This is a genomic window from Thermodesulfobacteriota bacterium (assembly GCA_034189135.1).
Lineage (GTDB): Bacteria > Desulfobacterota > Desulfobacteria > Desulfobacterales > JAUWMJ01 > JAUWMJ01.
Genome location: JAXHVO010000065.1, coordinates 18,164 through 109,193 on the forward strand (window position 1 = coordinate 18,164; position 91,030 = coordinate 109,193).

Annotated in this window: 79 protein-coding genes; 48 read left to right on the top strand and 31 right to left on the bottom strand. The window is 43.3% G+C overall.

Annotated features, from left to right (window positions below; genetic code table 11):
• Positions 1-350 precede the first annotated feature (350 nt).
• From argS to SWH54_09400, 12 genes are all read left to right on the top strand, one after another.
• Positions 351-2,039 carry an arginine--tRNA ligase gene (gene argS, locus SWH54_09345; protein ID MDY6791459.1) on the top strand — a complete coding sequence of 563 codons (1,689 nt, stop codon included), beginning with the start codon at positions 351-353 and terminating at the stop codon, positions 2,037-2,039.
• 44 nt (positions 2,040-2,083) lie between these two features.
• Complete coding sequence (locus SWH54_09350; GenBank protein ID MDY6791460.1) at positions 2,084-2,458, top strand: GxxExxY protein; 375 nt, start codon at positions 2,084-2,086, stop codon at positions 2,456-2,458.
• A gap of 44 nt (positions 2,459-2,502) precedes the next feature.
• On the top strand, positions 2,503-3,198 hold the full coding sequence (locus SWH54_09355; protein ID MDY6791461.1) for an SPOR domain-containing protein: 696 nt from the start codon (positions 2,503-2,505) through the stop codon (positions 3,196-3,198).
• Positions 3,199-3,311: 113 nt separating this feature from the next.
• A complete protein-coding gene (gatC, locus tag SWH54_09360; protein ID MDY6791462.1) occupies positions 3,312-3,599 on the top strand; it encodes an Asp-tRNA(Asn)/Glu-tRNA(Gln) amidotransferase subunit GatC in 288 nt (95 codons plus the stop codon).
• 80 nt (positions 3,600-3,679) lie between these two features.
• On the top strand, positions 3,680-5,140 hold the full coding sequence (gene gatA, locus SWH54_09365) for an Asp-tRNA(Asn)/Glu-tRNA(Gln) amidotransferase subunit GatA (protein MDY6791463.1): 1,461 nt from the start codon (positions 3,680-3,682) through the stop codon (positions 5,138-5,140).
• A gap of 114 nt (positions 5,141-5,254) precedes the next feature.
• Positions 5,255-5,494, top strand: coding sequence for a hypothetical protein (locus SWH54_09370; GenBank protein ID MDY6791464.1), 240 nt, complete (start codon positions 5,255-5,257; stop codon positions 5,492-5,494).
• Positions 5,484-5,900 carry a putative toxin-antitoxin system toxin component, PIN family gene (locus SWH54_09375; protein MDY6791465.1) on the top strand — a complete coding sequence of 139 codons (417 nt, stop codon included), beginning with the start codon at positions 5,484-5,486 and terminating at the stop codon, positions 5,898-5,900. Before SWH54_09370 ends, SWH54_09375 begins: the two co-directional genes overlap by 11 nt.
• A 100-nt stretch (positions 5,901-6,000) precedes the next feature.
• The gene (locus SWH54_09380) at positions 6,001-6,177 is read left to right on the top strand and encodes a hypothetical protein (protein ID MDY6791466.1); all 177 of its coding nucleotides are present in this window, start codon (positions 6,001-6,003) and stop codon (positions 6,175-6,177) included.
• Between the two features lie 85 nt (positions 6,178-6,262).
• Positions 6,263-6,628: a four helix bundle protein gene (locus tag SWH54_09385; GenBank protein ID MDY6791467.1), complete on the top strand. Its 366-nt coding sequence runs from the start codon at positions 6,263-6,265 to the stop codon at positions 6,626-6,628.
• 108 nt (positions 6,629-6,736) lie between these two features.
• Positions 6,737-8,551 (top strand): DNA mismatch repair endonuclease MutL, encoded by a 1,815-nt coding sequence (mutL, locus tag SWH54_09390; protein MDY6791468.1) that lies wholly within the window; start codon positions 6,737-6,739, stop codon positions 8,549-8,551.
• A 153-nt stretch (positions 8,552-8,704) separates the two neighbouring features.
• Entirely contained in the window at positions 8,705-9,055 is a 351-nt protein-coding gene (locus tag SWH54_09395; protein ID MDY6791469.1) for a hypothetical protein, read from the top strand.
• Entirely contained in the window at positions 9,021-9,665 is a 645-nt protein-coding gene (locus SWH54_09400; GenBank protein ID MDY6791470.1) for a nucleotidyl transferase AbiEii/AbiGii toxin family protein, read from the top strand. Before SWH54_09395 ends, SWH54_09400 begins: the two co-directional genes overlap by 35 nt.
• Before the next feature lie 121 nt (positions 9,666-9,786).
• Here SWH54_09400 and SWH54_09405 read toward each other — a convergent pair whose 3' ends face one another.
• Both SWH54_09405 and SWH54_09410 read right to left on the bottom strand, forming a co-directional pair.
• Positions 9,787-11,280, bottom strand: a complete 1,494-nt coding sequence (locus SWH54_09405; protein ID MDY6791471.1) for a hypothetical protein — start codon at positions 11,278-11,280, stop codon at positions 9,787-9,789.
• Between the two features lie 316 nt (positions 11,281-11,596).
• Complete coding sequence (locus SWH54_09410) at positions 11,597-13,240, bottom strand: VCBS repeat-containing protein (GenBank protein ID MDY6791472.1); 1,644 nt, start codon at positions 13,238-13,240, stop codon at positions 11,597-11,599.
• A 440-nt stretch (positions 13,241-13,680) separates the two neighbouring features.
• On the opposite strand from SWH54_09410, the gene SWH54_09415 reads away from it, so the two are divergent.
• Positions 13,681-14,751 (top strand): porin, encoded by a 1,071-nt coding sequence (locus SWH54_09415; protein ID MDY6791473.1) that lies wholly within the window; start codon positions 13,681-13,683, stop codon positions 14,749-14,751.
• 396 nt (positions 14,752-15,147) lie between these two features.
• Here SWH54_09415 and SWH54_09420 read toward each other — a convergent pair whose 3' ends face one another.
• Positions 15,148-16,479 (bottom strand): AAA family ATPase, encoded by a 1,332-nt coding sequence (locus SWH54_09420; protein MDY6791474.1) that lies wholly within the window; start codon positions 16,477-16,479, stop codon positions 15,148-15,150.
• A 195-nt stretch (positions 16,480-16,674) separates the two neighbouring features.
• Positions 16,675-18,351 (bottom strand): VCBS repeat-containing protein, encoded by a 1,677-nt coding sequence (locus tag SWH54_09425; GenBank protein ID MDY6791475.1) that lies wholly within the window; start codon positions 18,349-18,351, stop codon positions 16,675-16,677.
• Positions 18,352-18,918: 567 nt separating this feature from the next.
• On the opposite strand from SWH54_09425, the gene SWH54_09430 reads away from it, so the two are divergent.
• The 5 genes from SWH54_09430 to SWH54_09450 all read left to right on the top strand — a co-directional run bounded on the left by SWH54_09430 (position 18,919) and on the right by SWH54_09450 (position 24,941).
• Positions 18,919-20,628, top strand: a complete 1,710-nt coding sequence (locus SWH54_09430; protein MDY6791476.1) for a glutamine--tRNA ligase/YqeY domain fusion protein — start codon at positions 18,919-18,921, stop codon at positions 20,626-20,628.
• A gap of 334 nt (positions 20,629-20,962) precedes the next feature.
• A complete protein-coding gene (locus SWH54_09435; protein ID MDY6791477.1) occupies positions 20,963-21,886 on the top strand; it encodes a TraB/GumN family protein in 924 nt (307 codons plus the stop codon).
• A gap of 167 nt (positions 21,887-22,053) precedes the next feature.
• Complete coding sequence (locus tag SWH54_09440) at positions 22,054-22,776, top strand: FKBP-type peptidyl-prolyl cis-trans isomerase (GenBank protein ID MDY6791478.1); 723 nt, start codon at positions 22,054-22,056, stop codon at positions 22,774-22,776.
• Between the two features lie 33 nt (positions 22,777-22,809).
• Positions 22,810-23,907 (top strand): SPFH domain-containing protein, encoded by a 1,098-nt coding sequence (locus tag SWH54_09445; GenBank protein ID MDY6791479.1) that lies wholly within the window; start codon positions 22,810-22,812, stop codon positions 23,905-23,907.
• Complete coding sequence (locus SWH54_09450; protein MDY6791480.1) at positions 23,904-24,941, top strand: prohibitin family protein; 1,038 nt, start codon at positions 23,904-23,906, stop codon at positions 24,939-24,941. The genes SWH54_09445 and SWH54_09450 overlap by 4 nt, the downstream gene beginning before the upstream one ends.
• A gap of 297 nt (positions 24,942-25,238) precedes the next feature.
• Here the strand turns inward: SWH54_09450 and SWH54_09455 are convergent, their stop codons facing one another.
• On the bottom strand, positions 25,239-25,625 hold the full coding sequence (locus SWH54_09455) for a polymer-forming cytoskeletal protein (protein ID MDY6791481.1): 387 nt from the start codon (positions 25,623-25,625) through the stop codon (positions 25,239-25,241).
• A gap of 281 nt (positions 25,626-25,906) precedes the next feature.
• Between SWH54_09455 and SWH54_09460 the strand changes: the two genes are divergently transcribed.
• The 6 genes from SWH54_09460 (at position 25,907) to SWH54_09485 (ending at position 30,942) form a co-directional block, all read left to right on the top strand.
• Positions 25,907-26,200, top strand: coding sequence for an HU family DNA-binding protein (locus SWH54_09460; GenBank protein MDY6791482.1), 294 nt, complete (start codon positions 25,907-25,909; stop codon positions 26,198-26,200).
• Positions 26,187-27,170: an HU family DNA-binding protein gene (locus SWH54_09465; protein ID MDY6791483.1), complete on the top strand. Its 984-nt coding sequence runs from the start codon at positions 26,187-26,189 to the stop codon at positions 27,168-27,170. The genes SWH54_09460 and SWH54_09465 overlap by 14 nt, the downstream gene beginning before the upstream one ends.
• A 224-nt stretch (positions 27,171-27,394) precedes the next feature.
• Positions 27,395-28,426, top strand: a complete 1,032-nt coding sequence (locus SWH54_09470) for a hypothetical protein (protein MDY6791484.1) — start codon at positions 27,395-27,397, stop codon at positions 28,424-28,426.
• Positions 28,423-29,265 (top strand): substrate-binding domain-containing protein, encoded by an 843-nt coding sequence (locus SWH54_09475; protein ID MDY6791485.1) that lies wholly within the window; start codon positions 28,423-28,425, stop codon positions 29,263-29,265. Before SWH54_09470 ends, SWH54_09475 begins: the two co-directional genes overlap by 4 nt.
• Positions 29,243-29,965, top strand: a complete 723-nt coding sequence (gene mtgA, locus SWH54_09480) for a monofunctional biosynthetic peptidoglycan transglycosylase (GenBank protein ID MDY6791486.1) — start codon at positions 29,243-29,245, stop codon at positions 29,963-29,965. The genes SWH54_09475 and mtgA overlap by 23 nt, the downstream gene beginning before the upstream one ends.
• A 269-nt stretch (positions 29,966-30,234) precedes the next feature.
• Positions 30,235-30,942, top strand: coding sequence for a hypothetical protein (locus SWH54_09485; GenBank protein MDY6791487.1), 708 nt, complete (start codon positions 30,235-30,237; stop codon positions 30,940-30,942).
• 9 nt (positions 30,943-30,951) lie between these two features.
• Here SWH54_09485 and SWH54_09490 read toward each other — a convergent pair whose 3' ends face one another.
• The gene (locus tag SWH54_09490; GenBank protein ID MDY6791488.1) at positions 30,952-31,755 is read right to left on the bottom strand and encodes a DUF3786 domain-containing protein; all 804 of its coding nucleotides are present in this window, start codon (positions 31,753-31,755) and stop codon (positions 30,952-30,954) included.
• A 305-nt stretch (positions 31,756-32,060) separates the two neighbouring features.
• Here SWH54_09490 and SWH54_09495 point away from each other — a divergent pair, with 305 nt between their 5' ends.
• From SWH54_09495 to purN, 6 genes are all read left to right on the top strand, one after another.
• On the top strand, positions 32,061-32,849 hold the full coding sequence (locus SWH54_09495; GenBank protein ID MDY6791489.1) for a helix-turn-helix domain-containing protein: 789 nt from the start codon (positions 32,061-32,063) through the stop codon (positions 32,847-32,849).
• 36 nt (positions 32,850-32,885) lie between these two features.
• A complete protein-coding gene (locus SWH54_09500; protein ID MDY6791490.1) occupies positions 32,886-34,211 on the top strand; it encodes an acetyl ornithine aminotransferase family protein in 1,326 nt (441 codons plus the stop codon).
• Positions 34,212-34,508: 297 nt separating this feature from the next.
• On the top strand, positions 34,509-34,652 hold the full coding sequence (locus tag SWH54_09505) for a hypothetical protein (GenBank protein MDY6791491.1): 144 nt from the start codon (positions 34,509-34,511) through the stop codon (positions 34,650-34,652).
• Between the two features lie 29 nt (positions 34,653-34,681).
• Positions 34,682-35,221, top strand: coding sequence for a type I restriction enzyme HsdR N-terminal domain-containing protein (locus SWH54_09510; GenBank protein MDY6791492.1), 540 nt, complete (start codon positions 34,682-34,684; stop codon positions 35,219-35,221).
• 51 nt (positions 35,222-35,272) lie between these two features.
• Entirely contained in the window at positions 35,273-35,956 is a 684-nt protein-coding gene (locus SWH54_09515; protein ID MDY6791493.1) for a Crp/Fnr family transcriptional regulator, read from the top strand.
• A 1-nt stretch (position 35,957) separates the two neighbouring features.
• Positions 35,958-36,764: a phosphoribosylglycinamide formyltransferase gene (gene purN / locus SWH54_09520; GenBank protein MDY6791494.1), complete on the top strand. Its 807-nt coding sequence runs from the start codon at positions 35,958-35,960 to the stop codon at positions 36,762-36,764.
• Between the two features lie 40 nt (positions 36,765-36,804).
• Here purN and SWH54_09525 read toward each other — a convergent pair whose 3' ends face one another.
• Both SWH54_09525 and SWH54_09530 read right to left on the bottom strand, forming a co-directional pair.
• Entirely contained in the window at positions 36,805-37,470 is a 666-nt protein-coding gene (locus tag SWH54_09525) for an NlpC/P60 family protein (protein ID MDY6791495.1), read from the bottom strand.
• Between the two features lie 139 nt (positions 37,471-37,609).
• Positions 37,610-38,773, bottom strand: a complete 1,164-nt coding sequence (locus SWH54_09530; protein MDY6791496.1) for a TraB/GumN family protein — start codon at positions 38,771-38,773, stop codon at positions 37,610-37,612.
• A gap of 259 nt (positions 38,774-39,032) precedes the next feature.
• Between SWH54_09530 and SWH54_09535 the strand changes: the two genes are divergently transcribed.
• The 4 genes from SWH54_09535 (at position 39,033) to SWH54_09550 (ending at position 44,332) form a co-directional block, all read left to right on the top strand.
• Positions 39,033-39,848 carry a CbbQ/NirQ/NorQ/GpvN family protein gene (locus SWH54_09535; protein MDY6791497.1) on the top strand — a complete coding sequence of 272 codons (816 nt, stop codon included), beginning with the start codon at positions 39,033-39,035 and terminating at the stop codon, positions 39,846-39,848.
• A gap of 137 nt (positions 39,849-39,985) precedes the next feature.
• Complete coding sequence (locus tag SWH54_09540; GenBank protein ID MDY6791498.1) at positions 39,986-42,706, top strand: VWA domain-containing protein; 2,721 nt, start codon at positions 39,986-39,988, stop codon at positions 42,704-42,706.
• A gap of 14 nt (positions 42,707-42,720) precedes the next feature.
• The gene (locus SWH54_09545) at positions 42,721-43,149 is read left to right on the top strand and encodes a hypothetical protein (protein ID MDY6791499.1); all 429 of its coding nucleotides are present in this window, start codon (positions 42,721-42,723) and stop codon (positions 43,147-43,149) included.
• A 208-nt stretch (positions 43,150-43,357) separates the two neighbouring features.
• A complete protein-coding gene (locus SWH54_09550; protein MDY6791500.1) occupies positions 43,358-44,332 on the top strand; it encodes an NAD(P)H-dependent oxidoreductase in 975 nt (324 codons plus the stop codon).
• Positions 44,333-44,506: 174 nt separating this feature from the next.
• On the opposite strand, the gene amrB is transcribed toward SWH54_09550, so the two are convergent.
• The 7 genes from amrB to SWH54_09585 form a co-directional block, all read right to left on the bottom strand.
• Positions 44,507-45,355 carry an AmmeMemoRadiSam system protein B gene (gene amrB / locus SWH54_09555; protein MDY6791501.1) on the bottom strand — a complete coding sequence of 283 codons (849 nt, stop codon included), beginning with the start codon at positions 45,353-45,355 and terminating at the stop codon, positions 44,507-44,509.
• Positions 45,356-45,711: 356 nt separating this feature from the next.
• On the bottom strand, positions 45,712-46,062 hold the full coding sequence (locus tag SWH54_09560) for a cupin domain-containing protein (protein ID MDY6791502.1): 351 nt from the start codon (positions 46,060-46,062) through the stop codon (positions 45,712-45,714).
• 177 nt (positions 46,063-46,239) lie between these two features.
• The gene (locus tag SWH54_09565; GenBank protein ID MDY6791503.1) at positions 46,240-47,406 is read right to left on the bottom strand and encodes a sigma-54 dependent transcriptional regulator; all 1,167 of its coding nucleotides are present in this window, start codon (positions 47,404-47,406) and stop codon (positions 46,240-46,242) included.
• A 134-nt stretch (positions 47,407-47,540) separates the two neighbouring features.
• The gene (locus SWH54_09570; protein MDY6791504.1) at positions 47,541-48,527 is read right to left on the bottom strand and encodes a sigma-54 dependent transcriptional regulator; all 987 of its coding nucleotides are present in this window, start codon (positions 48,525-48,527) and stop codon (positions 47,541-47,543) included.
• A 184-nt stretch (positions 48,528-48,711) separates the two neighbouring features.
• Positions 48,712-49,932, bottom strand: a complete 1,221-nt coding sequence (locus tag SWH54_09575) for an aminotransferase class I/II-fold pyridoxal phosphate-dependent enzyme (GenBank protein ID MDY6791505.1) — start codon at positions 49,930-49,932, stop codon at positions 48,712-48,714.
• A gap of 126 nt (positions 49,933-50,058) precedes the next feature.
• Positions 50,059-51,591: a hypothetical protein gene (locus SWH54_09580; GenBank protein ID MDY6791506.1), complete on the bottom strand. Its 1,533-nt coding sequence runs from the start codon at positions 51,589-51,591 to the stop codon at positions 50,059-50,061.
• Positions 51,592-51,830: 239 nt separating this feature from the next.
• Entirely contained in the window at positions 51,831-52,334 is a 504-nt protein-coding gene (locus tag SWH54_09585; GenBank protein MDY6791507.1) for a lytic transglycosylase domain-containing protein, read from the bottom strand.
• Between the two features lie 479 nt (positions 52,335-52,813).
• Here SWH54_09585 and SWH54_09590 point away from each other — a divergent pair, with 479 nt between their 5' ends.
• The 3 genes from SWH54_09590 to SWH54_09600 all read left to right on the top strand — a co-directional run bounded on the left by SWH54_09590 (position 52,814) and on the right by SWH54_09600 (position 54,821).
• On the top strand, positions 52,814-53,416 hold the full coding sequence (locus SWH54_09590; protein ID MDY6791508.1) for a DUF2062 domain-containing protein: 603 nt from the start codon (positions 52,814-52,816) through the stop codon (positions 53,414-53,416).
• 227 nt (positions 53,417-53,643) lie between these two features.
• Positions 53,644-54,279: an MBL fold metallo-hydrolase gene (locus tag SWH54_09595; protein MDY6791509.1), complete on the top strand. Its 636-nt coding sequence runs from the start codon at positions 53,644-53,646 to the stop codon at positions 54,277-54,279.
• A gap of 146 nt (positions 54,280-54,425) precedes the next feature.
• On the top strand, positions 54,426-54,821 hold the full coding sequence (locus SWH54_09600) for a roadblock/LC7 domain-containing protein (GenBank protein ID MDY6791510.1): 396 nt from the start codon (positions 54,426-54,428) through the stop codon (positions 54,819-54,821).
• Between the two features lie 47 nt (positions 54,822-54,868).
• Here the strand turns inward: SWH54_09600 and SWH54_09605 are convergent, their stop codons facing one another.
• From SWH54_09605 to SWH54_09640, 8 genes are all read right to left on the bottom strand, one after another.
• Positions 54,869-56,074 carry an MltA domain-containing protein gene (locus tag SWH54_09605; protein MDY6791511.1) on the bottom strand — a complete coding sequence of 402 codons (1,206 nt, stop codon included), beginning with the start codon at positions 56,072-56,074 and terminating at the stop codon, positions 54,869-54,871.
• 69 nt (positions 56,075-56,143) lie between these two features.
• Complete coding sequence (gene moaC / locus SWH54_09610) at positions 56,144-56,626, bottom strand: cyclic pyranopterin monophosphate synthase MoaC (protein ID MDY6791512.1); 483 nt, start codon at positions 56,624-56,626, stop codon at positions 56,144-56,146.
• A gap of 106 nt (positions 56,627-56,732) precedes the next feature.
• Positions 56,733-57,878, bottom strand: coding sequence for a beta-ketoacyl-ACP synthase III (locus SWH54_09615; GenBank protein ID MDY6791513.1), 1,146 nt, complete (start codon positions 57,876-57,878; stop codon positions 56,733-56,735).
• Positions 57,879-57,973: 95 nt separating this feature from the next.
• Positions 57,974-58,897 carry a dialkylresorcinol condensing enzyme DarA gene (locus tag SWH54_09620; GenBank protein MDY6791514.1) on the bottom strand — a complete coding sequence of 308 codons (924 nt, stop codon included), beginning with the start codon at positions 58,895-58,897 and terminating at the stop codon, positions 57,974-57,976.
• Between the two features lie 257 nt (positions 58,898-59,154).
• Positions 59,155-61,881, bottom strand: a complete 2,727-nt coding sequence (locus SWH54_09625; protein ID MDY6791515.1) for a PAS domain S-box protein — start codon at positions 61,879-61,881, stop codon at positions 59,155-59,157.
• A 62-nt stretch (positions 61,882-61,943) separates the two neighbouring features.
• A complete protein-coding gene (locus tag SWH54_09630) occupies positions 61,944-63,269 on the bottom strand; it encodes an HDOD domain-containing protein (GenBank protein ID MDY6791516.1) in 1,326 nt (441 codons plus the stop codon).
• 72 nt (positions 63,270-63,341) lie between these two features.
• Positions 63,342-65,252: a response regulator gene (locus tag SWH54_09635; GenBank protein ID MDY6791517.1), complete on the bottom strand. Its 1,911-nt coding sequence runs from the start codon at positions 65,250-65,252 to the stop codon at positions 63,342-63,344.
• 17 nt (positions 65,253-65,269) lie between these two features.
• Complete coding sequence (locus SWH54_09640; protein MDY6791518.1) at positions 65,270-67,000, bottom strand: histidine kinase dimerization/phosphoacceptor domain -containing protein; 1,731 nt, start codon at positions 66,998-67,000, stop codon at positions 65,270-65,272.
• 700 nt (positions 67,001-67,700) lie between these two features.
• Between SWH54_09640 and SWH54_09645 the strand changes: the two genes are divergently transcribed.
• The 4 genes from SWH54_09645 (at position 67,701) to SWH54_09660 (ending at position 70,541) form a co-directional block, all read left to right on the top strand.
• Positions 67,701-67,862, top strand: a complete 162-nt coding sequence (locus SWH54_09645; protein ID MDY6791519.1) for a hypothetical protein — start codon at positions 67,701-67,703, stop codon at positions 67,860-67,862.
• A gap of 16 nt (positions 67,863-67,878) precedes the next feature.
• Complete coding sequence (locus SWH54_09650) at positions 67,879-68,070, top strand: hypothetical protein (GenBank protein MDY6791520.1); 192 nt, start codon at positions 67,879-67,881, stop codon at positions 68,068-68,070.
• A 371-nt stretch (positions 68,071-68,441) separates the two neighbouring features.
• Positions 68,442-68,801: an FHA domain-containing protein gene (locus SWH54_09655; GenBank protein ID MDY6791521.1), complete on the top strand. Its 360-nt coding sequence runs from the start codon at positions 68,442-68,444 to the stop codon at positions 68,799-68,801.
• Complete coding sequence (locus SWH54_09660; protein ID MDY6791522.1) at positions 68,802-70,541, top strand: chloride channel protein; 1,740 nt, start codon at positions 68,802-68,804, stop codon at positions 70,539-70,541. It abuts the gene before it with no gap.
• Positions 70,542-70,643: 102 nt separating this feature from the next.
• On the opposite strand, the gene rmuC is transcribed toward SWH54_09660, so the two are convergent.
• Positions 70,644-71,990, bottom strand: a complete 1,347-nt coding sequence (rmuC, locus tag SWH54_09665) for a DNA recombination protein RmuC (GenBank protein ID MDY6791523.1) — start codon at positions 71,988-71,990, stop codon at positions 70,644-70,646.
• A gap of 289 nt (positions 71,991-72,279) precedes the next feature.
• Here rmuC and SWH54_09670 point away from each other — a divergent pair, with 289 nt between their 5' ends.
• From SWH54_09670 to SWH54_09700, 7 genes are all read left to right on the top strand, one after another.
• On the top strand, positions 72,280-74,157 hold the full coding sequence (locus tag SWH54_09670; GenBank protein MDY6791524.1) for a GNAT family N-acetyltransferase: 1,878 nt from the start codon (positions 72,280-72,282) through the stop codon (positions 74,155-74,157).
• Positions 74,158-74,676: 519 nt separating this feature from the next.
• Positions 74,677-76,218 (top strand): acetyl-CoA decarbonylase/synthase complex subunit delta, encoded by a 1,542-nt coding sequence (locus tag SWH54_09675; protein ID MDY6791525.1) that lies wholly within the window; start codon positions 74,677-74,679, stop codon positions 76,216-76,218.
• Positions 76,219-76,331: 113 nt separating this feature from the next.
• Positions 76,332-78,362, top strand: a complete 2,031-nt coding sequence (cooS, locus tag SWH54_09680; protein ID MDY6791526.1) for an anaerobic carbon-monoxide dehydrogenase catalytic subunit — start codon at positions 76,332-76,334, stop codon at positions 78,360-78,362.
• A 66-nt stretch (positions 78,363-78,428) separates the two neighbouring features.
• Positions 78,429-80,642 (top strand): acetyl-CoA decarbonylase/synthase complex subunit alpha/beta, encoded by a 2,214-nt coding sequence (acsB, locus tag SWH54_09685; protein MDY6791527.1) that lies wholly within the window; start codon positions 78,429-78,431, stop codon positions 80,640-80,642.
• 92 nt (positions 80,643-80,734) lie between these two features.
• Complete coding sequence (acsC, locus tag SWH54_09690; protein MDY6791528.1) at positions 80,735-82,075, top strand: acetyl-CoA decarbonylase/synthase complex subunit gamma; 1,341 nt, start codon at positions 80,735-80,737, stop codon at positions 82,073-82,075.
• Positions 82,076-82,105: 30 nt separating this feature from the next.
• A complete protein-coding gene (locus tag SWH54_09695) occupies positions 82,106-82,999 on the top strand; it encodes a dihydropteroate synthase (protein MDY6791529.1) in 894 nt (297 codons plus the stop codon).
• A 370-nt stretch (positions 83,000-83,369) separates the two neighbouring features.
• Positions 83,370-84,563 carry an MFS transporter gene (locus SWH54_09700; GenBank protein MDY6791530.1) on the top strand — a complete coding sequence of 398 codons (1,194 nt, stop codon included), beginning with the start codon at positions 83,370-83,372 and terminating at the stop codon, positions 84,561-84,563.
• Between the two features lie 21 nt (positions 84,564-84,584).
• Here SWH54_09700 and SWH54_09705 read toward each other — a convergent pair whose 3' ends face one another.
• From SWH54_09705 to SWH54_09735, 7 genes are all read right to left on the bottom strand, one after another.
• Positions 84,585-85,922 carry an ABC transporter permease gene (locus tag SWH54_09705; protein MDY6791531.1) on the bottom strand — a complete coding sequence of 446 codons (1,338 nt, stop codon included), beginning with the start codon at positions 85,920-85,922 and terminating at the stop codon, positions 84,585-84,587.
• 5 nt (positions 85,923-85,927) lie between these two features.
• Positions 85,928-86,716 carry an ATP-binding cassette domain-containing protein gene (locus SWH54_09710; protein ID MDY6791532.1) on the bottom strand — a complete coding sequence of 263 codons (789 nt, stop codon included), beginning with the start codon at positions 86,714-86,716 and terminating at the stop codon, positions 85,928-85,930.
• Between the two features lie 3 nt (positions 86,717-86,719).
• Positions 86,720-87,814 (bottom strand): beta-ketoacyl synthase N-terminal-like domain-containing protein, encoded by a 1,095-nt coding sequence (locus tag SWH54_09715; GenBank protein ID MDY6791533.1) that lies wholly within the window; start codon positions 87,812-87,814, stop codon positions 86,720-86,722.
• Complete coding sequence (locus tag SWH54_09720; protein ID MDY6791534.1) at positions 87,811-89,016, bottom strand: beta-ketoacyl-[acyl-carrier-protein] synthase family protein; 1,206 nt, start codon at positions 89,014-89,016, stop codon at positions 87,811-87,813. Before SWH54_09720 ends, SWH54_09715 begins: the two co-directional genes overlap by 4 nt.
• Positions 89,017-89,018: 2 nt before the next feature.
• A complete protein-coding gene (locus SWH54_09725) occupies positions 89,019-89,267 on the bottom strand; it encodes a phosphopantetheine-binding protein (protein ID MDY6791535.1) in 249 nt (82 codons plus the stop codon).
• A gap of 123 nt (positions 89,268-89,390) precedes the next feature.
• Positions 89,391-90,392 carry a BtrH N-terminal domain-containing protein gene (locus SWH54_09730; GenBank protein MDY6791536.1) on the bottom strand — a complete coding sequence of 334 codons (1,002 nt, stop codon included), beginning with the start codon at positions 90,390-90,392 and terminating at the stop codon, positions 89,391-89,393.
• Positions 90,393-90,399: 7 nt separating this feature from the next.
• Entirely contained in the window at positions 90,400-90,819 is a 420-nt protein-coding gene (locus tag SWH54_09735) for a helix-turn-helix transcriptional regulator (GenBank protein ID MDY6791537.1), read from the bottom strand.
• Positions 90,820-91,030 lie beyond the last annotated feature (211 nt).

A 91,030-nucleotide genomic window follows, 5' to 3' on the forward strand; every position in this document is an offset into this window, starting at 1 on the left:
CTTTTTAAAATATTTTTGTTAATTTAAACTAAAAGTTATGGGTTGCTTTCAAGCAACAATCATTTATTATATATACAAAGAAGATCAGGGTTGTCAATAAAAAATAGTAAAGCCAATGCTTCTTGACTTGAAAATGAAAAGACTCTATTTACGATTGATTATTAAAAACCCTTCAATTGACAATAAACAATTGATGAAGTCGTAAAAAGCAACTTTTCACCACTGAGCTCACAGAGAACACAGAAAATATCTTGTTTAATTAATTAGTTATATCTGTGAGCTCTGTGTCCTCTGTGGTAAATTCGATTTTTTTACGAAACCATCAAAAATAAATATGGTGTAAAAATACTATGAAGCAAAGAATTAAAGAATTGATTAATAGAGCTTTGAAGAAAGCTTATAAAAAAGGTGATTTACATTTTTCTGAATTTCCTAAAGTAGAGGTGGAAGAACCAAAGGCACGGATGCATGGCGATTTTTCGACCAATATAGCCATGATTATGGCCTCTTCCCAGAAGATGGCACCTAAAAAAATTGCTGAAACAATGATAAACCATATGAACGATTCCACTGATATCATTTTAAAGATTGAGGTTGCCGGACCGGGGTTTATTAATTTTTATTTAAAGGAATCGGCATGGTATCCTGTGTTGCGAAGGGTTTATGAAGAAGGAGAACGCTATGGGTCATCAAATATGGGAAAAGGCGAGAAAGTCCAGGTGGAATTTGTAAGTTCCAATCCCACGGGGCCACTTCATGTCGGTCACGGCCGTGGGGCTGCCGTTGGTGACAGTGTGGGCAATATCCTTTCTTTTTGCGGATACGATGTTCAAAAGGAATACTACATCAATGATTCAGGGAGGCAGATTCACACCCTGGGGCGTTCCGTTTTTTACCGTTATAAGGAGCTTTTTGGAGAAAAAATAGAGTTTCCTTCTACCTGCTACCAGGGAGGTTATATACGAGATATTGCAGAAAAGATAAAAGATACGGATGGAAAAAAAAATATTGGCCCCAATGAAGAGCCGGATGAAATGAAAGCTGAAGAGAGGGCTGTTTCATATTGTGCCAGACTGGCGGCGGAAAAAATCCTTCAAGGAATCCGCCAGGATCTCGATTCTTTTGGCGTCCGGTTTAACAAATGGTTCAGCGAACAAAGCCTGTACGATTCAGGCATGGTCGATTCGGTCATCCATGATTTTAAGCAAAAGAAAATGATTTATGAAAAGGACGGGGCCCTGTGGTTTAAAACAAGTGATTTCGGTGATGAAAAGGATCGTGTGGTGGTAAAGAAAAATGGCGAGAAGACCTATTTTGCTTCGGACATCGCCTATCACCAGGAAAAGTATGAAAGGGGTTTTGGCCGGGTCATAGATGTGTGGGGAGCGGATCATCACGGATATATACCGCGCATGAGCGCTTCTATCCAGGCATCAGGTAGGGACAAGGATCAGTTTCATGTTATTTTGGTTCAACTGGTTAACCTTCTTCGGGGCGGAGAACCGGTGGCGATGTCTACCCGTGCGGGAGAGTTTGTTACCTTAAATGATGTAATAAACGAAGTGGGACGTGACGCGGCCAGGTTTATTTTTTTGACACGCCATTACGACAGCCCCCTTGATTTTGATCTGGAGCTTGCAAAGAAAAAGACCAGTGACAATCCTGTTTATTATGTCCAGTATGTCCATGCGCGCATATCGAGTATTATCAGAAAAGCCGCAGAAAGAAAAATAAACGATGGCACAACCGATGACGAAGCCGTCGCCAGGTTAATACAGCCTGAGGAAGTAGATTTGATGAAAGCACTGGCCCGTTACCCGGAGACCTTAGAAAACAGCGCAAAACTAATGGAGCCCCACAGAATCACGTTTTTCCTTATGAACCTTGCTTCTTTGTTTCATGCCTATTATAACAAACACCGGGTGTTAACGGATGACCCGGTATTAAGCCGTGGCAGGCTGTATCTGATTACAGCGGTTCAGCAGGTGATCCGGAACGGTCTAACCCTGCTGGGTGTATCGGCTCCAAAGAGGATGTAAAAAAATTACCACGGAAGGCCACGGAATATCACTGGAAAAATAACATGGGCAAATTGCTTTATGAAGAAATAACTTATAAAATTATCGGGTCAGCTCGGGAAGTACATAAACAACTGGGACCAGGTTATCTGGAATCAGTTTACGAAGACGCTCTATGTTACGAACTTGATTTGTTAAAAATAGACTATGAACGACAAATAGAGTTAGATGTACAATATAAAGAAGTTATATTTTCAAAAAAGTTTCGAGCTGATCTTTTAATAGAAAACAAAATTCTTGTTGAGAACAAGGCGATAAAAAAAATAACAAATCAGGACGAAGCCCAATTAATCAATTATCTTAAAACAACCCGTTTGAGGGTGGGATTGTTATTTAATTTTGGAGCAGATAAGTTTGAAATGCTAAGAAGAGTATTTTAATTATCCGGTGTAACTCCGTGCTGTTCCGTGGTAAAAAAAATAAAATGACAAAAAACGAACCGGCAGATAAGGAAAAACCTTCCCCCTGGAAAAATCGCAAACACTTGACCATGTGGGCTTTAATCGTTTTATTTGTTGCGGCTTGGATGTTTGCCCTGGGAATCTTTGTGGGCAGAAAAACCACGCCCGTCGCCTTTAATTTAGATAAGCTTGAGGGAGAACTGGCAGCTTTAAAGCAGGCGGACATTGAGAAACAGCGAAAAAAGGCGAAAATTGACTCAGATACGGCCAATGGAAAAATTGACTTCGATTATTATGACAAATTAAAGGAGAGTAAAAATATCAATAAGAGAAAGCCTGCGACAAAAAAGCCCAAAATAAAGCCTTTATCCGAAAAAAAAATAAAAAAAAGAACAAAAAAGAAAGATATAAAAACTCAGATCGCAAAACCTTCAAAACCACCTCAAAAAGAAAAGAGTATAAAGCCTGAAAGAAAGAATAAAGGTGAAAAAAAACTGACCATACAGGTTGCCTCACTAAAAGATTCGAAAGATGCAGACCGGATGGTGGAAAGACTGAAAAAGAAGGGATATGCTGCATACAAGGTCATGGGCGTTATTCCAGACAAGGGAATATGGTTCAGGGTCAGGGTGGGGCATTATAAAAGCAGTGCCGGAGCTTCCGACACAATAAGGCGTCTGGAAAAAGACGGCTTGGATGTGTTTCTGGTGAACAGGTAATTGAAAAAGGTTACCACGGATTTACACGGAGAGCCACTGAATTTTAATTTTTTAATATCTGTAAAATTTCCGTGAAAATCCGTGGTAAAACTATTGAAAGCGAGGAATAGATTTTGAAAATTTCAAAAGAAGAAGTACTGCACGTGGCTGAACTTGCCCGTCTTGAGCTGGATGAGGAGTCTATTGACCGGTTTGCCGGTCAGATTGGAGAAATATTGGAGTATGTGGATACGTTAAACCAACTTGACACCAAAGATATCTCACCGACTTCCCATGCAATATTTTTAAACAATGCGTTTCGTCAGGACGAGGAGAGAAAGCATCTGGATAATGATGAAGCCCTTGCCAATGCACCTGAAAAAGAGGATGGTGGTTTTATTGTGCCTAAAGTGGTGGGATAAAAGAGACACGAGTTTCGGGTTTCGCGTTACGGGTTTCTGCCGAGATAAAGTTACAGGAAATCGACAATAAGGAATACTTAATGAAGCTTCATGAACTTACCATACACCAAGCCCACGAGCTGTTAAAACAAAGAGAGATATCCTCTACAGAGCTTACCCGGGCTGTTTTAGACCGCATTGAGACGGTGGATAACAAGGTTGGCGCTTATATTTCCGTGGCCGGGGATATGGCGATGAAACAGGCTCAGGTTGCCGACCGGGCCATTTCAAATGGAAAATGCCGGCCGCTGACCGGGATTCCTCTGGCGATCAAGGATCTTATTTGCACCAAGGGGCTTCAGACCACCTGTGCCTCAAAAATTCTTGAAAATTTTATTCCGCCTTATAATGCCACAGTTATTAAAAAGTTGAACAACCAGGGAGCCGTAATAATCGGGAAAACCAACATGGATGAATTCGCCATGGGTTCATCCACGGAAAATTCGGGCTTGAAACTCACCTGTAATCCCTGGAATATGGAGCACATTCCGGGTGGATCCAGCGGGGGATCAGCAGCAGCAGTTGCGGCGGATATGTGCCTGGGAGCACTTGGTTCGGATACGGGCGGGTCCATCCGGCAGCCTGCATCGCATTGCTCGGTTGCCGGATTGAAACCGACATACGGCAGGGTTTCACGTTTCGGGCTGGTGGCCTTTGCCTCTTCTCTGGATCAGATCGGACCCCTGGCAAAAGATGTGACTGATTGCGCGATACTGTTAAACACGGTTTCCGGTTATGACCCTAACGATTCTACCTCAGTGCCTGAGGGCGTGCCTGATTATACATCATCCCTGAAAAAAGGTCTTAAAGGGATGACCGTGGGAATTATTACAGAGTATGGTGCAACAGAAGGTCTGGACCCCGATGTTTTCCATGCGGTGAATCATGCGGTCAGTACCATGGAAAATTTGGGCGCAACATGCATTGAAGTGGCTTTGCCCCACACTGAATATGCCGTTGCGGCATATTATGTGATCGCACCGGCCGAGGCAAGCTCAAACCTTGCCCGATATGACGGGGTGAAATACGGTTTTAGGGATAAACACAAGACCGAGCTGACAGGCATGTATAAAAGCACACGGTCACAGGGATTCGGCTCAGAGGTTCAGCGTCGTATCATTATAGGCACATACTGTCTTTCTGCCGGTTATTACGATGCATATTACGGCAAGGCATCGCAGGCCAGGACACTGATTATGGAGGATTTTAAAAAAGCGTTTCATTCCTGTGACGTAATATTATCGCCAGTGGCCCCCACACCGGCATTTAAAATAGGGGAAAATTCGGATGATCCGCTTACCATGTATCTTTCTGATATATTTACCCTTTCGGCAAATTTGGCAGGAATACCCGGCATGTCTGTTCCCTGTGGATTTTCTAAAAAAGGCCTTCCCATCGGCCTTCAGATAATGGGAAGCCATTTCGGCGAGGAAAAAATTCTAAAAACAGCATATAATTTCGAACAGGCAACGAATTTTCATAAGAAAAAGCCGATATTATAAACTTTGATTCTTGATTTGAACTAACCTTATGATATACTACATATTCAAATTTAAAATCGTACAATAATCTGATAAATTTAGTTTTTGTGAATGAGTTAAAAAGGAGTTAAGAAAATGTCATTGGTTGAAACGAATGAAAAAAATAATGCAGAAATAAATTCTTATCCTTTAAGTAATGTTCAAATGGAACTTTTAAAATTATACTCTACGAATTTGAAAGAAACTGATTTGGAGGAATTAAAAAAAGTACTAGCCAATCACTTTGCCGGCAAAGCAACGAAGGAAGCTGATCAAATATGGAAGCAAAAAAAAATGTCGACAGATACAATGGAAAAATGGTTGAATGAAGAATAAAAGATTTGTGTTTGATACAAATGTCCTGCTTGTTTCCATATCCAGCAAGTCTCCATACCATTGGATATTTCAAAAATTGATTCAACAGTATTTTGAACTGGCTGTTACGAATGATATCCTTTCAGAATATGAAGAAATTATATCAAATAAGTATTCTAAAAGTGTCGCAGAAAATATTATTCGAACCCTCCTCTTCCTTCCCAATGTTATTTTAACCAACATTTATTTCAACTGGAACCTGATAAAACATGACAGAGATGATGATAAATTCGTAGATTGCGCGATAGCATCAAATTCAGATGCAATAATCACACATGATAAGCATTTCAACGTTTTAAAAAATGTTCCCTTTCCCAGGGTAACTGTCATGAATATTTTTGAGTTTGAAAAATATTATAAAGGGTAACCGTTTAGCCATCCAAACATACAGTTGAGATATGAATGATATATAATCTTAATATCTCCATGGCCTAGGGTATAACCTATTGCTATAAAAGGAAAATGTTATGAGCATTCAACCGGAAGGCGAAGATTTAAGAAAAGCGGTCAAGTGGGTTTCCCAACAGCGAAAGGCAACCCCAGAAGCAAATCTGCAGAAACTGGTTCAAGAAGCAAGCTTAAGATTCAACCTGTCGCCGGCGGACGGAGAGTTTCTGGCCAGGTTTGTCAAAGAGGAAGAGTAGGTCGGGTTGCGGGTTGCGCGTTACGGGTTGCGAGTTGCGGGTTACGAGTTGCGCGGAGCGGGTTTTTAATGATTAGAGTGGTATTATGAAGAGCTACAAAGATTTAGAAATATACAAATTATCATATGAACTGGCGGTTAAAATTCATAAAATATCTCTGAAGCTTCCTAAATACGAATTATACGAAGAAGGAAGCCAGATAAGAAGATCATCAAAGGGAATAACGGCTTGTATCGTTGAAGGGTATGGGAGAAGAAAATATAAAGCAGATTTTGTAAAATATTTGGTATATGCGCATGCTTCATGTGATGAAACGATCCTTCACTTAAATTTTATAAAAGATACTGATGAATTTGATAAAAACGAATTAAATGATTTATTAAAGAGTTACGATGAACTGGGCCGAAAAATCAATCAGTTTATTAAGTATGTAAAATCAAAATGGGAATAAACACGCAACTCGTAACGCGTAACCCGCAACCCGTAACATTCTTCATTACCTGCAAAATAACAGATGAAAATGATCAAAGTTGTTTTCTCATAACACGGAATTTATAGAATGCCACACATAAAAATCCTTCCTGAAATTCTTTCCAACAAAATCGCCGCCGGTGAGGTGGTGGAGCGCCCTGCTTCGGTTGTCAAAGAGCTGATCGAAAACTCACTGGATGCAGAAAGCAAAAAGATTATCATCGAGGTGGAAAATGGCGGACGATTCATGATACGGGTTTCCGACAACGGTGTCGGAATGAACCACGACGATGCCCTTTTATCCGTTGAACGTTATGCCACCAGCAAAATATTCACCGATCGAGACCTGTTTTCCATCAACACCCTGGGTTTCAGGGGGGAAGCACTTCCCAGTATTGCTTCTGTTGCTAAATTTTCCCTGGTGGCCAGGGACAAATTTTCTGAAGTGGGTACTCAAATTCATGTAGACGGGGGCAGGGTTAAAAAAGTCGAACAGATCGGCGCTCCGGTGGGAAGCCTGATTACGGTAAAACAGCTTTTTTATAACACCCCTGCCAGACGCAAGTTTTTAAAAACAGTGAACACGGAGATGGGCCATATAGCGGATACGGTTGCGGCCGCAGCACTTTACCGGTCTGATGTGCATTTTACCCTTTATCACAATGCAAAAATGGTAAAAAACTGGCTGCCGACTTCCGATCCTGTTGACCGGGCGGCGGATGTTCTGGGGAAAGATATCAGAGCCCATCTTTATCCTTTGAATTATAAAGGCGGCAACCTGGGCATTGATGGCTGGATTGTCTCTCCTACGGTCACCCGTCGCACCTTTAAAGGGGTCTATATCTATGTGAACGGCAGGGTGGTTCGTGACAGGGTTGTCCGGCATGCCCTGCTGGAAGGGTATGCCCAAAGATTGATGAAGAGTACATTTCCGGTGGCGGTTCTTTTTATAAACGTTCCTTTTGATCAGGTGGATGTCAATGTGCACCCCACCAAAAACGAAGTACGGTTTGTCCGGCAAAAAGAGGTGCACGATCTGGTTAAAAGGGCTGTTGGGGAAACTTTACAACAGGCCGATCGGCCCACATGGGGCCCACGCAAATCGATAGAAGACAGGCGGACTATTGAACAGTCGCAGGTAGCAGAGGAATCTATCGGATACAGAAGCATTGGGAGGAGCGCTTCGCTTGACGAAGAAGGAGCGATACGCTTCAACCAACAACCCGTACCCCGCAACTCGCAACACGAAACCCGCACCCCGTACCCCGAAACTCGCATCCCGCAACCTGCAACTCAAACTCCCCTCTGGGGAGAAAAACGATTCTCAGATTTAAGAGTGATCGGTCAACTGCACCACACTTACATCCTTTGCGAGTCAAAAGATACGCTTTTTTTGATTGACCAGCATGCCGCCCATGAAAGGATTGTTTTTGAGCAGCTTAAAAAAAGATCAAAGGGTTTGAAAACAGCCTCACAGAGACTTCTGATTCCTGAAACCATTGACATGGGATACCTGGAGGCGGAAATGCTTACCGGCCTGATACCCGAGTTTGAAAAATTCGGGCTTGAAATGGAGCACTTTGGCGGAAACACCTTTGTGGTAAAATCTGTTCCCGGCATCCTTTCAGGCAAACCGGTGAAGCCCCTTATCATGGAAATGGTGGAAAAGATGATTCAAACCGGTTTTTCCCCGGGCCTGGAAAAGGCCATGGACGAGCTGATGATATCGATGGCCTGCCACAGTGCCATCAGGGCAAATCAGCCTTTGACCGATGCGCAGATCAAAGGCTTGCTCGACCAGCTCGATCATTGCGAAAATCCCTCCCACTGTCCCCACGGTCGTCCCACCTGGATTCAATGGACCCTAAAAGACCTCGAAAAATCCTTTGGTAGAATCGTGTGACGGGGGGTGCGGGTTTCGGGTTGCGAGTTGCGGGTTTCGGGTTGCGAGTTTCGGGTTACGGGTTTTTGCTTTTTATGGCAGAATATGATAACAAAATAAGTGATTAAGAAATTCCTCTGTGATCTCCGCGGTAAATGATTAAAATCAGGAAAAATGGATAAAAGTTCGAGAAAAGAAAAACTTTTAAAAAAGCTCATCAAGGAAAATATTTTGTGGAGCTATGATGCGTCTGTGGCTTCAGATATTTCCGATTCGATCCTTATAGAGCATACGTTGATTTACGCCGATGTGGATCAAATCAAGGAACTGTTTTTAATTTTCAGTAAAGAAAAAATAAAAAGGGTATGGGATAATAAAATTATCCCTGATAACAGGTATATAAGGCTTAACTATTACCTGGGAAAGTTCTTTTTTAACATTAAAGATGTGCAAACTTATATCGACGAAAAATCGATCATAAACAGCCGTTATGAAAAAATTAGACGCATTAGCACAGAAAACTAAAAAGGTGCTTATCGCATTGTCCAAGCTGGAGGAATTAAGGCAGTTTACTTTTGTTGGCGGGTCGGCTTTATCTGTGTATCTTAAGCATAGAATGAGTGAGGATCTCGACTTTTTTTCATGGGGAAATGAACTTAGAAACGAGGCTTTACTGCGAGAAATTAAAAATACATTTCCCAAAGGTTTTAAAATCGAAACCCTTAATAAAAAGCAGCTTAATCTTAAAATTGAAGGTGTAAAAATAACCTTTTTTGCCAATAACTGGGAAGAGCTGAAAAATAATGAAAAACTTGCAGGCAATATCAATATTGCACCCATTCAGTTGCTGACCGGAATGAAAATAAATTCGCTTTTTTTAAGGGCGAAATTCAGGGATTATTATGACCTGTATGTCATCAACAAAGAAAAGTATACCATCGAACGGATGTATGAAATTATCAAAGCATACATGCCTGAAATAAATAAAAAGCTGTTTCAAACCGCGCTGATCTTTACCGATGACATAGAAGATGATAACATAGATCATCTAAAACCAAAATATGATGTAAACCCGGATCAAATAAGAAACAGTTTTGCAGCACAGATCGATAACTGGATTAAGCAGCAGCGATAGTCGTAAACATTTGGATAACGCAACGTTTTTGACAATCTCTGTAACAGACTTTGTTTGCAAAAGAAAACCCCGCATCGGAAAAAGACGCGGGGTTTTTTTGGTCGAATCACTTTAACTGCAGCTAGAATAAAAGCTCAAGTTTATGATACAGTACGAAAGTGTCTTCAACGTCTGTTGCCGGGTTGCCCATCTCCCAATAATCACCGGCATCAAGGGCGGCGTAAGTGGCCGTATAGGTCAGGTTATCAAAAATCTTCCAGTTAAGTGTTAAATCGTACTCCAGACCGTGATCATCATCCCAGCCGGCTGTCACATCGTCCGCCTTTGATTTGGCAACGATGGCGCCCAGGCTGAGGTTGTCCAGCACATTGTAGTCCACGCCGAAATAATAGACCTGGTAACCGTCCCAGGATGCCTTGCCGCCGCCCACAGGATTTCCCAGTCCGCCGAGGGTTTCTTCAAGACCGGCTATATCGCTGTATAGGATTAAAGTTTTTGCCCAGTCATAGCCGGGCTCAATATAACCGAAGGATTCCACATCATCATCGGTGTAATCCGCATCCCCGCTTGAAAGGGCATATCCCGCCTGGAACGTCAGCGGGCCGACATCATAAGTTCCTTCAAGGTTGTAGGCCATCAGTGTGGCATCTTTTGAATCCGTACCGGCGCTGTTGATGATATCGTAGTCGGCATCCGCCGTTGCGTAAGCCAGTTCGCCCTGAATACCGACAGGACCGAATTTTCCCTCAAAATAGGGAATAAGAATGTGAGCCGTTGCTTCACAGGTGGAAAGGTTATTGGTATCGATTCCTGCTCCCAGAATCTGGCCGTAAAGGGCGCCGCCGTCAGGAGGAGAACCTGCCTGGAGAGCTGCCATATAACTGCCGAGGTCATATCCTGCGTTATTAGCCAATTGTGTTGCGGCTGCCGTATCTGAAGCCTGGGCCATATCCTGAAAGGTTCTGTATTTGTAATAGCCGTACAGCAGACCTGCTTTGAATCCTTCGCCCTTGTACGTGGCTGTAAGATAGTACTTGTCATTGTCGGAGCTGCCTTCATTCACGTCATCAGAGTCATACTCCGCGTTTTTTTCGTAAACACCGGCCAGGTATAGATTGTTAATTGGAACGATCCAGGTTACCCTGTCACGGGGACCCGCGCTGTCAATAAAGTCAGTTCCCCAGACATTACCATTCTGGCGTCCCACAAGAAACATGCCTATACCTGTTTTGAACTGCAAATAGGCCCAGTCCCAGTCGATGTTGTCATCATACTCTTCACTGTCAACAACGCTAGTTCCGGCGGGGCCTCCCGCAGAATTAAAAAGCTGTACGCCCGTGACTGTGGCGTTGTCGGCATCAGCATTGCCCCAATTAGTTGCCAGCGCATCAAACCTGGTGATAAGACTGAGGTTGTCGGAAAATTTAAATACCGGTTTCAGCCGCAGCTCCATTGTCAGGTAGTCATTCTGATGGTTGTCCCTCAAATCCGGGTGTTCGTGGTACAGGCCTTCGGTGTAATAGTGCCCGTCAACCTCGAATTCAAGAGCCATGGCCGGCATAGCCACAATAAACACAAAAGAAACCGCAAGGGCAGTCATTATCATCTTTTTCATACGTTTTCTCCTTTTTTAATTGATAAATTCGCGAAATGTCGAATTTACCGGGCTTTGAGCTGCCCGGTGGTTGAATCCTTTTTAAATCACCTCCTTTTCTTATTGCAGCCTTATTTTTATTATAGATTGATCACAAAAACACGTATTTGTAATCATTGATGGCGTCATAAAAAGTCAAATTTACCACAGAGGCCACGGAGATCACTGAGATAAATAATTAATAAAATATTCTCTGTGTTCTTTGTGAGCTCAGTGGTTAAAAATTGGCCTTTCACCAACCCATCATCATTGATTTTTTAACAAAAAAAACAAAAAATCACTCCGGATTTTCCCAGGCGATAATATGGCTTCTTTTCTTTTTTATAATCGAACCGGATTGGGTGATAACCGGAAATACAATCTCGCTTATGCCGTCATTGTCCATATCTCCCACGGCAAGATCGCTGATGTATCCGGAAATTTCGTCCGTTTTCCATTTTTGCTTGAGTGTAACGTTATTCCAGGTCAGGCATTCAATCCACCCGCTGTCAAAGTTTCTATAGCGCTTAAAAATACTGCTGGTTGTTGCCTGGGTTCTGACGGTAACAATCTCGTTTTTCCCATCCTGATCAAAATCGGTAATAAAGATGCGCTGGGGCAGGTAGAACCTGTCCATCTGCTTATTTTCACCCTTTACGGGAAACTCTAGATAAGCGGCACTGCCGCCGTAGCGTTCCCTGCTTTTGAATTCTTCATTTCCGGTTTTGTCCAAAATCACCAGTCGGTTGTCTTTGGTAAAAACGACTGTCATTTCCCGACCGTCATTTAACACATTGCCGTAGGCAAAGCTGTAAATGTTCACTCTATCGGGAAGTTCCAGCCGGTCTGCCGGCTCATATCCCTTATTCTTCCATTTAAGTTCGACGACGCCGGACAGAAACAGGCTGCCTGACGGGTCTATCTCATAATCACCGCCTGTTCCCAGCATCCCGCGCTTTTGCCCCAGAAGAATATTTCCCCTTCCCGGAATACTTAACACCCGGTAGTAAAAATTTGCGCCCGGTACTATTTTTTTGAATTTCAAGCCGTCGTATTCCAAAATAAAAGAGTTCAGCTGTCCTTTTCCGGAAAGGCTGGTTACAAATATTTCCGCCTTTTGGTTATTGTTTATGTCCGCCACATCCACATATAAAAAGGTGTGATAGCCCTTACCCTTTAGCTCTGCTTTTTTCACCAGGCTTCCGTTTTCAACGCGATAGATAAAAAGCTCATTTTTGCTGATAAAAACCGTTTCATTGTTGCCGTCGCCGTCCACGTCTCCGATCGCCATGCTGTTAATTTTTTTGTCAAACTTTCTGCTTTTCCAGATGCCGGGGGATGTTTTAGCTTTTGCCGGTGAAACTTGTTTTTCAGCCGGTTTTTCTACAGGCTTTACCATCGGCGGCGGGCTTTGGGGAGGGGTTGGTTTTTCTTCTTTTTGAACCGGTGGCGGCAACACGACTTCTTTTCCACCGGACAGATGCCTATGGATCCCCTCGGCAAAAAGATTGACATGGGAAAGGGCATCTCCGCGGTGTTCTCCGTATTGGTTGGATGTCACCAGCGCCTCGTTTTTCTTAACCTCTATGAACTTGGCATGGGTGCTGATGCTGTTGCCAAAAACAGTCAGGCTTCCGATGATAACGTAATCCGCTTTGAGGTCCGTGGCCAGTTTTACGGCGGTCTCTTCGGCAAGATCTCCCTCTGAAGGCCAGGTGTCCGGAGGTTTTATGATCACCACCCGGTCCTTTTTCGCCAGCCGGGCTGACAGCATGTCGATAATGCCCGTATTAAGAAAAGACAGGTCGTCTTTGGAATGAATATTAAACGGGGAAATAAGAATTTTTACCGGTTCGGCGGCCGGAACGGGGTTTATAAATAGTATGAAGCATAGAACAAGGAAAAATAGGGTAACAAGGACTCGGCGCTTTTTAATTTCCAACGGGTGTTAGCTCCTCAATGAGATGAATGCATGATTTGTATGTTTAATTTTATTTTCAATAGCATGAATTATATTAAAATAAAAGAATAATTTTGCTGATTTTACAAAAGTCTGATATTTATCATTCAGTGATAATTTTACATCTGCGCCGGTGACAACAGCCATGAACCGACTGTATTTATAATAAATTATATTTTATATAAATATTAAAAAAAACTTGACATTGCAACTACCGGTTGTTAGAAAATATCTGCATTATATTATCTTATAATGAAATGCACCATTTATTTTTTCTTTTAAGTGTTTAGCTTTGCTGTTTATATGGCATTGGCTAAGTTTCTAAATAAAATCCCAAAAAGGAGGTGATGATAAAAGGTAAGAAATTGTTTATTAAGGAAATTAACACAGGTTAATTGTAATAATTTAGGAGGAAATATCAGATGAAAAAACTTTTTATATTGATTGTAGCTGTTGCAATGGTCGCTGCATTTACCGTTCCGGCCATGGCAGAGGCTGAGTGGAATTTTTACGGAAGTGCCCGTTTTACCACCTTTTCTGTTGATGATGATCCGGATACACCCGGTGTAGACTCCGACAGAGATACCACGTGGGATCAACAGGGGAACAGCCGTATCGGCGCAACCGTTAAATTCAACGACGAGATCGGCGGCGGGTTTGAAATGAGTGATAGTTTCGGGAAAAGAAAACTTTACGGCACCTACAATTTTGGTGCAGGCCAGCTTCTCATTGGCCAGACTTATACCCCGGCCGATTACTTCTACTCAAATTCCGTGTATGACGGTGACGGGGACCTGCTCGGCGTGGGTCAGTTCTATTCAGGCCGCCTGCCCATGATCCAGTTGAAAGTGGCCGGTTTTAAAGTCGCTCTGGTTAAACCGAACGTAGAGGATTATACTCAGGTACCAGCTGTCAATTATGACGCCGATACCGTATTTCCCAAAATTGAGCTTTCTTACGGTTTCAAAACCGATATGTTCTTTTTCGACGTTTTCGGCGGTTACCAGGTGGTCGAATATGAATCGACAACTGCGGCACTACCGGACGCTGATGACGTTGAGTCTTATATACTCGGCGGCGGCGGCGGTGTGAACTTCGGCCCTGTGTTTATCAAGGCGATGGCGCATATTTCCCAGAATGCCGGCGATTATGGCTCCTATAACCCGCATGATGTTGTAGATAGCGCATCGATTTCACCCGCAACCGGCAATGTGGAAGACAACGATGGTATGGGTTACCTCGGAGTGGTCGGATTTAAACTCGGCGATGCCGCAACCATTGAAGGAGGTTACGGTTACCAGGAGAATGATACAGGTATAGCCGGAGATAAAGAAGACGAAACTTCACAGTACTACGTGAACTGCACCATCAATATCGCACCGGGTTTCTTTATTGTTCCTGAAGTTGGCAAGATTGACCGCGATAAAGATGAGAATAATGCCGACGAAGGCGATATTACTTACTTCGGTGCAAAATGGCAGATTAACTTCTAAGACCTTAAAAAACATAAGGCTTGAAGTATTGAAAAACAAAAACCCGGGGCAATATGCCCCGGGTTTTTTATTGCGGGTTTCAAATTTGATGGGTTCGTAAAAAACAGAATTTACCACGGAGAACAATAAGCTCCCAGAGGTAACAAATTAATAAAATAAGCTATTCTCTGTGGTCTCTGTGAACTCTGTGGTAAAAAATTCGAAAACCCCCTTTCCCTTAATCCTTTTTTCGTGTTTTCGCCTGGCGCAAACGGATGCAAGCCTTTCTTTTGTAGCTGCACACAGGGTTAGCTCCATAAGCGCTAAGTTGTTTTCGGAGTCTACTCTTACCTGCGCTATCCCTTATTGAGAAGTTACCATTTAATGAGATCTGAATAAAGATATATCTGTCCGTTATTAAGCTGATAAAGCGCCGATTCTTCCCGCCAGATAGATGGGAATATTTTGTATTACTTGTCCGTTTTTGATTTTCAAGGGTCTAATTGATATTTTGACAGCCCTTTCAGGCTTGTATTTAATGAGGAATTGTTGTAAACTTTTGGCTCGTGTTCTTGATCCTGCCTTGACCTCTATGGGAACAATATTTTCTTTTACTACACTTAAATATTCAATTTCCGAATTCCGCTCAGTCCAGGAGTAAAGCTGCTTATTTCCTGCGGCAACTAACTCCTGTGCAACAAAGTTCTCAGCAAAATATCCCTTGGTTATTCCGTAATCCTGATGAAAGACTGATTCGGGAGAAAGTGCGAGCATACTGCTGAGTAGCCCTATGTCAAACAGGAATAATTTGAATTGATTTTTCTTACAGAACGTTTCAAGGGGTAATTCAGCTCTGTTGCATACCTTCACCTTGATCAAAAGGCCTGCTTTCTCAAGCCATGCGATAGGTCCTTGAAGTTCGGCAAAGCTCCTTTTCCCATGGATAGCTTCTTTAAACTTATATCGCTTGACTGAGCCCTCAATATTCCTCGAAAGCTGCATGGGAACGTTTTCAAAAACCGATACGATATGGATCGAATTGGTTTTTCCCGAATGCTTTGCAAAATCTTTGTAGTAGCTTTCTACGAGTCCAGACTGTATAGTTCTTGCCTCGCGCATGGCTTCTGCACGGAATTTGCGCTGTAGTATATAGGTCGATATAACCTCAGGCATTCCACCGACTACGAAGTACTCTTTTAACCTTTCCCAGAGCTTTACATGGGCCATTTCGGGAAGCGTGCCTTTGTCAAGGGCACAATGAAGTTGTTCCAGCAGCATCTGTTGATCCAGCGCTAAAAGGAATTCTTCGAAACTCAAAGGATACAAATTAAGGAACTCAACTTTTCCAACCGGGAACGGTTCCGGAGAAAGGTTAACACCAAGAAGAGAACCAGCGCAGCACAACGCCAGTGTCGGCATTTTTTCGCAGAAATATTTCAAACTGGTGATAGCTCTGGGGCATTCCTGTATTTCATCGAAAATTATTAGGTCGGATTTCGGATCAATTTTCCCACCCAGATGTAGTGAAAGTTCTGTCAAGATCCTTTTAGGAGCAAGATCCTGTGAAAAAATTCCCGTCAGCCTGCGGTCCAATTCAAAATTGAAAACATGATAATTTTTAAATTCCCTTTGACCGAAGTTCTCCAGGAGATAGCTTTTTCCTACCTGCCTTGCTCCTTGTAGAAGCAAGGGTTTTCGCCGACCGGACGTTTTCCAGGATAATAGCTGCTGATATACCAAACGCTCCATAAATACCCTCAATAATACTTTAAGGGAGAATAAAATCGTATTTTTTGTACTTTTTGCAACCAATTTATATGATCTGGATGCTTTTGTCAACAGATATTCGAATGTTCCTGAATTGCCCGAATGCATGGCAGACGGCAAAACGTACCAGGAAGCTATTTCATGTGATCTCAGTGCTCTCCGTGGTGAATCTTTCTTTTACTTCCCTATCTCATAGGCAATAATGGCACTTTTCGGTGTGGTTGCTATGATCGTTCCCTCTTTGGATATCACAGCGGCTACCAGCTCTTTTTTTCCGTCATTGTCAAAATCGGCGATGGCAAAATCCCGAATGTGGCCTGAAATGCTGCGTGTTTTCCAAAAGGGCCTTAGTCCCAGACCGTCCCAGTCAAGAGATTCGATGTGGGATTTTGAGAATTTTCTAAACTGTGTGGTTATTCGGGATATTTGTCCTTCGTTTTTCACTGTGATGACCTCGGGTGTCCCATCCGCATTGGAGTCCCATACCAGGATGCGCATCGGCAGATACTTCCGGTTTTCGATATCCCCCGGGTTGGCTATCGGTACGGAAAAATAGAGCGTACTCCCGCCAAAAGGGTCGCTCCCTTTCCAGATTTCCTTGCCTGACCGGTCTATAATCTGTATTTTATCACTATCGCTGTAGGATACAACGGCATCTTCACCGCTTTTTAAAATATTTCCAAGCGTCAGTCCCATGAGATTACTGCGAGGTGATGTTTTGACCCGATTCCCCGGAACGTATTCGTCGTTATCCCAATGCATGTGATAGGTTTTCCCTGAAAAAGGATCGACCGTGTTGTTTTTCTGTCCCAACAGGAGGCTTTTCGCCCCGGAAACCTCAACCACCCGGTAATACCAGTAGCTCCGATTAACAATCCTCGTATAGGCTTGTCCGTTATATTCCACTACAAAGGAGCGGACGCTGTTTTTCTGGGGGTTCAGGCCGGTTACGAAGATTTCCGCATATCCGTTGCCGTTAATATCAGCCGCATCCACTCCGATAAAATAGTTAGTCTCGTTTTCAACTATTTTTTCGGCAGGGCCAAGACGATTATTTTTATGTCGGTAAAGAAGGACATCGTGGGGGGTTATGACGACCGTTTCCATTTTGCCGTCCCCGTTCACATCGCCTATGGCAATGCCGTTGATCAGATGCCTGTAGTTGGTACTCTTCCAGAATACCGGTGATCTTTCCTTGCGTTCTGGAGACATAATAAAGGGTGAACTTTCTCCGGTGCTTCTATCATCACCAACCATCCCGTCTTTTTCCAGAAGTTTTTCCGGATGGATACGGGTGTTCGGCTGGTCCTGTTGGGCTTGGGGCTGTTTCGTCTGAGAAGGGACAGGACGTTTACTGAGAGGAATGAAACGGCCGAAAACTTTTTCATTGATATCCCGGGCAAAAAGGTTGATTTTCGGGATGACCTCGTCCATCCCCTGGCTCTGGTCGAAAAAGGGAAAGACAGGCTTGCTTCCCGAGACATCTATCATTTTGGCATCAATACTTACACTGCTGCCGAAAATCGTGAGGCTGCCGAAAAGGACAAAATCTGCATTCAGTTTTTCTCCGATCCGCTGGGCCGTTATTTCGTTGACAGGGCCGGTAACCGTTTCAAAGGCCTTTTCAGTTTCCTCCCTCTCGATCACCTGTACTCTATCTGGAATGGAAAGGCGGGATGAAAGCATGTCATAGATGCCATCTCTTAAAAATGTTAGGTCTTTCTCAGCATTCATCTTAAAGGGAATGAGAGCGACTCTTTTCGGCTCTTCCGCCAATAAATGAATATTTGACAATAGGATAAAAATAAAACTTAAAAAAAGGATTTTGATTGTTGAATGGATTATATCTTTCAAAAAATGGTCCTCCAGCTACGGGTTACGGGTTACGGGTTACGGGTTACGGGTTACGCGTTACGAGTTGCGGGTTACGAGTCACGGGTTGGGGTTTTATTTTCATTCTGATTCCACGCACTTCAAATACTTATTAATTTTTTTTCCCAATATATCTAAAACCCTCAACCTGCTAGCTTTTACAAGTGCAATTAAGATCGAGTCCATTAAAACCGGATATTTGCTAAATATTTATCTCTGTGATCTCCGTGTGCTCCGTGGTAAATCGAATTTCTACGAAACCATCATTATTATACCGGTTGCAGGGTTGTCAATCCTTATAAAAGATGGAAAAATTAATTTTGTGTAATACTTGACAAATATGTAAAAAATCAAAAAGATTTTTTTGTCATTTGTGTAAAAACTGCTTTATTTTTAAAGAAATATTGTAAAATATCTAACTTGCTAAACAAAAGCTTTTCATATATAAAAAAAAGTAATGGTTCAATGGTTCACCTGCAACTCTGAACTCTGAACTCTGAACTCTGAACCTTTGAACCCTGAACATCTGAACCATGAACGAGGAAAAATATGAAAACAGAAGATGCGAGACAGCCGGTACCTGTTCCCAACTTTATTAGAACGATTGTTGCCCAGGACCTGGAGACCAATAAATACGGCGGCAGGGTCGTCACCCGGTTTCCACCGGAGCCCAACGGTTACCTGCACATCGGCCACGCCAAATCCATCTGCCTGAACTTCGGTATTGCTGCGGAAAACAAAGGAGGGGTTTGCAACTTGAGATTCGATGACACAGATCCCAGCAAGGAAGAAATGGAGTATGTGGAATCGATCCAGTCAGATGTCCGATGGCTGGGATTTGACTGGGAAGAGCGGATGTTTTTTTCATCGGACTATTTCGAAAAGCTTTACCAATATGCGATGCAGCTAATCAAATCAGACAAAGCCTATGTGGACAGCCTGAGCGCACAGGAAATTAAAGAGTACCGGGGAACGCTGACTGAACCTGGTCGTGAAAGCCCGTATCGCAATCGCAGCATTGAAGAAAATGTGAATTTATTTACCCGTATGCGGGCGGGTGAATATGATGACGGCGCCCATGTGCTTCGGGCCAAAATTGATATGGTATCTCCCAATATGCTGATGCGCGACCCGACCTTGTATCGCATTAAGCATGTGTCTCATTACAGGACCGGTGACCGGTGGTGCATTTATCCCATGTACGATTTCACCCATTGCCTGTCCGATTCCATTGAAGGCATCACCCATTCCATCTGCACACTGGAATTTGAAATAAATCGCCGGCTTTACGACTGGGTTTTGGATGAGTTGAACGTTTATCATCCCCAGCAGATTGAGTTTGCCCGCCTGAATTTGACTTTCACGGTATTGAGCAAGCGCAAGCTAATAGAACTGGTGGAAGGCGGGCATGTCACCGGATGGGACGATCCGAGAATGCCGACTATTTCCGGTTTGAGAAGACGCGGATACACTCCGGCTTCCATCCGAAACTTTTGCGAACGGATTGGGGTGGCCAAAAGAGACAGCATGGTAGATATGGCCCTTCTTGAGTACAGCGCAAGGGAGGACCTGAATAAGCATGCTCCCCGCGTAATGGGGGTGCTGCGGCCGCTTAAGGTGGTCATAGATAACTATCCCGAAGGTCAGGTGGAACAGCTGGAGGCGGAGAACAATCCGGAGGATTCAGCGGCGGGGAAAAGAAAAATACCTTTTTCACGAGTGTTGTACATCGAAAAGGAGGATTTCATGGAGGATCCTCCCAGAAAGTTTTTTCGTCTGGCACCGGGGCGTGAAGTCAGGTTAAAGCACGCGTATTATGTTAAATGTTCAGGTATGGTCAAAGATGAAAAAACAGGCGAGGTGATCGAAGTCCATTGCACCTATGATCCCAAGACGCGGGGCGGATGGTCTGAAGACGGGCGAAAGGTAAAAGGAACATTGCACTGGGTCTCGGCAGACCATGCGCTTAAGGCGGAGGTGCGGTTATATGACCATCTGTTTGTCAAAGAAAATCCTTCCGAGACAAAAGACGGCGTCGACTTTAAAAGCTATTTGAATCCAAACTCGCTGGAAAGATTGACCTCGTGCCTGGTTGAACCGAGCCTGGCCGGTGCAGTGCCGGGGAGTCGCTACCAGTTTTTAAGACAGGGCTATTTTTGTGTGGATTCCAAAGATTCTTCAGACGACGCACTGGTATTTAACCGAACGGTCACTCTGCGGGATACATGGGCGAAGATCCAAAGGTCCCGGAAAAAGTAGGCGATGAAAAAAGTTTTTGACTTTTTACCATTTAAAGTGGAACCTGAGTTCTTAAAGGGTTGATTCATGTCTAAGGTATGAATCGAAACGGTTATATTATTTTCTTCCAGGGGATATGAATCTAATCAGTTGCAGCGTGTCCGGATATTTGGGATAAAGTGGTTCAGTTGCCAAACGATATAAATGGGGCCATCTATCCCAAGTATCCGGACACTGCGGAAAAATGGAATAGATGGCCCACATATCCCCTTACAGAAAAAAATATAACCGTTTCGATTCAGATCTGATTTTGAGTCTGTGTAGCTTGAGTTATAAATGATAGTGGGGAGTTGAGGTGAAGCTGAATATACATAAGTACAGGGGATTGTTTTTTAAAACAATCCTTTTTCTTGCTGTTTTTTCAACCCTGTTGGTGTTTACCGGTACTGTCTTTTCCGGCCGGCAGGGAGACACGGCCAAACATTGTCTATGGTCAATTGAAACAGAAAATAACACCATATTTATGCTGGGATCCCTTCATATATCACCGGCGGAGATATACCCGCTGCCTGAAATCATCGAACGCGCATATGATCAATGCGCCAAGGTCATATTTGAAGCAGATATGGAAGCGGTGAATGACCCTTCCTTTCAGACCAGGATCATGACTCTGGGTGTTTATCCCCAGGGAGATAAGCTTGAAAACAACGTTTCAGCGCAGACGTTTAACGCATTAAAAAAAAGAGCCGATGCCACCGGCATACCGATACAGCAGCTAAACCGTTTGAAACCCTGGTTATGTGCACTTTCCATCACCAGTATTGAACTTTTAAAGCTTGGATTTAATCCGGCTTACGGCATAGATATGTATTTTTTTAACCGGGCAAAAAAAGATGGAAAAGAGATACTGGGTTTTGAAACCGCCGAATTTCAGCTGAAGCTCATGACCCAAATGACCGGCAGACAGGAAGAGATGATGCTCAGACAAACTTTAAAAGATCTTGAAGTCATTGAAAAAGATGCCGCAAGTCTGGTTACATACTGGAAAAACGGGGACGCAAACAAGCTGGATTCCTTTATTACCAGGAACCTCAAAGAGTTTCCCCAACTGTATGATCGCTGGTTTACCAGTAGAAACCATCGGTGGCTGTCGGAAATTAAAAAGCTGACCGGGGAAAAGGAAAATATCTTTATCATCGTTGGTGCAGGTCATCTGGTGGGAAGAGATGGCCTGGTCGAGCTTTTAAGAAAGCAAAACTATAAAATCCGTCAAAGATGATGTCGTCGTAGAAAGTCCCATCTACTGCGTTGCAGCAGTTTTTCAGAAACTCGGCATACTACATGTATTGCCTCGTTTCTGAAAAACCACTGCGCCTTGTATATGAAACTTTCTACTTAGCCATCGGTAATATTTTTTCGAGTTTATTAAAGATAAAAGGGGGAATAATGGTGAAACCTGTTGGGGTGATGATTGCCATACTGGTACTGTCCATGTTGTTTCCGGCGTGCTCGCCTGTAGAAAAACAAATTACCAAGAAAGATATAAAAACCGATGCGGATAAAATAAGTTACACCCTGGGCATGGAATTCGGGCCGTCTTTGAAGCCGTTTGAAAACGAGATCGATATGGCTTTATTCGCCAAAGGCCTTGAAGACAGCCATAAAAATAATGAGGCACTTCTTTCCCCTGAAGAGATTGAGGAAACCAGGAAAAGGATTTCTAAAAAAGTCCAGGCATATCGACAAAGAGAGAAGAACAGGTTGGCCGAAAAAAATCTGAAAGAAGGTCAGGCGTTTCTGGCGGAAAACAAGAAAAAGCAAGGGGTGGTGACCACTGAAAGCGGCCTGCAGTATATTGTTGTGAACGAGGGCAGCGGCCCCAAGCCGAAAAAAACAGATCGGGTTAAGGTCCATTATCGTGGAATGCTGATTGACGGTACGGAGTTCGACAGTTCCTACAAAAGGGGCAAAAGCGTCGTGTTTTCACTGCAAGGCATCATCCCCGGGTGGATCGAAGCACTCCAATTGATGACTGCCGGAAGTAAATACACGCTCTTCATTCCTCCGGATCTCGGATATGGCAATATTGGCGCAGGTCGCCTAATAGGGCCTAACGCTGTTCTTATTTTCGAGGTAGAACTGCTTGGCATTGAAAAACCCAAAAAATAACTGTAATACAATTAATTGCAGGAGGTCATGGCTATGTCAGATATGAAACCAGAAGACAATGCTTTGTCAGAAACATCGGAGAAAGATTCCAAAGTTTCCAAACCAAAATCGAGATTTAAAACAATATTCAAAATTCTCGTCGGCCTGGCAGTGATTTTGTTGATTTCATCCGTTTTTTTTCTGGAATATATCAGGCCGAACGAATTCGGTATAAAAATTGTGAGAGTGGGGATACATCGCGGCGTTCAGAAAAAAATTTATCAGGCAGGTCTGCACCTGGTGCTTCCTTTTGGACTCCAGGAGATAAACCGTCTTCCAAAGGATATTCAGGTCCTGGAATTAACCAACTTTCCTGAAATGGCGACTCAGTCTTCCAGGCATGAAAAAGCCGCTCATATTCAGACATCGGACGGTTTTTTTGTGGATGTGGACGTATCCATTCTTTACCGAATTGAAGACCCCTATATGGTTTTTACCACCATAGGACCTGGAAATCTTTATGAAAACAACGGTATCATACCCAAAGCAGAACCGGTGCTGAAAGCAACTCTTGGGGAGCTGACCACAGAAGAATTTTACAACAGCCCTTTAAGGGTCGAAAAGGCAAAAGCTGCCAAAGAGATGCTTAACAAAGAATTGAAATCAAAGGGACTACGAGTGGAAAATGTTCTGGTGCGTTATTTTACTTATAGTGCTGAAATACAGAAAAATATAGAGGAGAAAAAGCTCAAAGACCAGCTGGTGTTTAAGAATCAGTCTGAAGCAAAAGCGGCGATTGAGGAGGCGACTTTAAAAAAGATCGAACAGGAAGGAAAGGCCACCGTGCTGGTAGAACTTGAAAAGGGGAAAGCCTATGTGACCAGAAAACTGGCGGAAAAGGACCTCTATGTCAGAAAAAAGAAGGCGGAGGCAAACCTTCTGGTTAAGCTTGCCGAAGCGGAAAAAATTCGCCTTAAAAATGATGCCCTGACCGGAATAGGCGCACAGCGAATGGTGGGGCTGAAAATGGCCGAAGCATACAAGAGCCTGGACAAAATTATTTTACCGAGTGACGGTCCTGCCGGAGTAAATCCGCTGGATCTAGACAATACATTGAAGTTGTTCGATGTGCGTAAAGGAGGTGCAAAATGAGGCATCTTTTTATATTGATTATAATGGCCGGTATGCTGTTTCTTTTTGGTGGTTGTGTGTTTAATACTACCGGTGATACTGAAGTGGGCGTGAGAACAATCAAATTTGGTATTATTGCAAAAAAGGGAGTAGAAGATAAGGTATATGCTCCGGGAGCCACTTATTTTTTTCTTCCCTACATCAATGACTGGCACACCTTTGATACAAAACTCCAGAACCTGGAGATGACCTTTGATCCGGACAGGGGGGACAGAAAATCAAGAGATGACCTGCTGTTTAAAACCATTGACGGTAATGATATCAGTCTGGATGTGATCATCGTTTATAGAATTGACCCGGCAAAGGCGCCTTATATTCTCCAATATGTGGCGCAGAATGACAAAGCGTTGCGAGAAAAGATTGTGCGCACGGTTGCCAGAAGCAAACCCAGAGACATCTTCGGAGAACTGACGACGGAAGAGTTCTATGTGGCTGAAAAACGTGAACTTCAGGCACACAGATCAAAGGAAGTCCTGCAGGAAATTCTGGGTCCAATGGGAATCATCATTGAAAAAGTGTTAACCAAAAACTATAGATTTAACGTCGAATATCAAAAGGCCATCGAAGACAAAAAGGTGGCAGACCAGATGGTTGAAAAAAACAAGTCCGGCCAGCGCGCAACCGAAGAAGAATATAAACGAAAGCTCGAAGAAGTCAGGGGTGAAGTCAACAAGATGGTAGCGGATGTGGATGGAGAATACCTGAAAGCGAAAATAGAAGCCGACGTTTATTATGAGAAACAAAAACTTCTCGCAGAGGCCATAAAAACCGAAGCCGTTGCCGAAGCAAAAGGGATACAAGAGATGAATGACGCCATGGCCAGGCAGGGAGGGGAAGCACTGGTTAAACTCAAAATCGCAGAAGCGCTTCAAGGGAAAAAGATGATGCTGCTTCCGGTTTCAGAGGGCGGCATGAACCTTAAAACAACCGATATCAACCAGCTGATCAATACAATGGGGGTGAAAGCGCTTTCAACCAAGAAGGGTGAAAAGTAGAGTCTTTATTCTATCAAATAAAGCTTGGTTCTGTAGGCCAGGTCAGAGATAACTGGCAATGCCGAATTGATTAACACATGTTACGGGTTGCGAGTTGCGAGTGATGAAATGAATTTTATCTCAATTTTTTGTTTAAAAATGGTCGTTCAAAATAGGGTAGAAAATAATCAACGAAATTTAGTGTAAGAAATAGCAAAACGCTGTTTGCAACCCGAAACCCGCAATTCGCAACGCGTGGTGTTTAAGATGAAACCTCTACAGGGAGTAATCAAGGCCGAGCCTTTTTAACTCGGATATTTATTTTTTCAGAATTCGGGCCTGTCCGTCAAAAAAGCAGCCTTGGGCCACAGTGATTTTCCCTGCATTGATATCGCCGATCATGCGGCCGTTGGATCTTAGTTCTACATGGTCTGCCGATTTAATACATCCATTGATCTCTCCTTCAATGATCACCCTTCGGGCACGGACTGTTCCTTCAATTCTTCCTGTTTTTTCAATCCATACCATCCGTTTGCAGTCAATGTCGCCTTTGAAATCACCCGAAATCCTAAGGGTATCTTCTCCTTTTATATTCCCGGTGAAACGGGTATCGGAAGCAATAACGGTTACTGCCGATCCCACCTCGTCTTCAAGGGATTTCTGATCTATTTTGATAAATTTACCCTTATTTTTGTTAAAAATCATCCTGTATTCTCCGGCTACCGGTTTAGCCCTTTATCATTGGTAAGTTTATACTCAAATACTGTAAGCGTCAAGTTTGCCGTATATTTCGTTGACGAAAACATAACGGTACGCTATTAAATAAAGGAGCATCTACCGATATGACTATCCCGGAACCCAGCTGATATGGAAGATGTTAATATATGACACTACAATTGGGATAGACAAACCGGAAAAAGGATGATCAAACATTTGCTTCTTGAATTCAGGACTCCTCGAACCCTATCCATATTACGGAGCTGCCTGTGAATAATAGTGAATTTATCAAACGCTTGTCTGAGAGGACAGGACGGTCGCAGCGTGAAATCAGACGGTTATTGGGCCATATTACTGCGATCATCCGAAAAACGCTGGATGAAGATTTAAGATTCACTATACCCAGGCTCGGTACCTTTGGAACCCGTATCCGACAAAAACGAAAAGCCTATCATCCACTTGTTAAAAAGTATATGATGCTGCCGCCCAAGCGAATCGTATCTTTCAATGCCAGTTCCATCCTTAGAAAAAACGTAAAAGGCGAAAGCCATGAAAAGAAATGATAAGATAACCTTTTCGGATCTGGTGGGGCGTATTGCAGATGAGGCAAAAGTTTCCCAGAATGCGACACGCCACTTACTCAAAGAAATGTCATCCATTATCGATGACCGGCTTGTCCAAGAGGGTAAGGTCAGTATCAGCGGCCTGGGGATTTTTAAGCTTAAATGGCAAGCCGCCAAAACGGGTATGAATCCACAGACCGGTGAACCGATTGAAATTTCATCACAAAACCGGGTTGTTTTCAAACCGGCAGCGGATTTGCGCAGGTATATAAACCGGAGCTATGAAAATGAACAACCTGAATACATTGATGATGTCAAAGATACCCCAGCGGTTTATTCCGAAAAACCGAATTTTCGCACAAGATGGCCCACCACCAAGCGGGTGGGTTTACTTATTGTGCTTATATTGCTTATTTTGTCAGCTATTTTTTATGTATTCAAGCCCTCTGTTAAATCGCCGGTCACGGTTAAGAGAAATCTGCAACAGGGGACGGAAAAAGTTCCAGGTCAGCCTGCTGAAAAATTGCTTACAGGTAAAAAATCGGTCGATTCTCCTTTCAAATCAGTTGTTTCATCCGGGGGTGCAGCTCACCCGGTGGACAAATCCGGATATACCCAACATATTACAACAGGAGACACCCTTTGGATGATTTCGAAAGCGTTTTATGCGGATCCATTCCTGTGGCCCAACATATTCCGGGTCAATCTCAGCGTGATCAAAGATCCGGATGTGCTTGAAGTCGGTGAAACAATCCGTACCCCACCCCTTGAGGGGACGGCTGAGCATTTGACTCCAAGGGATAGGATGAACATTGCCGATGGCTATTTCCAGGTATATTTGGCCTATCGTCGGCTGGGGAAAAAAAAGGCGCCACTTTTCCTGCGGGTGGCCAGACAATATAATGTGCCGGAAATATCCGCCCGATACAAAGATAAATTAGAGAAAAGTAAACCTGCTTCGAATAAATAGTTTTTTCCATTCAGGGCTTGAGACCTGAAATTAAAAAGATTTACCACGGAGTTTCACTGAGAGACACTGAACTTTAATGGTTAATATCGGTGAAATTTTCGAGCACATCCGTGGTAAAAATATGAAGGACAAATTTCCAATTTCCACGTTCAGCGAACACTCACCTCATTGAATGATATTTCGCATTCACTGATAATTGAAGGCGTGATGGCAAAGGAGGATTTATGAAATTCGAGGCCCAAGAAAAAGAAACCGTCATTTTAAACCCTGTCAAGAACATGGAACGCAGATCGATCTCCAGTGAAATACGCCTGGATCCCCTGACAGGCAGAAGTGCGCGAATCTGCCATTTTATGGAACTAAAATGGGAAAAGCCGGATTTTGAAAAAATAATTGCCGGAACCGAAGAATATTGTCCCTTTTGCCCGGACAAGGTCATGAAAGTCACCCCTTTATTTCCTAAAGAGATCGTGCCGGAAGGTCGAATGGTTTCAGATGATATGGTTCTTTTTCCCAACATCGCTCCTTACGACAGCCTGGGTGCGGTGGCAACCCTTGGCAGCCGTCATTATATTCCCATGACAGAAATTAAGCCTGAGCGTATTGCCAAGGCATTTCGTCTTGCCATGGATTTTTTTAGTCGAATCCACCAAATCGGACATGCGGAATCGGTGTATCACATTATTAACTGGAATTACATGCCGGCTTCAGGAAGTTCCTTGATTCATGGCCATCTTCAGGTGTTTTCCACCTCTTTTGCGCCAAACCTGATGCGGGAGGAACTGGAAGCGGCAAAGACATATTTGGAGGTGAACCAAACGAATTATTGGGATGATCTTGTGAAAAGGGAAAAAGCAAGCGGAAAACGGTTTTTAGGAACCATCGGCCGCAGCAACTGGTTCAGCGCATATGCTCCCATGGGAGTTGCCGGCGATGTGCTGGCAGTGGTGGATGATGTTCGATCCACCCTTGAACTGACGGATGATGATCTCTTAGACCTGGCAAGAGGTCTCACCCGGGCCATGGCTGCCTATGATAAAATGGGTATTTACAATTTTAACATGAATTTTTTCACCGGCAAAGAAACCGATGATTTTGCGCGATTTCACCTGCTGTTTTCACCCCGGACTTTTTTCAACCAGGCATTGGGCACTCCCGACATAGGTGCTCTGAGAAACCTTTTTAACGAAACCCTTTGCATGGCTTTTCCCGAGGATATAAACAAAATGCTTAAACCGGAGTTTTTATCAATATGAAGCAAAAAAGTTTAGCGGTTATTCCAGCCGGCAGATCGGACGATCTGCATCACCTTGAAATTGCTGATTCAGCAGACCTTGTACTTTTTATGGCAGGAAATCAGTTTATGGTTATGGATGAAATCATTGGGAAGTTTCAACATAAGTACCCGGATATCAAAAAGATTTTTTATGAAACGCTTCCTCCCGGATTGGAGTTGAAACAGATTTTATCCGGAGGCGCTGTTTATAAAGATCAAATAATTGATGTCACGCCCGACATTTACACCTCGGTCAATAAAAAAGGAATGAATATTCTTGAAGAATCGGGTTTTATAACGAAGAATGACTATCGACTTTACCTGCATAACCGGCTAACCCTGATGGTGCCTGAAGGAAATCCGGCTAAAATAAAATCTGTATTGGACCTGGGTCGTGATGACGTTCGTATCTCCCAGCCGGACCCTGAGAATGAAGACATTGCCTTTCATATCATGGATATGTACCGGCAGACCGGTGGAGAAGATCTTGTCCACCGGATCATGGAAGAAAAAAGAGCCGAAGGGACAACCATATTTACCATTGTTCATCACCGGGAAACCCCGTTGCGCATTTTAAAACAGACGGTGGATGTGGGACCGGTATGGACCACGGAAATAATCCATGCCGGGTCGTCCGGCCTTAAATTTGATGTGGTTGAACCGGGCAAGGACCTTGATCAAAGAGACCAGATCAACTATTATATATGCAAATTAGCGAACTCCCCCAATCCTGAAAATGCCCGGAAGTTTCTGGATTTTATTACCTCTCCCACGGCTCAAAATATATATAAAAAATATGGTTTCTTACCGGAATTATAATAATTACTTTAGATCTACGCTGAGAGTACTTAAGAAGGTGGTTCTTCTGTTTTTGCTAATCACCATCCTGCCGGTTTTGTCTTTGCGGTGGATTTCACCGCCAACCACTTCCTTTATACTGCAGCATAAATTTAATGGGTGGTGGAATGATAAAAAGAATGTCAACATTCGTTACCGGTGGGTTGATTTGAGTAAAATATCGCTTCATGCACCGCTTGCCGTTGTTGCAGCAGAAGACCAAAAATTTCCCGTGCACTGGGGATTTGACAGTGAGTCGATTGAAGAAGCCTGGCGGGAGCGGGCCAACGGCACACGTGTTCGCGGGGCAAGCACGATTTCCCAGCAGGTGGCTAAAAACCTGTTTTTATGGCCGGGGCGCAGTTTCTTAAGAAAAGGAGTGGAGGCCTATTTTACCACGCTCATAGAGCTGTTATGGCCAAAGCGTCGAATTATTGAAGTCTATCTCAATATTGCCGAGTTTGGCAATGGTATTTTCGGAATAGCGGCAGCGGGAAAAACATTTTTCAAAAAACCACCCATACGACTCTCGCGGTGGGAATGTGCGCTTCTGGCGGCAGTGCTTCCCAACCCCAAGCGATTTCGGGCAGATAGGCCCTCAACCTATGTTTTACACCGCACCGAATGGATCCATAGTGAGATGGATCGTCTGGATAGGGCCAGGTACCTGAATAGCCTATAATCTCAAAAAGCTCTTGAAGAGGGAAGTCTTTTTTGAACGTCGAACATCGAACGTTGAACAGTGAACATCGAATGACGCAATCGATGGATTTATGCAGAGAGACCGATATTCTCTGCTGGTTTATTAATGGGTATAAAATACCTTATTCAACGTTCGATGCTCAACGTTCATAGAGTTTAATTTTGAATGCCACGGACTTCGGACATGGATTCTTTACTCACCACAGAGCAGCAGAATAGACAAAACAACTCATTTTAGGAATAAAACATATGGCAGATCGATTCCCGCAGGTGTTATTGTGCCAAAGGATGTTCCTTTTCCTGCTTCTGTCATTAGTATTGGTAGTCATATGTGGTGGATGCACGTTCATAATCAAACAAAAGCGCCCTGAAGAGACGGTTTCAACCACCCTGCCTTGGGATGTGAAAAATTATGCTGATTTTTTAAAACAGAATATAAAAAATATGAATGAAAGATACTCCACCGAATATGCATCTTACAATTTTGTGGTGGATACAGACAGGGGAAGTACGCGCATACAGAACCTGATTGAACCCGAAATAGCACTAGAAATTAAAGACCGGCCGTGGTCTGAACACATGCAAGATGACTATAAGTTATATAAAATTTTTAAGTATGTACAAAATAATTATGTTTTTTTTGCTGAGCCGGCTAAATGGCCGACAGTTAAAGAGACAGTGAAAAGAAAAAAAGGGGATTGCAAGAGTTTGTCCCTGCTGCTGATGTCTTTATTGATATCCGCAGACATTGAAACCCATGCCGCAATTTCAAACGGACACATGTGGGTCAATGTTTTTTATGATAACAGATGGCATGTTCTGGAAATTGATAATGATGCGGAAAGACAAAAAATTTATACAATCCCCGGATTTTACGACTATCCGCTTTATAAGATATATGCCGACCATACTGAAAAAAGGGTATTAAAGAAATCTTTCCCAAAACATGGTCCGTAATTTCAGTAGTCAGACATTCCCGTGTCTCAGAGCGATCTTTTCAAACATGATGACAAGCCCGGTAGCAAGGGTATACAGGGATTCAATGTTGAGATTTTTCTGGGCGGTTGAATCGAAAAAGATATTCAGACTCGATTCAAGACCATCTTCGGGCTTCCAGTAACAAATCAGGATGGGTACTTTTGGTAGTGGGTGTAAAACAAGGGAAATATCAGAGGAGTAATGATTTTCCACCCGCCTTCCGTTGAACAGGCGAATCAGGTCCTCAAAAAGATTGGTATGAGTATCGGCCACTTTTTTTAGGGGTTTTTCACATCGCTGCTGGAAAAGTCGATACCGCGCCTTACCGCCTTTCAGTTCCCTGAAGGGGACCCATTTCCCTGAAACAGGCACTCCCGCACCCTCTGTTATGTAGGTAATTACCGGAAGGGCGATCCAGGTATGGACATGTATGTCGGTGGTAATGTTTCCTTCGGTGTCAATACTAAAGTTTTTACCGAGAATATTGATCGTCAATTTATTATGCGAAAATCCAGCTCCCAATCTCTGTGCAGCCAAAGAAAGGTCTATGGTAGTAATTTTTCTTTTCAACTGCTCAATTTTTTTGTACTGCTCCTGTTCCAAGGTCATCCGGGTGTCAGCCACGCCATACTTGTTGAGTGTCTTACTATCAACATAAGGGCATTCATCAAGTTTTTTTTGACCTTGGAACACTGCGGCCGCAAAGGCCAGGCATGTCGGTTTGTTACATTTCCTACAATTGGATTTATTAAGTAACTTGAAGACCTCCATCGTATTACTAAATTGGGCCATGTGGTCATTCTCCTTTTTTCGTTTTAAAAAAGTGAATTTAATAATTATACCCATGAGGCGATAAAAGCAAAATAATTATCAATGGTAATTCCCCGGTCAAACCTTAGGTTTCATGCTTCGTTGTGCCCGGTCTGGCATGAAAATTTATGAGAAACACTATAAGATTAAGAAGCAGAATAAAAACATAGCCTAATTGGGCTATTTCTCAGATTTTATTTTTTGTCGGTTCAATAAAATAAAAAATCTTGACACGGCTTTTCCGGCCGGTTATATATGTTGCTAACAAAGTAGCAACATATATAGCTATGGAAAATATCAATAAATTACGTGAGCTTGGCTTTTCCAAATACGAAATATCATGTTACCTGTCACTGGTGTCCAACCACCCGATCAACGGATCACAGTTGAGTCGGCTTTCAGGGATTTCCAGATCACGGATTTACGACGTTTTGCGCAACATGACCAGAAAAGGGATTGTCCTGGAAGTCGAAAACGGTCTGTATGCCCCCCTTCCTCCTGATGAGTTGATGAAAAGACTCCGCACTCAGTTTGATTCCAATCTTTCTATTTTTAAAAAAGAGATTAAAGCTGTTTCTAAAGAAACGAGTTATGAATATATCTGGTTTATCCGTGGCTATTTGGAGGTAATGAAAAAAGCCGGTGAGATGATCCGTTCAGCCCGTGAAGAGCTTTATGTCAGGCTTTTTCCCCAGGCAGGTGAAATACTTGAAAAAGATATCAAGGATGCCGAGGCCAGAGGTGTGGGTATCAGGTATGTTGCCATGGGAGATATGCCGTTGACATTTGATGTTCAGGTTATTCACCCGGAAACTGCAGGTATTGCCGATACGATTGGAGGTCGATCATTTGATATCATTTCTGATAAATCCGAGGCGCTTGTCGGCATTTTTGAGCCGAATAAAGAGGACCTTTCTCCAATCAACTGGACCAGGAATAGATTATTCATAATTTCTGCCCGCGACAGTCTTCGACATGACTTCTATCATTATTTTCTTTCCAAAATCTACGATCTAAAACAGCAGCTTACAGAAAGGGATAAAAGAATCTATGAGTTTATTAAATCTGACGATTAATTTTTAAATTAATAAAACTGTGAAAGGAGGATTTCTATGAAATTACCCAAAATAAAGACTTCTCTTCCGGGTCCGAAAGCGGCATCTTTAATTAATATAGATCGAGATCGTGTGTCTCCCTCATATACCCGGGGCTACCCGTTGGTTGCTGAAAAGGCATTGGGGGTGTGGATAGATGATCCGGATGGCAATACTTTTCTTGATTTTACTGCCGGCATCGCCGTATGTGCGACCGGACACTGTCACCCCAAAGTCGTCAGTGCCATAAAAAAACAGGCAGATAAGCTGATTCACATGTCAGGGACCGATTTTTATTATACCTCGCAAATTGCGCTGGCCGACAAGCTGGCACGACTTGTACCGGGAGACGGAAATAATAAGGTGTATTTTGGAAACTCGGGTGCTGAGTCAGTGGAAGCCGCCTTCAAGCTTGCCCGCTGGTTTACCAAACGGGAGCTTAACATCGCTTTTTTTGGTTCATTTCACGGCCGAACCATGGGGGCATTGTCTCTCACAGCAAGTAAGGTGATTCAAAAAAAACATTACAATCCCCTTATACCGGGAATTACCCATATCCCTTATGCTTACTGTTATCGATGCCCATACAACATGTGTTATCCTGATTGCGGCATCGAATGTGTGCGTTGGGTAGAGGATAACCTATTTCGCACCACCATGCCTCCGGAAGAGGTGGCGGCTATATTTGTCGAGCCGATACAGGGGGAGGGGGGGTATGTCGTGCCGCCTTTGGAGTTCCACGTTGAATTGCAGAGAGTGGCAAAAAAATACGGAATTCTTTACGTGGTTGATGAAGTACAGGCAGGAATGGGCCGTACCGGAAAGATGTTTGCCATGGAACACTTTGGCGTGGAACCGGATATCATGGCTTTGGCCAAGGGGATTGCATCAGGTATGCCTCTGGGTGCAATGGTGGCAAAATCCGACATCATGGTCTGGGAGGCCGGTTCTCACGCTTCTACATTTGGCGGGAATCCGATCTCATGCAGCGCCGCACTGGCAACCATCGAACTGTTGGAAGACGAATTGATGGAAAATGCCAAAATACGCGGAGAATATATGATGGCCCGGCTTGGCGAACTACAAAATTCCATAGAGTGTATCGGCGATGTTCGCGGCAAGGGTTTGATGATCGGTGTTGAACTGGTAAAGGATCGCGAAACAAAAGAGCGTGCCGCCACCTGGCGAAACGAGGTGGTTCTCAAGGCCTTTGAAAAGGGGCTGCTACTCCTTGGATGTGGTGAGAATACAATCCGTTTTTCACCCGCCCTGACCGTAAGCAAACAAGAGATAGATGTATGCCTTTCTATCTTTGAAGAGGCGCTGCGTGAAGTGACGACCTGAATCCTGCAGGGCCCATAGGCAATTCCCCGGTCGAACCGAGCTAAGATGGAAAAGCGACTGTTTGTTTCTAATGAATATATTCCATAACTCAGGCGATGAGTTAATTCAGAGTGGGCAATTTTACTGTTAAGATGCGGTTTTGGTTGAATCTTGCCTTCTAATGTGATTTGAAAATAATACTGCGAAACCTTAACCGGACATGAGTTGCTATTTTTTATTTTTAAGTTTAATGTTACGGGCAATGCTTCGGTATAAAACAGCTGAATTGTTCCGGTCACTTTTTTTCAGGAGGCGGCAATGTCAAAAGAATTATCTTGCCCTGTTGAAAGACGTTCCCAAAAAGATAGAAGAAAAAAATTCACTTTAAGTCGGTTTATTTACAAGGGAATAGACAAAAACCTGGAAAGAAGAAAGATTAGCGACCGAAGGTCCCGGTCTTAAGGGGATGATGGGTGGACAGGAGGCAAACATTGGCGGATTTGACTAAACCGGGTAATGTCATCATCGATTTCGTTACCGGAAAAGAGATACCGGATGTGGGCCCTGAGGCTAACCGGCAAAGGGTGGAACGGGTTTTGGTCGAGCAAAAGGGATACGCAAAAGAAGACATCGAAGTTGATGCTCCCCTTGAGGTTGAGATCGCGGGAAAAGAATACCGGTCAAGTGTCGATCTGGTGGTCAGTGTGGATGGTAAGCGTTTGATGGCTGTTAAATGTGCGGCAGGCTCTCTGGGGTCAAGAGAAAGAGAAATTATTGCGGCTTCCAGGCTTCTTGATAATTATCAAATTCCTTTTTCTGTCGCTTCGGATGGGAAAACCGCCATTGTACTGGATACCGTATCCGGGAAAAAACTGGGGGAGGGTCTTCATGCGATTCCTGCAAAAGAGGAGATAAAAAAGAGTTCCTCTGCCACGCGGCCTCAACCTCTGCCTGAGAAACGTTTTGAAAAAGAAAAGCTTATTTTTCGCAGCTATGACAGCATGAACGTAAATGTAACACGCAATATGTAAAGAGCAAATAGGTCTTTATCGAAGCCCTTATTTTAAAACAATGAGAGTAATATGGATAGCAAGCAAAGCTTTCTTTTAAATATTCCCGGTTTCAGAGGTCTTTCCAAAAACCAGGTCGAACAAGTTGGGCGGATAGCTGTTGAAAAAAAAATAATGAAAGGAAAAATCATTTTTTCTGAAGGAGATGAGGGGAATGGGTTTTATATCGTGGTTAAAGGACGGGTGAAAGTTTTTAAAGTTTCACCGGAAGGAAAGGAGCATATTCTTCATATTGTGGGGCCTGGAGAAACGTTCGGTCAGGTCGCTGTTTATGCCGGGAGGTCATTTCCTGCAAGTTCAGAGGCAATTAGCCAAAGCCATCTGCTCTTTATCCCCAGAGTTGCATTTGTGGGGCTAATTGCCGACAATCCATCACTGGCAATGAGTATGTTGGCGGTTCTTTCCCTGCGGCTAAGAGAATTTACCATTCAGATTGAAAATCTTTCTTTAAAAGAGGTTCCTGGGCGTCTTGCATCCTACCTTATTTATCTCGCTGATGAGCAAAAAACAGAGGATACTATTTCTTTACCGATTTCAAAAGGGCAGCTGGCCAGTCTCCTTGGAACCATTCCTGAAACCTTGTCGCGAATTTTTACCAAAATGAGCAGCCAAAATCTAATTCAGGTAAGCGGTGGAGAAATAAAAATTTCAGACCGCACCGGACTTGATGATCTGGCTATGCATGGAAAGCTTTAAAATGGAAAATAAGTTTCGCATCGGAGTGCTCATATCAGGAAGTGGAACAAACCTGCAGGCGATCATCGATTCCTGTGAAACAGGTAAAATAAAAGGCAAACTGGCATTTGTAGGCTCGGACAATCCCAATGCCAAGGGTCTTGAAAGGGCTCGCAGGCATAAAATTCCTACGTTAGTAGTGGACTACTCTTCCATGATAAAACGATTGAACAGGAAAACGGAAAAAGCCCTGCTGCCTGATGACTTTAACTTTGATGATTTGCTGTCCAAGCAAACTCTCTTGTTAGGGAACGCCAATTCCAAAAAAACCAAAACATTTATAATGACGCGCGCAATAATTGAAAAAGAGCTTCTGGATAAGATGAAACCCTACCCTTTTGACCTTCTTGTACTGGCAGGTTTTATGAGAAATTTAACTCCGTATTTTATCGACAGGGTGAATACGAATCCTGGTTATCCCCGCATAATGAACATCCATCCTGCACTCCTTCCATCATTTCCCGGAACGGATGGATATGGAGATACGTTTCGCTATGGGTGCAAGGTGGGTGGCTGTACGGTTCACTTTATTGATTATGGGGAAGATACAGGGCCAATCATCGGCCAGAAATCATTTCAGATCGAAAAGGATGACACACTGGATACGATTAAAAAAAAAGGATTGGCATTGGAATGGGAGCTTTATGCGGAATGTATCAACCTGTTTGCCGAAAACAGGCTTAAGACAGTCAAGGTTCCATATAGGCTGAAAAACGGTGAACAAAAAGAAAGGACCGTGGTAAAAATATTAGATTCTTCTCCACTTTAGCTGAAGGAAAGGCCCCGAGGGTTGAGGGGTTTCTGGAGTTTTACAAATACGTTCTTGCACCGACATATCTGGATCTATAATATTTTCCTGAAAGTGAATCTCTGCGGATTTTTTTGCCGGTTCCCGATGCGTGGATAAATTTATTATTTCCCGTATATATCCCCACGTGAGATATTTTTTTCCATCCTATGGTTGCAAAAAAAACCAGGTCTCCTTTTATTAACTGACTGCGTAAAACAGGTTTTCCGACTTTCCACTGTTGTATGGAAGAGCGTGGGAGATTCAATCCGTTCAGCCGATAAACCGTCATGGTTAGCCCACTGCAATCAAACCCTTTTTGGGGAGAAGCCCCCCCCCATAGATACGGAACCCCAATAAAATTTTCGGCTGTTTTTACAATGGAACTTCTGATGCTGTTTTCATCTCTCAGATACTGTGGGCTGACAATATAAAAGTTATCAATAGTGCCATTGGCCTTAAGGAGTTCGGCTTTTTTGCGGGCTGCATTTTTGGTGGGAAAGTTGCCGAAGCGAACCTTATACAAACCCGATTGGTGAACAAAATGATACGCATTGAGTCCCTGACGTTGCAAGGTGTTGGTCAGCCTTAGCGCATTTCTTTGATTGGAAAATGCTCCGGCCTGAACGGCAAAATGAGCTGGGGCAAGAAATTTGGTTGAAATATATGGTGTTGAAGTCGGAGTCACAGTTGTAGAACCACCGCAACCTGATAAAAACAATAAGAGGATAACAACAATATGGACTTTAGCACAAGATTGGTATTTGGTTCCCATGGTTTTGGCCCTTAGAGTTTGTGCGAATATGAAGCTATTTTTATACGAGCCGTTAAAGCAATTTGACGATTAACGGTAGAGCGACAAATGTACCCACGGCGCTGCCAAGGTTGGTAAATACAACGACCAGAAGTATTCGTGTCACTTTGTTTTTCCAAAAACCACGTATAGAAATAATATCTTCGGGCAGGCTTTCAATATCCCTGACTCTTGGCTTTCTAGAAAATGCCTCCACAAGCCCGGAGACCCACCCTGCTGCAATCAGCGGGTTTAGAGAGGTTAACGGAGCAGCCAGAACGGAAGATAAAATGGTAAGGGGATGTGCAAAGGCGATGGCTGCACCAAGGCCTGCCAGTACTCCGTTTGCCAACAGCCAGTATTTTATCATTTCTTTTCCGGTGGCAGCTCCTCCGTAAAAAAAGCCCGCCACAAAAAGCATCAGGATGACTGCGGGAATCATCCATTTTAAAATACCGGAAGCCTTTCCTTTGGGTGGCAGTTGTTCCAGGGGTTCAATATCGATATTTACATTCCAGTATTTTTTAATTCCCGGCACATGACCGGCACCCACAACGGCAACAATAGTATTACCTGGAGCTGTTTGTATTTTATGAGCAAGGTATCTATCCCGCTCATCTATCAGGATATCTTTTAATACCGGAAGTGATTTACCAACATCGGCCAACAGCGTTTCAAGCACATCATTTTGCTTTATTTTTTCAATGTCTTGTTCGCTTATCTCATCGACTCCTCCCATCGATAAAATGAGTTGAAAGAACAGCTTAAACTTGCTCCAGAATCCCATGGTACGCCATGTTCTTGAAAGGGTGATACGGATGTCCCGATCTGCAAGGTGTATGTTGGCCCCCAGAGCTTCTCCTGTCTCAATGGCTTGAATCATTTCCTGACCGGGTTTAATATCAAATTTGCTGGCAATCCTTTTTTGAAATGACGATAGCAGGAGGTTGGTAAGAAGCAGAAAAGATTTTTTCTCCCTGATGACTTTGACAATATCCGTATCTTGCCACATTTCCTTTTGGCGGATGGCCTTATATCTGGATTCGCAGAGCTCAATGCAGACGGTATCGGGTTTTTCCTCTTCGATGACCTCTTTTACCAGCTGAGTGCTTTCTTTAGAAACATGAGCAGTTCCCAAAATAATAATTTCTTTGTCTTCCAAGTCAAGGCGGTGTATCATATTGCTGTTATTTATCATTGTGATAGTGTATATATTTCCTTTACCGAGTGACTCAAGTTTCGCATCCTTGATTTCAATCACGGTCCAGGCGGTGAAAAGCCTCTACCGTCTAAAGCTTTAATTGAATTGATGGGTGCGATACGGGAGCATTTGATTTTAAAGCTACGTCATCTATGCGTAGATTTTTTTGCTATGACGGATTAATATAACAACTACACTTGAGGTGTCAATGCAAGTTCAACGCCTGCAATGATTAAAAAATGGAGGTTATGATTGAATGGCACATGAAATTGAACAGAATACCGGCAGTTATTTAATAGAAAAAGAGCCATATTATGTGCAGACAGATAATGAGGTCGCCCTTTTTGAGGCTGCTTATAATGCCAGGCTCCCGGTTATGCTAAAAGGGCCGACAGGTTGCGGTAAAACAAGATATGTCGAATATATGGCATATCGATTAAAACGGCCACTGATAACCGTGGCCTGTCATGAAGACCTGTTTGCATCTGATCTGATAGGTCGTTATCTGCTGAAAAGCGATGAAACCGTATGGGTCGATGGTCCATTGACAAATGCTGTGCGCAATGGCGCCATATGTTATCTTGACGAAATTGTAGAAGCCCGCAAGGATACAACCGTGGTGATTCATCCTTTGACAGACAATCGAAGAACACTGAGCATAGATAAAAAAGGTGAAACCATACGCGCACATAAGGATTTTATGATGGTGATCTCATATAATCCAGGATATCAATCTGTGCTGAAGGATTTAAAACAAAGCACACGTCAGCGTTTTGTCGCCCTTGAATTTAATTATCCGGAAGCCGAAAAAGAAGCCCGGATCGTTTCTCATGAAGGAGAAATTGAAATGGAAACCGCCATGAGACTGGTTACTCTGGCAGAAAAAATAAGGAGTATCAGGGAGCATGGCCTGGCAGAAGGGGCAAGTACCCGCCTGTTGATATATGCCTCTCAGTTGATAAAAAGAGGCACACCGGTGCACCAGGCATGTAAAACAGCAATATGCCTCCCGCTTACAGACGATGAAAGGCTTCAGGAAACCTTGAACGATCTAATAGAAGATATTTTTTAGCGGTTTTGTAAAGACTAATCGTTCACCACAAAGCTCGCAGAGAGCACAGAGAATATATTGTTATATTAATTAGTTGCCTCTGTGGTCTCAGTGCTCTCCGTGGTAAATTTGATTTCTGAGAAACCACCTGTTTTTCTATGGAAAAAGAAAATCCTTTAAAATTGCTTGCTATAGCTGACCCTGATCTGGCGGAAATGGTTTCAGCGGGACTGAAAAAGAAAAAACGATCCATTTCTGCTGGAAATATAAAGATGCTGGTTGATGAAACCCTGTGGGGATTGTCTGTTGAAATGTCTCTCGGGCGTGCCATTGCCGAGGGATACATTAAGTTCATGGAAAATAAAAACCGCGATAAGCTGTTGCAATATCGTGATTTAACCCGCAAAGGCGGAAGCGTGGGGCCGACCTTTGGTCGGCTTATGGCTATATACCTTGTTCCCGTGTTAAAACATGGTGACGGCAGAATGCTTAACATGTTTCTGGATGCCGTTGATGTGATGCAACAAAAGGGAACCCATACGCTAAAAAGCCCCTTAAAATCTCTAGCCCTTTTATTAGACACCGGGAATAATCAGGCAGCAGCAGAGTATCTTAAACTCCTTGGCACCACTTTTTCCCAAGGTTTGACTTATAGCCAGTGCCAACATTTTTCTTATGTGCTGCCCAAAACGGTACTTTCCTTTTCTTCTTCCAAGCGCCCATGGCAAATTAAACAGTTGATAAGACTGGTAAGTGAAGACATTCGTCTGGTCGATCCTTTTCTTGATGGCATGGAAAAATGCTTGTATCTTCTTTCAAAAGAAGCGTTGGATAAATTTGTATCTTTAGGCCTCAAAAAAGCAAAGCAAAACATGACGCTTGGTATAAAATTTTTATCCCTTACCTCCAAACTGGGTATTGATACCTATGAGGGTATGCAAATAACGGTACCCATTACACAGGTCAAACAGCAGATAAACCATTATCTTCGGGCTCGAACCGGCCTGATGATTCCCATACGGCCTCTGTCCATGATGGCAAAATTTCAAAGTGATGAGGGTGATAGTAAAACAGGCGCTTGCTGCGACGGGAAATTTATTTACCTGCCCGATGAAATAAGTTTCTTTAAAACAAAGGAAGAAAACATCAAACTGTATAAATGCCTTGCCCGGTTTGAATCCGGCTGTTTTGAATTTAACACATTCGATTTTGATTTAGAAAGAGCAAGGGAAAAATACTTCCGGATCAACTCTTTGGCGAAAAGGGCACCCGTCCAGGAGAAAATGTCCGATTTGCAGCGATTTTTCCTGCTTTTTCCCCATAAAGAGCTGGCATCCGACCTGTTTACAATTTTTGAGCAGGGCCGTATTAGAACATTATTTGCCAGGCGGTATCCCGGCTTGGTGAGAAATTTTCTGCCGGTACTTCAAGAGGAAGCGCTGTGCATCTTCAACCAAGAAAGATGTGTGAAGCCTGTTTATCTGCTGTATTTACGAATTGCCCTTGGATGTTCTACTGATGAAGGTTTGTACCCGGATGAAGGGTATATAAAAAAGGCTGCCGAGCGATTTGAAAAAAAAATCAGGGAAGACCATACGGTTGAAGTATGTGCCCATTTGGTCAGTTGTACCTATCCGGAAATAGAGTCGATTTTAAAGCAGAACCCGATCGGTGATCAGCTAGCGGAAGGTTATCTGTCGGTAAAGTTTCCCTTTGGACGTAAACTTCGGCCAGATCTTTTTTATCTGGCAAACAGTCATATGGAAAATATGGCTCAAACAGTTAAGGTGATGCTTGAAGCAAAAGGATATAAAGTTTATAAATCTGAGATAAGAAACTGCCTTGATGCCAACCATGGTACTTTATCTCATGAGGATATACAAGATATGATCGGAACGGGTGAATTTCGCGGAATAAAAATTCAGGAAATAGTCGATTCTGTAAAACCTCAAACCGTTGATATATCCCTTGCTGATGCCGATACAAATAAGACTTTCTGGTACAAAGAATGGGACTGCAATATTCAAGACTATCTTAATGACCATGTAAGAGTGGTGGAAAAATTGCTCAATGGATACCAGGACAATTTTTATAACGATGTCCTTGAGCAGTATCGGTGTTTGGTACAAAAGATTAAATATGCGTTTGAACATTTAAGACCGGAAGGGCTTAAAATATTAAGGCAATGGGTAGAGGGAGATGAATTTGATTACAGGGCCCTTTTGGATTTTGTCATGGACAAAAAGGCGAGGATAATGCCTTCCGACAGGCTTTATATTAAACGGATAAAACAGCAAAGAGATGTGGCTGTTTTGCTTTTGGTAGATCTTTCCAGGTCTACGGCAAATACTGTTTACCGCTCTAAAGCTTCTGTTCTTGATATTGAAAAAGAGGCCATTGTGCTTTTCTGTGAGGCCCTTGAAGTCGTGGGTGATGCCTTTGCAATTGCAGGGTTTTCTGGAACCGGTCGCCTGGGAGTTGATTATTTTAATATAAAAGAATTTGATGAGGATATGGGGACTTCTGTCCGGCAGCGAATAAGTGCCATGGCTCCGCAGCGAAGCACCCGGATGGGCGCAGCCATTCGCCATGCTGCCGGAAAATTTGACCGGGTATCTTCCAAAGTCCGCCTGATGATCATTTTAAGCGACGGTTTTCCGAATGATGTTGACTACAAGCAGGAATATGCTATCAAGGATACACGTAAGGCCATATCCGAAGTGCACTCCAAGAATATTTACGTTCACTCTATAACGGTTAACCTTGCCCAATACTCAAAGCTGGACGATCTTTATGGGGATGTGAAGCACAACATTATTTCGGATATTCGTGAACTTCCCGACAAGCTTTTGCGTATTTACAGCGGGTTGACCCGATAGTCGGTGTTATTATTATGATTATATACGACGATATATTTTCCTGGGAAGGATTTGGCGGCAAGCTGCGTATTGGAAGTGGAAAGTGCAGACTGCGGATCTTTGACCTTAAACAGGGTACTGAGAAAGGGCTTGACTATATAAGACCCATTATCGCCGTGGTTTCGGATATTTCCAGAAGCAATATTAGCATCAAAAGCTGCTCCGGTCATATTGCCACCAAGGTCATCAGAGAATTCAATATTGATCCAAGCCGTATGTTATATGTGGAATATTATCCTGCAGTCATGTATGGTGAAAAGAACGAAAAAATGATACCGGAAAGATATGATGCCATAGAATTTTCCTGGCATGAGGATAAAGCAATAAAACCAAAATGGAGAACCTTAAAGCCACCGCTGGTCGATTTAATTGAGAGATTGATGGAAGAAAGACTAACCCAATAATAAGATTTATTGTTATATATTGCGTTTTAATAAACTTGTTCATTTGATTACCATGTAAGTGTTCCGGGTTACGTGTTGCGAGTTATTAGTCGGAAATAATCCTTTTTTACAACCCGTACCACCTAACTTGTAACAATTGCGTGTGACATAAAAAGAACTTTCTGATAAATAGGATTTGGTAATTTACCTTATTGAGGGAAAAAATATTATGCTGGTACTAGGATTACAGGGAAGTCCCCGAAAAAATGGCAACACCGATTATTTTTTAAAGGCATTTATGAACGAAGCTGAAAAGTCAGGGGTTAAAACCCATACCGTAGAGGTTGCTAAAAAGAATATTCAACCGTGCAGGGGATGCGGTTTTTGTGAGAAACACGGGAAGTGCGTCATTGACGATGACGATATGACCGGAGAGATCTATTCTCTACTTCGACAGGCGGATGTTATTGTGGCTGCCACACCCGTTTTTTTCTACTCCGCAACAGCACAGTTAAAGGCTCTAATTGACAGAAGCCAAACACTGTGGTCAAGGAAATATAAACTAAACGTGGTCGATCCGGGCAGGAAAACGAGACAGGGATTCCTTCTTTCTATAGGCGCGACCAAGGGAAAAAACCTGTTTGATGGTCTTAAGTTGACTATGAAATATTTTTATGATGCAACCGGGGCCGGATTTCACGGCAGCCTGACTTACCGCAGGATTGAAAATAAAGGAGATATCAAAAAGCATCCCACAGTTCTCGATGATATACAGGAAGCTGCCGGCAGCCTTTTAAAGCCGTTTCTTGGCAGAAAGAAAATTATTTTTGCATGCATCGGGAACACATGTCGAAGTCAGATGGCCTCCGCCTTTGCCCAATCCTATGCCGGTGATAGAATAGAGGCTTTAAGCGGTGGCAGCAAGCCGGAGCATGAGATTAATCCGGTCATGGTTGAAGCAATGGGGGAAAGGGGAATAGATATGGCGTTTAGGAAAACCCAATCTTTAGAATCCGCCATTTCCCAGGTAAAACCGGATATGATTATTACCATGGGATGTGGCGAAGAATGTCCCTATGTCCCGGGAGCAACGGTAAAGGATTGGGAGGTGCCGGACCCCGCCGGAAAATCGATGGATTTCATGCGAACGGTTCGTGATGAGATAAAACAGAGAGTAGAAGGGCTTATAAAGAGCCTGACCTAACCAAAATGCTCTTTTTCAGCTTGTTTGGCTGCTGCCAGATAAGTGTTTCGGGTTACGAGTTGCGGGTTTAAAAAGCAGATGAAGGTTCCGATGAACAACACGAAACGCGTAACAATATCATATGACACAAAAAGAAACTGCTGCTAAATAGAACTGATCAATTACGCGATCAGGCTAAAATACAATCCCGGTATATCCAACAAAACTGTCACCAGGACTTTTATCATAACTGGTGGCATAGGTGATCTCTTCCGCTTGCTTGGCTCCCAGCTCTTTTGCAGCAGCTATTGCTGTTGCGGCGGCTCCTGCACAACATGCATTCTGGTTTGACAATGCTTCATTGATCACATCTTCCGGTTTCATGGCGACCATTGCATCAATCACCCGGCGATCATTTTCATTTCGTGCCCAGTCAACTGCCGCTTGCCCCGTTCCTTTGGGTACAAACCCATAGTTGGGTCCATAATGGGTCAGGTCTGTGGAGCCGAGGATATTGATTCTCAGGCCCAGCTTCTTGCCGATCTCGACAACGGCTTTTCCGATTTTAAGAGAATCTTTTGCCGGAGGAACACCAAGGGGAAGGATTTTAACCGTATCAAAGAAATATTTTATAAATGGAAGCTGGAGTTCAATGGTATTGTCCTGGGGAAGGTGATCAGGCGTTTCAATATTAAAGGAAAATCGGCCGGTGAGTTCTTTTGCCAGGGATTTTTCTATTTGGATATCACCAAAGGGGGTTTCCCAGGCGCCTTCTTTCATAATATAGCAAGGTGAGCTTGAATGAAGATGCATTCCAAAAATCACAAAAACATCGGGCGGGTTGTTTTTTTTGAGAGAATGAATCACATGACAGGCAATACTTCCGGAAAAAAACCAGCCGGCATGGGGCACGATTCCGCCTACCGGATTTTCAATTGAGGAAGCTTTTATTTTTTCTTCAAGAAAACGGCTTATTTCCCTTTCGCATTCTTCGGAACTGCCAGGATACCAGGAACCGGCAAAATCGGCTTTTTTAATATTCATCTTTGCTACCTTCATATAGTAATTTTCATAAATTTTCATGCTCGACTGGGCACAACGAGGCATGAAACCTAAGGTTCGACCGGGGAATTGCCTATGGGCCCGTTACCAGACCTAACATATTAGATCGGTATGTAACACGCCCCCTATCTTCTCAGTTAAACCCATACAGGCAGAGACGATCAACGCCGCCGTGGGATTCTTTCCCCTGGGGCTGGCTCAAATCTAATTGAAGTCTGCCTCAGGCAGACCGTACGTTCATTTCTTAATAAGATGGTTATGTCTGGTAACGGGCCCATAGGCAATTCCCCGGTCGAACCGAGCTAAGATTTAAAAACAATATAGAAGTTTATTAAATATCAATCCTTTATCCATGCTGACGAGGCGGTTACCAGAATGATACAGTTCTCCTTACCGGTATTCAACAGCGAATGCCTTGATCCGGTGGGGATCCAGGTGGCATCGCCCACCGCCACCTGCCTTTTATCATCGTCTACCTGGATTTCGCCTGATCCGCTCAGTATAAAATATATTTCTTCCATGGGATCAACATGTTCTTCAATTTTCCTGCCCGGTTCAAGGGTTGCCATGGCAAAGAAACCGATTTCTTTAAGGGTGCGCCGGTCCAGTATCATCTGCGCTACTGCTCCACCATGGGCAATGTAAGTGGTTTCCATGACTTCCTTATCATTTATATTTCTGACAATCATTTATTATTCCTTTCTTTGTATCCTGGCCATGAAGGGTTTTACAGGATACGTGGTGCGGGTTACGGGGAAAAAAAGAGTTATTTTCTCTAACACCTTGCAATCGCATCCTTAGGACACCACCCAACAAAAAAGTTTTAAAAAAAGATATAATGGATCGCGATGACTGTTGTTGTATGATTAATATGGTTTTGCGATTTTTCCGAAAGCCCTTATTTCATCGGGAAGATCTTCCACTTGAATAGTGGGATCCACCCCAAAGGCAAAAGACCTTTCAACGACATTTTCCAACTGAATCACATTGCCGGGCCAATTATATTTCAATAAATAATCCATCGCATCTAAAGATACATTTAGAATCTTTTTTTCGCTCCTGTTTTTAAATTTATGTAAAAAATAGATGATAAGCAGACAGATATCTTCTTTTCGTTCCCTCAATGGGGGTATCTTAATGGAAACGGCATTAAGATAATTGAAGAATTTTCGTTCTAGGCTTCCGTTTTCCAGGCTTTCTTTAGTGTCTTTGTTGGTTGCAGAGATTATCCTTAACCCAAAATCAAGCTTTTCATTGTTGGCGTCTGATTCCATTTGTTTATGCTGCAGCGCCCGGAGGAGTTCGTTCTGAATATCGGGCTGAATTTCAGCAATTTCATCCAGGAAGATGGTTCCGCCTTCATAAGGTTTTAAAAGGTCGATAAAGGTCTCGGGTTTAATTTTTTTAGGGAGTTTTTTTGCCAGACTACTGCAATTAAAAGGGGTAAAGGGTTTGTCTTTCCGCGGACTGTTTTGGTGGATAACATGCGCGGTTAACTCTTTTCCCGTCCCGCTTTCACCCTGAATTAAAACGTTGGGGCTGTGGGGTTTCATTCTGTCAATTATTTCATAAATTTCCTGCATCCTCAGACTGATACCAACCATCTTGCCATATTTATGTCTTTCTTTTATTCTTTTCTTCAGCAATGCATTCTCACGCTTAATCTTTTTTTCCTCGACAATTCGATCAATGATTATTTTTAAAAGATTAAGTTTAAAGGGCTTCTGGAGGTAATCATAGCTTCCTGTTTTCATTGCTTTAACGGCTGACTCCAGGGTTCCGTGGCCCGTTACAATAATGACTTCGATATCGGGACTGTATTCTTTTATTCTTGCCAGGAGTTCGATGCCGTCGAGCCCGGGCATTTTGAAATCGGTAAAAACAATATCAAAATTTTTATCTTTTAATAATTGTAGCGCTTCATCGCCGCTTTCCGCAAGGGAGACCTTATAACCTTGTCTGGTAAGATATTTATCTACAATGTTCAGTATTGCACTATCATCATCAACAAACAGGATTTTATAATCTTCCATAGATACCTCCAAAACACGCGAGGAATATTTTTTCAAAAATTTTCGGCAAACTGCCAGCTACCGGTGGAGCAATTTTTTATTTGCATCATGTTTTTGTCTCATTTTTATCCATGACAGCAAGGTTGGTACTTTTTTTAGACTTCCTTGTTTATTTTATGCCTTTTTATTTTTTCCACCAAGGTGGTTCGTTTAATCTGGAGAAAATCAGCCGCTTTGTTTTTAATCCAGTTTGTTTTTTCAAGCGCATTGATAATAAGGGCTTTTTCATATTCGGTTACGGCGGTATTGAAATCAATTCCTTCATTCGGGATGCCAATTTCAGGCAGAGTTCCCGGTTGTTTTATTGTTTTAAGTTTTAGCGGGAGATCCTGTTCCTTTATTTCAGAACTTTCGCATAGTACCACAAGCCTTTCAATCAGGTTCTTAAGCTCCCGTACATTTCCCGGCCAAGAATAATTCGTCAATATTTTCAAAGCTTCGTTTGAAATCGTTAGAAGATCCTTTTTCTTTTCGCGGCAGAACATGTCAATAAAATGAGAAACCAGCAAAGGTAAGTCCGATTTTTTTTCTTTTAGCGGTGGAAGCACCATGGGTATGACGTAAAGGCGATAAAACAAATCTTCCCGGAAATTTCCTTTTTGGACCTCTTCCTCCAAATCCCGATGGGTGGCAGCGATTACCCTTACATTCGCCCTTAGGGTTTTGCTACCGCCTACAGGCTCAAATTCATTTTCTTCCAGGACTCTTAACACTTTTACCTGGAGGTCGGTGCTCATATCACCGATTTCATCTAAAAATATTGTTCCTCCTTCCGCCAATTCAAATTTTCCCGGTTTGTTTGCTATCGCGCCGGTAAATGCGCCTTTAACATGCCCGAAAAGTTCGCTTTCCAAAAGACCTTCACTAATTGCGCCGCAATTGATCTGGATAAAAGGATTCCGGCTTCGTTCGGAGCTTTCATGAATCGCTTTAGCAATCAGCCCTTTGCCTGTTCCGGTTTCTCCGTTAATGATGATGGTGGTGTTGCTGTTTGACACTTTTTTGACAATATTGAAAATTTCCTTCATTGGATCACTCTGGCCAATGATATTATCAAATATATGTTTTTTATCGTTTTTCATCGTTTAAAACGGAATATATTCATTTGAAACAAACATTCGTTTTTCCATCTTAATTCGGTTCGTCCGGGCAAACAGGCGATTTCCCGGACGAACTTTAGGTTTCATGTATCGTTGTGCCCAGTCGAGCATGTAAATTTATGAGAATGATTATAGCCGGCCATCGTCCTAAATAGAACTTGCAGTTTTAGATCAGACCCACTGCTTTAACTGCCCGCTCTATTTGCTCAATGCGTGCGTCAAGGCTGCCGGTAAATCCGATTGCTACCCGCACCAGACCTGGTGAAAGTCCCATTTTTAACTGATCTTCAGGGGGAATCTCCGAAGAAGTGGACGAACCGGAACAGGATATCAGCGTGTCAAAATAACCTAAAGACACGGCAATGTATCCGAATCGTTCCTTATTCTGTAATATGGACATCAATTCTTCAGCCTTTGCCCGGGTCTTGCAATCAATTGTAAGCATCCCTCCATAACCATAACTAGTATTTATCAACGATTTCATAAGCTCATGCTGGGGATGGGAAGACAGTCCCGGATATGTTACCGGAGCACCCATTTCTTCAAGATGGCCGGCGATAGCCATGGCTCGCATGCTATGCTCTTTCATACGAATCGCAAGGTGTGGTATGCGCTGGATAACATCAAAGGCGACCCGTGGATCAATAGTCGGGCCCAACAGCATGACTCGACCCGTGTGAAGGTCCATGAGTTTATAAATAAAATCCTTGTCAGCACATACGGCACCTGCAATGAGGTCGCTGGCACCGTTTATGAATTTAGTCATTGAATATACAACAATATCGGCACCCAGCTGCATGGGAGATATCACCATGGGGGTAAAAGTATTATCAACAACAAGCTTAATGCCGCGCTGGTTTGCCAATTTTGATAATGCAGGGATATCAGCAATATTGAGCGTGGGGTTGCCGACTGCTTCAGTGTAAATAACACGTGTTTTTGCAGTGATGGCTGCTTCAAATGCAGCAGTATCGGTGGGATCAACAAAAGTAGTCGTGATATCAATCTGGGGGAAGAGCTCATCCAGCAAAGCATGTGTTCCACCGTAAATAGTGTTACTGGATACAATATGATCTCCATGGTTACAGAGTTGCAGCAAGGTACTTGATATTGCAGACATACCGCTTGCTGTGCATACGGCTGCTTCACTTCCCTCCATTGCACTGAGATATCGTGACAGTATGTCCACTGTCGGATTGAAATGACGGCTGTACAGAAAACACCCGCCCTTATCAGGGCCCCTGATTCCATCAAAGATTTCCGGCATAATCCCCGGTTCCATAACCGTAAAAGTCGAGGATCTGGATATGGATGGGGCAACCCCACCGTGTTCACCGAACTCTCTGCGTGCTTTCCATAAAGCCTGTTCTGGATTATAATTTTTCATTTTTTGCTCCTATATATTGAATTAACGATAACGCGTTGTATGTAATTGCTGTTTGTTGTGTAAATAAAGTTTTCTATCCAGCCGTTTCGAAGTCTGCGCTTATCTGTAAAGGTCTCATCATGCTTTTCAATTAAATTGCAATACTGAGCTGCGGGTCATTCCGGATCCGACAGAATCGTTAAGGATAATCTTTGCATGCCTTAGATTATCAAGATTTCTGTTTACAGGAAAACCCTGGATGGTGTCTTCCTCTAATGCCCCGCGCAGAAGATCATAAGGGAGCCTTTGTATGCAAACAACAGAGCAGTTACCTCGCGTGTGAATGTTATTTACCATATGGTTTTCAATAAAATCCTTTACAGTCTTTTTCTTGTCGGGTTTGGCATCCCAAAAAACTTGTTCCAGCGTCAGGGGGATCATGGCGAAATTTGCCTGGTGCTCAATAAGAAGGTCGATATCGTACATGGTCAGGTTGTTTCTGGCCAGCAAGGTGGTTATATGTTTGGTTGCTCCCCGGGTGGCATACAGAAAAACCCCCTTTCCGTCCATATCTCCGAAGAAGTCTCCATTTTCCGGAATGGCTTGAATATAATCACCAAAACAGCCATGCGTGCTCGTATGTGTGTCCACAACACCTTTCCCGGGCGCTTTGAAGGAAAAGCCTTTTCCTTGATGAATTGTAATGACGGCATTAAAATCGGAAGACAGGTAAATTGAAACCACTGACTTGTATTTTCCGGATTCCACATAAGCCCTGGCAATTTTATTTACCAGCGCCGGATCTTGCTTAAGAGATTTAATGTCAAAGGCAAAAGATTGAATTTTTTGATCATAAAAATTTAAAGCCTCCTTAAAGCGTTGGAAAATTCCTTTTGCCGTCTCTTCAGGATACATCTGTTCAACCATGCTGTGCTGAACCCTTGCCGCAAGCGCTGGAACCCTGTAATTGATTTGTCCGAGCTGGTTGTCAATAATGATTCCATCGATTTTATTGTGCCCGTTTAGCTCAATGATCGTTGCAGCCATGTCTGCAATAAAAGTTTCCTTTAAGGGCGCGGTGATTTTCTCTTTGCAGGTATAATTACCGTCTGGCTTTAAGGTTGCTTTTGTTTCAAGGGCCGTCGCTAAAGCATCATCCCCAAAAATAATACCTGCGGTGTCGTCTTCTTTAAAAGCATTGGCACGGTGGATGTTTTCAGCCCCAACAATGACGGAAATATCATCTGCCTTAAGAATCCCTGTCAGTGAGAGCATGAACACAAGCTCTGCTGCCACATTAAATCCCGGGCAACCGGCATACAGATCAATCACAATGGTATTTGGACAGTACTGCTTAATAAGCTCAAAGGGGTACCTGACCAAAGGTCCCGGGTCATATTTGTCGTCCCCCACATTGGTGGCACCGATGATGATTTTTATCCGGGAAGGATCGAAATCCGCTGTATCCAAAAGATCTTTAAGGGCAATGACCCCGATCCTTTCATCAGGCCCGGCCGCCATTCTTGTACGGATACCGATTCTTTCTTCGATGGTTTGGTTGTTTACCGGAATACCGCCTTTAAATGACATTCCTTTCTTTGCATAAATTGAATTATCTACAACAGTGCCGCCATTCCATGCACCCTGTGCGGTGATTTCCAGAATAGAATCCGTGGCCAATATGTTTCCTCCCGATATAAAAGATTCAACCGCTCACAGGTATCAGATTTATGGTTCACTGTTTAGGGTGGCGGTTTTGGTTGTATCTACCACTTGCCGGGGTGCATTAATAGTTTCATTTTAATAAGTAGCTTGTATTTTACTTTATCGCAAGACCAATTATACTAAGGGAGTTGATATTTCAGGCCAAACGTCTCCGTTGTTAAACCCCTGAACCCTGAGCGTACATCCGTAAAAGATTACAGGTGCTTAAAGCTGTAATAGAATTTCAGGACTTTATCTACATAATTCTGGGTTTCTTTGAATGGAGGTATCGTTTTGTAAAGGTCAACAACAGAAGGACCTGCATTGTAAGCTGCAAGAGACAGTGACAACTCTCCGTTGAAGCGTTTAAGAAGCTTTTTGAAATATCGTGCGCCTCCCATTATATTTTCCAGCGGGTCAAATGGATCTGCTATTTGAAGAGCTTTGAGATTTTTTGGCATAATCTGCATAAGCCCCAAAGCGCCTTTTTTTGAAACAGCCCGTGGATTAAAGTCTGATTCGGCTTTAATGATTGCTTTAAGCAGCGGAAAAGAAACGCCGTGTTGCTGTGAAGCTTTGGTGATATATCGGTCATATTTTTCAGATGAATATGACGCTGAGGCTTTTTTCAATCTTTCCCGGATATATACCCGATAATCGCCGTCAGAGGATGTGGGAACGTTGGTAAAGTGTGCCACCCCCTCTTTGTCTATGTACATATAGATATCCGCACATAGCGGCAACACAGTCATAAATAAAAAGCAAAATACAAAGAAAATACTGGTACAAATCAGCTTAATGTTTTTTATCCCCACTTGATCATTTCCCGGTTTCCATTCATTGCCATAAAAGAAAAGGCTTCACCCAATGTTGAAATTAGAAATTTGGCCTTCATATGCTTATCACTGATTTACAGGGAAATTTCACCGAGATTAAAAATTACCATTCAGTGTCTTTCGGTGAAATTCCATGGTACGTTTTTTCTGAAAAATTGAAGCTCAGTTTAGCCCAATTACGGCATAAAAGCAAGTAAAAACATACATTTTTTAATGTAATCTTAACAACTTCGGTTTAATTTTTTCTTATTTTAATGGCTGTTACATCAAAAAATTTAAAAAAAAATAAACATCTTATTTTATTTTTGAAATAATTCTGATAGGGTGTGAATTCTTTCACATTTTCGATTAATAAAAGCCCTATGTACAAAAATGAAAATAGAAATCAAATAATTAGCAATAATAAAGTATTAATCGCTTTAAAGAAGGGTTATCGGAGATTTTTAAAAATCAGAGGTCATCCCAATGAAATCGCCTTGGGTTTAGCCTTGGGACTTTTTGTGGGAATGACCCCCTCCATGGGTTTCCATACGGCAATTGCGGTTTTTTTAGCGGCTCTTTTCAAATGGAATAAGATATCGGCCGCCGTAGGCGTGTGGGTAACAAACCCGCTAACCGCACCTATTATTTACGGCGTCAACTACTTTATAGGGGCAAAACTGATTGGATTGCCGAAAGCCTATTTGCTCTCAGAGGCTCATGGCTTTACCAGAATTTATAAGATAATGCTCAAAGCCCCGGAGATTTTTTGGGCATTGATCATCGGTGGTATTGTGCTGGGGCTGCCTTTGGCTGTTGCAGGTTACTATTTTTCCTATTCGGTGGTTCAGAAATATCAAGACGATATTAAACAAAGGCTGGCAAGATCGAAAGAGAAGTTGGCTCAAAAGAAAGAGATGAGAATTAGAAAAAAGATGGAGAAAGATGCAGCGGTCATCGACTTTAAAATGAATGAAAAAAAATAGTTGTAGGCGTTCACGGCTTGAAAGCTGAAATTAAAAAAAATTACCACGGAGTTTCACCGAAAGACACTGAATGGTAATTTTTAATCTCGGTGAAATTTCCCTGTAAATTTGTGGTAAAAAATATGAAGGCCAAATCGCTGTTTTCTAATTTAATGATTCCTTAACTGGTTACCAATATTTTTTTTGCTACTGGAATCTGTTGGCGGGAGCAAGGTTTTCTGAAATTTATGAAAATCACCATCATTTATGACAACACAGCCTGGGATAAAAGCCTTGAGGCGGACTGGGGATTTTCCTGCCTTGTAGAGGCTTGGGGAAAAAGCATACTGTTTGACACGGGGGCAAAAGGAAATATTCTGCTTGGCAATATGGATAAACTGGGCATTGATCCAGGCAAAGTGGACGAAATTTTTATCTCCCACTCACATTGGGACCATGTGGGAGGGCTATCCGACTTTCTAAGAAAAAATCCTGTTAAAGTCTATATTCCAGCTTCTTGTCCCAACCCCGGTTTTACCGACCAATGGATCAGGATAAAAGATTCCTTGCGGATTCACCAAAATATTTTTTCCACAGGTGAGCTTAAAGGTATAGAGCAGTCTCTGGTGGTTAAACAAAATGGCCACACTGTCGTCATTGCCGGGTGTTCTCATCCTGGCGTTGGTGAAATCCTAAGGGCAGCCTCACGACATGGTAAAGTCAACGCGCTTATAGGTGGGCTGCACGGCTTTGACGAGTTTGATTTAATCGACCATATGGAAACGATATGCCCGGTACACTGTACACAGTACATTCAAAAAATCAAGGCGCTATACCCGGAAAAATATATGGAAGGAGGGGCCGGGAAAGTTATTAATTTATAAGTTCTTATCCGTCACTGATCACCCGGAGAACATAAATAATATTTTGTTTTATTAACTGGTTATCTTTGTGAGCTCATTGTCCTCAGTGGTAAGTTCGATTTTTTAAGTTCATCAATATTACAAGTCTTAAACAAAGGAAGAAAATCATGATATACGCCTTTGAACAGGAGCAACTTGATAAGACCGAAGATATCCTGGAGAAAAACCTGATCGAAAACGGTGTTAAAAGCGCTATAGTGCTTGATTTGGCAGGACATATTATTGCCAGCTGTAAAAGCAAGGGGTGCACCCATGATATATATTCACTTGCAGCTCTGGCGGCAGGTAATTTTGGCGCGGTGAGTGCAATGGCACAGATCGTTGGAGAAGAAGAATTTTCATTGCTTTTTCACAAAGGAGAGGATGAAAATTTGCATTTCAGTAAAATAAGTGAAGAGTTACTGCTGATCACCACCTTCGGAAATGATGTATCGTTGGGTTTCCTTCGTATGAAAATCAGTGAATCTCTTAATACAATACGGGATATTTTTAGCGAATCCTAAGCGAGCATATTTATATGAATGACTATAAAGGTGCGAAGCTTGATTAATTACATTGTACCCTGTTTTAAAACAAGAAAAAACAATTTCCCCGGATGCTGCATATGACCGGCAGCAATTTGGGCATACTTCCCATTTCCCCAGAATAAATCCGCCCTCCCCGGACCCCGTATCGCCCCACCGGTGTCCTGACTCGAAACAAACCGGGAAAAATCAGTCCAGGCCTGAATTTTACTATCGGCATTTATCAGCGGTTTTTTTGTTTCCACAAAGGCAAGAGAAGGAAGAGAAAATACCCGCCTGTCCAAGGCAATTGATCTTCCCGGCGTCAATTTGACATTCAGGCAACCCAGAGGGCTATCTTCTTCAATCTTAAAAAATACATAGCTGGGATTGAAATTTAATACATCCTCGATTTCTTCAGGATGATTATTTAAATACTCACGGATTTTTTGCATGGACATTTCCGATTGGGGTATTTTATCCGAATCAATTAATAATTTGCCGATGCTGCGATAGGGGTGACCATTGGTCGCATGATAATGAACATTAATCGTATCGCCGGTATCAAGGTGAATCCTGCCTGATCCCTGGATTTGCAGGAAAAAGAGATCGACCGGGTCTTTTAACCAGGCCAGTGGTAGAGATTTTCCTTCAAGCACATTTATTTGTGATATTTCCCTTCGATCATAATAAGGAACGACCGTTTTATTGGTAAGTCGACCGGCAATGTTTTCACCCTTATACTTTTCCGAAAATGGACTCAGATCAATTTTAATAAGATCGTCGGGAGTGGTGAGCACGGGTATGTTATATTCCGCATTCCGCTTTAAGCGGCCCTGTAAAAAAGGTTCGTAATACCCTGTAAACAGGACTTCTCTCCGACCGTTACGCCCTGCGGACTGATAAACCAGATAGTTGGATTTGATAAAATATTGCAGATCTTTTTGCGATGGTTTTGTTTGTATAAAGCTCAGGAAATATTCAAAGGATCTGATCATATGCGAGGCGGTAAAAAAATCGTCTCCGTATTTAAAAGGTCTGTCTGAAGGGATTTTTTTCAGATATTCAATGCTCTTAAGGATACTATGCTCCAGTCCGTCATACAACATATCATCGCTGAACCCGGGATGGGATGATGGAGAAAGCCGGATTAGCGGGTACGTCTTTTTAATGGCACATCCTGTGAAAAAGAGGGAAAGCAGGGCAAAGATAAAAATGACGGGAATAATATTACGTAAAGATGAGTGATTCATAATCTGAATGTTGGGGCACTAAAGAAGACAGCTTCTACGAGACTTTGGGAAAAGAACTGACTAACACATTTATCGTTCAAACCTCCCGCTTTTTCCACCTGATTTCTTAAGCAGACAAATGTCTGAAATAGTCATTCCCCGGTCATACGATTTGCACATGTCATATACCGTAAGAGCCGCAATTGATACAGCTGTCAAGGCTTCCATTTCAACACCCGTTTGGCTGAAAATTCTAACAGCCGATTCGATCCTGAAAGAACACGCATCGTTATGCGGATAAAAATCAACGGAAATATGGGTGATGTTTAACGGATGACACATGGGAATAAGATCCGAAGTTTTTTTCGCTGCCATTACCCCCGCAATTCTTGCAGCTTCAAGGACATTACCTTTTTTTACTTTCTGATTGAGTATCATTTCAAATGTTTCCTGATTCATGGAAATGACACCCTGAGCCACAGCGATGCGTTCAGAGGGCTTTTTATCGGTGACATCCACCATGCGGACATGTCCTTTATTGTCTATATGGGTAAACGAAGGCTTGGTATCCATACAAATTTCAATCCATCTCCTGTCTTCTCTCTGGTCACCGATAGAACCTGCATGGGTGAGAGGAGAACAGCTTGGAGGCCATAAGTGGTGTTTTCCAAAAATCTCACTATATGGCAGTAAGCATCATGTAGCAGTGGGAAAAACGTCCGCTTTCCGGAATAAAGCAAAGCAGTTTCTGGCCTTTTTTTAACTTGCCGGAATGGAAGAGCTCTTCCATTATGATATAGATGGAGGCACTTCCCGTGTTTCCTTTTTGGGTAAGATTGGTAAACCATCTTTCATACGGGATCTCAAAATTGATATTTTTCATACCGTTGTAAAATTTATCCCGGAAATACCCCGAAGAATAATGAGGAAGGAACCAGTCGATCTGTTCAGGTTTAATTTTACGTTTCTTTACCACGCTTGCCAGAGCTTTATCCATTGCTGTTTTAACTATTTCCTGAGCAAGCAGTTTTGTATCCTGCTTTATTAAAAATTTGTATGGCTCAGCCACAGGATCGATTGATTCCGTTTCTCTCCAGCCGGTCATGGTTCCGTCTTCATTTTTCACACCACCCGCATACATGCAGGTTTCCAGCTGCCCCGCGTACGAAATATTTTCTATCCAGTCTATTTTTAATGAAATACAATCTTGGTTTTTTTCCCCTGAGAGAAATACTGCACCCGCGCCATCTGAAAGCATCCATCTTAAAAATTCCGCATCAAATGCACGTACCGGTTTTTCTTCAAGGTCGTCGCTGGGAGCTATATCGGCAGCAAAAAATTTTGCTCTTGAGTAGGATGAAGCCAGATCTGAACCGACCGCCACTGCATTTTTTGTACTACCTGTCGCTACATTCATAAAGGCATATTTTAGTGCCGTCATGCCACAAATACATATGCCCGAAGTGGTTACTGCGTCACAGGGGGGCAATCCAAGTTCACCTAACACCATAAGCGCATGGCCGGGGAATAAAAGATCGGGAGTCGTCGTTCCGCAGCTCAAACATTCAATATCATCTATGGAAAAATTTTGATAAGGATTGAGTTTGCGAACCGCCTCCGCAGCAAGCTGGGCATTTGTGTGTGTCAGTTTCCCTGTTGTTCGATCAATGGCATAGTGGCGGGTTTCAATCTTATTATTTCTAAGCATGATCCTTTTTGTTCTCGAAGGGATATCGTTTATCCTGCCAAGCACGTCCTCAATCTCATCGTTATTTACGGGGCTATGGGGTAAAAATGCAGTTATATCATTAATATAAACGTTCATTACTCAATCCTTATTATAAAACCAGATGAATTTGGCTGCTTACCAATGCATCACCATTAATCTTGCCTGATAATTTATTACCTTGTCTTTCATTGTCAATGTTTTAATGAGTTTTGAGAAAAATATTCAACCGCCTCTTTTATTTTTTTTCTGTTGACGATACGGGCTACAAAGGAAACAAGGGTTGCCAGAGGAGCAATTAAAAAAATGGCAACTATCAGATAATAAAGAAAAAGGCGAACCCTGAAGCTCCTGTTCGGGTCACCCGGGCCCCCTTTTTGTCGAATAAAATTTGACCAGATGTTAAATATTTTCAAAATTCTTTTTTCAAAGATAATATAAGAAGGAAGCACGCATATGGCTCCATGTTTGTTTAATACCGCCTGGTCTATGTCTATTTTATCTTTTGCTAGTCCTTTTAGCAGGATATGACCGAACCGTTTTGCATCTTTAATGTCCGTATCCGATACACCAGGACGGGGAAGAATTTTTAAGCAGCGATCTTTTTTCCCGGTGAACATCCAATAGGCTATGGTCGCAATGCCGACCAGGTTTTTGGCCTTATCCATTAAAACGATATTTCCGGCAATGTTGCCCCCCATATCATATATCCGGGTTTTCACTTTTTCCTGTGCCAGCAGCCACATATTGCGGCATCCAATCACGGTAACCACGGGTCGGTTCTTTATGACTTTTTGAGCCTCGGGGGATTGCAGAAAAGCGGTTACGGGTATGGAAGGGGACATATACCAGACTGTATATGCCAGAACAATGAGATCAAAATTATCATCTGCATTAAAGTTAAAAGGTTCAAGTTCGCAGGGAATTTCTTGGAATGATTCGGGGAAAACATCACAAAACTGCTGACTGGTCCAGGGAAAGGGAAATTTTTTTTTCGGTTTTAGCTCCTCAAAAACCAATGATACATCCTGACTCTTCTCCAGAGGCGACAGGATAGATTTTACAATTTCAGTTAATTGACCAGTCTGAGAAAAATATACAACTAGAACTTTCTTCATCTGTTACCTTTGTTACCTTTCAATGATTTTTCTGGTGCAGGACAATTTACAATTAAAATATCCATAAAATCGTAGTCAGATACAATCTGACCAAACCGAAATAATAACCACATATAATAATAAAAATCAATAAAAAAGAATGATTCTATCTCTTGATACAGAAATTTGGCAGGAATATTGGTAATCATCGCCTCAGGCTGAAAAGAGGATTTTTAATTGATAGTCTTAAAACCATTTGTATTTTAGGAGCTTAATAATCATTTATCGACCTCGTGATTCAGTACCTGGCGGACTGTCTGTACAAATTCATCAGTGGCATAAGGCTTTTGGATGAAATGAACATCGTTCTTTAATGCACCTTGATGAACAATATGATTATCCGTATACCCGGACATAAAAATCACCCCGGCTTCCGGAAAAATTTTACTAAATTTCTCAGCCAGCTCTTTTCCGTTCATTTCCGGCATAATAAGATCGGTTATAAGCAAATCAGGTTTAATTTGTTCCTTGTCGATTAATTTTAAAGCAGCGCTGCCGTTTTTCGCTGAATAAACCCGGTATTTGAAAGATTTCAAAACTGTAACGGTATAATTTCGCACACCTTCATCGTCTTCAACAATCAAAATAGTTTCGCCAAAACCCGAAATAGCTTCTGTACTGATTTGCTCTTTAGAATTATTTTCGGCTTTTGCTTCAGTTGCCGGCCAGTAAATCTTGAATGTTGTCCCTTTTCCCGGTTCACTGTAAGCGTAAATGCTGCCTTCATTTTGTTTTACGATACCGTAAACCGTAGCCAGGCCCAGGCCGGTTCCTTTTCCGATACCTTTGGTTGTAAAGAAGGGCTCGAATATTTTTTGTTTAGTATCCTCATCCATGCCGATTCCGGTGTCGCTGACGGCAAACATGAGATAATGACCTTCCGTAATGCCCTGATGTTGATCGATATATTCTCCACCAACATACATTTTTTTTGTTTCGATTGTTATTTTCTTTTCAGAGGCTTTATCCGTTTTAGTGTTAATGGCGTCTTTGGCATTTACAACCAGGTTGATTAAAATCTGTTCGATCTGACCGGGATCGGCCATAATTATGGGCGGATCAGGAATCAATTCCATTTGAACGCTGATATCTTCTTCAATCAGGCGCCTCAGCATTTTTGTTAAATCGGCAATTACCCGGTTGATGTCTAATGCTTCAGATTTATATACCTGCTTACGGCTGAAGGCCAGTAACTGCCTGGTCAGGTTTACCGCTTTGTCGCCGGCTGTTTTAATTGAACTGATATCTTTATAAAGAGAATGAGTGTCGTCAATTTTCATTAAGGCTAATTCACTGTGGCCGTTGATTACTGATAAAAGATTGTTAAAATCATGGGCCACACCTCCGGCCAGTGTGCCGACCGCTTCCATCTTCTGCGCCTGGCGCAATTGCCCTTCAAGTATTTTTCTGTCGCTGATATCGATTCCGAGCCCGATAAGATATTCCCTATTTTGAAACACCACTAGTTTTCCGTTTAGAAAAAAAGGTATTTGCCGGCCGACTTTAGTTGTAACCACTTCCTCCCGCGTGGCGTAGCCTTTGCTGAACGCATCTTCCATACCTTCGGCAATGTTTTGTTTACTTATTCCTGAAAAGAAGTCGAGCATTTGCATTGATTGAAATTCCTGCCTGGAATAACCGGTTATTTTCTCAAAATTTTCATTCCAATATAAAAACCTGCCGTCCCGGCCAAAAGCATAAAAAATACCGGGCATGCTGTTTATTAAATATCCTAAAAATTTTTGCTGTTCGGCTAATTCTTTTTTTATTTCTTTACGTTCGCTGATATCCGCAATAATACCTCGAATACCGGCAATTTTGTTGTTTTTAATGATTAACGAGGGGAAGGCAAGAACCGGGAAAGGGCTTCCATCAGATCGCTGTGCTATGATTTCTATTGATTTAACAATTTGCCCTTTTTGTATTTGCACAATCTTCTTTTCTATTTTTGCATGATAATCATGATGAATTAATTGAAAAATGCTGATTTTGTTTTTTAAATCATTTTCAGTATATCCAAATAATGCATAAACATTTTTATTAACAAATGTAATAATACCTTCATTATCTATTTCAAACACAGTCTGGGGCAGGTTTTCGACAAATTCACGAAACTTTTTATCGCTTTCCCTGAGTTCATCTTCCATCTTTCTGCGTCCGGTTATATCCCGCAAAAGGGCTACGATTTGTTTTCCTTTCGACGTTTCTATCAGCGCCGCGTTGACTTCAACCGGAATGATTGTGCCGTTGTTAAGTATATGATCGACTTCATGATTCCTGACAACACCTTTTGAGATTACTTCCTGAATCGCTTTTTGGGTTTTTTCCTGATCAGAGCCGGCAGTCCAATGTGAAATATTTTTGCCTTTTATATCTTCGGCATTTGTAAAACCGGATAGTCGGGTATATTCAGAGTTTGCTTCTATAACATTTCCTTTTATATCGAGAATAGCATAACCGGTTCCTGTTGCTTCGATCAGCGCTTCTAATTTTTTTTCCCCGGAATCAATCTGTTCCGCGGTCCCTTTTATCGCTGTAATATCTTTATCTACTCCGGAGTATCCAAGCAATTTACCATTATCATCCAGCATGGGCAGTCCGTTAGTTAATATATGAACTTTTTTGCCTTTTTTCGTCAGATTCATGTTTTCAAGATCAACAATCGGTTTTTTCTTCCGCATTAAACTAACAAAAATCGCCCTTACCCTTTCAGCTTCATCATCCGGCATTAAATCGAAAGGTGTTTTTCCGACAATTTCTTCATCTGAATAACCCAGTATATTCGCCTTTGAACCTGCTGCGTGGGTATAAACGCAGTCGCGGTCAAACTCCCAAAGCCAGTCGCCTGAGCAAAGAGCAATATTACGAAAAAACTGCTCGGATTTACGCAGTTTCGATAATTCTTCTAATAGTTGTTTTTCGGTTTTATATTTATCTTCGGTCATTTTAAGCTCCAACGTTGATAAAAAGACTTCATTAAACATGTCAATACAAGCAGGAGTCTCTATTAATTATTAAATCCGAAAGACTGCCAGGGCACTATATCAATCAGCTCCGGTAGTTGTTTTGCTGTCAATCCTAATATCATCAAAGTCAGTTTAATATCAATTGTTTTCATTCGTTCCAATTCAAATTCCACCCGGAAACGAGTCATTAAAAGATCTGCCAGGCAGATTAGATGTGTTAATTCCGGATAATTTGATGCCTTATGCGGAGTGTGGTGGTAAGCGACTACTTCTTTTAAGCTTGCCGGAAGCTCCCAGCGTTCGGCAAGCATTCGACCGGTTTCAGCATGAGAGATTCCGAAAAGTTCCCTTTCCGTTTCGATGAGCGATTTGTCATCTTCAAACATTCGCCGGTAAAAATAAGAGTTTTCTTCAGCCACCAGCTGATCTAAAACAGTTTTGCCTATATCATGAAGCAGGCCTGCGGTGTAAGCCACGTCAGGTCGAACCGCTTTGCAGTATTCAGCTATTTTCTGGGCGGTAATTGCCGTGCCGACAGCATGGTGAAACAGTCCGCCTCTGCTCAGCGAATAACCGCCCTGCGATTGTTCATAGAACAATTCAGTGTAAACAGACAAGATCAACTGTAGAATTTTCTTTTCACCCAAAAGAGCAATACTACGGTCAATCGATTCAACCCGCATACTTAAGCCTAAATAAGAAGAATTGCAAAACTGGAGCACTTTAGCGCTTATAACCTGGTCTTGTCTTACTTCTTCGGCAACTTCCTTTATCTTATTATCACCGCTGTGGAGCATGCGCATAATTTTCAATGCGGTCTGGGGTATGGGCCGCACGTGTGTTATAGCGGCTTCGAGTCCTTTTTTATCTAATTTTTTGTATTCACCGGCTTCCCTGTTTTCCGGCAATCTCAAGGGCTCAACGGAAATCTTCAAACTTTGCATATCTAATTTCAAACAACAGCTAAAATATCCCCCGGTTTCAGAGTTTACATGCTCTATATTCGAGAAGCCGAGATATTCCATAACTATTTCCGTAATTTCACCGCCGATATTCAGTTGCAAGTCCTGCATCGTGACGCTTCCTACAAGTGCGCCACCGGCTGCCATAATCTGCAGATTATCTTTTTTAGCACCCGAATCAAATATTTTTTTGAAAAAGAGAGGCAGCCCTGTAGAAGCATATCTGAATAAATTATCGGGAGCCGACCCTGCCGGCCTGGGCAGGAGGATATGATATAAACCGCCAATGCGGGCTTTCTCATCAATGACTGCCAGGCCGACGCAGGAGCCCAGATAGGCGGAAAAAACCACATCATTAGAACGGCCAACCCAGTATTCACCGCTGCCGATTAATTTTTCTATCATAAACCGTAGTGCTTCAGAAAATTCGGGGTACGATACTTGTATTTGAGAGATGTTTACAAAATGTAAATGAGCTTATTTTTCATCCAGCACATTTTTAATAATACTGATAAAGCTCTTAAAGCTGAAAGGCTTAACTGCTTTTCCTTTAAAACCGTATTTTGAGTAATCGGTTAAAACGGGGTCGTTTGAATATCCGCTAGAAACAACGGCTTTCACATTTACATCGATCTTTAAAAGCGCAGATAGAATCTCTTTTCCTCCCATACTTCCGGGTATGGTAAGATCCAGCACTACGACATCGAATGGTTTACCTTTTTCATAATTTTGCTTAAATAACCCGATTGCTTCTTTGCCTTCTTCAGCAAAGCATACTTCCATGCCGCATCTTTTTAAAAATTCCCCGGTAATATTACGAACTGCTTCTTCATCATCCACAACCAGAGCGCAGCCTGACAGTTGGACATCAAAATTCCTGGTGGTGTTTGTAACTACTGACTCAACGGTGGCGGGCAAGTAAACAGTGAAAACAGAGCCTTCGTCAACGCGCGAATCAACCGTTATGCAACCTCCGTGTTTTTCTATAATCGAATAAACGGCAGAAAGACCCAGTCCGCGTCCAAGCGTGTTGGTTGTAAAGAAGGGGTCAAATATTTTTTTTATGTTTTCCGGAGGGATCCCGATACCTTCATCGCGGATGATGATCTTAATATAGTTTCCGGAAGACAGTTGTGCGGTTTTAATCTCTTTAGCTTCTTTCCCGTAAAGATTCTCAGAAGCAATCCATACTTGACCGCCGTCGGGCATAGAGTATATAGCGTTCAATGTCAGGTTGGTAAAGACCTGTCCAAACTGGTCTATATCGATCTCCGCTTTCCAGAGATCGGGTTGCAAATTAAAACGACCGCGAATGGGAGAGCCCTGCAAGGCAAAATCAACGCTTTTATGAATAAATTTATTCATATCCGTCTCTTCTTTAAAGGGCGAACCGCCTTTGGAAAAAGTAAGCAGCTGGTTGCTTAACTTTTGAGCGCGAAACGTTGCCTTCTCTGCCTCTTTAAGCATTTCCTCTGTTTCATGCGAGGATTTCGAAGTCATTTTAACGAGAGAAATGTTACCCAGGATTGCCGTGAGAATGTTATTAAAATTGTGAGCAATCCCTCCTGCCAAAACACCCAGCGATTCCAATTTTTGCGCTTTAATTAGTTCTTCCTGCATTTTCTTTTTTTCGCTTATGTCACGAAATATAAACACAAACCCCTTGAGTGTATCGTTTTCTCCGCCGATGGGCGATATCGTAAAATCGATGGGAAGGGTATGCCCGTTTTGTGCAGAAAGTTGTACGTTTTGAAGAAATTGAGGATTTTCCTTTTGATATTTATAAATATCACGAAGATCGCCAAATTTTTTTTTAGTCTTCGCGCAGGAAAACCGGATTATTTCACTAATGTGCTTGTTAAGAACATCTCCCTGATTCACATTTATGAGTTTTTCCGCTACAGGGTTTAAATATTCTATTATTTCGTCCGGCCCGGTTGCGACAAGGCCCTCACCTATGCTGCTTAGGATAATAGAAAGCCATTTTTTATTATTTTTCAGTTCAAGTTCCAGCTTGTGCCGCTGGAGCGACATTTCAATCGTGATCTGCAGCTCTCTTTCTTTGAATGGTTTTAAAATATATCCGTAAGGTGTTTTTTCTGCGGCACGTTGTAATGTTTTAGTATCCGAATGCGCCGTAAGGAAGATAATGGGAATATCATATTTTTCATTAATCAATCCGGCAGTTTCAATACCGTCTTTATTTCCTTTAATAATGATATCCATAAGTATCAGATCAGGATGAATTTCTTTGGTTTTTTGAATTGCCAGGTCGCCGGAATTGACCGCCACCGGTACCGAATAGCCCATTTTCAACAGCCTGTCTCTGATCTCCAGTGCGACAATGCTTTCATCTTCAACGATTAAAATTTTAGTTTTAGCATCCATATTTGCTCCATTTTTTCTTAAGAAAATAAAATTTCAAATTTGGTTCCGTTTTCTTTTTTCAAGTTTATTTCCCCATCCAATTGGTCGACAAGCGAATTTACCAACTGCAGACCTAAGGATGTGGTCTCGCGGAAGTCGATATTTTCCGGGAAACCTTTGCCATTATCACTAACAATCAGCTGTATCTGTTTTGCATTCGTCTGCTTTAAGGATACATGAATTTGCATAAATCCGGTTTCTGAGGAATTGTCTTCGGGCGATACAGCGTCGTTGGGGAAAGCGTATTTCATGATGTTTGAAACCAGTTCGTTTATAATCAGTCCACAAGGGATGGCCTTATCTATGCTTAAGGGAACCGAATCAATATCTAATTGTAAATTAGCGGTACGACCTTCCTGCTTATAGGAGCTTACTATTTCGGTGGTTAAAGTATAAATATATTCTTTTATCGAAATATTTGCAAGATCATCGGAACGGTACAGGTTTTCATGGATCAGAGCCATGGAAGTAATCCGGTTGCGGCTGTCTGTGAACAGTGAGGCTGTTTTTTCATCTTCAATATTCCTTGATTGTAAATAAAGCAGGCTGGAGATGATTTGCAGGTTGTTTTTTACGCGGTGATGGATTTCCTTTAGCAGAACTTCTTTTTCCCGCAGGGAAGTTGACAAGGCTTCCTCCGATTTTTTTTGGTCTGAAATATCCTGCACTGTTCCGACCATTCGTATTTTGTTATTTGATTCTTTCGGCTCGCTTTTGCCGATCCAGTGCACCCAGCGTATTTCTCCGTCGTCGCGTATAATCTGAAATTGAACGTCAGGCTGTTTTTTTCCTTCTAAGAACATGTCAACCTCGGCAGTAACTAAAGAAACATAATCAGGGTGTACATGTTTAATAAATTCTTCCATAGGTACTAATTCGCTCTTCGAGGTTATTCCATAAATTTTTGCAACCTCTTTGCTTAAAATGGCGGTGCGAGTATTTAAATCGAGTTCCCAATTTCCGATGTGAGAAATAGCCTGGGCTTCATGAAGATCGGCTAAAAGCTTTTTTTGTAATATATGGAGTTTGTCCCGCTCCTCCAGCACGTGTCGCAACGAACGTATTTTGTTTTTCAGCATGTCAACTACATCGCCGCTGAAATTAGCCATTAAAAAAAATGCAGTAATATTAAAGATGACCAACACGGTTTGCTCAAAAATATCGAGTTCCCACTGAAAAGTGCGGATCACCGGTATCCAGTTAAAATATTGGCCGAACACAATAAAACTATAGCCTGCTGAACTGACGAAAGCCAGCCAGTAAGCCATTCCTTTATAAAAAATGAAACCGATTAAAGCGATGCCAAAGGCAAAAATCACAATAGAAACCGGAAAATCTATTCCGCCGAAAAGATAGGTAAAAGCAGTGATCAGCAACATATCCAGGGTGGCCTGAACGGTACCGAACAATTCAATATTCTTAAAACGTTTGATTAGAAAAGAATAGGGGGTGTTTATAAAGGCTTCGATGAATTCGACAATCAGCGTCCAGATAAGCAATCGTTTCTGAAAAAAAAAGATTATTTTTTCTTCAGGTTCATAAAAATAGAAATACAAGTATAAACCCGCGGTTAAAAGGAAAAGACCTGCTGCCACCAGGTTGCGAATTTTATTCATCCACTTCAGGCGCTGGATGAGCTCTTCCCGATCATCGTATATGGGGCTTATATATTGTGCTTCAATTTCAGTTCCCCGTTTATTTTTCTGCACTTTTAAATCCTATCCCCGTATTCGATTTTGACATAATTGGCGTTGTCCAAAGGTGGAAAGACAGGTCCTGCATTTATAATAAGAATTATTGTTTTAGCTTTTTACGAAACCATCAGAGCTATAATCCGGCCTTTTAGAAATATATGCATGTTTTATGCCAGGAAGTTTGTTATAAATAAATAGCTATAATTTCATTTGGTTATATAACAGTGCCCAACGGTTTTTTATTTATTCTGTCAAAAATATGGCATAACCCCTAATCCGGACAAGCCGGAAAAGTTGAGCGTTTCACTTGAAGAGTGCTAAGATTTAGGCTTAAAGCCCCGCACAGCGGGACACTCCTTAAGGTCTTTTCTGCCATTGATGGCAGGATCTGATTTCTCCGATTATTTTTTTTGCCGCTAAAATCATAAAATATACACTTAAGGTACCAATACATGGAGATTTTAATAAGGGAAAACTGATAATCTCTAAATGCAGATGAAATTCCATCTTAAAATTAAAAACCACAAAAAAATATATGAAAAACTTTTCATACTTATCTGGTATTCGTTTCACAATAATTAAAACAGACATTGCTTGCTGATTGTTAACTGTCTGATATTACGTCAATCGTACGAATAGGTTTTTTTGGCCCGATTATTGCTACAATTTTGACTTATATACAGTAATCGATACCAGATAGCCTTGGGAGGTAAACATGGGGAAAAACCTTATGGAAAATACAGGTATTCAATTATTGTTAGACAAGTATAAGAGAAAATTCCGAATCTCAGAAAATCTAAAGTATTACTCTAAAAAAGATTATCCGATTGCTGAAAAAAAATTTATAAAATATGCATTACAAAAAGGTAAAGTATAAACGGAGGGTAATTTAAATGTTGATAAAGACGGACACGTCTGAACTCGAAATATCAAAAGAAACCAATGTCTATTTAGGATCTCTGGAAGTCGGCCAGATTTTTAAAAACTGGACTGAGCTTGATGAAAACGCAAAGGCCCAGTTAGAAAAAATACAGGGGCAGGCTGAGAACCTGATCAGACGATCAGAGGAAATTTTAACCACATAAATTTTAACATCCAAACAATTTACTTTCGGTATGTGTTATAAATGTAGCTAACACATACTGATACTGATGCAGGATTGGAAGACTCCACGCTCAACCTGGGTGATGGCTCGACCGAACACTGCACCGCCTTGAAAATAATTCAAGGTCAAATGGGCAGGACTGGAAATGGTTCTGCCCTTTTTTTTCCCCAGGTGGGTCACCACTTTAATTACAGACTTGCATTGATAGGCGCAATATTATATATAATAATATATTTTCTTTTAAAGATTTAAATTTCCTGCAGATTACTTCTCATTTAATGAAACCTTTGCAAAGCACCGCTTTACAGAGATCCCTAAGCTTTTCAAGCGTAATGGCCATGGAGGTAATCGATGATCAAAATACTGCTGAAGCATAAAAATAAATTACTAAACACTTTTTCATTCGAAAAGGATGAAATTACCATTGGCCGGCTTAAAAACAGAGATATCCACCTTAATAATCCTGCCGTTTCCAAACAACATGCACGAATTATTGAGAAAGAGGGCAGCTATTTAATTGAAGACCTGAAAAGCACCAACGGTATATATCTCAACACAGTCAGGGTTATCAGCAGGTATCTAAAGGATGGTGATGTAATAACTATTGGGAAATATACCCTGGTGGTCAGCATTAAAACAGAAAATGACAATAATTCCACCCACAATTCAAAGGGACGGATTATGATGCTTAATGTTGAAAGGCTGAGGTAGTTGAGGCAATCAATTTTCAGGCTTTTAAGGACCAACGAGCACGGAATTATGGCCGTGCTGGCTGTTTTTGTGGGTCTGGCCGGCGGTTTTGGTGCGGTCGGATTCCGATATCTAATAAATTTTTTTCAGTTACTTGCCTATGGATCTGATGGCAATCTGCTCGATCTGGTAAGCTCAATTCCCTGGTATATAAGGGTCATCATTCCAGCCATCGGCGGACTGGTAGTCGGCCCAATGGTTTATTTTCTTGCCAGAGAAGCCAAAGGGCACGGCGTCCCTGAAGTGATGGAATCCGTGGCCCTGAAAAGCGGGCTTATCAGAAAGCGGTTGGTTGTTATAAAGTCTTTGGCATCAGCCATCTGCATAGGCACCGGGGGGTCCGTTGGAAGGGAAGGCCCGATAGTCCAGATAGGATCCGCCATCGGGTCAACCATAGGACAGCTTCTTAAAATTTCTGCGGACAGAATGCGTACCCTGGTCGGGTGTGGGGCCGCCGCCGGCATCGCCGCCACTTTCAATGCCCCCATCGCAGGCTCCATGTTTGCCCTTGAAATCATTCTCGGTGATTTCGGTCTGGCCACATTCAGCCCCATTGTTATTTCCTCCGTGATTGCCACGGCTGTATCCCGCCATTTTTTAGGCGATGCCCCCGCATTTATTGTCCCCGCATACGAGCTGGTCAGTGCATGGGAGTTCCCCTTATACGTTACACTGGGGCTTTTTTGCGCGTTGGTGGCCGTTACTTTTACCAAAACGCTTTATCGGATGGAAGATATTTTCGATGGGTTGAAATTTCCCGAATACTTAAAGGCGATTTTGGGAGGTGTAATCCTGGGAGTGATCAGCCTTCTTTTTCCTCAGATTCTGGGTGTCGGGTATGGTGCCATTGATCTGTCTCTGAGTCAGGCATATGCTTGGTGGTTGATGCTTGTTCTGGTGCTGTGTAAAATCCTGGCCACATCGATTACCATTGGCTCAGGAGGGTCGGGTGGTATATTCGCACCTTCACTTTTTATCGGCGCCATGGCCGGAGGTTTCTTTGGTACAGTCGTTCACGATCTCTTTCCTTCAGTCACAGCTTCCGCTGGTGCATACAGTATCGTCGGTATGGGAGCAGTTGTCAGCGCAACCACTCATGGACCATTAACAGCATTATTGATGCTTTTTGAAATGACTGGTGATTATAAAATTATTCTTCCCTTGATGATTACCTGTATTATAAGCAACATAGTCGGCAGGCAGCTTTTGAAAGAATCGATTTATACGTTAAAATTAATGCGGAGGGGCATCAACCTGGAAGAAGGAAAAGAGGTCAATGTATTAAAATCGATCAAAGTAAGCGAAGTGATGAATACAGATGTGGAAACCATTACCGAGGCGTTAGGCCTGGAGCGACTGGCTGAGATAATCTCCAAAAGCAAATATAACAGCTTTCCGGTTGTCAAAGACGGAAACAAACTGTCAGGCATTATCTCCTTTTACGATTATAACGAAGCAATATTTGATGAGAACCTGAAAGGGTTGGTGGTTGCCAAAGATATTGCCACTTTGGATGTGGTGACCATATCCATGGATGACAATCTTTATAATGCCTTGGAAAAAATTACCTTTAAAGATTTTTCCATCCTCCCGGTTGTATCTCCTAACAACCCGGATAAACTGATGGGTGTCCTCACCCGCAGGGATATCATGGGGGCGTACAACAAGGCGGTGATTAAGAAATCGCTATACAGTGAGTAAGCATACTTTTTTACCACGGAGTTACACGAAAATTTCACAGGTACTAAAAAACTAAAATTCCGTGAGTCTCCGTGCAACTCCGTGGTTAATATTTTCAAAAGGTTAATCGGTTAATACGTCATTTACTTCTTCTTTTTCTTCCTCTCCAATCATTTTGGTTGCTTCTTCCATGGGGATTTCCTGGACTTTTTTAAGCTTGCGTTCAATGGCACGGGTTCTTACTTCTGCTTTATCTATGGTGTTGCTGGCTTCCTTTAGTTTCTTTTTCGTTTTTGCCAGAACATCACCGAATTTGCCGAATTCGGTTTTTACCACACCCAGCAATTCCCATACTTCGCTTGAACGTTTTTCTATGGCCAGTGTCCTGAATCCCATATGCAGGCTGTTGAGCAAAGCGGCCAGTGTGGTCGGTCCGGTAATAACAATACGGTATTCACGCTGGAGCATATCGCACAAACCCGGGCGACGCAGTACCTCTGCATACAATCCCTCAACGGGCAGAAACATAATACCGAAATCAGTGGTGTTGGGGGGATCAATATACTTTTCCCTGATTTGTTTGGCTTCGGCCTTTATGCGTATTTCCAGGCTTTTTACCGCTTTTTCGGCCAGCTCCCTGTCCGCATTCTCCTGTGCATCAATCAGGCGCTGGTAATCTTCCTGGGGAAATTTGGAATCTATCGGCATCCAGACAACTTTTTCCTTGTCTGTACCCTGTCCGGGAAGTTTTATGGCAAACTCAACCCTTTCATTACTGTTGGTTTTGGTAGCCACATTCACATCATACTGATCCGAAGTTAAAATCTGTTCGAGAATATTGCCCAGTTGGATTTCACCCCACGTGCCTCTGGTTTTTACATTGGTTAGAACTTTTTTTAAATCACCCACCCCGGTGGCCAGGGTACGCATTTCTCCCAGCCCTTTATACACCTGTTCAAGACGTTCACTCACCTGTTTGAAAGATTCACCCAAACGCTTTTCCAGGGTAGATTGCAGTTTTTCATCGACAGTGGCTCGCATTTGTTCCAGTTTTTTACTGTTATCCTCCTGCAGCGCACGAAGTTGATTCTCCATGCCCAAACGCATGGTCTCTAATTTATCTTCATTTAATTTGGTCATATCTCCCAGCTGTTTGGAAAAAGAATCAAGCTGACCCTTTTGCATACCGGCGTTTTCCGTCATTCGTTTGAGCAGTGAATCGCTGAAATCCTTTAAGGATTTACTCAGTTCCTCGCGCGCAATTTTTGCACCGCCAGCGGTTTCTTCCCTGTTTCTGGATATTTCGTCTTTGATGACCCGTTCGGTTTGCTGATGCCTGTTTTCAAGGGATGATAAACTTTCTTTCAGTTTAGCGGCCGTTTCATCTGATTTTTGTCTAATCAGCATAACGAGAAGGATGATTAGAAAAATAAAGGGCAAACCAATAAAAAGTAATACGTTTTCATCCATTACATAATCCTTTTTGGTAAAAATCTATCATGGATTTTCACGGAAGCTTTACTGAATGGTTTGATCTAACAAACATTAAAGACCATTGTTTTAATATCATAGATATGTCGTGCTCCTCCGCGGTGAAAAACTATACGGAAACGTACCTTTTGAGTCAAGGATTAATGCCTCATGTTATCCGCTGTCCTTTGTCCAAATAATTGCTATGATCAGAGAACTTGTCCTTGATCATGATGGTAAAATCATGTATCTTGCAGCCTGCATCCTAGATCATCATAAGGAGATAACCATGTCAAAGGTTGGGTATTGGGCAGACAATTATATTAGTAATAAACGTTCAGCTCAAGAGGCGATTCGCTTAATCAAGCCAGGCCGGAGGGTCTTTATCGGTTCCTCCTGCGGAGAACCGCAATATCTTGTCAGGACACTTTCTGAAGCTTCAAGCCGCTTGACGGACATCGAAATCGTTCGCCTGCTGGCCCTGGAAAGTACACCGTTGACGCTAATTGCGAATAAAACCATGGACCATGCGTTAAATATCAGGTCTTTTTATCTGGGCTCCGCCAAGCCGCAAGGCCTGGCAAGGAACATGCGTTTTATCACTCCAATGAACCTTTCTGCCATTCCCCGTCTTTTCAGGAGCAGAAGGCTTCCTATAAATGTCGCCATGATTCAGGTATCACCGCCGGATGATTTCGGATGGATGAGCCTCGGTATTTCCGTAGACATTACTCTGGCCGCGGCTTTATCTGCGGACCTTGTTATTGCCCAGGTGAATAACAGGATGCCGAGAGTTCTTGGTCAAAGTTTTATCCATGTGAATGATGTGGATGTTTTTGTGGAACATGATGAAGAGCTGCTCACCATCGGTGAATCGCCGGAACTCGAATCTGCAAATACAATCGGTAAAATTATCGCCAGGCTGATTGAAGATGGCTCTACCATTCAGATCGGGCTTGGCACAACCTCTCAGGCGGTCTTCACCGGCATGTCGGACAAGAATGACCTAGGCATACATACACAGTACCTTACCGATGACATCATGCATCTTATATCAAGAGGTGTGGTCACAAACCGTAAAAAAGGATTTAACGAAGGAAAGCTGGTGGCAAGCAGCGCCATCGGTTCGCAGGCGCTCTATGAATTTATGCATGACAATCCGGCCCTTGACTTTCACCCTTCGGACTATGTGAATGATCCGGGTATTATTTCCCGCCACAACAGGATGGTTTCAATGAATGTGGCACTGGCCATGGACTTGACCGGACAGGTTGCTGCCGATGCGCTTCCGCACAACCATTATACAGGCGTAACCGGTACGCTCGATTTTATCAGGGGCTCGGCTCAGGCGGAAGGCGGCAAATCCATACTGATGTTTACCTCTACATCAAGAGACGGCAAAAAAAGCCGTATTGTTCCGATGCTTGATACCGCTGTGGTTGTTCCCAGGGGTGATGCCCATTATGTGGTTACCGAGTTCGGCGCAGTCAATCTTTTCGGAAAAAGCCTCCAGGAAAGGGCAAGAGCCATGATAAGTATTGCACATCCTGACTTTCGCAATGAGCTTTTTTATGAAGCAAAAAAAATAGGGCTGATTAGCGAGGCGCGAACGCTAAAGGAATCGATTAAACACGGGGTTTATCCGTTTCAGCTGGAAGAAGCCAGAGAGATCGACGGAGAATTGGTGACCATTCGCCCGGCCAAACCGGTGGATGAAAGAAGGATACAGGAACACTTTTACAGCCTTGACAAAACGGACATTGTTTCCCGATTTTTCCATGAAAAAACCAGTTTTGTCCGTGACGAGGCGGAAGGTGTTTCCCAGATAGACTATCTAAAAGATCTGACCATTATTGCGGTTGTGGGGGAGTTTGGCTTTGGAAGAGTGGTTGGTGTGGGAGAATATCTGCTGGACCCGGGGAAAAATATTGCTGAAGTCGCTTTTTCCATCAGCAAAGAGTTTCAGGGCAAAGGACTCGGCAAGATTTTACTGAAAAAACTTTGCATGGCAGCACGGGAAAACGGAATTGCGGGCCTGGTGGCCTACACCTCACCCGGGAACAAAAGTATGATAAAGCTGTTTAATACCTTGCCTTTTAAAACAAAGACCTTCTTTGACGGTGACATGCTTTCGCTGACTTGCCGTTTTGATGAAGTGGCGTCTTGATGGCTTAGCAAAAAGTCTCATCTATTGCCAATTGGTATCGTTTGGCAACGGTTACATTTCTTCCCAATATCATGACAGGTTACAACCGGTTCGCTTTAAGAATTCAGGCCCTGCGGCAAATAAGGGCTGCGAAACTCGAGGTAATTTTTTACCAGGCTACCGGTTGAATCTAATTTAGTTTTAAAACGATATTTAATTGTGATAGTCTATTGACAAACCAAAGCGGCCAATATATGTAAATTGATTGATAAAATACAGGTCAGACCGGTTTGCAATTTCAACCCTGTGCTTGTTAACTTATCGTTTTTATAGAAAGTATCAATTCATCATTTCTATATCCCTGTTCATTTATAAAAATAATTCTACCGATGTAGATTTTAATAAAAAATTAGCTTAATGAAAGGGGGGTGAACATAATTTAAAATCCGGGCATCATGTTTTTGCCCATTTGGTGTTAACAAATCAAAATTGTGGCTAGAAAAGCTTTAATTTATAATTTTCCATCTAAAGGAGGTTACATTGGGCTTTGAATTTTACAAAGAATCTTATACCGGCAGTATAAAGGAAATTGCCATAGGAGACGGTGCCAAAGCGGTTACTGTAGGCGGTGAGACATGCTATCCTTTCTATCAGTTTGAAGGTGAAATGCCCAACAAGCCCAGGATTGCAATGGAAATTTGGGACATGGAGCCCGAAGAATGGGCGGAATCTGCTCTCAGCCATTTCAAGGATGTCCTTTCAGATCCGGCGGCATGGGCCAAAAAATGTGTGGATGAGTTTGGCGCTGAAATGATTGTGTTGCAGCTTAAAAGCATTGACCCCAACGGTGCGGACGCAAGCCCTGAAGATGCGGCGGCAACGGTGAAAAAAGTCAGCGAAGCCATCGACGTTCCGTTGATTGTATGGGGCTGTGCCAGCCCACAGAAGGATGAGGATGTTTTGAAAAAAGTGGCTGAAGAATGCCAGAATGCAAATTTGACGATCGGACCGGTGGAGGATAAAAACCACAAGGGGATCGGGGCTGCGGCAATGGGGTATGGGCATACCATTATTTCGTCTTCGCCCATTGATGTGAACATTGCCAAACAGGTGAACATTCTTCTGGAAAACCTGGGGATGTCTATGGACAAAATAATTGTTGATCCGACCACCGGTGGTTTGGGTTACGGCATGGAGTATTCATATTCGGTCATGGAGCGGCTGAGAATGGCAGCCCTGTCTCAGGGCGATGATAAACTCCAGTTTCCCATTATAAACAACCTGGGTAACGAAGTCTGGAAATGCAAGGAGGCCAAACAGCCGGTCGATGAAATGCCGATACTGGGTGATCCCGAAAAACGGGGAATCCTTATGGAGGCAGTGGGTGCGGTAAGCTACCTGATGGGAGGTTCGGATATTCTTATTATGAGGCATCCTGAATCTGTTCGTATGGTCAGGGCTTTCATCGATCTGGTTTCAGACGGCGGGGCGGCAGGTGATGTGGCTTCCATCAAAAAGGATCTGGATGACGTTAACATCGACCTAGTATCCCTTGCACCGGAGCCTGACCTGACAATAGAAGAAGAGGTCAAGAAGGCGCCAGCGCCGAAGAAAGAAGCTCCTCCGGCTAAAAAGGCCGCACCGGCAAAAGCGGCTGCACCGGCAAAAGAAGCTGCACCGGCAAAAGAGGCCGCACCGGCAAAACCTGCGGAACCGGCAAAAGAAGCGGTAGCCGAAAAAGCCGAGGACGATGCCAAGGCCAAAGCTGAAGCTGAAGCCAAAGCCAAGGCGGATGCTGAAGCAAAGGCAAAAGCAGAGGTAGAAGCCAAAGCCAAAGCCGAAGAGGAAGCCAAGGCCAAGGCCGAGGCAGAAGCCAAAGCCAAGGCGGATGCCGAAGCCAAAGTTAAGGCTGAAGAGGTTGCCAAGCGTGAGGCCGAAGAAGATGCCCTCAGACAGCAGAGAGCAAAAGAGCGCGAAGAAAGAATGGCAAGGGATACCAAGCCCAAAGATAAAAAGGTGACAGTGACGGCGGCCAAGACCCAGAGATCCGCTTTATCTAAATTTAAGAATATTAGAAGATAATGTGTCATCATTGAAATCGAAGGTTTAAAATATGCGGTTTGAAATTTATGGAGCATATTTAGTACCCATTAAGATAATAATTAATCACTTAATAACATGAGGAGGAACCTCAAATGGCAGAAGTAAAAAAAGCAACGGTAGCCAAACCGGCAAAGGCTCCCAAAATGGCTGATCCGGTAAAGGCTTCCATTGATTTAGCTACTCAGGAGATGATAGCTAGAGCTCAGGAACTGGGTATTGAAACGATTTTTGACCGAGCGGAAAAAATGAAGCCCTGTAATATTGGTGTCCAGGGGACATGCTGTAAAAACTGTTCCATGGGACCCTGTCGTCTGCCTTTACCCAAAGCCGGGATAGAAGGCAAAGATGAAAGAAAAGGAATGTGCGGTGCCACGGCAAATACCATTGCGGCACGTAACTTTATTCGGATGATTGCAGGCGGTGCTTCAGCGCACTCCGACCATGGACGCTGTGTGGCGGAAGTGTTTATGTCTGTTGCCCGGAAACAGACAGATGCCTATAAAATAAAAGATGTTGATAAACTTCTGGCGGTTGCAGAAGCACTTGGTGTGGCCACCACAGTTGAGGTGGACGGAGAAGAGCTTGACAGAGATATGGATGAAATTGTCCTGGAAACAGCTGAGGTTGCACTGGCTGAATGGGGCAAGCCGGAAGGCGAACTTCTTTACGCCAAACGGGCGCCGGCGCCACTTTATGAAAAATGGAAGAAAGCCGGTGTTATTCCGAGAAATATCGATAGAGAAATCGTTGAAATCATGCATCGCACCCATATAGGTGTGGACCAAGATTTCAGAAATTTGATCAAACAGGGCTCCCGGGCAGCTATTGCAGATGGCTGGGGTGGAAGTATGCTGGCCACCGATTTGCAGGATATACTTTTCGGTACCCCCTATCCTATTCAGTCTGAGGCAAATCTTGGGGTCATGAAGGAGGATCATGTCAATCTTATTGTACATGGACATGAGCCGGTCCTTTCGGAAATGATCATCGCAGTTGCCCAGAAGAAGGAGATGATCGATTATGCCAAGAAAAAAGGCGCAAAGGGTATTCAGCTAAGTGGTATCTGCTGTACAGCCAATGAAATGCTCCAACGTCACGGCGTTCCCCCGGCAGGCACATTTCTGCAGCAGGAACTTGCCATCATCACCGGTGCATGTGACGCCATGGTTGTAGATATTCAATGTATTATGCAAAGCATTGCAAATGTTGCAGATTGTTTCCATACCAAGCTCATCACCACGCATCCCATTGCCAAGATGGAGCAGGACAATGTCATCCATATCGAGTTTGATGAACATCATGCTTTGGAAGATGCTGAAAAAATTGTTAAAATGGCGATCGATAACTTCAAAAACAGAAAAGCGGAAGTAATGATTCCCAAACATAAAGCTCCCCAGGTCGCCGGTTTTGGTGTTGAGTCAGTCGAATACCACCTTGGCGGATCTTTCCGCGGAACCTATTACACGCTGAATGACAATATTATCAACGGTCGGATCCGGGGTATTGCGGGTGTGGTTGGCTGCAACAATGTTCGCACCAGGCATAATGAAGGCCATATCCAGGTTGTAAAGGAACTGATTAAAAATGACGTGATTGTCCTGACTACAGGATGCAACGGCATTGCCTGTGCCATGGAAGGTCTGCTGACTCCTGAAAGTGCGGCAGTTCATTGCGGTTCCGGTCTTGCCGAGGTATGCGAAACTGTCGGTATTCCTCCGGTTCTTCATTTAGGCTCCTGCGTGGACAACAGCCGGATTCTTCTGGCTGCAACCGAAGTGGTTAAAGCAGGTGGACTGGGAAATGACATTTCCGATGTGCCGGTTGCAGGAAGTGCACCTGAATGGATGAGTGAAAAGGCGATCAGCATCGGACATTATTTTGTTGTTTCAGGTGTTTACACGGTATTCGGCGTCACCCTGCCCACCTCAGGTGCCCCAGTTTTTCATAACCATATCTGTAATGAACTTGAAAATATTTACGGCGGTATGTGGGATATCGAGGTTGATCCGATCAAGCATGCGCAAAAAATGATCGCCCATATAGACAAAAAACGTAAGGCCCTGGGAATAGACAAAGCCAGAGAAAGGGTCATGATGGATTTTGCCGCACGCCAGGCTCTTTAGGTATAACCAGGATTATGTATTGTAAAAGATTATCAAATATAAAATCCTCAACGAAGGAGGAACGAAATGTCAAGATTAATAGCATTTGCCGCCATTCAGGGTGGCTATAAAGTTGTGGCACAGGCCGAAGGGGCATTACAGAAAGCTCTGGAAACCTATAATGCGGATACCAAAATAGCGTTTCCCAATACCGGCTATTTTTTACCGATTATATATTCACTTTTCGGGATCAAGGTTGAAACCATTGAAGATATGCAGGAACCCATGGAAATTGCGCGGGGTCTTCTTCCCGCTCATATCAAAGGTAAAAACTGGCTTCCTTTCCTCGGGCCTCTTCTGGACGCAGGAATGGCAGGTGTCATATCTTATGAAATTATAGAGGCGCTCAGGTATCTGAACGAACCTGATTTCTATCTCCATGCAGAAGATCCGGATATCGATGCAGGAAAAATCTGGCTGGGTGCTGCTGATGACACCATATTCCGCAAAAGAGGGGTCGAGTTTGTTGACGGCTCTGCCCCCGGTTTTGCGGCAATAGTGGGCTCTGCACCTGATGTTGAAACAGCCAAGATGATCGTTGAAGATTATCAGAAAAGGGGTCTTTACATTTTCTGTGCAGCCAACCACAACGGAACGACCATTATTGAACAGCTGATTGAAGCCGGTATTCAAATAGGCTGGAATACCCGGATTGTACCTTTTGGTCCGGATATCTCGTGCGCGGTTTTTGCTTTGGGATTTGCCAACAGGGTGGCAATGGCTTTTGGTGGCGTTGAGCCCGGTGATTATAGAAAGATTCTGATGTACAACAAGGAAAGGGTGTTTGCATTTGTTAACGCTTTAGGCGATGTGGGAACCGAATGGGGTGTTGCTGCTGCAGGTTGCGTAAACTGGGGTTTCCCCACATTGGCCGATACGGACATTACCGAGATTCTTCCCACCGGTATCTGTACATACGAGCATGTGGTCGCTCCTGTTGCCTATGATGAAATCTGCGCCAAATCGGTTGAAGTTCGTGGCCTTAAGACCCTGGTTTCCGACATTGAGATCCCCTGTTCATTTGGCCCGGCCTATGAGGGCGAGCGTGTCAGGGGGGCCGATCTGTTCTGCCAGATGGGTGGCGGCAAGAGTCAGTGTACCGAACTTTGCAAGATGGCTGACATGAACGATATTGATGACGCCAAAGTGGAAATAGTCGGAAAGGACATCGGTGACCTCAAGGAAGGCGACACACTGCCCCTGGGTATTTATGTCCAGGTTGCCGGCCGTGAATTCCAGACTGATTTCGAACCGATTATCGAACGTCAGATTCACCATCTGATCAACTACATCCAGGGTGTGATGCATATCGGCCAGAGAGACATCTCATGGATCAGGGTGGGCAAGGCGGCTGTGGAAAAAGGGTTTACTTTAAAAGATATCGGTGTTGTATTGCATGCCAAGTTCCACCAGGATTTCGGAAATATTCTGGACAAGGTGCAGGTGACCCTGTATACCAAGAAAAAAGACGTGGATGACCTTACCAAGCGTGCACGGGCTGAGTATAAGATGAGGGATGAGCGTGTGGAGACCATGACCGACGAAGGTGTTGAAATATTCTATTCCTGTACCCTGTGCCAGTCATTTGCTCCCAACCATGTTTGCTCGGTCAGCCCGGAGAGAACCGGACTTTGCGGTGCATACAACTGGATGGACTGCAAGGCATCGTACGAAATTAACCCCACCGGGCCGAACCAGCCCATAGAAAAAGGCGAATGCCTTGATCCTGTGTTGGGACAGTGGAAGGGGGTCAATGAGTTCGTACAGAAAGCATCCAGAGGGGCCGTCGATCATTATAATTTCTATTCCATGGTTGTCGATCCTATGACCACCTGCGGCTGCTGCGAGTGTATTGCGGCCATGCTGCCGTCTTGCAACGGGGTGATGACAGTGAGCAGGGATTATACAGGTGAGACCCCATGTGGGATGAAGTTTACCACCCTTGCCGGCGTGATGGGCGGAGGGGCGCAATCCCCTGGATTTGTCGGTCATTCAAAGTACAATATTACCCAGCGTAAGTTTATCTTGGGTGATGGCGGATTGGCCCGAATGGTCTGGATGCCCAAGATATTAAAGGAAGAAATCAAGGAACGGATTGATAAACGCGGTGAAGAGATCGGTGTTCCTGATCTTTATGACAAGATTGCCGACGAAACGGTGGGGATCACCGAAGAAGAGATCCTTCCGTGGCTCGAAAAAAAGGGACACCCCGCCCTGAAAATGGATCCGCTGATTGGATAGCAAATTGGGAAAGTTGCGTGTTGGGTGTGATGTATTTATAAAAACATGCCACACGCAACTTAAAACCCGCAATACAAGATAAGGAGACTAAAATGGCATTAACCGGTATTCAGATTTTCAAACTCCTGCCGAAAACCAACTGTAAGGAATGCGGCGTTCCCACATGCCTTGCTTTTGCCATGAACCTGGCATCCGGAAAGGCTGAGCTCGACGCCTGCCCCTATGTATCAGACGAGGCAAAGGAACAACTTGCAGAGGCTTCCGCGCCACCCATCCGCCCTGTTAATGTGGGCAAAGGGGTTCGCAAGTTTACCACAGGCGGAGAAACAGTGCAGTATAGGCATGAAAAGACTTTTTACAATCAAACAGCTCTGGCAGCTACGGTAAATTCAGATATTTCAGACAGCGATCTTGAAGCAAAACTAAAGGCATGGAATGCCTTCCAGTTTGAACGGGTTGGACTGAACTTAAGACCCGAACTGGTGGCTTTAAAGGATGTCAATGGAGATAAGGACGCCTTTGCCCAAAAGGCCAAAACAATTGCTGAAACATCGGAGTTCAACCTGGTACTCATGTCGGAAAATGCGGATGTCATGAAGGCCGGCATTGAAGCCAGCGGTTTTAAGCGGCCTTTAATATATGCGGCCACAGAGTCCAATGCCGATGATTTCGGCGCCCTGGCGAAAGATAACGATCTGCCTCTTGCGGTAAAGGCCGACTCGGTTGAGGGCCTGGTTTCCTTAACTGAAAAGCTAACCCAAATGGGGCTAAAAGATCTGGTGATCGATCCCGGATCAAGGGAGATCAAACAGTCCTTGGAGGATCAGCTGATGATCCGGCGCGCGTCACTTAAGAACCTAAACCGGGCAGTTGGGTTCCCCACCATCACCTTTCCGTGTGAAATGGCTTCCAACCTGGAAATGGAAACCTTGATTGCAGCAATGCATATTGCAAAATATGGTGGGATTTCGGTTCTTTCCGATTTTACCGGGGAAAGTATTTTTCCGCTTCTACTTGAGCGGCTGAACATCTTCACCGATCCTCAGCGACCCATGATGGTGACGGAAGGGATCTATGAAATCGGCAATCCGGATGAGAATTCCCCGGTGATGGTGACCACTAACTTTGCCTTGACCTACTTTATCGTATCCGGTGAAATTGAAGGCAGCAGGGTTCCCTCCTGGCTGCTCATCAAAGATTCCGAAGGTCTGTCGGTGATGACGGCATGGGCCGCCGGAAAATTTGCAGGGGACGATGTGGGCATGTTCGTGAAGAAAAGCGGTATAATGGATAAAATCAAGCATACGGAACTGATTATCCCGGGTTATGCTGCCGCCATTGCCGGTGATGTGGAGGAAGAATTGCCCGGCTGGAAGATTACGGTAGGCCCGAGAGAAGCCGCGCATATTCCCGGATTCTTAAAGGCAATGTAAAATTAATCATCAATCAGAAAGGGAGGTTGTATGTTACTCATTGGTGAAAGTTTAAACGTGATATCAAAAAAAATCGGCAGGGCTTTTAAGGAGCGTGACCCCAAACCGATCCAGGAAGAAGCCCTTTTTCAAAAAGAAAAAGGTATGGATTTTATCGACATCAACCTCGGTCCTGCCAAAAAAGATGGCCATGAATTGATGCCTTGGGTGGTGCAAACCGTTCAGGAAGTTGTGGATGATATCCCCCTGGCGCTCGATACATCGAACATCGATGCCATTGAAGCTGCACTGAAAGTGTGCAAGGAAGTACCGGGAAAACCGCATATAGTCAACTCTATTATGTGCAGACCTGAGCGGTATGAAAAGATGGTTCCCATAGCGGCAGAGCACAATGCGGATTTTATTGCCCTGATGTGGGGTCCTGAGGGGTTGCCTCGAGATGAAAATGAACGGGCGGCTCTTGCTGTTGAGCTTTTGTATTTTGCCAATGAAGCCGGGATTCCCAACGAAAAAATCTGGGTGGATGGAATTGTTACTCCGGTAAATATTCAACAGCCACAAAGCATCAGCCTGATGGAATTCCAAGGCATGTTGCAGGATATTGCCCCGGGCGCAAAGAGCACCTGCGGGTTGTCGAATATTTCCAACGGTCCTCCGGATAACCTGCGGCCCATACTCAACCAGACATTTATGGTGATGCTGCAAAAATACGGGATGTACTCGGTCATTGCCGATCCCCTGGATGATCAACTGATAGATATTGCCAAGGGAAACCGCCAGGATATCGTGGATTTGATTTACGGTATTATGGATGGCAATGAGCCCGATATGGCCGGTCTGTCAAAGGAAATGCTGGATTATGCAAAGACTGTCAATGTAATTCTTGGAAAGTCTTTGTATTCCGATTCGTGGCTTGAAATTTAATTGTACGGTTAGATTATTTTTCTGAAGCCTGTTTTGTAAAAACCGGCAGTGTTCTTATTAACAGATACTCCATCGGCCTTGTTGCTGAGCTGTTTATTACTAAAAAGCCTCAACTAATAAGTTGAGGCTTTTTTATCGTTTATGGGTATTATTATAGAACAGAATATGTTCATTGGAAACAAACATTCGTTTTTCCATCTTAGTTCGGTTCGTCCGGGCAAACAGGCGATTCCCCGGACGAACCTTAGCTTTCATGCATCGTTGCGCCCAGTCGGGCATGAAAATTTATGACAATTGCTATAAAAAAAACCGCAGGAATTCTCCTTTCGAGATTATTTTACCAAACCGATTTAATAAGAAACGTCAATTTATGCTGACTAAAAAAGAAAAAAAAATAATGGGACTGACCATCGGATCACACAGTCTGGTTCATTTATTTGAAGGCGTATTGCCGCCGCTGATTCCGCTGATGATCACCCAGTTTAATACAGACTACTTTCATCTCGGCCTGGTGGTAACGGTATTTTCCTATGCTTTCGGACTGGGATCTCTTCCTGCAGGCATTATCGCCGATCGACTGGGGCCGCGTCGGTTGATCTCGCTGTATCTTTTTAGCGCAGGTATATTTGCTATCCTGGTCTGGCCCATCCAAAATCTATGGACTTACAGCATTATTATGGGATTCATCGGCCTGAGTTGCAGCACCTATCATCCTGCCTCAAACACGCTGATTTCTCTCACTATGACCAATAAAGGGCATGCCTTTGGTGTTCACGGCATTGCCGGCAGCCTGGGTGTTGCCTGTGTGCCGCTTTTATCTGCCTGGATCGGTTCAGTTTTCGGGTGGAGAAGCCCCCATGTTCTTTATGGAATAATGGGAATTTTCTTGGGTGTTTATTCACTGAGTGTGGCCGAGCATCATGCCAAACCAGTCGGAAAGTCGGATAAAAAGGCTCAGATGGTAAAACTCGATAGAAAGGCTGTTGTTACCATTTGCATCTTTTTCCTGTCGGCAACCGCACTGGGTATGACCTATAAGGGGATCATGACCTTTTTGCCCACCTACATGGGAACACGGGTAAAATTGTCTTTCATGGACCTTAACAGCGTCACCCTCGGTGGCACCATAGCGACTCTGGCGCTGATATCCGGTGCAATCGGTCAGTATCTTGCCGGTCGTCTGGTCGATAAATATAGTGCGGAAAAACTTTATCTTGGAGCGGTCGTTATCGGTATGATCTGTGTATTTATTATGGCGTTTAGTGCCAATGCATTGCTGGTGGTTACCGCGGTTATTTATGCGTTTTTCTATTTTTCCACACAGCCGATTCAGAACTTACTGGTTTCCCGTTACCTGCCTCCACACAGGCAGGGATTGGGATACGGCACCCTTTTTTTCTTAACCTTTGGGGTGGGGTCGACTGCTGCTGCCGTATCTGGATATATTGCCGATCGGTTGGGCCTTGAGGAGGTATTCATTTTTATGGGAGTTTGTTTTATGATGTCGGCATCCATGGTTATGCTTCTGGTGTTGAGGGCGGGTAAAAATAGATTTACAGCATGAGCAGGGAAGAATGGTATTGAATCAAAATCCATTTCGAGTTCGGCGAAAAAAATAAACCCATGAGATCAGCATGGTAATAATAAAAAAAGAGATCAGCAAACATACTTCCATTAGAACAGTTGTGATATTGCCCCCCCGGACGAAAATTTCCAGAAACGCATCAAGCCCCCACGCCAGAGGAGAAACAACGCTGATTTGCTGCATAATTTTTGGCATGGCATATACCGGAACCATGATTCCTCCCAAAGCTGCGGCAATCACAATAGATATCGGGCCGAACATGGATGCCTGTTCATAGGTTCTGGCAACCGTTCCGAGTAAAATTCCATAACCCGTTGCAGCCAGTATGGCACTTAGAGCAATGACAATGACGGCAACGGGATCAGAACCCATTTCCAGCATGGGAGATCCCAACAGGGGTAAGAGAAATTTTCCAATGAGAAGAATAAGTCCGAATTGGATCAGGCAGAGCAAGACATAAGCAATAACCTTACCTGTAATCAGGGATAGATACGAAACCGGCATGGACAGAAGTCGTGATAATGTCTCATCGTGTCTTTCTTTGATTAGCCCTCCTGCCATTGGAACGACGATGAAAAATATGCCGAACAATGCCCATGCAGGCACGTTTTGCTGCACAGAATTAGGTTTTTTTACAAAAGCATCTCGGGAAGCCTGATTTTCCGTTACTCCAAGCAAAGGGCCGTTGTTAAAGTCGAGCTTAATTTCCGGTATATCTTTAATCAGATTGTCGGGTGCAAAAGAGCCGATTTCCTTTTGAATAGCCGTATTAATATGTTCGGGTAAAAGCTCGGACAGGGCTTTCATCTTTTCATTTATTTCTATGGTGAGGATTATCAGCTTGAGAGAATTTAAAATAGCTGATCGAAACCCCCCCAGTATGGTGGGATCGAAATAAACGGCGATATCGTGGTTTTGTATTTTTTCTCCGGTCGAAGTGTTATCCAAGGAAAGCGATTTTTTTACAACCTGCCGGGCCTTTTTCTTAACCGATTGGGTCATTCCTTCGGGGATGATAATGCAAAGCTGAAAATCACCGTCTACCACTGCCTTTATCGCTTTTTTTTCATCAACCTTTTTTCCATCTATCTTTTTTATGATTTCAACCATTCCGGATTCAAGCAGCCTTTGTTCAACGGTTTGCCCCAGGAGTTGCTGTTCTTTATCTACTATCAGGATCCGGGTGCTTTTTTCCCCCATGGTTTTCATGATATTTTCCTGGATGTGGGTTATGACCAGCACCAGAAGTGCGGGCATCAGAAAAAGCACCAGCATTCCGGCCCTGTCTCTTGATACCAGCAAAAGCTCCTTTATAACTGTTGCGCCAATTTTATACATGACATTTAGTCTCTCAAGCGTTTTCCGGTAAGAGCTAAAAAAAGATCTTTCAAACCGGCATGTCCCGGGGCCCTGTTGATTAATTGTTTGGGAGGCCCTTCGGCAATAATACGCCCCTCGTCAATAATGGCAACACAGGCACAAAGCTGCTCGGCTTCGTCCATATAGTGGGTGGTGTAAATCATGGTTGTCCCGGTTTCTTTAAGCAGGGAGAGTTTTTCCAGGATCATATTCCTAGACTGTGCGTCGATTCCCACCGTGGGTTCGTCCAGGAAAAGGATGCGAGGCCGGTGAAGAATACCTGCAGCCAGATTGGCACGACGCTTCATCCCACCGGAAAAGGTAAATATAAGCTGGTCAGCCTTTTTTTCCAGTCCAACCATTTCAAGGCATTCGGCAATTCGGTCTTTGAGTTCCTTCCCTTTTAGCCCGCAGATTCTGCCAAAATAAATCATGTTTTCTTTCACCGTTAAGTTGGCATAGAGGGCGATGTCCTGGGGTACGAGGCCGATTAATTTCTTAATTTGATTTGGCTGCTTGACGGCATCAACACCGCAAATATTGACACTTCCGCTGGTTGGCTGCAAAAGAGTACTCAAAATGGATATTGCGGTGGTTTTTCCTGCACCGTTGGGTCCTAACAGCCCAAAAATTTCTCCCCTGTTGACTGAAATGTCTAAACCAGAAAGAGCCGGATTGGATGAGCCTTTGTAAATTTTAACCAGATTTTTCACCACAAGGATTTTTTCTTTAATGGTCTGGTTGTAATTTTCTGTTTTTTTCGTTATCGGCATTTTTTAGTGATTCAGGCTGACCCATCCATAGCTGCCGCCGGCTCCAAGTTTTAAACAGCAGATACGTCTTGAGCCAAGATCTTCTTTGTGTCGGATGACGTTCCACCGACCCGAATGATAAAGGGGGATATCTCCGGATTTAAAAAGCGTGGCGGATTTGTTGCTTAAGGCTGCAATGGCGATATCGAAACCGGTACTTACCGGGAGACCTCCATACAGGTGGGAATAGGAGGCCACCAAAGCCTTTTCAGGAATATGTTTGGCATACTGATCATCGTATCCGCTGTACCCGTCCGCACCTAAAAAGAAGGCGTCGTTTTCAGGCAAGTCTATCTCTTTGCAGCGAAAATCTCCCATGTGGACATCTTCAATATAGCCGTAAGACGATGCTGTTTCATGTTCATTGGCTAAAACAAAGAAATTTGCTCCCTCACCAATAATTGCATGTTCCTTGTTCATTTGGCCGGTAAAATCTGCCTCACCATTGCCGGTATTATAAAGGCTATGCCAGAAGTAACCCAGTATTTTACTGTATTCGTCCACGCTGCCAATCAGAACCGAATCCACTCGCTTCTCTTTAAGCCACTGGCAGGCGCTCAAAAAGGCGGATACAATGGACATATCATAATGGCTGACGGATAAATTGGGCCCCATTTCCTTGAGCAAAATCGAAATGTAGGTGGCGGCGGCATTATGCACCGAGTTTGAAAACTGAATTGGAGAGCAAAAGGGGGCTGCTTCGGTTATAACAGAATGCTGCAGATCAAACGTGTTGCAGGTCGAACCGTAACCTGTCGCAATGATAATTCCCATTTTTTCCCGATTGGCATGCAGCATATCGGCATCTTCAAGGGCCAGAAAACATCCCAACAGCGCCATGCGGATGTAATGATCGATCCGACGCAGCTCTCTTTTATTAACATAAGAATTCAGTCTGTTTGTGTTGGCAAGAAAAGCAGGGACTTGAATATCACCACCCGTGGTTTTAATGACCATGGGGGTTGGGGTACTTTTTCCCGTAGTCAGCGCCTGATTAAGATCACCGATGCCGCAACCGAATCCCCCCAACACACCCATGCCTTTGATTGAAATTTTCAAGGCTGACGCTCTCCTGCTGACAGAATTAAAACCGAATTGATACCACCAAAGGCAAGAGTTTCTGAAAGAGCCCTATTGCCGCTGATCGATAAGTTTTGTTGAACCGGATAAGCCGGTGGCATTTCAGGATCAGGGGTAGCAAAACCGACACTTGCCGGCACCCTGCCGTTTTCAAGGCAGGCAATGGTAAATGCGGCTTCAATCGCCCCTGCAGCGCCAAGAGCATGTCCGGTGTATCCCTTGGTTGAAAAAAAAGGAACCTTGGGAAACATTTCATAAAAAACATGACTTTCCACCAGGTCATTGTCAAGAGTTCCGGTTCCATGGGCATTGATAAAAGCAATATCTGAAGCAGTTGTGCCACTGGTTTCCAGGGCTTCCTTAATGGCCAGCTTCAGACCTTTGCCGTCCGGTCTGGTTTTGGTATGGTGAAACGCATCCGTGGCTGATCCGTAACCCAGAATATGACCCCTTGGATCTTTTTTTAATTCTTCTAGTATATCTTCCGATACCAGGATAAAAATGGCGGCACCTTCCCCCAGGTTCAGACCTTTTCGATTGATGTCAAAGGGTTTGCACGGAGAATCGTCATTGATCAGCAGTGACTTAAAACCGGTATAGGTGATCTGGTACATTTCGTCGGTTCCACCGGCAATGACCATATCACATATTCCCGACCGGATCCATGAAGCAGCCAGTCCCAGGGCATCACTTCCGGCCGAACAGGCATTGACCACGGTTTGCAAAGGGCCGGTTAAACCGAATTCAGAAGCAATGGTACTGGTCGGATTGCTCATCAAAAACCGGGTTACAGGAGTAATAACCGATGAACTCTTTTTCTTTTTGCTATTGTTGGAGAAGGTCTCGTCGTACATGGAGCTGCCGACGTTTGTGCCGATACAGGCACCCACCCGCTTCGTTTGTAGTGTTTGGCTATCGAATCCGGCATCATTGATGGCTTCAAGCGTTGCCGTTAATGCCAGCTTGCAGGTGCGAAGAATATTTTTTTCTTTAAATAAGTGGGAAGGGAAAAAATCTTGTAGAACTTCAAAGACCGGGAGAGAAATGGTGGTAGGGAAATTGACCGGAGGGGCAGGATTGCGCTTTCCCCTATACAAATAGTCCATGCATTCCTTTAGCTCCAGTCCTGCAGAGCAGATACAACCGATTCCGGCGATGGCAACGGGTGTGACAGGTATCATATCTAAAGGCGGGCCTCAATAAACGCAGCCAGGGTGTTAATGGACTGAAGAGCGGGACGCCCTTCCTTCATATTCTTAATTCCCACGCCAAAATGGTGCTCGACCTGAAATACGATTTCGACGGCATCAATAGAATCGAGGCCGAGTTTTTCGCCGAACAGCGGTTCATTGTCCTCGATTTCTTCCGGTCTAACGTCTTCTATGTTCAATGTTTCAACAATTAATTTTTTTAGTTTTTCTTTAATGGTCATATCTAATATGGTTAATTCCGATGGTGATAAACTGAGCGGTCTCTTAAAGATTAATGTTTTAACCTCAAAAGCGTCAGTCCGCTCCAAAAGTCATGAAGTGACGCTCTTCGAAATTAGTACATGCTAATGAACAACTTCCATCAATTCCTCATAGATCTCGGTTTCCCTGTGGGCGCAGTCTCTCAAAATGTCGGCCATTGCTTCAAATGAATCCGACTGCGTGGCCCGGTTTTTACAGTTGCGAGATCCGATGACGGCAAATTCACGCCACCGGTCACCTGCTGATGTCATTTTCCCGGACAGATCCAGCAAGCGATTTTCCTTTAAAATACCGGCGGCTTCTTGCAGGAACGCCGCATACATAAAACGGAATCCACCTCCGCCTGTGCCCAGTTCTTCCTGCATGCGGATAAGCTGGACCAGATGAAGAATTGCCTTGCGTTTCCCAAATTTTTTGGGCCATTTTTCGATCCGGTTGGCCAGAAAACGGATACCCTTGACGCCGATGATAGGTCCCGGGGTTTTCAGCATTCTTCGGCAGGCCCCTTTTATACCCTTAATAATTGCAGGAGTAAAATCTATTTTTTCAGGCACGCTAGTAAGATAATACATGGTCCCTTTGGGTGCAAGGGCACCCTTGGCAAAACGCGCTTTTAACAGGTCTTTTCGGTGACAGGTGACGGGATCCTGGAAAACAGGATCGCTGATTAAATAGTGATCCCCTTCTTTCCCGTAGACAACAAGGTTGTGCATGTTAAAATGAAACCTGAAGGCGGAAGGGAAATAGGGCAGCCAGTATCCACCTGTTCGGCATGCCACCGGAATGCCTTTTCCCAGACAGCGGTCTAAAGCATCCATGGCTTTTTGGGGGCTGCGAAATTGTTGCCAGTAAACATCGACCCCAAGCTTTTTGGTCAGCCGTTTAAAGATACCCCCCACTTCACATCGGAAGGTGGTTATGGGAAGCTTGTTTACTTTTAGGAAAGGTAAATATCCGAAAAAGATACCTCCGCCTATTCCGAAGGCCATGGCTTCGCTGATATCAACTCCATAATGAAAAAGCAGGTTTGAAGAAACGCCGCTTTCGCAGTGAGCCGAATGCCTGTGTTTAAAATCAATCTTCATTAAGTTATCAATCCTTGGCCGGTTCATTTTTTTCAGGAAACTGTTGAAGTTGTCTAGGGGTAATTCCGAATACATCTGAATATCGCTCAAGAACAGTGGGACTTAAACGTTTGAATACAGAGGGTTTAAGGTGTCTTTTTACCCGCCATCGGCTAAAACCAGAGTATTGAGCCAGCAGCCTTGTATTCATCTGATTCTTGGCCATGTGAAAGGCCAAGGGACTTCGTTTGCCGGCATGTATTTCCTTTAGCGCTTTTTCTATTTCCAGCTTAATGACTTCCCATGCCTGGCTATTGGCGATATTTTTGGCATCCCAGCCTGCGCTTGCGGTTAACACATAATGTCCGTCATCATCAAGTGCATAACAGACCTCGTAAATATCATCGGGCATCATGCCGCGTTCCTGGGGAACTTCTTCAATTTTCATGTATTGCTCCGAACTATATTTTTCCTGCAATATAAACTTTATAAAATATACCTTTATTTTGAAAAAGGCAATACTTTGTTAATTTTATCACAGGGTAACCGCATTTGGAAATCATCCTGCCAGGACCTTGAATAAGTAATCGTTATCCCATCCGGCCCTGAGCCGTCTGGATTTAATGCTTTTTTTAAGTGAGGTTTCCCTTTTTATCATG

What these genes read in the sequence shown, in the direction of transcription:
- argS (MDY6791459.1), top strand. Translation starts at nt 351, where the DNA reads ATGAAGCAAAGAATTAAAGAATTGATTAATAGAGCTTTGAAGAAAGCT.
- SWH54_09350 (MDY6791460.1), top strand. Translation starts at nt 2,084, where the DNA reads ATGGGCAAATTGCTTTATGAAGAAATAACTTATAAAATTATCGGGTCA.
- SWH54_09355 (MDY6791461.1), top strand. Translation starts at nt 2,503, where the DNA reads ATGACAAAAAACGAACCGGCAGATAAGGAAAAACCTTCCCCCTGGAAA.
- gatA (MDY6791463.1), top strand. Translation starts at nt 3,680, where the DNA reads ATGAAGCTTCATGAACTTACCATACACCAAGCCCACGAGCTGTTAAAA.
- SWH54_09370 (MDY6791464.1), top strand. Translation starts at nt 5,255, where the DNA reads ATGTCATTGGTTGAAACGAATGAAAAAAATAATGCAGAAATAAATTCT.
- SWH54_09375 (MDY6791465.1), top strand. Translation starts at nt 5,484, where the DNA reads ATGAAGAATAAAAGATTTGTGTTTGATACAAATGTCCTGCTTGTTTCC.
- SWH54_09380 (MDY6791466.1), top strand. Translation starts at nt 6,001, where the DNA reads ATGAGCATTCAACCGGAAGGCGAAGATTTAAGAAAAGCGGTCAAGTGG.
- SWH54_09385 (MDY6791467.1), top strand. Translation starts at nt 6,263, where the DNA reads ATGAAGAGCTACAAAGATTTAGAAATATACAAATTATCATATGAACTG.
- mutL (MDY6791468.1), top strand. Translation starts at nt 6,737, where the DNA reads ATGCCACACATAAAAATCCTTCCTGAAATTCTTTCCAACAAAATCGCC.
- SWH54_09395 (MDY6791469.1), top strand. Translation starts at nt 8,705, where the DNA reads ATGGATAAAAGTTCGAGAAAAGAAAAACTTTTAAAAAAGCTCATCAAG.
- SWH54_09400 (MDY6791470.1), top strand. Translation starts at nt 9,021, where the DNA reads ATGAAAAAATTAGACGCATTAGCACAGAAAACTAAAAAGGTGCTTATC.
- SWH54_09405 (MDY6791471.1), bottom strand. Translation starts at nt 11,280, where the DNA reads ATGAAAAAGATGATAATGACTGCCCTTGCGGTTTCTTTTGTGTTTATT.
- SWH54_09415 (MDY6791473.1), top strand. Translation starts at nt 13,681, where the DNA reads ATGAAAAAACTTTTTATATTGATTGTAGCTGTTGCAATGGTCGCTGCA.
- SWH54_09420 (MDY6791474.1), bottom strand. Translation starts at nt 16,479, where the DNA reads ATGGAGCGTTTGGTATATCAGCAGCTATTATCCTGGAAAACGTCCGGT.
- SWH54_09430 (MDY6791476.1), top strand. Translation starts at nt 18,919, where the DNA reads ATGAAAACAGAAGATGCGAGACAGCCGGTACCTGTTCCCAACTTTATT.
- SWH54_09440 (MDY6791478.1), top strand. Translation starts at nt 22,054, where the DNA reads ATGGTGAAACCTGTTGGGGTGATGATTGCCATACTGGTACTGTCCATG.
- SWH54_09445 (MDY6791479.1), top strand. Translation starts at nt 22,810, where the DNA reads ATGTCAGATATGAAACCAGAAGACAATGCTTTGTCAGAAACATCGGAG.
- SWH54_09450 (MDY6791480.1), top strand. Translation starts at nt 23,904, where the DNA reads ATGAGGCATCTTTTTATATTGATTATAATGGCCGGTATGCTGTTTCTT.
- SWH54_09455 (MDY6791481.1), bottom strand. Translation starts at nt 25,625, where the DNA reads ATGATTTTTAACAAAAATAAGGGTAAATTTATCAAAATAGATCAGAAA.
- SWH54_09465 (MDY6791483.1), top strand. Translation starts at nt 26,187, where the DNA reads ATGAAAAGAAATGATAAGATAACCTTTTCGGATCTGGTGGGGCGTATT.
- SWH54_09470 (MDY6791484.1), top strand. Translation starts at nt 27,395, where the DNA reads ATGAAATTCGAGGCCCAAGAAAAAGAAACCGTCATTTTAAACCCTGTC.
- SWH54_09475 (MDY6791485.1), top strand. Translation starts at nt 28,423, where the DNA reads ATGAAGCAAAAAAGTTTAGCGGTTATTCCAGCCGGCAGATCGGACGAT.
- mtgA (MDY6791486.1), top strand. Translation starts at nt 29,243, where the DNA reads ATGGTTTCTTACCGGAATTATAATAATTACTTTAGATCTACGCTGAGA.
- SWH54_09485 (MDY6791487.1), top strand. Translation starts at nt 30,235, where the DNA reads ATGGCAGATCGATTCCCGCAGGTGTTATTGTGCCAAAGGATGTTCCTT.
- SWH54_09490 (MDY6791488.1), bottom strand. Translation starts at nt 31,755, where the DNA reads ATGGCCCAATTTAGTAATACGATGGAGGTCTTCAAGTTACTTAATAAA.
- SWH54_09495 (MDY6791489.1), top strand. Translation starts at nt 32,061, where the DNA reads ATGGAAAATATCAATAAATTACGTGAGCTTGGCTTTTCCAAATACGAA.
- SWH54_09500 (MDY6791490.1), top strand. Translation starts at nt 32,886, where the DNA reads ATGAAATTACCCAAAATAAAGACTTCTCTTCCGGGTCCGAAAGCGGCA.
- SWH54_09505 (MDY6791491.1), top strand. Translation starts at nt 34,509, where the DNA reads ATGTCAAAAGAATTATCTTGCCCTGTTGAAAGACGTTCCCAAAAAGAT.
- SWH54_09515 (MDY6791493.1), top strand. Translation starts at nt 35,273, where the DNA reads ATGGATAGCAAGCAAAGCTTTCTTTTAAATATTCCCGGTTTCAGAGGT.
- purN (MDY6791494.1), top strand. Translation starts at nt 35,958, where the DNA reads ATGGAAAATAAGTTTCGCATCGGAGTGCTCATATCAGGAAGTGGAACA.
- SWH54_09530 (MDY6791496.1), bottom strand. Translation starts at nt 38,773, where the DNA reads ATGATAAATAACAGCAATATGATACACCGCCTTGACTTGGAAGACAAA.
- SWH54_09535 (MDY6791497.1), top strand. Translation starts at nt 39,033, where the DNA reads ATGGCACATGAAATTGAACAGAATACCGGCAGTTATTTAATAGAAAAA.
- SWH54_09540 (MDY6791498.1), top strand. Translation starts at nt 39,986, where the DNA reads ATGGAAAAAGAAAATCCTTTAAAATTGCTTGCTATAGCTGACCCTGAT.
- SWH54_09545 (MDY6791499.1), top strand. Translation starts at nt 42,721, where the DNA reads ATGATTATATACGACGATATATTTTCCTGGGAAGGATTTGGCGGCAAG.
- SWH54_09550 (MDY6791500.1), top strand. Translation starts at nt 43,358, where the DNA reads ATGCTGGTACTAGGATTACAGGGAAGTCCCCGAAAAAATGGCAACACC.
- amrB (MDY6791501.1), bottom strand. Translation starts at nt 45,355, where the DNA reads ATGAATATTAAAAAAGCCGATTTTGCCGGTTCCTGGTATCCTGGCAGT.
- SWH54_09560 (MDY6791502.1), bottom strand. Translation starts at nt 46,062, where the DNA reads ATGATTGTCAGAAATATAAATGATAAGGAAGTCATGGAAACCACTTAC.
- SWH54_09565 (MDY6791503.1), bottom strand. Translation starts at nt 47,406, where the DNA reads ATGGAAGATTATAAAATCCTGTTTGTTGATGATGATAGTGCAATACTG.
- SWH54_09570 (MDY6791504.1), bottom strand. Translation starts at nt 48,527, where the DNA reads ATGAAAAACGATAAAAAACATATATTTGATAATATCATTGGCCAGAGT.
- SWH54_09575 (MDY6791505.1), bottom strand. Translation starts at nt 49,932, where the DNA reads ATGAAAAATTATAATCCAGAACAGGCTTTATGGAAAGCACGCAGAGAG.
- SWH54_09585 (MDY6791507.1), bottom strand. Translation starts at nt 52,334, where the DNA reads ATGTACATAGACAAAGAGGGGGTGGCACACTTTACCAACGTTCCCACA.
- SWH54_09590 (MDY6791508.1), top strand. Translation starts at nt 52,814, where the DNA reads ATGTACAAAAATGAAAATAGAAATCAAATAATTAGCAATAATAAAGTA.
- SWH54_09595 (MDY6791509.1), top strand. Translation starts at nt 53,644, where the DNA reads ATGAAAATCACCATCATTTATGACAACACAGCCTGGGATAAAAGCCTT.
- SWH54_09600 (MDY6791510.1), top strand. Translation starts at nt 54,426, where the DNA reads ATGATATACGCCTTTGAACAGGAGCAACTTGATAAGACCGAAGATATC.
- SWH54_09605 (MDY6791511.1), bottom strand. Translation starts at nt 56,074, where the DNA reads ATGAATCACTCATCTTTACGTAATATTATTCCCGTCATTTTTATCTTT.
- moaC (MDY6791512.1), bottom strand. Translation starts at nt 56,626, where the DNA reads ATGGATACCAAGCCTTCGTTTACCCATATAGACAATAAAGGACATGTC.
- SWH54_09615 (MDY6791513.1), bottom strand. Translation starts at nt 57,878, where the DNA reads ATGAACGTTTATATTAATGATATAACTGCATTTTTACCCCATAGCCCC.
- SWH54_09620 (MDY6791514.1), bottom strand. Translation starts at nt 58,897, where the DNA reads ATGAAGAAAGTTCTAGTTGTATATTTTTCTCAGACTGGTCAATTAACT.
- SWH54_09625 (MDY6791515.1), bottom strand. Translation starts at nt 61,881, where the DNA reads ATGACCGAAGATAAATATAAAACCGAAAAACAACTATTAGAAGAATTA.
- SWH54_09630 (MDY6791516.1), bottom strand. Translation starts at nt 63,269, where the DNA reads ATGATAGAAAAATTAATCGGCAGCGGTGAATACTGGGTTGGCCGTTCT.
- SWH54_09635 (MDY6791517.1), bottom strand. Translation starts at nt 65,252, where the DNA reads ATGGATGCTAAAACTAAAATTTTAATCGTTGAAGATGAAAGCATTGTC.
- SWH54_09645 (MDY6791519.1), top strand. Translation starts at nt 67,701, where the DNA reads ATGGGGAAAAACCTTATGGAAAATACAGGTATTCAATTATTGTTAGAC.
- SWH54_09650 (MDY6791520.1), top strand. Translation starts at nt 67,879, where the DNA reads ATGTTGATAAAGACGGACACGTCTGAACTCGAAATATCAAAAGAAACC.
- SWH54_09655 (MDY6791521.1), top strand. Translation starts at nt 68,442, where the DNA reads ATGATCAAAATACTGCTGAAGCATAAAAATAAATTACTAAACACTTTT.
- rmuC (MDY6791523.1), bottom strand. Translation starts at nt 71,990, where the DNA reads ATGGATGAAAACGTATTACTTTTTATTGGTTTGCCCTTTATTTTTCTA.
- SWH54_09670 (MDY6791524.1), top strand. Translation starts at nt 72,280, where the DNA reads ATGTCAAAGGTTGGGTATTGGGCAGACAATTATATTAGTAATAAACGT.
- cooS (MDY6791526.1), top strand. Translation starts at nt 76,332, where the DNA reads ATGGCAGAAGTAAAAAAAGCAACGGTAGCCAAACCGGCAAAGGCTCCC.
- acsB (MDY6791527.1), top strand. Translation starts at nt 78,429, where the DNA reads ATGTCAAGATTAATAGCATTTGCCGCCATTCAGGGTGGCTATAAAGTT.
- acsC (MDY6791528.1), top strand. Translation starts at nt 80,735, where the DNA reads ATGGCATTAACCGGTATTCAGATTTTCAAACTCCTGCCGAAAACCAAC.
- SWH54_09695 (MDY6791529.1), top strand. Translation starts at nt 82,106, where the DNA reads ATGTTACTCATTGGTGAAAGTTTAAACGTGATATCAAAAAAAATCGGC.
- SWH54_09700 (MDY6791530.1), top strand. Translation starts at nt 83,370, where the DNA reads ATGCTGACTAAAAAAGAAAAAAAAATAATGGGACTGACCATCGGATCA.
- SWH54_09705 (MDY6791531.1), bottom strand. Translation starts at nt 85,922, where the DNA reads ATGTATAAAATTGGCGCAACAGTTATAAAGGAGCTTTTGCTGGTATCA.
- SWH54_09710 (MDY6791532.1), bottom strand. Translation starts at nt 86,716, where the DNA reads ATGCCGATAACGAAAAAAACAGAAAATTACAACCAGACCATTAAAGAA.
- SWH54_09720 (MDY6791534.1), bottom strand. Translation starts at nt 89,016, where the DNA reads ATGATACCTGTCACACCCGTTGCCATCGCCGGAATCGGTTGTATCTGC.
- SWH54_09725 (MDY6791535.1), bottom strand. Translation starts at nt 89,267, where the DNA reads ATGACCATTAAAGAAAAACTAAAAAAATTAATTGTTGAAACATTGAAC.
- SWH54_09730 (MDY6791536.1), bottom strand. Translation starts at nt 90,392, where the DNA reads ATGAAGATTGATTTTAAACACAGGCATTCGGCTCACTGCGAAAGCGGC.
- SWH54_09735 (MDY6791537.1), bottom strand. Translation starts at nt 90,819, where the DNA reads ATGAAAATTGAAGAAGTTCCCCAGGAACGCGGCATGATGCCCGATGAT.